This window comes from Dokdonia sp. R86516 (assembly GCF_044596715.1).
Lineage (GTDB): Bacteria > Bacteroidota > Bacteroidia > Flavobacteriales > Flavobacteriaceae > Dokdonia.
The window spans coordinates 1,587,391-1,702,733 of sequence record NZ_CP138998.1 but is presented as its reverse complement, the minus strand read 5'-3'; the positions used below and the strand labels follow the sequence as shown (position 1 = coordinate 1,702,733).

The following is a 115,343-nucleotide window of genomic DNA, read 5'->3' as shown; positions in this document are numbered from 1 at the left end:
TCATTCAAGGTGCTCAAGTGAGTACTTCATGGATTGTACTCGTTATTCTAGTAACGCTAGGAGTAGCCTTTCAAGGTATCTTGCAATTAATGCAAGTACGTATTCTTGAAAATATACAGCAAAAGATTTTCACTCGATCTTCCTTTGAGTTTGCATATCGCTTCCCTAAGTTAAAAATGAGCGAACTAGACAATTACTACCCGCCAGAACTGGCAAATCGTTTTTTTGATACGCTTACAGTTCAAAAGGGATTGTCTAAAATCTTATTAGATTTTCCTGCAGCAATCTTACAGATTTTCTTTGGCTTAATATTACTTTCTTTTTACCATCCATTCTTCATCATTTATGGTTTCCTCCTAGTAATCCTTGTGTACTTAGTATTCAAGTTTACAGCAAGAAAAGGACTTGAAACTAGCCTAGCAGAGTCTAAGAGTAAGTATAAAGTAGCACACTGGTTACAAGAGATCGCACGATCACTTATAAGTTTTAAGCTTTCTGGCCGTACTTCACTTGCCATGAATCGCAATAATCAACTCACACAATCTTACCTAGAGTCACGAGAAAGTCACTTTAGGGTATTGATGTTACAGTTTATACAGATGATAGGTTTTAAAGTACTTGTTACTGCAGGGCTTTTAGTCATAGGTGGTTTATTAGTTCTTAATCAGCAAATGAATATAGGACAGTTTGTAGCGGCTGAGATTATTATACTCTTAGTTATAAGCTCTGTTGAGAAGCTTATTTCTGGATTAGAGAGTTTTTATGATGTACTTACTTCTCTTGAAAAAATAGGTCAAGTAGTTGATAAAAAACTAGAACCGCAAGAAGGTACAGATCCTTTTGAGGTTAATGAGGATATGGATATCTACATGGATAGTGTAAGCTATAGCACTCCTGAGACAGGTACTATTCTTAATAACATCACTTTAAATTTAAAAACTAGTGATCGCATTTTAATAACAGGCTTATCTGGATCTGGAAAAACCACATTGTTAAAGTTACTTTCTGGTGTTATACAACCTTCTTCTGGAGGAATCTATGTTAATAATTTCTCTTTTAAAGGAATGCGCCCCAACGCGTATCGCTCTAAAATAGGTCAGGTGCTTCCAGAGCAAAATCCATTTGAAGGAAGCATTTTAGAGAACATTAGTTTTGGCAACCCAGAGGTTTCATCGGCGAGAGTGAATGAAGTCATTAGAATTGTAGGTTTACAAGAATTTGTACGCACACAACCTAACGGATTACAAACAAAGCTGTTTCCAGAAGGACAAAAAATACCACATACAATCTCTAAACGCATATTACTGGCACGAGCTTTTGTTCATGAGCCTAAGGTGTTATTGCTCAAAGATGCTCTAGAGCATTTTGAAGAAACTCAAGCTAGAGAGATCATGGCTTACCTTGCCAGCCCAGAAAGACCATGGGCACTCATAGTAGCGAGCAACAATAAAGACTGGAGAGCTTTGTGTAATCAACACATAGAACTTGAAGAGGGTAATATTATTTCAAAATCATAAATAGCGATGCTTAATATATCAAACAATCAACTTAATAAGAAGATAGATGTGGGTGGCTATTCGGCTTTTGCAAAGGCACACAAGACCAGGCACTATAAATACTTCAATAGATTCTTACTAGCCTTTGCAATCATAGGTGTAATTGTACTCTTTTTACCATGGACTCAAAACGTTAATGGTAAAGGATATGTCACTACATTAACTCCGGATCAAAGACCGCAAACTATACAATCTCCCATCCCTGGACGTGTAGAAGAGTGGTATGTACTAGAAGGAGACTACGTAGCAAAAGGAGATACTATTTTGCGCATTTCTGAGATTAAAAACGAGTATCAAGATCCTCTTCTTGCTGAGCGTACACGCCAGCAACGTGATGCAAAAAGTAATGCGGTGGGCTCTTACAAATCAAAGGTAATAGCGCTAGAGAATCAGCTAGGAGCTCTGCAACGTGAGCGAGCACTAAAACTAGAACAAGCAGAAAACAAACTAAAACAAGCTCGTTTTAAAGTACAGAGTGACAGCATTGACCTTGTTGCAGCAACTACTAATCGTGATATTGCCTTAAAACAATTTGAACGTACTGCCACGCTAGAGGCCGAAGGCTTAAAATCTACGGCAGATGTAGAAGATAAAAGATTAAAACTACAAGAGACTGAGGCAAAGCTTATCTCTCAAAACAATAAATTATTAGCTAGCCAAAATAATGTTCTTAACGCCTCTATAGATATCTCTAGAACAAGCGCAGAATATGCCGAAAAAATAAGCAAAGCCCAAAGTGATAAGTTTAGTGCTTCAAGTGCGCAATACGACACAGAAGCTCAAGTAAGCAAACTCGCAAACGCAAGCACAAATTATGAACTGCGTAGTGCACTGCAATATATAACAGCTCCTCAAAATGGATTTATTAATAAAGCTATTAAGGCAGGTATAGGTGAGACTTTTAAAGAAGGAGAACAACTAGTAGGGATTATGCCTGCCGACTATGACCTAGCTGTTGAAACTTACGTGAGACCCATAGACCTACCACTCATACACACAGGAGAACAAGTGCGTGTGCAGTTTGATGGGTGGCCGGCAATCGTTTTCAGCGGCTGGCCAGACGCATCATTCGGAACCTATGGAGGAACTGTGGTTGCAGTAGAAACCTTTATAAGCGCCAATGGTAAATTTAGAGTGCTTATTGCGCCAGATAAAGAAGCAGAGGCATGGCCTAAAAATGTACGGGTAGGCTCTGGAGCACAAACTATCGCCTTGCTACAAGATGTTCCTATCTGGTACGAGTTATGGAGACAACTCAACGGCTTTCCGCCAGATTACTATTTACCAGATGGTAGTTTAACGCCTAGAAAAGAGAAAAAATGAGGTTACTTATAAAATATACAATCCTTGTGTTGTGTTACGCTTTCGCGAAAGCGGGACTAGCTCAAACACCTGTACTTTCTCCGCAAAATATTTCTTTTGAGGAATACTTAGGATATGTAAAGCAACATCATCCATTAATCAAACAAGCCGAATTAGTATTAAGCACAGGAGAAGCAAATCTACTTAAAGCACGAGGAGGTTTTGATCCAAAAATTGAGGTAGACTATGATCGTAAGAAATTTAAAGACACCGAATATTTTGATCAGCTTAACGCTACTTTTAAAATTCCTACTTGGTACGGAATTGAGCTAAAAGGAAGTTTTGAAGAAAACACAGGTAAGTTTCTCAACCCCAACCTTACCGTTCCCGAAGATGGATTATATAGCGCTGGAGTTTCATTTGCGCTGGCACAAGGTCTTCTTATTAATGAACGCATGGCTACCTTAAAGAAAGCACGTTTTTTTGAACAGCAAACCATCGCAGATCGTGACTTACTCGTAAACAACTTAATTTATGAGGCGAGCTTAGCATATTTTGACTGGGTAGAAGCAGAAAATGAAAAAGCTATTTACGGTACTTTTTTAGAGAATGCCACCACCAGACTAGACGCCGTAACAAGAAGCGTAGCAGAAGGTGACAAAGCGGCTATAGACATTACAGAAGCTAGAATCACTGCTCAAACAAGACGTCTTGATCTAGAAGCTGCCTCGCTTAAGGCTCAAAAGGCACGCCTAGTTGCGAGTAATTTTTTATGGATAGATGGTATTCCATTAGAAATACAAGAAACGGTATATCCAGAAAAACCTGAGCTTGCAGTACTGGACGCCTCTCTATTATTAGTGGGGATTACAGATACCTCGGTTTTTTTAAATAATCATCCTAAGCTTAAAAGTCTAGACGCAAAAATTGATGGCTTAGAAGTAGATCGATTTTTAAAGAAAAACAAGTTGCTTCCTAAGGTAAACTTGCAATACAATTTTCTATCACCAGATGCAGATCGATTAGATGGTTTTAATACGGCAAATTACAAGGCTTTTGTAGATGTGAGCTTTCCTATTTTCTTGCGTAAGGAACGCGGAGATCTAAATCTTGCTAAGCTTAAAGTACAAGACGCCCAGTTTGAACGTACAGCCACTTCCCTTGCTATCAAAAACAAGCTTGACGCCACAGAGGCAGAGATTACATCGCTTTTAGAACAAAATAACCTTATCACTGAGATTGTGGTAGATTATGAAGCCCTTGTAAAAGCTGAGGAGCGTAAATTTTTTCTAGGAGAAAGTTCACTATTCCTCATTAACTCCCGCGAGCAAAAGTTAATAGACGCAAGACTTAAAGCAAATGTTCTTTCTGTAAAGGAACTTGCGGCAAAGGCAAAGTTGTATAATGCGGCAGGGCTATAAATCCATCATGACATTGCGATAACGACTTATTATTAAGCATAAAAAAACCGTAATTCCATATAAGAATTACGGTTTTTACTTTTAAAAATCATCACAAGTTATTCTTCCTTGTCGCTTCCGTTTTCTTTTACTTTCTTACGGTTATCACTACCACGACGGTCTATCAATTTATTAAAAGGATCTATTCCAGCTTCTACTGGTTTCTCATCAACTATCACATCAAAACCATTGTTAATGTCGCTCACTTTCACTTTCTTTAGATACAGTACATTCTCAGCTCCTGTTTCCTCATCCTCTTCGCCAAAAACCCCTAACTCAATATAATCTGCTAGTGGTAAGGATGCAATGGCATCCTCCTCACCTTCTGGAGTAAATGAAAGACTATCGCCCGCGATGGATTTATATTCTTTTTTTCCTTTCTTTTTTGAACGGTACTTACTTATAATCGCATCTATATGTACAGCATAGCTGCCATCCGGTAATTCTGTGTAAGTAGCATCTTCTACTTTGTTATCATAAAGCGTGATGGTCTCAAACATATCTGTAACTAGATATTTAAGTGAGTCTGGTGTCACCGCTTTTATATCTGCCACAAACTCTGTAGCTACTGGATAAGGGCGTCCTTTAAATTGATACTTTTGGGCAAAGCGTTTTGCTACACCGTTAAAGACATCTTCTCCTAAGTAATCACTCATAGCATATAAAACTAATGACCCCTTTTGGTAATGAATATACTGTTGGTTTTCATTATACATTAACGGCTGCTCCTTAATCTGCTCACTAGTTCTACCTGTCAAGTATCCATCCATCGCGTCTTTTAAGAAACGACGCATCTGGTTTTTACCATAAGTTTTCTCAAGCACCTTGAGCGAGCTGTACTCAGACATACTTTCAGAAAGTAGTGTTGCTCCTTTAGCCTGCGCTCCTATCACCTGGTGTGCCCACCACTGGTGTGCTAGCTCATGAGCCGTTATTGCCAGCGGATAATCTACCGCATCTTGATCCTCATCATCTACATCTGCTACAAAACCTACTCCTTCACTAAAAGGGATTGTATTTGCAAAGGCCTGTGCAAAGCTTCCATAATCTTTAGGAAACTCTATGATACGCACTTGCTTATGCTGGTAAGGTGTATAATTCTCATTATAATAAGCGAGGCCCTTTTTCATACCATCCATCATACGATCAAGGTTATAAGTATGACCAGGATTGTAATAAATCTCAAGATTAATTCCTTGATATTCTTCTCGCATCACTTCATATTCTGCGCTTAAGAAAGAATAGAAGTTGAGCATTTTTGAATCCATTTTATAATGAAAATACTTTCTTCCATCCTCTTCCCACTCCTTAATGAGATAACCAGGCGCAATTGCTATCTGCTCTGGAGAAGTACTCAATGTAGCCTCAAAGTCTATCCAGTCGCTATAACCTCCTATATAACTACGATCTCTTGCTCCAGGAGCATCTGGATTTGGTAAGCGATCCTTAGGTGCTAGCTCATACTTTTCACGTAGTTGTGTGTTTCTCAATTCAAAGTTATCATTGTAACCTATAGAAGGAAACATACCATAATTTACAAAGGTTCCATTAGTAGAAATAGGCGACTTATCATCTAGAAATTTATTCTCCTCATTATGCATGGTAAACTTAAACACTAAAGTATCTCCAGGCTGCATAGGCTTGCTAAAAGCATACATTTTATAGTTATAATCTTCGTTATCATAAACCACTTCTGCATCTCTGTCTAGTGTGATTTCTGTAGGGTAATCTGTGAGATTCACATGTAATGTATCTATAGCAACACTATCCTTATTAACCATGGTAAAGGTTGCTCCTGCTTTAAAGTCTCTAGTTTTTGGATATATATCCATAAACGTATTTACAGCTACGAGTCTAGGTTGTGGTATTCCCGCATACTTTCCTAAATCTCTTTCGGCTTGCACGCGTAGTTCTTCACGTTCTTTTCCTGTGAGCAATTCATTCTCCACGTTATTTACATACCAAGAGTAGCTACCTATACTTAAAAATATCACTAGAGAAACAATTGCCGTGGCTATGATGGGTGTAGATAATCTCGCTTTCGCGAAAGCAAGACGACCCTTTACATTTGTCCCCACACCACGTCTGTAGAATAAAATGGCTGCCATTAAAAGAATAACTCCAAATGAGATCCAATAGACCCTAAACGTATAGAAACGAGGTAATACAGAACCGTATCCATCAAAATCTGAAGGACTAGGTGTACCACCCGAATTAAAATCATAAATAGCCTGCTCTACTCCGATAGCACGCTGCAATAACGGAATCGCGACAGCAAGCACTAATAAAGTTACAAGGCCAAGCCATTTATTTTTAATCAATGTATGCACAAGAAGCGCCATCAAAATCCACGGAATATACTTCCAGATATTGATTAAAAAAGCTTGGAATACATAAAGGTCTATCTGGTAATCATAAAAACCTTTGGCCGTTTGAAATGCTAGGCCACAAAGAATAAGTACTACTTGCAGAAAGCCTGTCATAAGTAATAGCGATATTCCTTTTGATACTAGAAACACCCAGTCCTTTGTAGGCGTTACATCGACTATCTGGTTAAGATGAGCCGCCCTAGAGCGATCCATTAAAAAACCGGCATATAAGTGAATAAGTAAAAATGAAAATAATATCACATATGCAGACGGCTCTGCAAGCATAGTCCACGTTTTAGGCAAAATAGCCGTGTTAAAAATGAGCTGAGAAAAACTCATCATTACAATGGTAAGTACAATGGCTAAGAAAGTTATAATTATGAATGGCCAGCCCGTAATGATATATTTAGTGTCACTTTTAACCAATAACCACAATGTTTTTAACTGCCCAACGAGAGAGAAATCTGTAGATACTGCTGGCATTTCAATGTTTCTTACCTCACTAAAGTTTTTCTTAGTTGCTCTTACCGTCTTTTTCTTAAAAAGACGAAGGGTCATTGCATGTTGAGAAAAATTAAAGCGTGCTATAATTCCAAATAAGATTGCAAATGAAATCGCTGCCCATAATAAACGGTTGTACAGTAATGCCCCCACCATAGGTATAGAACGCGTATTTTGTTCAACAGGAGTCCAGTACTCTGTTGCATCTGCTAGTGGCAGTACTGCTAGAGGATCCAGCAACAAGTACCAGAATTTATTATCTGCACTGTCTGACATACTAGTAACTATGAGTTCTAAAATAATCATAGTTAGTATCGCCATAAAACCAATGTTTATGTTACGTGTAAACACCACAATAGCAAAAACTATAGCACTATAAAAAAGTACGTTAGGAAAAATGATGAACGCAAATGGCTGCACGTAATTCCACAGTCCAAATGGCCCCAAAAGTTCTTCGTTTGCTCCTGGCAGTATAGAGCCAATAAGAAGTCCCAATAGAGTAGCAATAGTAATAAGTAAATTAATCGTTATAGCCGCCGAAAACTTAGCTAGCAAGTATTGCACCTTTGTAAGCGGATAAGAGTACAAAACATTATGCATGTTATTTTTAAAATCTCTATTTATGGTGCCTCCAGTAATGGACGGGATTAACAAATAAGCTAGTAAAGACAGTTCGGACATCATCACCGTAATTGACAATGGACTAGTTAAATATGTGTTACTAGTAACAGTGGCATTATCACTACCAAATACACCCAGCTCAGATGCCATTAGAATTGCACCTAGCAAAAACATAATTGCTGCAAAAATGTAAAAAAGTGGTTTCTTAAACCACGTTCTTATTTCGTGTAGATATATTATATTAAACATATTACTGTACGTTTTCAGGTTGGTTCTGATTTAACGTAGTAAAGTATACGTCCTCTAGGGTTGCAACCGCAGGCTCAAAACCTTCTCCTGGTGTGGTTGTGCTATACACTCTCACATCTAGATCATTGTCGTCATTAAAGCTTGAGGAAATCACATTATATTGCTTTTGTAGCTCATCTATTTTATCTCTAGAAACACTTATCTTCCAGATATGCCCAGATAGACTTTGCACAAGCTCTTTTGGTGTGCTCTGAGATAAGATTCTTCCTCCATTGAGAATTGCCATATCAGTACATAGTTCCTTAACGTCATCTACAATATGCGTAGAGAAAATAACAATGTGATTAGTCCCTATCTCACGTAATACATTTAAAAATCGATGTCTCTCTGCAGGATCTAGTCCAGCAGTAGGCTCATCTACAATAATAAGTTTGGGATTATTAAGTAGGAGTTGTGCGATACCAAAACGTTGCTTCATTCCTCCAGAGTAGCCTGCAACGTGCTTATCGCGCACATCACTAAGGTTTGTAACCTCAAGTGCTTTATCTACAATTGCGTTGCGCTCTGCTTTATTTGTAATCCCCTTCAAACTTGCAAAATAATGTAAGAGGTCGCTTGCGCTCATTTTTGGGTACACCCCAAATTCTTGTGGTAAATAGCCCAAGGTTTTTCTAAACTCAATTTTATTGTTAAGAATATCAAGTCCATTAAACTCTATGCTTCCTGTATCTGGTTCTTGAAGCGTGGCTATGGTTCTCATAAGAGATGATTTTCCTGCACCGTTAGGCCCTAAAAGTCCAAACATTCCTGCCTTAATATCTATAGTTACATCATCTAAGGCTTTTACACCATTGCTATATGTTTTTGAAACATTCTTTAAACTGAGAATCATACCTGTTGCTTTTTAGTTGTAGCATAGGTATGACTTATATAGCGTTTGTTACAAGTAATTATATAAATAAAGAAGAAATAGCTAAAGACAGCCTATTTGAGTGCACATTGCTTTGAGAAAAGCTCGCCCTTTAATTTAATTTTATAAAAGAATGCCTTTTGAGACGTTCATCTACATCATTTGCTAAACCAATGTAATTCAAAGAGGATATGAGTTTCATATTGCTCAAAAAGCATTAGCAATAAATAGCATACGAACCTTAGTTGGAAAAACCTTTTATGATAGCCAATCTTGCGCCTAAGTCTAAACATTCTAAAAAAGCTTCTTGTCTTTCAAATAAAAATCCATTTGCATTAAAGACCATTTCATAACTATCAGTTTTTAAACTCATCTCCATTGGATCTATAGAATACTGTTGTTTTGTCAGCCCCAAATAGCGTGATTGTAATACTGAAAAACCAAGCTTTAATAAAATCCACATGGGAGAGAAAGGAATTGGATTAATCTTCTCTTCACCTCGTATTAACTTTATCTCTAAAATATCTGCTTTGACAATTGGCACTAATGACCGTTTTCCTGAAAAATTTGAGTGAAGTAGCAGCCCTTTACCTCTAATTTCTAAATTGCATTTAGAGTTAACTTTCAATTTTTCTGAACTACTCGTTTTATTCTCAAAAGAACTGAGAAACATTCCAACACCACCTACTACCCTGCGGTTCTTCCAATTAAACTTAAGTGCTTTACCTATAAGTTTATCAATCTTCTTGCTATCAATATTCCCGTCAGTTAAAATCATTTTACAATTTCTAAATAATTTTTTTATGATTCGTCGAACCAATATAATATCGATTGAGACTAGAAGAAAATAATATGTAAACGTAGAAATTCATATAACAAAAAAAGGCTCCCATTTCTGGAAGCCTTTGTGGGCGCTAAGGGATTCGAACCCCTGACCCCTTGGGTGTAAACCAAGTGCTCTGAACCAACTGAGCTAAGCGCCCGATTATTTTTTTACAAGTTTATCGTTTCTTGTTTGTGGGCGCTAAGGGATTCGAACCCCTGACCCCTTGGGTGTAAACCAAGTGCTCTGAACCAACTGAGCTAAGCGCCCCGATATTTTATAATCAGGTAACAATAAAAGGAAGAATTAAATCTTTCTCTTATTGCGGGTGCAAATATAGAATTAAACTTTCATACTTTGCAATATTTTTTAATAAAAATCAAATAATTTCTGCTACAACAAAAGTACTGCCGCCTATAAAAATAAGATCACTTGCTCCAGCTGTCTTTTTTGCAGCACTAAAGGCTTCTTTTACACTAGGATACGCCTTTCCATTCAATTTATGAGTCTCTGCAGTTTTTCTTAATAACTGCACCTCCATTCCTCTAGGCACATCTGGTTTACAAAAATAATAAGTAGCATAACTTGGAAATAATGGCAAAATACTTCCTAGATCTTTGTCAGAAACTACACCTAAGACTATATGAAGCTTTTTGTACTTCTCCCTACTTAACTGCTCCATTACATATGTTAGGCCCTCTTTATTATGACCTGTATCGCAGATAACTCTGGGTAATTCTTGTAATACTTGCCATCGACCTAAAAGTCCTGTATTCTTAACTACATTTTTAAGTCCTTTTGCAATGTGCTGTATTCCTACATGGAAGTCTGCACCTTGCAATACTGAAAACGCCACCTGCACAGTCCTAATATTATGTTTCTGGTATGAACCTATCAAATCTGATTGCATAGGCATTAAGTCAAAATCATAAGCTTTATAAAGTGGTGCGTTACGCTTTCGCGAAAGCGTACTAAAAACATCTTCTGTCTCCTCCTGAAACTCCCCTATCACTACGGGAACACCTTCTTTTATAATTCCTGCTTTTTCAGTGGCGATAAGTGGTAATGTGTCGCCCAGGAATTGAGTATGATCAACACCTATATTTGTAATAACAGACAACACAGGTGTTATAATATTTGTCGCATCTAGTCTACCTCCTAAGCCCACTTCAATAATTGCAACATCTACTTTTTTTGTTGCAAAATATGAGAAAGCCATCCCTACTGTCATTTCAAAAAATGACAATTGGTGCTCCTCAAAAAAAGCTTTGTGCTTCTTTATGAACCCCATGACAAATTGCTTGCTTGCCATCTCTCCATTAATCTTGATGCGCTCTCTAAAGTCTTTGAGATGTGGAGATGTATACAGACCTACCGTATATCCAGCTTCTTGCAGTACAGACGCCATCATGTGACTTGTAGAACCTTTACCATTAGTTCCCGCTACATGAACGGCTTTAAACTCAGTGTGTGGATTGCCAAGGTACTCTGATAATAATTTAATATTATCCAAATCTGCCTTATAAGCAGCTGCTCCTTTGCGTTGATACATTGGTAATTGAGCAAATAGCCAATCTAAAGTTTCTTGATAAGTGATAATGGGTCGCTTTTAAGTGTATGTAAAGATAGGTAGATATTACCTAGATAGTCTATATGAAATGCTGAGACACGTATAGATAGCTATAGTTGTTATATGAACCTATTAGTCTGAGAGACTAAAACGATATACAATCTTCCCTATTTGCTTAGAGGGTGCACTAGCATCTGCATTAAACTTTGTTGCTAGCGCTGCGGCTTTTGCAGGCTCAAGAAGACAGCGTGTATTATTAGTAGTCCCACGTACTCCAGGAGTTGCTTTTATCACCTTTCCGTTACGATCTACTTCGATACTTACAACTACAGTCCCTGCTTCATTACATTCTTGCTGGCGCTTAGGCTTCCCAAGTGCTTTACGACCTCCTAGCTGGTAATTACCATCTCCATCAAGGCCTTTTCCAGTTCCGTAGTAACTTGAGGCATTAGGGTCTCCATTAGGATCACCTTTATCTCCCGCTTTGTCATCATCACCTTCACCTGCTTGTGAAGCTCCGTCGCTTTTTGGCCCGTTAATTAATGCATCTAAAGCACTCGTAGTAGATTTATCTGGTTTTGGGTCTGGCTTTGCCTCCTCTACTGGTTTTTCAATAGGCTTTTCTTTTGGCTTTTCAACCTTAGGTGTAGGCTTCACTTTTGGCTTTTCTTCGATAACGGGTGCATCTTCAGTATCCTGCGTTACTACCTCATCTTTCACTTCTGGCTCTTGCACTGTAGGCTTAGGCTGTGGAGCCGTATTCTTTGGTGCAGAGGCCACCGCTTTTGTAGGTTGGACATTACCAGACCCCACCTCAGACGTACCAAAGTTTACAGCGATTCCTCCTTCTTCAGGTGGATCAAGGTATTTCATCCCCACTACAAACATGAGCAATAGTATGATAGCCATCACAATAGTGCTTATGGTAAAAGATTTACGTTTATGTATGGTATCTAAGAATGCCAAGTTTTGGATTGAAAAATTAAAAATTACGCTTTCGCGAAAGCGTATAATGTATAAATGTCAACTAATTAATTAGGACGTACCGCAAGGACAATTTTGTATTTATTGCGGTTTGCAATATCCATTATTTTAACGGCATTCTCGATAGGAACTCCCTCCTCTGCTCTTAAAATAATGGTAGGATCTTCTACTCCTACAAGTTGGCTTGTGATGAACCCTTCAATACTATTCTCAGTTACACGTTCTTTATTTACGTAGTAATCTAGGTCTTTAGTAATACTTACGGAGAGGTTCTGCTTGTTACTGGTTTTCCCTTTTGCTTTAGGCAAAATTAGGTCTAGAGCATCTGGCGTAATGGCTGGTGAGGTTAAGAGAAAGAATACAAGTAGTAGAAAGACAATATCTGTCATACTACTCATACTGAACTCTGGGCTCACTTTATTTCTTCCGCGCAGGTTCATATTAGCTTGGCTCGTTTAGAAGATCTAAGAAATCTACAGCATTTGCTTCCATAGAATGCACTACTTTATCTGTGCGCACTACTAGGTGGTTATAACCCATGTAAGCAATAATACCTACGATAAGACCGGCTACAGTAGTAGTCATTGCCGTATAGATACCTTCGGCTAGTGTTCCCATTTCTGCTTGTCCTGAACTAGTAGCTAGTGTATGAAAAGCAAGTACCATCCCAATTACCGTTCCTAAAAACCCGATCATAGGTGCAGCCCCTGCTATGGTAGCAAGCACACTTACATTGCGTTCTAGCTTGTATACCTCAAGTTTACCTTGGTTCTCTATTGCTGTATTAATATCCTCAAGAGGACTACCTATACGTGAGATTCCCTTTGCAGTAAGTCTTGAAACCGGTGAGTTTGCTTGAGCACAATAAATTTTTGCCCCTTCAATGTTACCGGATTGAACATTATCGCGTATTTGATTCATAAAGTTGCTATCCACCTTGGACGCTGCTTTTATTGCAAATAGACGTTCAAAATAAATATAAATAGCAACAAATAGCAGTACAAAAAGTACTGCTATTATGATGATTCCTGCTGTACCACCTGTGATAAGCAAGTCTATAATTGATAAAGTCTGCTCTACAGGCTCATCTGTTGTAAGAACGTCTGCCGCATCTTGAGCGCCGTCTTGTAATAAGATATTAATCATAAATTAGGTCGTTGTGACTTTAATATGAAACGATGGTTATGGTATTAAATTGTATGAGCTTAAGATCCCATTGTTCCTCCCGTAAGAAGAACAAAAGCAATTGCACCTGCAGCAAATCCAATAAATGCTAACCATGTTATTTTCTTGAGGTACCAGATAAAATCGATACGCTCCATTCCCATTGCTGCAACACCAGCTGCAGATCCTATGATAAGCATACTTCCACCGGTTCCTGCAGAATATGCTATAAAGTGCCATAATAAACTATCTGTAGGCGCTTCGTACATACCCATTGATGCAGCTACTAAAGGAACATTATCAATAATTGCAGATAATATACCAAGAAGTACTACAACAACATCTTGATTAGGTACTGCTCCGTTTAAGATTTCGGCTACGTAACGTAAAGTTCCCACTGGATCTCCAGACTCTGAAACCCCGTATACTAGACTTTCAAGTCCAGCAACAGCCATTAAGATTCCTAAGAAAAATAGGATACTAGAAATCTCAATACGAGATAATGCTTTGTGAGCACTGTATAAATGCTTACGTTCTTTTGTAAAATCTTCTTCTGGGTGAATGTATTCTGATACTAACCACACTACTCCAAGCGCGAGCATCATTCCCATATATGGAGGAAGGTGTGTTATCGTTTTAAAGATAGGCACAGATACAATCATACCTAAACCTAAGAAAAGCATTGTTTTACTACTAAGTAGTCTACCGGCTTCTTCGTCTTCTGTAGTGTCTACAATAATCTCACCTTTGAATGCTGGTAGATAAGAAGCAATTACAAAAGGAAGTACAAAACATATAATTGATGGTACTACTACAAATTTTATAAGTCCCATTGCCGTTACATTATCGGCAATCCAGAGCATTGTAGTTGTAACATCTCCAATAGGTGACCATGCACCACCTGCATTTGCCGCAATAACAACCATAGCTGCAAACCACAAACGCTGATCTCTATTTACAATAAGCTTACGTAGTAAGGTAATAAGTACAATAGTAGCAGTAAGGTTATCAATAATAGCCGAAAGGATGAATGCTAGTATACCTATTATCCATAATAATTTTTTCTTGCTCTTGGTGCGCACAGCACCTTTAAGCACCTCAAAACCACGGTGGAGATCAATAATTTCAACAATAGTCATCGCTCCAATAAGGAAGATAAGTATTTCTGCTGTTTTACCTAGGTGGTGCAACAGTGTGTTATCAAAACCATGCTCTGCTTCGTGCAATGCATCTCCTGTGAGCGCGGTGCCGTTAGGAAAAATACTAAATGCATTTTCATAAGTGTCAATAACGTCAAACCACCCTAAGTGGAAACCTACCGCAAGGAAAGCCCATATAAGTGATGCCATTATTAAAGCAGGTACTGTTTTATCTAGTTTAAGAGGATGTTCAAGGGTAATAGATAGGTACCCTATAATAAAAATGAGAATAATTACTGATTCCATAAGTTGTCTGGTTAATTGTAAGTATTAAAGTAATTCTTTTAGTGCAATCTCAAAAGCAGTTTTACTTATATTTTGCTTGCTGCTATTATTGCTATATGTATTTTCGATAGCGTTTCTGATAGTTTGCGAAGTATCGTTAAAGATTGCATCATCTGTCATTTGTACACGACGCTCCATGAAGTATGCAAATACACGAGCCATACCACAGTTTGATATAAAATCTGGTATTAAACTCACCTTTGCATCTGTATGCTCCATTATAGGGCCAAAGAAAATTTCTTTATCTGCAAATGGAACGTTTGCACCACAAGATATAACCTCTAGCCCAGTTCCAATCATGTTATTAATTTGATCTTCTGTAATAAGTCTAGAAGCCGCACATGGAGCAAAAATCTCTGTCTCAAGATTCCATATTTGCTCATTCATCTCTGCAAATGGAATTAATCCTTCTGCATTTGCATTGAGTGTATTTCCAGTTTTATTAAGGTACATATCACGTATTTCCTCAAAAGAAAAACCGTCTTTATTAATAAAACCCCCTACTATATCAATGATTCCTACCACCTTTGCTCCCATTTGAGCAAGGTAATAAGCTGCTGCTGCTCCTACGTTTCCAAAACCTTGTACAACGGCTCTTTTTCCTTTTACATCACCGCCATAAATATCATAATAATGACGTACGGCTTCTGCAACTCCATACCCAGTAATCATATCTGCAACCGTATACTTACGTGTTACGTCTGGAGAATATACTGGATTTTCAATCACTTTAATCACACCTTGACGCAGTTGCCCGATGCGGTTAATTTTATCTGCCTCTGTAGGTTGGAAGTGACCTGTAAAGACTCCTTCTTGAGGATGCCATACTCCACTTTCTTCGGTAATTGGGATTACTTCATGTATTTCATCTACATTAAGATCACCTCCCGTACCGTAATAACTTTTAAGTAATGGTGACACTGCTTTATACCAGCGCTCTAAAACTCCTTTCTTACGTGGATCTTTTGGGTCAAAATTGATTCCAGATTTTGCTCCACCTATTGCAGGTCCCGAGACGGTAAACTTCACTTCCATTGTTTTGGCAAGTGATAATACTTCATTCATATCCAGACCCGTACGCATACGTGTTCCACCACCTGCAGCACCGCCGCGTAGTGAGTTGATTACAACCCAGCCTTCTGCTTCTGTTTCTGGATCATTCCAATGGAAAACTATTTCTGGTAATTTATCTTCATAACGCTGTAAAAGAGCTCTCATACTTTCTAATTAGGTAAGCCCAAATATACAATTTAGAAACACCTTGTAGAAGAAGTGTTAATAATTTAAGATTGATATAACATTCCACTAGTGTGATCCTGCCCTGCACCGGTCACACTTGCTAGACAGTTCGGGAGGTTCTCAAGTTTTAACACTCCTAATAATCCAAAAATAAGCGCCTCTTTAAATTCAACCAACTTAGGGTCTGGCACTATGAGTTTTACGCTTTCGCGAAAGCGTATCCTGTCTAATAAGTAAGTGTTGTAAGCACCTCCACCGGTAACGAGCACAGTAGCACCTTCTTTAAACTGCGCCGCAAGCTGAATAGCAATATGCTCGGTAAACGTGGCCAACACGTCAATAGATGAAATTTGAGCGGCATCTATAAGTGGAAATATATGCGTGTGCACCCATTCTATCCCAAGAGATTTGGGAGCTGGAAGCTTATAAAACAAAATATCATTTAGTTTATCAAGGAGAGGTTGGTGTACAGTTCCTGTTTTCGCGAAAGCGCCACCATCATCATACTCCTTACCTAATTCCTGTGCATATTTATTGAGCACTACGTTTACAGGAGAGATATCATACGCAATTCTCACACCATTTTCATCTTTAGAAACATTTGCAAAACCACCAAGATTTAGACAATAATCATAATTGCCAAATAACAGTTGGTCGCCTATAGGCACCAATGGAGCTCCCTGACCACCCATTGCTACATCTTGCACCCTAAAATCACAAACCACGCGGTGGTTAACTAAAGAGGCAATTTCTGGTAGATTTCCTATTTGCAAAGTAACTCCCTGATCCGGCTGATGGAGCACGGTGTGTCCATGAGAACAGACTACATCAACATCCACAAGTTTGTTATTTTTTATAAAATCTTTAATTACGTGGGCTAGATAAGCTGTATAATCTTCATTAAGAGCGTCTAGGTCTTCTCTACTAAGCAAATGAGCCGTAGAAAGTATTTCTTTCCACTTTTTAGGATAGGGAACAGTTTCTGCAACGATGATATCACTGGTAAATGATGGATATATCGAGTCATCTTTTGATGGAGAAACACCAATTTCTGCATAGGCACAATCAATACCATCTAAGCTTGTGCCGCTCATCACTCCTATAACGTTATAGTTTTTTTGTCCCATTGGTCTAAATCTATTGAGAAAAAGGCAAGAAACAAGTATCTTTGTGTAGATTTTTTAGATAATTCTTAATAATTCAAACACGATGGATTTTAGCTTAACAGAAGAACATATAATGATACGCGATGCGGCTCGCGATTTTGCCCGTACAGAATTACTTCCTGGCGTTATTGAACGTGATAACATCCAGCAGTTTCCTGATGAACTCGTTAAAAAAATGGGTGACTTAGGTTTTATGGGTATTATGACAGATCCTAAATACGGTGGAGCTGGTATGGATGCTACTTCTTACGTACTTGTTATGGAGGAATTATCTAAAATTGACGCCTCTGCCTCTGTTATAGTTTCTGTAAACAACTCTTTAGTTTGTTACGGTCTTGAAGCTTACGGAAGTGAAGAACAAAAACAAAAATACTTAACTAAACTTGCTACTGGTGAGATGGTGGGTGCTTTTTGTCTTTCTGAACCAGAAGCTGGATCTGATGCAACATCACAAGCTACCACTGCAATAGATAAAGGAGATCACTACGTGATTAACGGAACAAAAAACTGGATTACAAATGGCGGTCGTTCTGATGTATATTTAGTTATTGCACAAACCGACAGAGAAAAAGGTCACCGAGGAATCAATGCTTTTATCGTAGAGAAAGATATGGAAGGTTTTGAAGTAGGACCTAAAGAAGACAAATTAGGAATACGCGGTAGTGACACACACACGCTACAGTTTAACGATGTAAAAGTTCCTAAAGAAAATAGAATAGGAGAAGATGGTTTTGGATTCAAATTTGCGATGAAAACTCTTTCTGGTGGACGTATTGGTATTGCTGCACAAGCATTAGGTATTGCATCTGGAGCTTATGAGCTTGCTCTTAAATACTCTAAGGAACGTAAAGCCTTTGGTACAGAAATCTGCAATCACCAAGCAATCGCTTTTAAACTAGCAGATATGTATGTGGAGATTGAAGCTGCACGTCACCTAGTGATGAAAGCTGCTTGGGATAAAGATCAAGGAAATAACTACGATATGTCTAGCGCAATGGCTAAGCTTTATGCTTCAAAAGTTGCAATGGAACAATCTGTAGAAGCTGTGCAAATACACGGTGGTAACGGATTTGTAAAAGAATACCACGTAGAGCGCCTTATGCGTGATGCTAAGATCACTCAGATTTACGAAGGAACAAGTGAGATCCAAAAAATCGTAATCTCAAGAGGTGTTATCAAAGGATAAAATCTTCCAATATAGATTAACAAAAAAATGCGGCAATTGCCGCATTTTTTATTTTATATAATATCACTTTACTATCTAAGCTTCCAGCCGCTGGTGCTTGTACTCGCTTCAAGCCCATCCTCTACTCCATCATCTAGTTCAGGAAAGAAATCAATACCTGTGAGTTTCTCAATCTGATCTACAGAGGTTACAAATGTTTTTAATGACTTCTTCGATGCCGAGTGATTCATTAAAAAGGCAATCATTTTTACATCACCCCCGGATTGGTCATAAATAATTTTATAAAATGATTCTGGAACAGTCACACCTTCTGTTCCTATTGCACCCATTTTATCTTTGAGAATCCCTCCGGTTACCACATAAACACCATCATACTTTTTTGCCCAATAGCGTACTTGCTGCTCTAGCTCGTTCCATATACCCGCATTAAAATCATGTCGCTGCGGACTAATATTACTTGTCAAAAATGTCTCGTTATAAGCCGCCTTGCTAAACTCTCTATCGCCAGCTGGGCAAAGATGCCCTCTATCATAGCCAGATTTCTTATAATTACGCCAGTGAGCAGACTTTGTCCCTACCTTAGGGTCTACTTCAAAGTAAGGGCGTTTAAAATCGGCATTTACGATGTGCTCTTTTTTAAGTTCATAAGCCACCCACTCTGCTTGTTCATCTTTCTCACTATAACTAAGGGAGTAATAATTATGATGCACAATCTGACCCGTAGTTGATGTAGGCAAAAAGTAAGTGTTAGTAGTAGATTTAGGCTGCTTTCCTTCCTCTACAACTGGCGCATCAATAGCTTGATGAGCATAATTTTCAAATATGTACCATCCTAGTGTAAATAATAGTACTAGTAATGGATAGGTGTATTTTCTTTTCATATATAAATTAACTTTTCACATCTAGCGCATCTCTCAGCGCATTCCCCACAAGCATAAAAGCCATTACGAGTAACATGATTGCTACACCGGGAATGAGCGCAAGATAAGGTTTCCCAAGAATGATGTAGCTATAGTGATCTTTAATCATCGCTCCCCAGCTAGGCGTAGGTGGCTGAGCGCCTATACCTAGAAAGCTCAAACCGCTTTCTATTAAGATGGCTCCAGCAAAATTTGCTGCAGATATTACAATAAGTGGTGCTATTACATTAGGCAATATATGTTTGATGATGATTCGTCCGTCTGTATAACCTAGCGCTCTTGCTGCGGTAACATATTGCATTTGTTTTACTCCCATCACTTGACCTCGTACTACACGAGCGACCTCAACCCACATGGTTAAACCTACAGCAATAAACACCTGCCAGTATCCCTTTCCTAGAGCTAGAGTGATAGCAATTACAAGCAATAATGTAGGGATAGACCACGTCACGTTAATCACCCACATGATTGCAGCGTCAATTTTACCTCCAAAATACCCCGCAAGCGACCCCATAAGTAAACCTATGATAAGCGAAATAAATACAGCAACAAATCCTATTGAAAAGGAAATACGTGCACCTATAAGCATACGACTTAGTAAGTCCCGACCATACTTATCTGTACCTAACAAAAATGTACGTGAGGAGATATTCGCTTTCGCGAAAGCGTTATAATCCTCAACAGCGTCTATTTTGAGCATTTTAGCCATTCCCTCTACGCCATCGCCTACATACTGGATGTAAGTAATACCACTTTCTGAAATAGTATACGAAGTGACGGGAATCTCTGTACTCGTATTCTTACTACCAGAAAACCATTTTGAAAAGAAACTTTGACTCGCATCAACTTGAGCGGGTATGGTGAGTATATCAACAGTAAACCCCGGCCCTTGGGAGTGAATAGAGAGGTGCATTTGATTTGCGTTCTCACTACTATCTGGGGCAATCACATAGGCAAACAATGCAGCTAGGCCACATAAAACGATATATAGTAAACTCAAAACGCCCCAAAAATTCTTCTTGAATTTTTGGAGCGCTAAGCCTGTTAAAGAATTTGCTCGTTGCGACATGAATTAATCTTTTATCGCAGCAAGTTTATCTTTTCTTATATTATTTATTTTGAGATCCTTAAGCACATTTAACGCCTCTTCTACATAAGCATCTTTGGCTAAATTCTTGTGCCAGCGATCACGCTTTTCCTTTAAAATCGTATCACTTTTGAAAAGTTTCTGCTCATAAGGAAGTGACTTGTATGACAACTTAGTATCATAATCATCTATCGCATCAAATTTCTTTGCATACTCCTCACTTTGCGCTAGACGTTCTTTGTACTTCTCATAGTTAAGCGACCACTTCTGATCATCTCTACGATCTTTAATCCACTTAGCATAATCATCTACTAGCTGTAAATGCTCGCTCTTAGACATACGTTGCACACTATTTTCGATAGTTTCATCAAAATCTACATAACCATCCCAAACGTCATAACTTGCGGCTTTAATTTTATCCCATGGAAGCGGGTTTTCTTGATCACGTTCTCCTATATCTATATATTTAAAACGATCCGGAACCACTACATCACTCTTAACTCCTTCTAGCTGAGTAGACCCTCCGTTTACACGGTAGAATTTCTGCGTAGTTAACTTAAGTGCTCCAAGATCTCCATAAGGGTTTTTACGTAAATACTGGTTAAGGTCTGCTACGTTTTGTACAGTTCCCTTACCATATGTTTGTTTACCTCCTATGATGATTGCTCGTTTGTAATCTTGCATTGCTGCTGCGAGAATCTCACTTGCCGAAGCAGATATTTCATTTACTAGAATTACAAGTGGTCCATCCCATAAGATAGAAGAATCTGCATCCTCAAGTACTTCTGGCTCATCGCCACTAGAAGCTACCTGTACAATAGGGCCATCTTTAATAAATAGTCCAGCAATATCCACCACTGTTTTAAGAGAACCTCCACCATTATTTCTAAGATCGATAACTAGACCTTCCATCCCTTGTTCTTTAAGGCGTTCTATCTCTCTCTTTACATCACTTGCAGCGTTCTTTTCTTTATAATCGTCCATTGTAAAGTAAAACTTAGGAAGATTAACGATACCATATTTTCGACCGTCTTTTTCAACCTCTGCAGATTTTGCATACGTTTCTTCAAGCTCCACAATGTCTCTTTCTATAGTGATATTCTGCGTACTTCCATCCAGCTTCGTTTTTACCGTAAGAATCACCTTAGTTCCTTTTGGACCTTTAATGTATTCTATGGCATCTTGAAGGCGCATCCCAACAATGCTAATGGCGTCTTTCTCATCTTCTTGACGCACTCTCATAATAACATCACCTTCACGCAACTCATCACCTCTCCATGCTGGACCTCCAGAAATAACATCTGTAATTTTTATTTCACCATTCTTTTTTTGGAGTCTAGCACCTATTCCTTGAAATTGACCACTCATCTGAGTATCAAAACGATCTTTTGCTACTGGAGCAAAGTAATATGTATGAGGATCAAATTCCTCCACTACCGCATTTAAGAACATCGCAAAATAATCTTGACGCTCTAGCTCGTCTGTAAATTCAAAGAATTCTTTGGTATTATCCTTTACTTCATTTCTGGCCTTAAGCTCTAAGGCTTCGTCGCTAAGAATTTCCTTAGGCTCATCTGTACTTACAACATCTTCACCTTCTTCTGTTGTTTTTTCTTGCTCTTCCTTTTTATCAAAATAAGAACTTAACGCATTTAGCTTTAATTGCTGCCTCCAGCGATTTTTAAGTTCTCTCTTGTTTTTTGCAAAAGGCTGCTTTTCATAATCTGTATCTAAGATTTCATCCTCAGTAAAGTCAAACGGCTTCTCAAGCAAGTCTGCTTGAATCTCATTTGCTTCCTTAGTACGCTCCATAAGACGTGTGTAAGTTAGGTCAAAGAATGTCAAATCCTTATCTCTAATAGCATCATCTATCTTATCCTTGTACTTTTCAAATTCTTGAATATCTTTTTTGTAAAAGAAGCGGCGGTATGGATCTAGTGCATCTATATAATCATCAAATACCGCTGCAGAGAAGTCGTCATCTATATCTTTTGCATCATAATGACCACGCTTAAGTAGATAAGAAATAAGATCAAGTAATGTCTTATCCTTATCTGGATCATCAAATGACTTTGTAGTAAAACTGCAACTCGCTACCGAGAAGAGGAGTACTACTGCGATTAATTTTAAATTCCTTTTCATAAAATCTTTTATTTGCATGTAACTTACAATGTACATTAAAAATTGTGCCACGATAAGAATAACCCTCGTAATCTTTTGTTAAACCCGACTGTCGCTCGAATTGAAGTACAATTTACGTATTTTCGTGCTTAGTTTACAACTCCTCTTATGAACAATAAACCATTAATACTTGTTACTAACGATGACGGTATAACGGCTCCCGGAATACGCAACCTTATCGATGTAATGCTCACCATAGGTGATGTCATTGTTGTTGCGCCAGATAGCCCACAGAGTGGCATGGGACACGCCATTACCATAAACGATACACTTTACTGTGATCCCGTAAAACTTGATCCCGCCGCGACACATAAAGAATATACATGCTCTGGAACGCCAGCAGATTGTGTAAAACTTGCAAACCAGCAGATTGTACCTCGCAGACCAGATATCTGTGTGAGCGGTATAAATCACGGCAGCAACTCCAGCATCAATGTAATTTACAGCGGTACGATGAGCGCAGCAGTAGAAGCTGGTGTAGAAGGCATCCCAGCAATAGGATTCTCGCTACTAGACTACAGTTACGATGCCGATTTTGAGCCTGCAAAAAAATATGTGGAGCGTATCACTCGCCAAGTATTAAAAAACGGACTTCCTAAGGGAATTGTTTTAAATGTAAATATCCCAAAACTACCAGCAGCCGAAATTAAAGGAACTAAGGTATGCCGTCAAGCAAAAGCGCAATGGGTAGAAGATTTTGACAAGCGCACTAATCCTATGGGTAGAGATTACTACTGGCTCACTGGCGAGTTTGTAAATCAAGACAAGGGAGAAGATACAGATGAGTGGGCACTATCTCAAGGATATGTATCTGTCGTGCCAGTCCAATTTGACCTCACGGCTTACCACTTTTTACAAGAACTAAATGAGTGGGAAGACTAGTCTAAAGTTTACAAAGCAATCGTAACTTTGACACACATCAATATCTTTCTATAGCTTAAGGTTGAGAATTCCGCTTTCGCGAAAATTTTAAAACGATAAGCATATTTGTAAAGAATTCAAATTTTGGCGAAAGCCGAAACATTACATATGAAAAAAGACATCATTATAGGGATTGTAGTAGGACTCATTGCAAACGCAATAGGTGTACTGCTGTTTTCTCTATACATAGGCAGCACACAAGACCGAACCATCACAAACGTACTTCAAACAGCAGTGTCTGAAGGTCGTCTAGGCAAAATTATGGCAATAGGCGCTGTGCTTAATTTGCTGGCATTTTTTATGATGCTTAGACAAGGACAAGATGCGAGAGCGAGAGGCGTTCTTCTTGCTACGATTACTATTGCATTTGTAACTATGATATTAATGTTTACCTAATGAAATATTACATTCTTGCAGGCGAGGCCAGTGGTGATTTACATGGTGCAAACCTTATGAAATCACTATATAAAGAAGATCCAGAGGCAGATATACGCTTTTGGGGCGGTGATCTCATGCAGGAAGTAGGCGGTACTCTTGTGACACATTACAAAGAGCGTGCTTTTATGGGCTTTATGGAAGTTGTCACGAACTTGCGTAAGATCACAGGTCTTATTAAAGATTGTAAGAGAGATATTGCCCGTTTTGAACCAGATGCGCTTATACTTATAGATAACTCCGGTTTTAACTTACGCATTGCAGAGTGGGCAAAACCATTAGGCGTAACGACGCACTATTATATCAGTCCGCAGGTATGGGCATCACGCGCTAGTCGTGTTAAAAAGATCAAAGCCTATGTAGATCACATGTATGTGATATTACCTTTTGTAAAGGACTTTTATGACAAACATGACTACAAGGTACATTTTGTAGGTCACCCACTTCTAGATGCGGTTGCTGGTCGTGAGCAAGCAGATGCCGCTACGTTTACAAAAGAACACAAGCTCGATGAGCGACCTATGATTGCATTACTTCCAGGAAGTCGTAAGCAAGAAATAAGCGCTATGCTAGATGTGATGTTAAGCGTAGTAAATGATTATCCGGACTATCAGTTTGTAATCGCTGGAGCGCCTAGTCAAGAGGTATCTTTTTACCAACCTTTCCTCAAAGATTACCCAGTTAAACTGGTAATGAATAAAACCTACGACATCTTAAGTTTTGCAAATGCAGCTTTAATCACGTCTGGTACGGCAACACTAGAAGCTGCTATTTTTAAAGTACCACAGGTAGTTTGTTATAAAGCCAATGCCGTCTCATACAGTATTGCAAAACGCATTATCAAAACAAAATACATCTCCCTAGTAAATCTTATAATGGATAAAGAGGTGGTAAAAGAATTGATTCAAGGAGATTTAAACACTAAGAATTTAAAGCAAGAGCTGGATAAGATCACTAATGATGATTATCGCGCAAAACTCTTTAAAGATTACTTTGCACTAGAGAAAAAATTAGGGGGTACAGGAGCTAGTGACAAAACCGCATCTCTCGTTGTAGCAACAACCAAAGCACAGCTTAGCAATTAAAAACCTACAAGCCCATCTACTATATGAAACAATTATTCACAGTAGTTTCTTTACTTTTTTTATTGACTTCGTGCGGAAGTTCAAAAACCACAACATCTAGATCCAAAACTAGAACTACTGCTAGGGTTAAACATATAAGCGCATCAAAAACAGACCGCATTATCCAGCAAGCACAAGCCTTTAGTGGTACTCGTTATAAATTTGGTGGTACTACAAGAAAGGGAATGGACTGCTCTGGATTGATTTATACTGCTTTTCAAAAAGAAAATATAGTCTTACCTCGTATCTCTAGACAGATGGCACAAAGAGGACAACCTATAAAAGACAAAGAGATCTCTAAGGGTGATTTGTTATTTTTTAGAACGAACAAAAGTAGCAAACGCATAAATCACGTGGGACTCGTCACAAAAGTTACGGGTAATGACATTTACTTTATACACGCAACTACCTCAAAAGGTGTCCTTACTTCTAACCTCAATGAGCGTTACTGGAATGACGCATACATAATGGCCAGACGCGTCTTGTAAATTATAATTTACTATATTACTGACAGTTACACCTTAAAATAGGTTAATTAGTAATATGTTGAAGAGGATTAACACACCCATTTTAGTAATACTTCTTGCCTTCATTGCAGGAATTATTTGCTATGACGCCTACCGCGCCTCTTGGTTCTGGATAGTTATTATCCTCCTACTCACTATCTCATTTCTCTTTGTACTTCACAGACTTGCTTTTAAAAGACCTCTCAATGCTATAGCTTTTACAACAGGTATTTCTGTTGTATTTATAACGCTAGGCTACTTAACCTCTGAAAGAGCAAACGCACTAAACAACGACACCCATTTTACTCACACAAACACTAACAACCCTAGCACCTTCTTATTTACTGTAGACCAAGTTCTTAAGCCCACAATGTATCAAGATAAATATGTTGTTACATTAAAGACAATAAATAAAAAAGCTACTTCAGGTAAGGTAATTCTTAATGTCAGTAAGGATAGTGCATCACAACGTCTTCGGGTAGGAACATGGTATTACACAAGATCTGAACTTTTACCTGTCCCTAAACCCAAAAACCCATTTCAATTTGATTACGGGAGCTATTTAAAAAGAAAACAGATATACGGGCAGCTATCAATTAATAAAAACGAGTTACTTATATCACAACACACCTCTAGCGGATTGAGGGTGTGGGCATCACGCTTTCGCGAAAGCGTACTAAAATCTATACACTCTCATTCATTTACTAGCGACCAACTAGCAGTTATAGATGCACTCGTTCTTGGACAGAAAAATGGCATCGATAAGCAAATGAGCACTAGTTATGCATCTGCTGGAATGATGCATATACTAGCCGTCTCCGGCCTGCATGTAGGAATTATACTTTTATTGCTACGCATAATTACCAAACCAATAGCTGACTATAAGCTGCGGTGGCTTCGGTCTATAATTATTATCGCTATGATATGGGCTTTTGCCTTTATCACTGGACTATCACCCTCTGTATTGAGGGCAGCGACTATGTTTAGCTTTCTTGAGGTAGGACAACAACTAGGTGGAAAAAGAAAAACTACAGATGCAGTTATGGCATCTGCGGTGTTGCTACTTTTATACGATCCATTTCTCATATATCAAGTAGGCTTCCAGCTGAGTTATCTCGCTGTTATTGGTATTTTATGGATTCAGCCATGGTTATCATCTTTTTATACTCCGCGCTACTATATAGACAAGCTTCTCTGGGGTATAGCGACGGTTTCAGTAGCTGCTCAGCTAAGCGTGCTACCCTTGAGTTTATTTTACTTCCACCAGTTTCCAGGATTATTTTTTCTCTCTAATGTTATCATCATCCCCTTTCTAGGAATCATATTAGGCGGTGGCATACTGGTTGCAATACTTGCAGCACTGGATATCTTACCAGATGCTTTAGTAGCAACGTATGGCTACGTTATAGACCTAATGAATGGATTTATTTTTTGGGTTGCCAGTAAAGAGGCTTTTATCACAAATCACATCACAATAAGTTTTGCATTTCTTATAGGCTTATACCTCTGCATCATTTTTAGTATTTCTTTATTCAAAAAATACAATAATCCCAGACTTGTAGCGGCATCTCTATCTATAATATTATTGACCTCTATTATTATTTATGAGAAAAACAATCCTCCCGCTACGCATCTCACGATTTTCAACAAAAGTAAATCTACCATGATAGGTACTTTCCACAACTCCAAGCTTAAAATACATAGCACAGACTCATTACACACCATAATACAAGATAGCAGAGTACGCAATTATAAGGATGGCTTACGCATAGATGAAGTCGCTGTAGAAGGCATGCAGAACTATTTTCGCTTTAAGCGAAAAGAAATACTCGTTATAGATAGCCTTGGAATATACCAATTAGCTAAAGCAAATCCAGATTACATACTTCTCACTCAGTCCCCAAAGATTAATATAACCAGACTTACAGAGAGATTTCCGAAAGCTTTAATCATTGCAGACGCATCAAATTATAAAAGCTACATAACTCGCTGGAAAGAGACTTGTATAAATAAAAAAGTCCCTTTCCATAGCACGTATGAAAAGGGAGCTTATATAATTGAGTGAATATTTTAATTAGGCCACGAGTATTCAAACTCCTTTTGATAAGTTGCCCATTTCTCTTGAGTAGTAATATCTTTATAATCATCGTTACCTACCATCTTAACGTATATTTCTAAACGTTTAGGGGAGTGATAACCAACTATAGGCTGGATATAATTACCCTTTTCATCAAAGAATACCATACTTGGATACCCTTGAAGCTTTAAAGCCTGTGCTAGTTCGTGCTGACTATTACGACTTCTGGACTTTTTAGGATCATAACGAGGATTAGTATATGTATTACCTAAATAGTTAATGATCTCAGTACCTTCTGCATTAAACTTTACTGCATAGTAATTTTCATTTATAAAAGCCGCTACATCAGGATTTGCAAAGGTGTTTTTGTCTAACATTTTACAAGGCCCACACCATACAGTGTACACATCCATAAAAATCTTTTTAGGATTTTTTTGTTGGGCAGCTAGCGCTTCATTCATAGTCATCCAGTTGATTTCTTGTGCGCTCAGTGTTGCTGTAGCAAGAAATAGAAGAAGGTATAATACTTTTTTCATCAAATTCTTTGTTTTAGAGGTAGTCTGTATATGTTTCAAATTCTTACAGACAAAAAACGTTCCACAAAATAGGGAACGTTTTTAAATTATACTATTTTATGTGCTTAGCGTATACCATGCATCATTCTAATAAGTGTTTTATTTAATAGCAACATCACAACCCCAGCTGCCGCAGGTATTACTGTAAATATCAAAAAGAAGATTGCCATACCATGTTCTTCAACAATAGGATCAATATAACTACCTGTTATACCTGCAGCAAAGTTTGCAATAAAGTTTGCTACGAACCAGATACCGAACATAAGACCAACAAGTTTTGCTGGTGCAAGTTTACTAACATATGAAAGTCCTACTGGAGATACGCATAACTCTCCTAGTGTATGAAACAAATATGCAAGCACTAAAAATACCATACTTACAGAAGCCGTCTTAGCACCTAACGGAATTCCCATAGACCCAAAAGAAAGAATACCAAACCCAAGACCTAATAAGATAAGACCTATAGCAAACTTTACTGGACCGCTTGGGTTGTACTTACTCTTCCATATTTTTGAAAATAAAGGTGCAAAAGCAATAATGAAGAATGAGTTTAAGATACCAAACCAAGAAGCTGGAACTTCTGGAGCATCATCTGCAAACTGACGAGATAACATCCAGATTACAATACCCCATATTATAACAAACCCTAAACCTAAGATAATATTAGAAAGGGCGTATTTACCATACGTTTGTTTAAATAGCATCGCTAATACCCATGTAATAATAAGCATAGGCACTACTGTAAGTATTGTGTTGACTATTTTGAAAGTCATACCACTACTACCTTCAAGAACTCTATCTGTATAATCTGCTGCAAAGATGGTCATAGACCCTCCTGCTTGCTCAAACGCCCACCAAAAGAAAATAGTAAAAAATGCAAGAACACTAATTACAATTAAACGATCACGAGTTACTTTAGACTTTTCGGCATCATCAATAACATCTTCAATTGCATCTGCTGCATTTTCTACACCATCTTCTAATACATCATCAAGTTCACCCGCTTTTGCTGGTGCTGACCCTATAGTACCAAAGATTCCTTGAGCAAAATAGAATTGTAGCATTCCCACAAGCATAAAAATACCCGCAAGTCCAAATCCATAGTGCCATCCAACAGATTCCCCTATATAACCGCAAAGAAGAATACCTAAAAAGGCACCAGAGTTGATACCCATATAAAATATAGTGTACCCAGCATCCTTCTCTTTACCTTGATCTTTATACAGTTGCCCTACCATAGAAGAGATGTTTGGCTTAAACATACCATTACCTATGATGAGTAGTACGAGACCTGCGTAAAAGAAAATATCTGAGCTTATCTCAAAAGCCATAGACGCGTGACCTAATGTCATCAATAAAGCACCTATAATTACAGCTTTTCGGTACCCTGTAATCTTATCAGCTATTAAACCGCCTAGAATAGGAGTCACATAAACTAACCCAGTATAAAATGCATATAATTGTAATGCCTCTGCTCGCTCCCAGCCCCAGCCGCCATCAATAATAGCTGATACTAAAAATAAAACAAGTAATGCGCGCATTCCATAGTAGGAAAATCGCTCCCACATTTCTGTAAAGAAAAGCACAAAAAGACCTGAAGGATGTCCTAAAACTGTCTTTTGATTGGTTTCAGAACCACCGAATTTATATTCCATATTGTATTATTTATTTACTGCTAATATAAGTTGTTTATCCTTAAAGTTTCTCTTTTATGAATTCTGTCATCATTGTATATAAATGAAAACGGGTATTTCCACCATAGATACCGTGGTTTCTATCTGGATAGTTGAAGTAATCAAATTGCTTATTTGCTTGCACTAAAGCTTCCACAAGACGTGTAGCGTTCTGCACATGCACGTTATCATCTCCACCACCATGCACAAGTAATAAGTCACCTTCCATCTTGTCTACGTGACTCATAGGAGAATTGTTATCATACCCACTTGCATTTTCTTGCGGTGTTTGCATATAACGCTCTGTATAAATAGAATCATAAAATCTCCATGATGTAACTGGTGCAACAGCTATAGCCATTTCAAAAGTATCTGCTCCTTGAAAAAGACAGTTAGAAGCCATAAAACCTCCATAACTCCACCCCCAGATTCCTGTACGATTTTCATCTATGTATGAACGTTCACTTAATTGTTTGGCCGCTGCTATTTGATCTAGCACTTCATACTTACCTAATTCTTTCTGTGTTACTTTTTTAAAATCACGTCCTTTTAATCCTGTTCCTCTTGGGTCTACACAAACCACAATATAATCGTTTTGCGCAAGCATATGAAACCAATAATCATTAGACGTATCCCACTTATTTGCTACGCTCTGTGATCCTGGTCCAGAATATTGCGTCATAAACATAGGGTACTTTTTAGATGAATCAAAATCTGTAGGTTTAATCATATATGCATTAAGTGACACTCCATTTACATCAATCTCAAAAAATTCTTTTGGAGAGATATCATAACCTGCATATAAATCTTTTAAAGCTTGATTATCTTTTATTACACGTATTTGCTTTCCATCCTTAGCATCATTGAGGGTGAAGCGATAAGGCGTTGTAGTATTTGAGTATGTGTGAATAAAATTGCTAAAGTTTGCACTAAAATCGGCATCATTTGTTCCCTCGTTTACAGCCAGTGCTTGTTTCTTTTTACCATTAAGACCTATCGCATATACACCACGATTTATGGATCCATTTTCTGAGCTTTGGTAAAAAATTCTCTTTGTTTTTGCATCATAACCGTAATATCCTGTCACTTCCCAGTCGCCTGATGTTACTTGCCTCTTAAGACTTCCATCTGCGTTGTGATGGTATACATGGTTCCACCCATCTTTTTCACTCGTCCAGATAAAGCTATTATCTTCTAGAAAGGTAAGGTTATCTGTCACATCTACATACGCCTTATCCGTTTCAAGAACAGCAAGCTTTGTTTGATAAGTAGCCGCATTAAATAGAGAAAGCTTTAATGTGTCTTGGTGACGATTTAATGTTTGTACAGCAAGTACGTTTGGATCTTTTGACCAAGAGATGCGCGGAATATAGTGTCCAGCATTATCACCTAGGTCAATCTCAACATCCTTTGCTTTACGGCTATTTCCGTTATCAAGATTATGTAAACGTAGTGTTACTTTTGCATTTGCTTCACCAGCTTTAGGATATTTAAAAACCGATTGGGTTGGGTATAATTCTTTGCCGTAAATATCCATAGAGAATTCTGGCACGTCTGTTTCATCAAAACGGATATAAGCAATCCTCTTGCTATCTGCACTCCAATCAAAGGCGCGCACAAAACCAAATTCTTCTTCATAAACCCAATCCGTAATACCGTTTATGATACTATTTTTCTTTCCATCTGTGGTGAGCTGCTGGGTTGTACCTTCTGCAATGTTAAACACATATAAGTTGTTACCCTTACCGTAAGCAATCATCTTCCCATCAGGAGAAAATGTAGGCTCTTGGATTAAATCGTCTGATACCTTTGTTAGCTTTCGCGAAAGCGTGTTCCAAACATAAAACTCTCCTAGCGTAGATCTTCTAAAGATCGACTGTAGTTTGGTAGCTAATAAAACCTGCTTTTCATCATCGCTAAACTCGTAGCTTATAAAATAATCAAGGCCATCTATATCTGCACTGCTTACCGCTGTACGCACTTTTTCTCCAGTCGCATAACTATAAATATCTACACTTCCTGTACGTGTTGCTCTGTCAAAGTTTTGAACGGCATACTCCTGTCCATTTGCCATGGAGTGAATAGACTGGAGTCTCTCTGCACTAAAAGTGCCTTCTTTCCATATATCTTCAAGGGTGATTTGCTTTTTTTGCGCAGTGGCGCTCTGGATTGCCATGAGTAAAATGGCACTCAAAAAGAGTTGTATTTTCATATATAATTGCTAATTCTAGTAATGTATCTCAATTTTACTAAAAATAACGCAAAAAGCCCCGTAAAAGCTGTTAAATAGCGCCATATTGTTAAGAAATAAAATCACTACATTATCTATATAAAGCTAGGTTTACCTCATTCTCAGTATCTTTGATACTTTTATAAATACAGCTTAATGACAAAGGCAATATCAGGATTTTCAAGACTTTCAAAAACTGAAAAAATAGCGTGGCTCACGTCTACCTATTTTGAGAATCCCGCACAGGCAACTCAAGTACTATCATCTTACTGGAATGATGATAAAAAATTACAGCAGCTTCATGACGAGTTTATAGAAAACACGATTACTAATTACTACTTACCATTAGGAGTCGCTCCTAACTTTGTTATAAACAACCGCATCTACACCATTCCCATGGCTATTGAGGAAAGTTCTGTGGTGGCTGCTGCAAGTAAAGCGGCAAAATTCTGGCAAGAAAGAGGAGGTTTTAAAACTACTGTACTAGGAACCACCAAAGTAGGACAAGTACACTTCACCTATAATGGCGATGCGTCACTTTTGACTTCATTTTTTGAAAGCATCAAGCCACAGTTACTTGCAGATACCGCTGCTATCACAAAAAACATGGAGAAACGTGGTGGTGGCATTAAAGACATCACGCTCGTAAACAAAACTTCGGCGGTAGCAGATTACTACCAACTTCATTGCACGTTTGAAACGCTAGATGCAATGGGAGCCAATTTTATAAATAGTTGTTTAGAACAATTTGCAACAACACTTAAAGCAGGCTTTGAGGCAGAAGCACGCTTTCGCGAAAGCGGAGCAAACCTCTCCATCATCATGTCTATTTTATCAAACTACGTTCCAGATTGCGTAGTGCGAGCAGAGGTAAATTGCCCAGTAGCTGATCTTTCTGAAAAGAATATAGAGGGTGCAGAATTTGCTAAAAAATTCATCCAAGCGATTGCTATTGCCGAAGAAGAACCCTACCGCGCAGTGACTCACAACAAAGGGATTATGAACGGTATTGATGCAGTAATTCTTGCCACTGGAAACGACTTTAGAGCTGTAGAAGCTGGTGTACATGCATATGCCGCTAGAGACGGACAATATAGAAGTCTTACGCATGCTAGTATAGACGATGGAATATTTAAATTCTGGATTGAGGTTCCACTCGCGCTAGGAACCGTGGGCGGACTTACAAAATTACATCCGCTGGTAAAGTGGTCTATGGAGTTGCTAGAAAATCCATCTGCCCAAGAACTTATGCAAATTGTTGCTGTTGCAGGACTTGCACAAAACTTTGCAGCATTAAAATCACTTACTACAACGGGAATTCAAGAAGGACACATGAAAATGCATCTCATGAACATCCTCAACCAGATGGAAGCCACAGATACAGAAAAACAAGAAACAGTCACTCACTTTAAGACTAATACGGTTACACATAGCGCTGTTATTTCTTTTATAGAAGCACTTCGCTCATAAGTATTTAATAAAGACAAAAGAATACACTAAGTGAACTCATCCTTTTACAGCCACGGTAAGTTACTATTAACCGCAGAATATCTGGTTCTTGATGGATCAAAGGCTCTTGCGCTTCCCACAAGCAGAGGCCAAAAGCTCAGAATAAATGCGACAGAAGACCAAGGTTTGTTTTGGAAAAGCGAGCTGCATGATGGCTCCACATGGTTTGAAACCCATTTTACTTTACCCATAAAAGACTGTGCGGTTCCTAATGGGGATATCCCTCAGCGCTTACTCACCATATTACAAGCAGCACAACAACTCAATCCACAGTTTTTACAAGATCAAGAAGGGCTTATAGCTACTAGCACTTTAGAATTCCCTAAAGATTGGGGATTAGGTTCCTCCTCTACTCTTATTGCAAATATTGCTTTATGGGCGCAGATTAACCCTTACAAGCTACTTGAAATGACTTTTGGAGGTAGTGGTTATGATATCGCATGTGCAACAGCAGAAAGCGCCATTACCTATGAGAGAACCGAAAATGACCCAATCATAAAGAATGTAACATTTGATCCTGACTTTAAAGAAAGTATTTTCTTTATACACCTTAATAAAAAGCAGAATAGTAGAGAAAGCATTAAGCATTATAGAAGCTTAGACAGCAAGTTACTCATCAACGAGGTTTCTCATTTTTCTCAGCTTACCACAGCAGTCATGCAAAGCAAAACACTCCAAGATTTTGAACAATTGCTTACTGAGCACGAAATAAGACTTTCAAGTATTATCAAAACTCCTACTATTAAGAGTCAGCTATTTTCTGACTATCCATACCTCATTAAGAGTTTAGGTGGCTGGGGAGGTGATTTTGTAATGGTTACGGGAGAAACTCAAGATATGGCGTATTTTAAAAACAAAGGCTTCCACACCATCATCCCTTACAGCGAGATGATACTCGACTTCTAAGAACGAGTTACAGATAAGCTTCACGCTTTCGCGAAAGCGAACTAAAACCATGATAAACTAAAAAGGCTCGAACATTACGTTCGAGCCTTTTTAATATATATGTGATTCAACTACTAGTAAAAAGTAGCTCTATTATCTTCAATCTCTGCAGCTTCTTTAAGCGCACTAAGCACTTTAGAACTTACAGCTACTCTAGCCTTTTGAGCTTGTTGCGATGCAAAAGACGCGTAGTTTTCAAGAGCTGGTGCTTCAGTAATTTTTGTTACTTTAACCACATATACACCTCTTGAACCTTCTATAGGATCAGATATTTCACCTTCTTTTAATCCAAATGCTGCACCTACTACTTTAGGCTCATTACCTGCTCCAGCGATTGTAGGCGCATTCATAGATATTGCAGATGCAGTTTTTACAGTTTGACCTTGTGACTGTGCCATCTCTGCAAGTGTAGCTCCAGAAAGCTTTTCTTTTATGATTGCAGCTTTCTTCATGTTACGAAGTATTGGAGTTACTTGAGTAGACACATCCTCTACACGCTCTGTTCCTTCTGGAGTGCGACGAGTAACTTGCGCTACTATATAACCATTGTTTACTGGAAAACGCTTGATGTCACCTACAGAAACTTCTTCATCAAAAGCCCACTGCACGATTGCACGTTGAGCACCTTCACCTGGAAGATTTTCATCCATTGCACGTATACGCTGAACTGGTCTTACCGTATAACCATTTTCTGTCGCTACTTCTTGGAAATCTCCATCTTGTGCAGCTAGTTCAAATTTTTGAGTTGTATTATAGATAGAAGAAATTGTCTTATCTGATGGCACAATCTCTTTTACTACCGTTGCAACTTTAATTACATCTTGAAGATTCTTTTGATCTGTGATCTCAATAACGTGGTAACCAAAGTTAGTTTCTGCAACACCTACAGATCCAGTTCTGTTATCTACAATAAAATCTCTGTAACCTTCAGCAAAAAGATTAGGGTTTTGATAATCCAGGTCTCCTCCTTTTTCACTATTATTTTTATCTGAAGAAAATTCTTTTGCTAGTTCTTCAAACTTCCCTTTATTTCTTTTGATAACAGAAAGCAAACTATCTGCAAGTTTCTTTGCATCTTCTTTAGAACGAGTAGCAGATGAAGGAACCGGTCCTCTCTGTGTGTTTGTTACTGCTCCCTTAAAATCAATTAATATATGACGAGACTTTACTGAGTCTGGCATTTTTCTCACATCCATCACACGAGATAAGTTCATGTAGTTGTTGTCCTTGTAAGGACCATACACGCCACCTTTGCCTAGAGCAAATAATGTATCTGCGTTTGTTGCAGGTAAGTTCTTTTTAAAGAACCAACGATTTACATAAGGAATATCTGAATTGTCTAGTAAGAAATCTTCTACTCTATCTGTATTATCAAATCCAGCAAGTGTTTCTGTTACACCAGTTGCACCATTACGAGATGTGTACTCCTTTCTAAGTTTTGACAACTCAGCTTTAAGTGCATTTTCATCTTCTAATGAAGCTTCTTCAGAAAACTTCACAAAACGAATACTGCGAGTTTCGTCTGTTTTGTATTCTTCTTTATGCTCATTTACATATTTCTGAATTTCTTCCTTACTTACTGTCGCCTCTTCATCTGGAACAGATGTGTAAGGAACTTGTACAAATTGTATATCTACATTGTTATTATCAAGCTTGTAAGCAATCTCACCATCTTTAAGTGTAGATCCTACTCCTGCTTTGATAAGGTTATAATATATACTTTGCTTTTCTTGGTTTCTTAAATTTTCTTCAAAATTTAACCAGTTTTGGTAATCATTACGGTTCTGGCTGTCCTTAAGAGTTGCGATAAATTCTTGCATCTTACCTTCACTAAAGAAACCATCGCTATCTTGAAAACGAGGATCACTTTGCAATGCTTGCTTAAGTAATTCTTGCGTGCGGTCTTTACCTACTTCAATACCTAATTCTTCATACTGCTCCTCAAGAACAACACGATTAATCTCCTGCTCCCATACTGTATTTACAGCACGTGTAGTTGAGGCATTTGCTCCTAATCTACGTGTTTGCTCCTCTACTTTTGAAGCAAAAGCTTCACGATCAATACTTACTCCATTTATAGATGCTACACGGTTTTGCTTATCAGCATTAAAACCTCCACTATCTAAAATTGAAGAAAAAATGAATGCAAATAGCGCAAGTGCGATAATGATTATCAAAAAGATGCTCTTGCTACGTATTTTATTTAAAATTGCCATTGTCTGTTGTTTATGCTATAATAGTGGGCGAAAATACCATTTTCTCCCATAATAAAAAATAAAAAAATAAGCCAATTTAGTCTTTAGAAATACGGACTTCCAAGAGTTCAATTTTTGTGTTTGAAGTCTCAAGAATATGAAAGATTATTCCATCTATCTCAATGTTCTCTCCTTCTTGTGGTATTTCTTCTGCGTGGCTCACTACTAAACCACCTAATGTTTCATAGTTCTCACTCTCTGGAAGGTTTAACTTATATGTCTCATTAAGGTAATCTACCTCATGCCTTGCAGAAAGTTTATAGTGATCTTCCCCTAGCTGTTCTTCTATAAGCTCTGCAGTGTCATGCTCGTCTTCTATCTCACCAAAAAGCTCTTCTACTATATCTTCTACCGTCATCATGCCACTTGTACCACCATACTCATCAATGACCACACAAATACTCTTGCGCTTTTTTGTAAGCATATTAAGAACATCTTTTACAAGCATTGTCTCTGGCACATACACCACAGGCATAAGAACACTACTTATTGTTTTAGGCTTTTTAAATAACTCAAAAGAGTGCACATACCCAATAATATCATCTATTGTATCCTTGTAGACTAATATCTTAGATAACCCAGTATCAATAAATATCTTGTTTATCGCTGCTGGAGTAGTGCGCTCATCGACAGCGATAATTTCTGTACGAGGAAGCATCACCTCTCTAGACTTAACCTCAGAAAATTCGAGTGCATTTTGAAATATTTGGATTTCTGTATCTACATCATCTTGATCATTTACAGATTCCATTTGTTCAGAAATATAATTTCCCAATTCCACTTTCGTGAAAGCTAGCTGCACCTCATCTCCATCTGTTTTAAACAAATATTTAAGCACTAAGTCTGACACCCAAATTATAAAAGCGCTTAAAAAATAAAACAGCAGATAAAAAATATAAGCAGGTATTGCAAAAAACTTGAGCAGTTTGTTTGCATAAATCTGAAAAAATACTTTCGGTAAAAATTCGGCAGTAATTAGAATTACAATGGTAGAAATAATAGTCTGACTTAATAGACTAAATTCTTGGACGAATGTACCTAACCATATCAAATTTTCGCCGAAAGGCAAACTCTCAAGCCACCCTTGCAGAATTGCTCCCATAAAATAACCATACACTACTAAAGCAATATTATTACCCAGCAGCATGGTTGCGATAAACTTAGAAGGTTTGGCTGTAAGCCGAGTCAATACAATAGAAAGAAAATCATTCTGTTTTTTTTCTATCTCAATATGAATTTTATTTGCCGAGATGTATGCAATCTCCATTCCTGAGAAGAATGCAGATAATAATAACGAGCAACAAACGACAATTATCTGGACTTCAAAGCTGCCCATTAAGAGTTTTTCCTGTTTTCAAATTTCTTACGGTAGTGACGTCTAAAAAAATACATACCTACACTTACTGCAAGACAAAATAAAAAGAAATAAGCTTTAGATTGATCTTCACCCCAAAGTGTTACCACTTTATACCCTGCTAGTATTGCCACTATGATATAAACGTACTCCGTGTATTTTATATATCGCATCATAAGTCTTCTTTATTTTCTTTAACGTATTGTTTACTTACGTTGTTTAAAGATACAAAATTTGTAAAGTCTTCATTAGAATCAAAAAGGTCTCCATCATTGCGAGAACCATCTTTTGTAATAATAGTATAAGGTTGATCTGTAAAAATCCAGTTATTAGTTTGATCCCAATACAGCTGCTCTGCTTTGAGTGTAATAGAATCACTAGTTACAAGTGTCACGTTGCGCTGCAAGTCTATAAGATTTGTGTATTTGTAACGTATGGCATAATCTGAGGTAATAACATTCTCCTTGTTATCATCTATAAAGATAACCTCAACACCCTCTGGAAACTCCTCATATGGAAAAGAAGAGTTTGCATAATTCTTAATGTATGGAGTTTTAAGGTGAGCTGTAACTTTTCCAGAGTCTGTATACTTTAGATTGATACCTCTTCCTTCTGTAACGGGCCCATCAGACTTGATACTCATTTTACGTATCTCCTCTCCTTTATCACCACAACTTAAAAACAAAGTCACGGCAAAAGCCGTGACTAAGAATTTTAATATATGTCTATGTTGGAAGTACATTAGTTACCTGGAACTCTTACACTTGATCCAATCCAACATCCTATCTTGATAGTTTGACCTGCTTTTCCAGACTGGAAAACATCTGCTTTACTTGGAGCATAACCTCTGTAACTTGCAGCTGTTTTATTTGCCGTACCAGCCAGTGATGGGCTTACACGTCCAGCTCTTTCTGCTGTACTAGCAGCTAACCAGTATACCGCTCTTTTATCAAAAGTAGTCTGCCCACAGTTATTTGCACTTGCCGCATACATCGCTGCAATATTTAAATACGCCTGACCTAAAGATCCATCTTCAGATAATGCCTTATTAAATAAACCTCTTGCTTTCCCGTAGCTTCCTGCCTTTTTAGCTTGAAGTGCCAGTCTGTAATAAGCGCTTGCTCTTTCTTTTGGATCTGTTTCAAGATCAATAGCTTCTTGGTAATATCTAGACTCTGCAGCTGTATCTCCTCTGTTTCCAGCTAAGATACCTAAGTACTTTGCAGATTTTGCAGAAGGCTCAAGTCTGTGTAAGTTTTCAACCATTTGCTTAAATAAATCTGTATCAGTACAATCTTTACCCGCAAGGCGTCCAGCAGCTTTCTTAATCCATTCTTTGTCATTTTTCATTGACTCAAAATCTTTTTGGTAAAGTGGCACTAAGTTTTCACAGTTACCTAAAGCTCCCATTGCACCATCAGTACTTCCTCCAAAGATTCCAAAAGCTTTTAAGTTAGTTTCATAACCTTTTATTCTTCTTTTCTCCTTAGCACTAAGTGCTGTACCAGCCTCTTCTTTATCTAAAAGGGCTTGTAGTTTAGTATCAAGAATAGTTGCTTCTTTTCCTAATTTGCTTTGAGTATCATCATAAAGATCAAAAACATCTTGTAATGAAATTTGCTGTCCTTCTTTATATAAATCTACAGCTAGTTTAAAACGAGTATAGATGCTTTTTGCACTTGATATAGAAGCTGCATCTAGTTCAAATGCTTTTTGAAATGCATCAAACTGAGACTTCTTAGTTCCTATTTTGCTATCAAACATTATCTGAGCTTGATCTGCTGCGTTTTCACCTTTATCAGTTTTTCCTGGGAAATACTGCTCTCTTTGCTGTAGCAATAAGATTAAGTCCTGAGCTATTGCTTTCTCCTGCTCACCGCTAGCGGCTTTGAGATCTGCTTTTAGTAACTTCTCTCCATACTGGTATAATGCAAGTGACCAGTTAGGACAATCTTTTCTAAGTTTTGTAAATGGAGTTCTTGCAGCATCCCAATTTTTAACTTTTGCAGCTTCATTGAATATAGAACCTGTAGTCATACATTCTTCACTTATTTGAGCCTGAGCAGTAAATCCTACTGTCATTATTATAGCTACAAAAAGCGTGGTCAATTTAGTTTTCATAGTGTTAGGTTTTTCAATTAATTAAATTTACTCTGGACGAACCATAAGTCGTTTACTGATAAGCTTATTCCTACATTAATAAAGTTCTCTTGAATAAGACCTGAATTTGTTGTTCCTCGCTGGCCCATCTCAAACATAAGGTTAAAATTACTTATTCTACGTCCTGTTGGTAGTCCTACTCCAAAAGATATGCCAAACTCGTTTATGTCTTCGTTAGACACTACAATACCGCTCTCTTCATATCTGAACCCAGCCCTGTAAGTAATACGATCCCAGTAACTTGTAACAGAGTTATATTTAGGTATATAAAATCCTCCTATACGCATCTGAGTAGCATCATCAAATGTTACATCATCTAGTGTAAATGTTCTATTACTAAAATTGCTTGATTTCTGAGATGTATATTCTGCACCTATAAACCACTTATTTACAGCTCCTAGACCCAATCCTACAGTTAAGGTTGAAGGAAAATCAAAGTCAGTATCCTGCACATCAATCTGCTCAGCATCTACATCTGCACTTATACCTGTGTTATTAAAGATCACAGAAGCCACCTGACGTGAATTCTCTGTACCTATGTTTGAAGATGGAGAGTATTTAATAGATGAAGTAAGTTGTAACTTATCTGACACCATACGCTCATATTGAGCTGCAAAATCAAAAGTAAATCCAGAAAAATCACTACGATTACTTTCACGTGTAGCTAGCTCCACTCCTTCTTGAGACCTCAAAGCTTCATTCTGAATATTACCAAAGTTATAATGCGCACTAGCCCCGACTGTTAATCCAGGTGCTACCGTATATCCAGCAGATAAAAATGCCCTGTTAATACCACCACGACCCGTGAAGGCATTCACAACATCTTCAGTACTATCATCTAGATTATAACCCACCGTAGTATATGGCATAAGTCCAAAACTAACTCCTGCCTTTTTTGACACTGGAAAACCTATCGCTAGGTAATCAAATGTAGATTTTGAAGAGCCTTCTTCCGTAAAGCCATCTTTTGCCGTTACTTCTTGGTGGTTACCACCTACGGTAAAAGTGGTGTAACGCAATTTACCTAAAGACGCTGGGTTTAATAAATTCAAGTGTAAACTATCACTATAAGATTGTATACCTCCCATAGATTTATTTTCAACGGTACCTTTAAACTGTTGCAACCCTACTCCGTAAAAAGAATATGGAGATGTCGTAGCTCCCTCTTGTGCAAGACCCTTGAAGGCCACCATCAACACTGCTACTATAAAAAGTTTTTTAATCATTCTGATATGTTAAGATATAATTGAGGCCCTCTAGCAAAAATTTTGAGTGCGCAAAGATGCTATTTTTTAATCGTTTTGCCAAGAATTCGGCATCACCACCAGTTATTATTACTATTTCCACATTATAATGCTCTTTATAATGATTTATTGCACCGTCTATTTCAAGTAAAACCCCTTGCACTACCCCAGAGTGAATTGCTTCATCAGTACTCGTCCCCACAATATGCTCTGGCATTTGCTTTTCAAGTAGTGGTAAATTTGCAGTTAAGTTATTTAACGTCTCATAACGCAATCGTAGTCCTGGAGATATGGCCCCTCCTTTATAAGAGCCTCCTGCAGTAATAAAATCATAGGTAATACAAGTACCTGCATCTATAATGAGACCATTTTTTTTAGGATACGCTTTCGCGAAAGCGGAAACTAGCGCTATTCTATCTACTCCCAATGTATGTGGAGTGCCGTAATCATTACTAAATGGAAGTGGTGTTTTATGACTGAGTATTATAGTAGGAAATCTAAGCTGCACAGATCGCGCTTGCTCTTCAGAAAGCCTACCTACAGAAGATATAATAGCCTTCTTAATAGGATATAATCCCGCAAATTCACCTACTTCTTCTACAAAGTCTTTAAGAAGGAAGTGGTGCCAAGCCTGTAACACATCGCCATTAAAAACAGCCGTCTTGACTCTCGTGTTCCCTACATCAATAATAAGCTGCATAAATTATAGTAAGCTTCAAAAATACAAAAGCAAAGTACTCGTGGTGTTAAGGGAATGATAAAACTAAGCCGATTTATTGCCCATAAAACACATTTCTAGCATTTTATAGAGCTCTGGATGTTTTCTCTTAAACAATGCTGGACGCTCGAAGAAATACTCAGAAGCCACCGCAAAAAACTCAATCTCACTAGTCCCTCCATACTTCCGTATATCAGACTCATCATTATTTATAGCATCCATCTCCTTATACATGAGATCAAGCCATGGCATAATATATTCTTTCCCAAGCAACTGCTCTGGAACACCATCTACCACACCATCCATTTTATCAAGTAAATGAACAAATTCATGCACAGCTGTATTTCCTTTGTCTGTTTTATTTGTAAATCCAAATACGAGCGCTTTACGCGATAAAATCATATGATTCTCAAATTGCCCAGAACCCACCATACCACCTATGTTTCTATCCTCTCCCTCTGAGTGAAACTCCAAGTTTGAATTAAAATAATCTGGGTAGATGAGAACCGTGTCAAGGTTATTATAATGCCAATCCCCAAAGTTGAATATGGGAATAACAGCACTTGCAGCGACATAAATCTTATCTCTATCTGTAATTTCAAATTGCACAGCCTCCACATTTACTTCCGCGAGGAAAGCCATCATGCGCTTTTTAAAAAATGCTTGTTTCTCTGCAGGTAATTTCTGGTAAAATAACACCTCGTTACTTAAAATCTCCTCCCATGCTACAGGGAATTGTTTTGGGGTACGCTTTCGCGAAAGCGTAAAAAGACCATAGCCCATAAAAATAAAAAGAGCTGCACCAGCTATAAATAAAATCATTTGCTAAAAATACATCATCCTACTCTTGCTCGCTCATAAATTGTATAATCTCGTCATACCTATTATTTGAACCAAAAATATATTGAGTGATCATGGGCACGTGCTTTTTGTCTAGCACAATCCTGCGCGCATCTGGCTGAAATTTAATAAGCTCTTCTTTAAAGCGATTATTTGCCTCCGTAATAGAGGGATATGTTTTATTGCCTAAATAACTTAGTATAGGTGGTGTTTTATCATTAATGAAGTATATAGGAGAAGCATCTTTCCACAACTCAGGATTAGTAGTCCACGTGGTATTGTAATTATCTTTCGTACTTGGAGGGTTCTCACTCAAGTAATGATACATGTCAAGACCAGCTGCATCATTAAGTATAATCCCAGAAATATCATCTGGATTGATATTGTACTTAGGATTCATTACCGCCAGTGCCACAAGGTGCCCGCCAGCCGAATGTCCCGTGACAAAAATCCTTTCAGGATCTCCGCCATATTGAGCAGCGTTTTCCTTTGCCCACGCTATTGCTTTTGCGATTTGTGCAGCTTGATCATCATACGTAGCGTTAGGACTGAGCGTGTATCCTGGCAATACAGCAAGAATATCTTTTTGCGCAAAATTGCGCCCTAGCCACCAGTATATTTCTTTTTTGCCTTGATTCCAGTTACCACCGTGCACATAAATAAGTACGGGTGTTTTTTCTTGATTGCCAGAAGGTTCATATATATTAAGCGTAGGTGCCTCAAGATTTTCTGCTTGACTAGTGCTTATAATTTCTTCACCGAGATAAGAGATATTTTTATGCTTAGTACTTGAACAGCTCAACATAGTCACACTTAAGATTGCAATTGCTATATAGATATATGGACGCATATTTTTTTATGCGAAGCTACTTTAGAATATCACGACTGTGTGTTAAGCATATGGTAAGCAAATATTATAATTATCACAATAAGTGAGAAGAATGTGAGGTACAGATATCTTTCGCGTGAGCGACCAAGCACACCTTTCGATTCTAAAAATTAATCCAATTTCGCATACATTGAAAAACCACTATCATAAGGATCAACAAAGTGCTCCGAATTTCTTTCATAAAATTTTCTTGGAGATTCAAAACCTTCAATTATGTATGCTTTACGCTCTAGAATACTTAGACTCTTATTTTTAAAAACCGTCCATATTAGATCTTCGTAATAACTAGGGTCTACAAAGCTATCTGGGTTTTCTATTAACTCCTCCCTATATGGCTGTAAAATATCTCCAAGATCCATAAACTCTATCAATTGCCCATCCACCAGACTCATCATTAGAAATTTTCGATGAAGCCAGCCTATTCTATATGAAGAACCGTATATCCTACCCTCCTTATATCTGTCATCATAATCTTCAAATATTTTGAAGTCTTTTGTAGTTGACATCTTAAAGTAAAAATGTCGCTTAATTTTTACTAATTCTATATCTGTTAAGTCATCTACTTTTAATGGAGCTTCGATAGGATCTAGATAAAAATTGAATTCTTTAACTTTCCTAGATATATTGAGATAGAGCTGGTTATCTATAATTTTAAAACTAGAAGGGACATCCAAATAATTAGGAGTCCAAAATAAATCTCTCAAAGATTGAGGCAAAGCGAAACCACCGCAAGAATACCAACTCTTTAAATATTTCACTCTTTTGTAGATATTCCCTCCTCTGATTTGAGACCAACAGTTAATGAATTTTGTGTTTGAGTAGACCGTCCCATGAGAAAAGCCCTCTACAACAAAGTAATCATACTTCATACCCTCTTTACTATAACTCTTCCTATTCAATTTTAATAAGTTTCTTAATTAGACATTTTTTGCATTCAAAAATTTTTTCGAGTCAAAAGCTATTTATCTTATGATTCCTGAAAGATTATAAACGACTTTACATAGCGCATAAAAAAGTACGCAATATCTCTCAAATACCAATTAAATCTCAAACTTATCTAAAAACAAAAAACCCGATCAAAAGATCGGGTTTTTAGTGGTGCCTCCAGGAATCGAACCAGGGACACATGGATTTTCAGTCCATTGCTCTACCAACTGAGCTAAGGCACCTAAATATTTTTAGGTTGCTTATGTTTGTTACTCGTGTATTCTAATGATTATCAGGATAACGTCTAGTAGCTTTCGTAAGCGGTTGCAAATATAAAACCTTTCTGAACTCTGGCAAGTATTTTTTCAAATAAAATTCATTTTTTTTGAAATTAATTTCTTGTTTACAATCATAAGAACATTACCCAAAATCATAAACCATCTGTTCCTCACACACTTCCGATGGAAAAAGGATTGTTGAAGGAAAATGTGAATGTGATGGAGAATTTGGAAAATATTGTGGTTCTAAGCACAATCCTAGACTTCCTACGAGCTCATAGCCCTCTTTACCACTTGCAAGCAAAATAGATTTTCCACTAAAAAACTGTAATCCCAACGAAATACAACGAGTTTTTATAATGACAGTGTGATCTAAACCTCACTTTGAGAAGCTTGACTCACAATTCCTGCTAACTCACTACTATAAATTTAAAAATTTCTTCACCGCTAGCTATAAAGCCAAAAGTCGTTTTAGTTATAGTCATATCAATGGTTCCTATGTTAATGTACAGCTAGAATTACAAGACATCAAAACTTCAATCTAATTTTCTACGTAAGTAATTGGGAGTGGTTACGATTAAAGGTATATTCGTGTGTTTACACAACAATTTTATTATGGCAGATCAATATTACGACCCAAAAGATTTAAGAAAATTCGGAAAAATCACGGAGTGGAGTGAAGAGTTAGGAACTAAGTTTTTTGACTACTACGGTAAAGTTTTTGAAGAGGGAGCACTCACTGCGCGTGAGAAATCGCTCATCGCACTTGCCGTTGCCCACACAGAGCAGTGCCCATATTGCATAGATGCATATACTAAAGACGGCCTACAGAAAGGAATCACTAAGGAAGAGATGATGGAGGCTGTACACGTAGGTGCCGCTATAAAAAGTGGTGCGACGCTCGTACACGGCGTGATGATGATGAATAAAGTAAATAAACTAGACGGGTAGTTTTACGCTTTTGCGAAAGCGTACTCATACAGATTTCCAACCAAAAGAAATCAACACTACAAACGACAAACATTTTTAAATGTCAGCAACAAAATCACTGAAGAAAGAAGGTAGCGAACTCGCACAAGCAAACAAGCAGATAGAAATTTTATCTAATGGTATTTTTAAGGACGAACTACCTACGTTTGCTAAAAAAATAAAAGAGACCAACCAGCTACCGTTACGCCCTAACAAACTAGAAATACTCCAAATAAACGTGGGGTATATGTGTAATCAAGTGTGTGATCACTGTCACGTAGATGCTGGTCCAGATCGCAAGGAGATTATGACTTGGGAGACTATGGAACAATGTCTCGAAGTGATACGCAACACAGGGGCTCACACGCTAGATCTTACTGGTGGTGCGCCAGAGATGAATCCGCATTTTAGACGTTTTGTAGAAGAAGCGAGTAAGGCGGGGATTAAAGACTTTATTGTGCGTTCTAATCTTACTATTATACGTGCAAATAAAAAGTACTACGACCTTCCAGATTTCTTTAAAAAACACAATGTACACGTCATCTCATCTATGCCACACTGGACACGTGGTAAAACAGACAAGCAACGTGGTGATGGTGTTTTTGACAAGTCTATAAAAGCATTACAAGAGCTTAACGAGCGTGGCTACGGTATGCCAGGGAGCGACTTAAGACTAGACCTAGTTTACAATCCATCTGGAGCTTTCTTACCGGGAGACCAAGCAAGTATGGAGAAGGATTTTAAAAAGGCACTTATGGAGGATTTTAATATCCAGTTCCACAACCTTTTTGCAATCACAAACTTACCTATAGCACGATTTTTAGATTACCTCATCGCATCAGAAAACTATGAGGATTATATGTATCAACTTGTAGAGGCATATAACCCTGCCGCAGTAGAAAATGTAATGTGTAAAAACACAATTTCAATAAGCTGGGATGGTTATTTATTTGATTGTGATTTTAATCAAATGCTAGAATTACCAGTGGCGAGTAGTGTAAAGCACATTAAAGATTATAATGAAGATTTACTTAATGATCGTAACATAATGATCTCTCAGCACTGTTATGGTTGTACTGCAGGTGCAGGAAGTAGTTGTCAAGGAACTGTTGCTTAATACTTAGAAAATCACGACACCAAAAACCGCCATACTCATATTTGCTCAAACAGCAACTACCGAAGCTTCTCGCAAGAAGCTCGGGCAGTCTATGGCTTTATTTAAAGAGCTCAATAGGCAAACTATTGCTACGGCACGCAAGACGGGAATTCCCTATGTTATTTTTTCTGAAAATGAGCAGGTAGGAAACACCTTTGGCGAGCGTTTTACAAATGCGCTTACCTCGGTTTTTGACAGTGGTTATGACCAAGTTATAACCATAGGTAATGACACTCCGCACCTTTCGGCGGGGCATATTCTTTTAGCACAAGAAAAGCTCAAGCAATCTGCACTTGTTATTGGTCCGAGTACAGATGGCGGTTGTTATCTAATGGGGATTAAAAAGAACCATTTTAAGTCTGAGCAGTTTAAAAATTTACCGTGGCAGTCTAGTAAACTGGGTGTTATTATTTCTGATACGCTTTCGCGAAAGCGCACAAACCTTTACCTCCTTGAAACCCTTTCAGATCTTGACACATTTGCAGATTTACAGCAGATGCTCAAAGAGACTTCCACATTATCAAAAAGATTATTACAACTTATACAAAACATAGTAAATCAAGGTCTTTCTCTTGATTACCATACTACAAACCGATTCTTTGAGTCGCTCACTAAAAGCCACTTTAACAAAGGATCACCATCATTAGTTAGTATTTAAATCTTGTAAGCCACAACAGTTTACAGTCATTCTTAGATTTTCTTAATTACCAACTAATACACTTTGATGAAATCATTTTATCTTAGTATGCTCTTGCTTTTTACAGCAAGTTTGTATGCTCAAACAACCGTTACCGGAACCGTTACAAACGCAGAAGATAACACCACAATACCTTTTGTAAATGTCCTTGTAGAAGGCACAAACCAAGGAACTATTACAGACGAAAATGGTGTTTACACCATTACCATACCTACGGATGCATCCGTGTTGAAATTCTCTTCGCTCGGTTATAGCTCACAATTAATTACTGTAGCTGGGAGAACGCAAATAGATGTTACACTAAGCATCTCACAGGAGGGACTTGACGAGGTGGTAGTAACCGCCCTGGGCGTAAAACGCAACACAAGAGAACTAGGTTATACAGTACAAACCATCAATGCAAAAGATATAGACGAGGTAAAGTCTGTAAACTTTCTAGACAACCTTTCTGGTAAGCTTGCTGGTGTTACTATCACTCAAGGAGCCACGGGTGTAGGATCTTCATCACGTATAAGTATACGTGGAGAAGCTTCTTTTTCTAATAACAATCCGCTGTTTGTGGTAGATGGCGTACCTATTAATAACAACACTGTTTTTAACTTCACAAATGAAGCAGCCGCAGGTTTTCAAGAAGTAGATTTTGGGAACGGCGCGATGGAAGTAAATCCAGATGACATAGCTTCTGTTTCTGTACTTAAAGGTCCAAGTGCTGCCGCACTATACGGTACACGTGCATCAAATGGAGTCATTGTTATTGAGACTAAAGATGGTAGCAAGAAAAAAGGACTTGGTATAAGCATTAACTCTTCTATCTTTTTAGACAGTGCTTTCCAACTTCCAGATTTCCAAAACGAGTATGGTCAAGGGCAAGGAGGCGTTTTTGAATATGTAGATGGCCTCGGAGCAGGAATCTCAGATAACATTACGTACTCTTGGGGACCTAGACTAGATGCTGGAATTTTAATTCCGCAATTTGATAGTCCGGTGACGCTTGCAGACGGGACGATTGTACGTGGTGGAGATACAGCTTTATACAATGGACTTGCCATCACTCCTACAGAATTTAGGTCAAACCCAGATAACCTAAAAGACTTTTATGAAACTGGAGTGACCACCATAAATAATGTATCTGTCTCTAGCGGATTTGACAAAGGTGATTTCCGTATATCGTTTACAGACCTACGCAGTGAGTCTATCATCCCTGGTGTGAACTTAGATAGACAAACCATCGCGACTAAACTCAACTTTAAGCCAACAGACAAAACTAAAATCAAGGCGAGCATTAGCTATGTGAATTCTGGAAGCGATAACCGCCCATCAAACGGATACGGAAGTGAGAATGTAAATTACTCACTCGTTGCCTGGGGACCTCGCTCTCTTAATATAGACAGCCTACGTGATTACTGGCAGCCAGGACTAGAAGGTGTGCAGCAGTACTCTTTTAACTACACCTTCTTTGATAATCCGTTTTTCATCTTAGAAGAAAACAGAAACTCTTTTAATCGTGATCGCGTTTTTGGCAACATAGCCCTTACACAGACACTCGCCAAAAATCTTGATCTTACCATACGCACAGGAATGGATTACAGTAGTGAGAAACGACAGTTTTTAAGAAACTTTAGTTCTAACCGTTTCCAGAATGGTGGCTATGCAGAGCACGATGTTTTTTATCGTGAGATCAACACAGACTTCTTACTTAACTATGATAATAAATTTGGCGACTTCTCGCTAGATGTAAGTCTTGGAGGTAATCGCCTATCACAAGTAGCTTCTACAAAACAAGTGCAAACTACAAATCTTGCACAACCAGGCATCTTTAACCTTAACAATGCCGCATCACCTATAGAAGCATTCCAATTTGAATCTGAAAAACGTATCAACTCTTTTTACGGAGTGGCAAAATTGGGCTACAAGAACTTTTTATATCTAGATGTTACTGGACGTAATGACTGGTCAAGCGCACTTGCAACACCTTTTAGCGCAGATAATACTTCTTTTTTCTATCCTTCGGCTAGTTTGAGTTTTATAGGATCTAACGTTTGGGAACTTCCAGAGGCAATAAGCTATTTACAATTAAGAGCAAGTGTTGCTCAGGTGGGTAATGACACTAATCCTTTCCAAACTTCTGGAGCGTTTATCGCACAAACTCCTTTTGAAGGGCAGCCTACTTTTAGCGCACAAAACTTTATCCCTAATGCAAACCTTAAACCAGAGCAAACTACATCGTACGAGATAGGTACAGACATACGTTTCTTTAAAGACAGATTTAATGTAGACTTCACGTACTACAACGCCCTTACCAAAGATCAGATTATCTCCTTACCTATTGCTATTTCCTCAGGCTTTAATCAGCAGGTGGTAAATGGTGGTGAGGTGCGCACTTCGGGTATCGAGGTCATTGCAGGCATCACTCCTATCGTAAATGAAAACTTTAGATGGAACACGACCTTTAACTTCAGCACTAATAAATCTGTAGTTGAAAGTCTACCGCAATCTGATGGTCGTCTTACGCTTGCCTTTAGCCGTATTTATGACAGCGCAAACCAAACCGTATTTTTTCAAGTAGAAGAAGGCGGGGAAGTTGGCGATATTTATGGAACAGGCTACCTACGTAATGACGATGGTGATTTTATCATTGATAATAACGGGCGCTTTATCGCAGATAACAACCTCAAGAAAATAGGAAACTACACCGCAGATTTTAACCTAGGGTGGAACAATGATTTCCGCTACAAGCAGTGGAGTGCTTCTTTCTTATTTGACTGGCGTCAAGGTGGAGATATTGTCTCAAGAACGCGAGCGCTAGGTAATGTAGGAGGCCAACTAGCAGAAACAGCTTTCCGCCCAGAAGAGGGAATTATAGCACAAGGAGTTGTAAACACAGGTACTGCGGCAAATCCAAATTTTGTTCCAAACACCACGGCAGTTTCGGCAGAGAGTTACTACCGCCAGTTTTATGACCGTAACCACGAAGAAAACAACATTTATGACGCCTCGTTCTTAAAACTTCGTCAGTTTTCGATAGGATATTCTTTCAAGCTAAAAGATGGATTTATCGGTCTTAAAGAAGGTGTAGACGTAAATCTATCACTTATAGGACGCAATCTTTTTGCTATCACAGAAAACCCACATTTTGACCCAGAGCAACTCGCAGTGCAGGGACAAGGATTTGTGAGCGGTGTAGAAGATTTGAGCTATGCTACAACAAGAAGCTTCGGATTTAAGGCAGGATTTAACTTTTAACGCTTTCGCGAAAGCGTAACATAAAACATTACAAATGAAACATTTTTTATACATCACTTCCCTCCTGCTTTTACTTGGAATGAGTAGTTGCACAGAAGATTTTGAAGAAATAAACACAAACCCAAATGATCCCGTAAGTGTACAGCCTAGCTTGTTATTGCGACAAGTTATTTATGACTACGGAGAGCAAATGAGTTACGAAGGTTTTGTGGCTGGAGATTTACTATCGCAGCACAGAACGGCTCTTGACTTTAATCTTTTTGATCGTCACGCCTTAAAATCACCGCAGCTAGGTGGAAATCCTTGGCCTATTTTTTATACGAATTTAAGAGACAATGAGATTATCTTACAGCAGGCGCAAACTAATGTGACCTTTGCCGTTTATGAAGGTCCTGCTCTTATCCTCAAGGCTTATATGGCGGCTGGGCTTACAGATCTTTTTGGCGATGTTCCTTACTCAGAAGCGTTTAATGGAATAGATGGTACGGTAACACCAGCTTATGATACGCAGGAGGCTATATATACTGGAGCAGATGGTATTCTAGCAAATCTAGATGCAGGAATTGCTGCTATTGAGGCTTATGATGATGTCATCCCGCTAGAAGGAGATATACTTTATGATGGTGATTTACAAGCTTGGGTACGCTTTGCAAACAGTCTTAAAATCAAACATCTTTTACGTATCTCAGATCGTGTAGATGTAAGTGCAGATTTACAAGCGCTGGTTAATGAGGATAACTTTATATCAAGTAATAGTGATAATGCTGTTTTTAACTTTAGCAATACGGAGCCTAACAGTTTTAGACTTGCACAATTGCGTGTGGGTGACTTTAACAACTTTGTGCTTTCTGAAACGATGGAAACCATTCTTGTAGACCTTGAAGACACGAGGCTTAATACGTTCTTTAGACCAGCATCAAATACTGACGATTTTAACGGACTTATAAATGGAATAGATGCAACCTCAACGGCTGCCGTGCTTGGAGATTTATCACTTGCAGGTACTGCCTTTAGAGAAGACACCTCTGTGCTAGATGCCAACTTTATGACGGCTTGGGAGACTTCGCTAGCACTCGCCGAAGCTGCCCAGCGCGGACTTATCACCGCAGATGCGCAGGCACTTTATGAAAACGGCGTGACACTCGCTTTTGAATACTGGCAAACACCTTTACCAGCAGATTATCTTACTGGCAATGCTGCTTTCAATAATGCAGATAGTTCGCCGCTTGAGCAAATACTTACTCAGAAATGGATTGCAAACATCATAAACGGCTATGAAGGTTGGATAGAATATAGACGCACCGGTTTTCCTGAGTTTATGGATGTGCAAGCAAGTCTTAATGACGGTTTAATTCCCGTACGTATGCCTTACCCATCTGAAGAAGAAGCGCTCAATGCAGATAATTACCAGACGGCATTTGATGCGACAGATGGCAATAGCCTTAATGTACGCGTGTGGTGGGATGTAGATTAGTGAATTGTGGGAGGGTACTGCGGACATCTCCCCTACCCCCTCTTCAAAGAGGGGAACTTTTGTGGAATACACTTTCCTGACGGAAAGTGATAAATATTAGAATAAGGAACTTATATATGAATGTAGAAATCTGGCAATGGGGATTAATTATAGCATCGAGTGTGTTGATGTTTGTGCTGTCTCCACTTGCCAAAAGTCCTGATGAGTTTTTTAAGGCTACGCATCGTAAGAAGTCTCCTAATGTGTGGATGCTTACGGGTAGTCTCATTATCTCGTGGATTTTTGCAAAGAGTATAACCAATGCTGCTAACCTAGGTCTGAGTTTTGGGATGGTGGGTGGTGTGGCTTATGCGGGTTACTACCTCTCCTTTGCTGTGGCTGGTGTGATTATCTACCAGATGCGTTTGCAAGGTGGGTTTACAAGTATACATCAGTTTCTAACTTCTCGCTTTGGAAAAGGAGCGATGCGCTTATTTTCTGTGCTCATTGCCATTAGGCTTTTTAATGAGGTGTGGAGTAACACGATGGTGATAGGTTCTTACTTTGGAGAGATGGGAAGCACTCCTTACTATTGGGCGATTCTGGTCTTCACGACACTCACTCTTGCTTATGCGCTCAAGGGCGGATTGAGCAGTTCTATATTTACAGATGTGATACAGATGGGATTATTCTCCATACTGCTATGTGTGATTTTATGGAGTATATTTTCGGTAGATGATTTTAGTGTGAAGGAAGTTGCGACTTCTGGAACGTGGAGTTTTGATCTTGGATTAAATTTGCTATTTGCAGCCTTGTTGCAGTCATTTTCATATCCCTTTCACGATCCTGTATTGACAGATAGAGCTTTTTTAAGTTCGCCTAAGGTTACCCTACGTAGCTTTCTAATCGCCTCGGTATTGGGAGCTGCTTGTATTATCTTGTTTAGTGTTATAGGTGTATATGCCCAATCACAAGGAATGGCAGGTCAAGCCGCGGTAGAAGTTGGTAAAGCTTTTGGTGTAGTCATATTGTTAGTCATCAACTTTATTATGATTACCTCGGCGGCATCTACGCTAGATAGTACATTCTCGTCATTTTCAAAATTACTTTCAGTCGATTTAAATTTGGGTAAAAATCTTTCGTTTGGGAGATTATCTATGGCTATAATTGCCATATTGGGAACCATTCCCATATTTCTTAATGCAGAGATTTTAAGCGCTACAACCATATCTGGAACGATGGTAATTGGACTAACGCCAGTGTTTTTATTTTGGCGAAAGCCAGCCCCAAAAATTAGTTATTACTTGAGTGTAGTGACGGGTATTATTTTTGGCTTCATATTAGTTTTTGATGCCTTACCACTGTCATTACAATTTACAACAGGATCTTATGCTGCGTTACTTTGGACAAACGTCTGGGGCATCACAGCCTGCACCATATTATACCTCATACCACGATGGATAAAAAGATAAAAAACATAGGTAATCTCACCGGCAAAGTACTCCTTTATGGCGGTGTGTATAGCAATCTACAAGCGCTAGAGAAACTAAAATCTATTGCAGAACAACAAGGGATTGCACCAGAAAATTGCATATGCACTGGAGACATCGTGGGATATTGTGCGCAGCCTGAAGAAACCGTACAACTCTATAAAATATGGGGAACACACGGTATTGCAGGTAATGTAGAAAAACAACTGAGTGAGGGCGCAGAAGATTGCGGGTGCGATTTTAGAGAAGGATCGCGTTGTGATGGTTTTAGCCAGCTGTGGTATCCCTATGCACAAAGCAAACTCTCTAAGAATTCGCTAGACACCATCGAGGCGCTTCCAGACCATATTACATTTACCTACGCTGGTAAAGAGGTGACGGTTGTACACGGCTCATATAATCATATTTCTGAATTTATATTTAAATCTACACCTTGGGAAATAAAAGGTTCAAATTTTGATGCAACCCAAAGTGATGTAATTGTTGCAGGACATTGTGGCCTGCCTTTTCATACGGAGCAAGAAGATAAACTCTGGCTCAACCCTGGCGTGATTGGGATGCCAGCAAATGATGGTTCTACCGAAGTCTGGTATGCCATTCTAGATGACACTTCTGGCAATCTTAGCTATGAACATCATACCTTTGCATATAATTACAAGCTCACTAGCCAGTTAATGCAAAACGGCTTGCTGCCAGAAGAGTATGCGCGTACCATCGTAACTGGCATCTGGGACAATACAGAAATACTGCCACCTGTAGAGAGTGGCTTACAAGGATTTGGCATCAAATTATAAAGACCTATTATCAAAAAAATCACATACATACTCATCTTTCTCATAAGCGCTATAAGTGTTGGGCAATCAGATATGGACTTGTTATTAAAACAGTACAACACGCGCTCTGTTCCTTATATTTCTGTGCAAGAACTCAAGATGGAAATGAATGATTACTTGATTCTTGACACTCGTAAAAAGGAAGAGTTTGACGTGAGTCATATCCCTGGAGCGGTGTGGGTTTCTGAGAAGGTAAATGATAGTATGTACGCTTTCGCGAAAGCAAAAAAAGATCAACCTATCGTCGTTTATTGCTCAGTAGGGATACGCTCTGAAGATTTTGGCGAGCGACTGAAGAAGAAAGGATTTACAAACGTCAAAAATCTATACGGAAGCATATTTGCTTGGAAAGATGAAGGCTACGAAATTCAAAACAAGAACAAACAACCAACCGACTCTGTTCACGTATTTTCCAAAGTTTGGGGGAAGTATTTAAAAACAGGACATAAAGTTTACTAGATGAATAAATATATACCACTCATTTTTATAGGACTCACCATAGGAGGATTTGCTTTACTGGCTTATCATCTTACTAACGAGACATCCACTTGGAAAGACTATCTCTCTAGTAGTCTCATTATTATTGCAAATATTGGGATGTTTATAGCTATTAAAAAAAGTGACCAGTGGACAAAAAAAGATGATGAGTAATGACTAGAAAGAAAATCATACTCATATTTATCATACTCCTTATCCTATTACTCGCACTTACTGTAAGCAAGCTAAATTTTGAAAACCTAGGTTGGTCTATTAATGCGAGTATATACCAGCAGCTCATCACGATGGCGCTTATGTTTTTGTACCTCGTATATAATTATAGAAAGCAATAATGAAAAAAAATATAGTACTCATATTCACCAGAAATCCAGAACTAGGCAAAGTAAAAAGCAGACTAGCCAAAGGTGTAGGTCAAGAAAACGCTCTTGAGATTTACAAGAAGCTCTTGTCACACACCAAGGACGTAGTAAGCACTTTAAATTGTACTAAGCGGGTAGGCTACTCTGTGAAGGTGCGCGATAATGATATGTGGGATAATGCTATTTTTGAAAAATTCCAGCAAGAAGGTGAAGATCTAGGGGTGCGTATGTATAATGCATTTGAAAAAGCCTTTGCAGATGGGTATGACAATGTACTCATTGTAGGTAGTGACCTTTATGACTTGCGCGCTTCTCACATAAATGAGGCTTTTGACGCGCTACACTCTAATGATGCCGTAATAGGCCCAGCCCAAGATGGTGGTTATTATTTATTGGGGATGAACAAGCTTGTAAAAGACGTATTTTACAATAAAGAATGGGGTGGCGATACGGTACTTGCAGGTACTATGAATGATCTAGCAATGGCAAAAGTTCATCAACTTGAAACCCTTAACGACATTGACTTTGCAGAGGACTTAAAACCATATGCTGAGTTTGCTCAGTATTTACAATAACAAGAAAATTTAATACGTTTAAAAAAACATATTATGGAAAAATATATCATAGAAACAGCAGATTACTTAAAAAGCAAAGGCTTTGAAAATCCTGAAGTAGGTATCATTTTAGGCACTGGTCTTGGGCAACTTATTGATCGTGTTGAGATAGAACACACCGCGAGCTATAATCATATCCCTAATTTTCCAACGGCAACGGTAGAGTTCCACACAGGTAAATTAATTTACGGTACGCTAGAAGGCAAAAAGGTTATCATTATGCAAGGCCGTTTTCACGTGTATGAAGGCTACTCACTTACAGATGTAACTTACCCAGTACGTGTGATGCACGCTTTAGGCATCAAGCACCTATTAGTATCTAATGCTTCTGGAGCGATTAACCTTGATTTCAAAAAAGGAGAATTAATGCTCATAGATGATCACATTAATCTTCAAGGAGGATCACCGCTAGCTTTTAAAGGAGTAGAAAAAATGGGAGAGCGCTTTGTAGATATGAGCGCACCTTATGATGCTGCTATGAACAATACGCTACGCACTATTGCAAAAGACAATGGCATAAATTTACACGAGGGAGTATATGCATCTGTAGTAGGCCCACAGCTGGAAACTCGCGCAGAGTATCGCTACTTAAGAATTATAGGAGCAGATGCTGTAGGGATGAGTACCGTACCAGAAATTATCGTAGCAAATCACTTAAAACTTCCAGTGGTGGCAGTATCGGTTCTTACAGATGAGTGTGACCCAGACAACCTTAAGCCAGTAGATATTCCAGAAATAATTGCAATGGCTGGTAAGGCAGAGCCAGAGATGATTACGCTCTTTACGGGATTGATTAAATCTTTGTAAAGTACGCTTTCGCGAAAGCGGAATCTAAACCAAAAGATATCATTATTACATACAAACTACTATCTATTTAAACAACGAGTTATGAGTTACCTTAATGCTACAAATGATCTTTATAAAGAAGCAGCACTTACACCAGATGTAGGACTGTGCTGTACTACAAATCCTATCTGGGAATTACCAGGATTAAAGATCCCAAAGATAATGCAGGAGATGAATTACGGTTGCGGAAGCACTGTAAATGCTCGTGATCTTACTAATGAGCCTAAGATGCTATATGTAGGTGTAGGTGGTGGTATGGAGCTATTACAGTTTGCATACTTTAACCGTAATAAAGGTGGCGTAGTAGGTGTAGATGTGGTGGATGAAATGCTAGAAGCGTCTCGCAAAAACTTTATAGAAGCAGAGAAGTTGAACCCTTGGTTTAAAAGCGAATATGTAGATCTTCAAAAAGGAGATGCCCTTAACCTTAATGTGGCAGATAACTCTATAGACGTAGCTGCACAAAACTGCCTCTTCAACATCTTTAAAGCAGAAGATTTAAAACGCGCCATTGCAGAGATGTATCGCGTGCTTAAACCTCACGGCAAGCTTGTAATGAGCGACCCTACTTGTGAGCAAGAAATGAATGAGGAATTACGTAATGATGATCGTTTACGTGCGCTTTGTCTTTCTGGAAGTCTACCCATAGCCGAGTATGTAAAAGCACTTACAGATGCTGGTTTTGGCACCATTGAGATAAGAGCTCGTAAGCCATATAGAATACTTAATCCTGGAGCATATCCTACAGATGAGCTCATTTACATTGAGTCTATTGAAGTAGCAGCAATCAAAGATCCTATGCCAGCAGACGGACCTTGTATTTTTACAGGTAAAGCTGCTATTTATTATGGAGAAGAAGATTTTTTTGATGATAAGCTAGGACACATCCTTCTTAAAAATCAGCCGCTGGCTATTTGTGATAAAACAGCAGGAGCACTTGCTGCTTTAGGTCGTGATGACATCTTTATAAGCGAGTCAACGTATCACTATGATGGTGGTGGATGTTGCTAGGCGAATAACTATAAAATGGGCACACTTGTAAGGATTCAAATCTATTGAAACCTTGTAAGGATAATACAAAAGGCACAACTAAGGTTGTGCCTTTTCATTTTTGTAAATTTGTTATTATCACTTTATAATATGCGCAAATACGTAGATACTTTCTTACAATCTTACTCCGACTATTGGAGTTATTTTAAGCGTGAGATTTTCTTTGAGAATAACTGGGATAATTATTTCTGGGGATTGATCATTGTGTCTCTTGTAGTATGGGGGTTAGAAATTGCATTTCCGTGGCGTAAGAATCAGAAGATCTTCCGTGAAGACTTCTGGATGGACTTATTTTATATGTTCTTTAATTTCTTCTTCCTCAATCTCATTGTATTTATCGCACTCACAAATACCGCAGCACTGTTTTTTGATGATATTCTAGGCGTGGTAGGATTAGAATTAAGTGATTTCCAACTTTTTGATGTAGACACATTACCCTTTGGCGTAGGGTTGCTTATCTTTTTTATCATATCTGACTTTGTGCAGTGGAACACGCACAGAATACTACACAGAGTACCATTTTTATGGAATTTTCATAAAGTACATCATTCCACAAAGGAGATGGCTTTTGCAGCACAGATGCGCTATCACTGGGTGGAGCCTATTATGTACAAGTCCTTTTTATACATTCCTATTGCGATTATAGGAGGTTTTGACCTTGCATATGTGGCCATCATACATTTTACCGCTCTTACGGTAGGTCACCTCAACCATGCAAACATAGGCTGGGATTATGGCCCGCTTAAGTATATTCTCAATAACCCTAAGATGCACATCTGGCATCACGCAAAAGAATTACCTGAGCGTGTAAAGTATGGCGTAAACTTCGGACTAACGTTGAGTGTATGGGATTATCTTTTTGGAACAAGTCATGTTCCGCATGATGGTCGTGATATAGAATTAGGGTTTGATGGAGATGAAACATTTCCAACGGACTTTGTAGGTCAAATCACCTATCCTCTTTCTGAAAAAGAAAAGTAGGTTATTGCATACGCTTTCGCGAAAGCGAACTAATCTTAGAAAAAATCTGATGCAAAAATTAACTTACTTCATACTTACAATTGCACTTCTCACTAGCTGTAGCAGTTCTAAAAATGTTACAACTACTCCCGAACCTGAAGCTCCAGTTGTTATTACCGAAACCCGTGTTGAAATACCACAAACGGTAATTACCGAATCAGAAGAAGTTGAAACTACAATCTCCGAACCAGAGAAAGTCCTTGAAGTTGCCGTCTCAAATAGTGAACCTGAAGAGTTTGTTGAAGTGGAAACAGTCCAAGAAGCTACAAGTTTTAATCATGACGCTTTTGATACACTTTTAAAGAAATACGTTTCTAAAGAAGGTAATGTAAACTACAGTGGTATCAAATCAAACTGGAGTAGTTTGCGTTCATATATCGCTTCCTTAGGGCAATCACTGCCTACAGAGGGCTGGTCACAAGAAGAGAAACTATCGTACTGGATGAATGCATATAATGCAATGACGATAGATCTTATACTACGCAACTATCCACTTGAGAGTATAAAAGATATTAAAGATCCGTGGGATCAACGGTTTTGGAAATTAGGAGACAAGTGGTATAATCTCAATGAGATTGAGCATAAGATTCTACGTAAGATGGGCGATGCTCGCATACACTTTGGGATAAATTGTGCTTCTTTCTCTTGTCCGCCACTGCTTAATGAGGCATTTACACCTAGTAAGGTAGATGCACAACTAGATATGCTTTCGCGCAAATTTATCAATGATCCTACCCGCAATACTATCACAAGTGATCGCGTCGAAGTTTCAAAGATTTTCACTTGGTTTGCAAAAGATTTTAAAACAGACGGCTCTCTCATAGATTTCTTGAACCGCTACTCCACGACCTCAATTTCAGAGAATGCGAGAGTGCGTTATCGTGATTATGACTGGACATTAAATAAGTAGTAATGTTTTCACAAAACTCACTTAACTACACGTTAATGGGTATTGGTTTTGCTTTCGCGAAAGCGATATTGTACTCTCAATAAGATATATTATGAAAAACTTCTTACAATTACTTACCATAAGTGCCTTTGTAATTACGTTGCAAAGTTGTGCTACGCTAGCTGCAGGTGGAATTACAAGTCAAGGACAGCCTACTAAACAAGTAGAAGGAACTCTAACCTCAACGACTGCAAACTCTCGTGTTAATGTAGATCACTCTGCGTGGGACGAGCTTCTTAAAAAGCATGTAGATTCAAAAGGAATGGTAGATTACAAAGGATTTGCCAAAGATCAAGAAGCCCTTAATGCATACTTAGATAAACTTGCGAGCCTAGACCCTAATAATGACTGGAGCGTTCAAGAATTGCTGGCTTATTACATCAATATTTACAATGCGTATACCGTAGATCAAATCCTTAAAAATCCAAATGTTACAAGCATAAAAGAAATAGACGGTGTATGGACTAAAGGAATTGTAACTGTGCAAAACCGCAAGCTATCTCTAGGAGGAATTGAGAATGGCGTACTACGCAAGATGAACGAACCCAGAATTCATTTTGCTATAAATTGTGCCTCTATTTCTTGCCCACCGCTATTGAGAGAAGCATACACTGCAGGAAAAATCAATGAGCAATTAGATAGAGCTACAAAGGAATTTATAAATAGTGACAAGAATACTATCACAGCAAATAAAGCAGAGCTATCTTCTATTTTTAAATTTTATACAAAGGACTTTTATAGAGGATCTAATGAAAGTTTAATCCCTTACATAAATAAATACAGCACGGTAGAAGTTAAAAGAGATGCGCCTGTCACCTTTAAAGAATATAACTGGGGATTAAATAAACAATAATTGAAAACCATCTCTACTCTTTTTGCGTAGATTTGATGACCATAAATTATTTAATGAAGCCTTCTATTTCGATTGTCATACCGGTACTTAATGAATCTGAAACGATTATTAAATTACTAGCACACTTGAAAGAGAAGGCTTTTTCTATTGATGATGTCAAGCAAATTATTGTAGTAGATGGAGGAAGTAAAGATGACACTTACCATCTCGCCAGTAATTATAGCGAGCACAATCCTGAAGTCACAGTTATAAAATCTGCAAAGGGCAGAGCTAAACAAATGAACACAGGAGCCGCTATCGCAATAGGCTCAATCCTCTACTTTTTACATGCAGATTCTTATCCTCCTCAAGATTATGATAAGCATATCGTGGAGCAAGTGGTTGCTGGTAATCCTGCCGGATGTTTTAAAATGAAATTTGACTCTAACCACTGGTGGTTAAGACTCGCTGGGTGGCTTACACAATTTAAATGGAGAGCCTGTAGAGGAGGAGATCAAAGTCAGTTTATCACAGCACAGTTATTTAAGGAGCTAGGCACTTTTGACGAGCGTTATATAATTTATGAAGATAATGACCTTATCAATAAGTTATATGCTAGGCGTAAGTTTGTGGTAATTCAAAAATGGCTTACCACCTCGGCAAGGCGTTATGATGAAAACGGGGTGTGGAAATTACAATTTCACTTTTGGAGTATTTATGTGCGCAAGTGGTTTGGTGCAAGTGCAGAAGATTTGCATAAGTACTATCTTAAGAAAATTTCTTAACCTCAAAAGCTTTAACTCCTCAGCTCCTATCTTTAATTATCCTGAGGTCATTCAATTCATAGTTGAACTCTATTCAGCGACCTAAACGCATAAAGTTCTCTTAAAATAGTACTATCTATTGAGGCAGTTATTGCAATGTAATATTGCGATACTTAATTTTACTCATATACCTAATATGGTTTAAAAACAATTGATATGAGCTTTATAAATGCAATGCAAGAACGTTATACTACAAAGAAGTATAACGCATCAAAAAAAATAGATAGCAAACATATAGAAGAGCTTAAGGAAATACTTCGCTTAAGTCCGTCTTCCATAAATAGCCAGCCATGGAAATTCACTTTTGTTTCTGACGAAGCTACCAAAGAAAAGCTTTCTAAAGTATCGTGGATTAATACCGAGAAAGTAACAGATAGTGATACTGTAGTTATTTTTAGCAGGATTAATGATCTAGCAGCCTTTGAAAAACAAATAGAAGAAGAACTACCTCAAGGTGCAGTAGATTACTATAAAGAATATCTCAAACCATTACCAGAGCAAGAAATCAAGGCATGGTTTGACAAGCAAGTGTATTTATCTCTAGGAGTATTATTAAGCGCCTGTGCTGCAATGAATATTGATGCCACTCCAATGGAGGGTATTGAACCGGAAAATTACGATAAGATTATAGATAACAAAGGCTACGCAACGCTAGTAGCTGTTGCTATAGGATATCGCGATGAGGATGATTTTAATCAACCTAGTAAAAAGCCAAAGTCAAGAATAGCTTTAGAAAAAGTAGTAGAAAGCATCTAAGGCACTAAGATTGTTACTTGAGCATCATTAAAAAAGGAGTCACTCTAAATAAGTGACTCCTTTTTTTTAGTCTAAACGTGGAGTATAGAACTAGTCAAAAATAACTTCGCCAGTAAAGAATGCTTCCACGTCAACTAAGGGAGGTGTATTACTTAATATTAAATTACCTGTACTTCTTAGTTCCCCGCTTATGGATAGTTGAGGAGCTATCAACACGTCGTTTGTACCTCTATGGAAAATGGTAACATGTTGCACTGCTAGATCCTGTAGTGGTAATCTACTATCACCCTCTAGCAAGTTAATATCTAAATTGGTTACGCTTCCTCGTATAAAAAAGTTAGACAAGCCGTTACATTGAAGGAATACACTTTCTGAGTCTAGCACCATATCAAAATCTCCATCTTTGTGATAAAAATCTTCCTCAATAAGATCATCAGAAACTAGTCGCAAGGTATTCCAGCTTATCAAGCCATCTCCTAAAACTGTGCTGCCGCTACTATTTCTAATTTGGCTAAGGTTTGGGTGTGACACCCGTAATATAGAAGTATCATAATCTCTCACGAGATTACATGAAGCATTATTTTTTACAATGAGCGTATTATCCTCGACATAAACCTCAAAATCTTCTAGCAGGTTTTCTCCAGTCTCAAGTATTACTGATATCTCTGGAGCATCTTTTACAACTAACTGCACACGTTCAAAAACAATAATACTATCAAAGCTCGCTAGGTCATATTCCTCAGTAATTATAGAACCGCTTGTTTTAAGGCATGACAATGTATCCTCAGTATCACAAGATGCAAACCACATCATCACTGGCAACAACACTACTATTAAATATTTATTTTTCATCATTAAAATCTATATCCTAATCCAAATTCTACTGCCTCTGCCTTTGCGCCGTGTGCTTTTACAACCATGCTTCCAGAAAAATGATCTCCAAAAGTTCTTTTGAGCCCTAATCGATTATAAAACCTTCCTTCAAAATCGTACGGATAATACACATAGTACCCGAGCTGGGACACAAATGAAAGTTCATTGAAATGTAACTCATGACCTATAAAAACCCCAAAGCGTTTCCAGTCTTCATCACCTGTCACTTCTCCCTCAGGAAAAGCAATAGACTCATAACGAATAAGCTCTTTTAAAAAATTTGCAAAAAAAGCATCTACACCTGCTGTAAAACTAGATTTATGATTAATACGCTTATCTGCAAATGCGGTAAGAGTTAAAAAACCGTATCGTGGAGAATTATTTATATCACTTTGATTTGCACCACCACTCACTACTAGATTATAATGTATAGGCTCTGAGTATGCTGTTTTTTCTCCTAGTGGGATGTAATCTGGAAACTCATTTGCTTTTGGAAAATAATTAATCCCCGCAGTAAATGCCCATGTATTTGTGGAGTTATTAGGCGCTTTGAGGTTGGCGTTACTGTAGTGTATAATGGTAAGCCCTGCGTGTACTCCTATATTTTTGAAGATATTATTCTGCTTGAAACCAAATTTAAGCATGGTACTACTCAACACAGTGGTACCATAAGCATTATTTATAAAGTTAGTCTCTCTATCATATGGATTTGTGGCGATTGCAACTCCTTGCCCTATTCTAAACTGCAATCTACGCTTCCAGTAGTAAAAGTTATAATGTGCATAAGCACTATACAATTCCCCTAGATTTTCATTTTTCATATCTTGATAGACAAAAGTGTAGCCCACATCTGGAAAATTGTAGCGCCGTTCCCAGGCCTCGTACCCATACGTCTTTCTATTATAGGCAAGCATTATCCCTTGCGGATGCTCCGTTATTAGATGCGAAATATCTGGATTATGCTCTAATATTGTACCGTAAAAAAAATCTGCTTCAAGATCAAAAGGACGTAATTTTTCTTCTTGTGCATGTATTGTAATTGTTAACAAACAGAAAAAGGTAATCCCTAGCTGGCGCAAGTAATTCATAAGAGTCACTGGTTAGTCTGTGAACTTACGAAAAATTGAACATGAAGGTTTGTTTTTTACTCTAATTATATTGCTGCTCTAAATGTTTTGAATTTAATAATTACGCTTTCGCGAAAGCGCAACAACAATTAAAACCTCGTTAATCCACTTATAAATAGGAATTGCTGTAAAACAAAAAAGGGGATGCATTTTCATGCATCACCTACTATATACTAAAATTCTACTACTTACTATTCACATAAAATGCATGTATTACTCCCGGTAACCAGCCTAATAAAGTGAGAATAATATTTATGATTAAATCCTTGCCAGCGCCTTTTGTAAGTGCTACAGCAAGTGGTGGAAATATAATACTTAAAATGATGGTTAGAATTGACATTATTTTTGGTTTAAATTAGTCACAAATATATCTAGTGCCAGTGTATGAGAACGTTAAGTCATTATTAATTGAGATAGTCTTAACTTACTAATCATAATTTGTAGGATTTTTCTTATTTCTTGATTTGAAACAAACGATTAAATACAAATATTCTTTATGTTTTGTATATTGTCATAGATTAAGCAACTGAAATGAAGAGAATTACTTTTTTTTTAATCCTAATTATGTCCAGTTCTATAGGAACTGCACAGATTGACAGCTTGAAGATTAAAGAAAGATTAGAACGTCTGATGGACTCTTCTGCTACCTATTACGAGGCTAATAACTATAGTAAATCCCTTGAGCTTAACGTTAGAATCGTTGAAGAAGCAAAAAAAATAAATGATACAGATTATTTACAAAGCGGCTTTAGATATTTAGGCTATGACTACTTAATCTTACAAGACACTATACAAGCTAGAGAAAGCTTTGAACGGTCTCAAGAGTATGCTAGCCTTTCTCAAGATAGTCTAGGCTTAGGCCTCACCTATATGGATCTTGCAAATCTTTATGGTTACTCAGAGTCCTCAATTAATAAAGCGCTTCAATACCACGATAAGTCTATTGTAGTTTTTAGAGACTTAAAAGATTCACTTAACTTAAGTAATGCTTATCTAAATACCGTACTTACCCTACAAGAGCATGAGCGATTTGATAAGTCATTAAAATATCTAAAAAAGGCCGATCAATTAAAAGCTCATTTATCAGATGGTCTCAAAGCAAATCTTGAAAATCAGTGGGCTATTTATTATTTACATGAAAAAAACTACAAAAAAGTAGATTATCATATAACCAAAATTTTAAAGGACACCTTGTTGCAAGGGTCTAGTTTTGAACTTGCAGATAGTTATCTCACTTATAGTTTGAGTCTTTACGGTCAAAAGCGATATAAGGAAGCTTATGAGTATGGAGTGAAGTATCAAAATTTATATGAAGAAACTACAGACGAATATCAGAATGAAGAATCTCAAAAAATAGCAGCAAACTTTCAAGTAGCCGAATACAAAAAAAACATTGAGAGAAATGAATTAAAAAATAGGCTGCAAGCAGAAATTGTACGCAGCCAAATAAACTGGAATAAATTTCTAATTGTTGTTACCGCATCAAGTGTTCTTCTCTTAGTTTTACTCTATAGAATGTATAGAAGTAAGAAGAATTATGTAAAAAGTCTAACTGAAAAAAACATAGAATATCTTACGGCAAAGAATGAATCTGAGCAGTCTACAAAAGCTAAGACGGCCTTTTTCTCAACGGTGAGCCATGAGTTGAGGACTCCTCTCTATGGAGTTATAGGACTCAGTACTATCCTTATGGATGACCCAAAATTAAAGTCACATCAGCAAGATCTTAAGTCTCTTAAGTTCTCTGCAGACTATCTTCTTGCACTCATAAACGATGTACTTCAAATCAATAAGATTGATTCAAAAACATTTATAGAAAATAATGAAGTTTTTAATACAAGAGATTTTATTAGGAATATCGTTTCTTCTTTTGAATACATGCGCCAGCAAAACAAGAATAACATTCATATTAACATTGATGATAACGTTCCCGAATTTGTAAAAGGAGATGCTACAAGGCTTTCTCAAATACTTATGAACTTAGTGGGAAACGCTTGTAAGTTTACAGAAAATGGGGACATCTACATATTACTTGAAGCGTCTGGTCTTAATGATCAAAAGGCGAGTATTCACTTTACAATTCAAGATACAGGAATAGGGATTCCAGAAGAAAAACAACAAAGTATATTTGATGAATTTTCTCAAGTAAGCTCGAGGCACTATACTTATCAAGGTACTGGATTAGGCCTTCCTATTGTACAAAAACTACTAGCACTTTCTGGAGCAGAGATACACTTATCAAGTAAAGAAGGAGAAGGATCTACATTTTTCTTTACGCTAGACTTTGAGATATCAAATGAATCATTAATTGTCGACCCCATAATTATAGTAGATGATACACAACTCAAAAACAAACGTATCCTTATTGTAGACGATAACCGTATTAATCAAATAGTCACAAAGAAAATATTAGAGAAGCTTGAAGTAACCTGCAGCATTGCAAATAATGGTCAAGAAGCTGTAGAATATGCTAGAGATAATGAGTATGATCTTATCCTTATGGATATCAATATGCCTGTAAAAGATGGATTAGAGGCCACAAAGGAGATTAGACGTTTTAATACTAACATCCCTATAATAGCACTTACTGCGGTAGAGGTTAAAGAAATGCGTTACAAAATTTACAATGCTGGGCTTACAGATATTATCGTAAAACCATATGACATCACTCTTTTTAAGCGTACAATACTGCGCAATTTGCAGCATTTAAATAGCAGACACTCCACCTCTACGAAACATCTACAGGTCTAATATTTTTAAAAATACTGCCCTACTCCAAATACCAATCCGCTAGTGGAGTTTGGGGTTATTCCATATCCATAATCTATTCTAAAAGTAGCATTAAAAATCTTTTTGTGAGTAAAACGCAATCCTAGCCCAGGATACACTCTAAGATTTTGGTCATCTCCAAAATCATCAAAATCTCCACTTGGATTTCTCCAAGATCCAGCATCTACAAAGGCATTTCCTTGCAATACAAATGATTCTTTATCTGCAATAGTATATCTATACTCAGTATTAAGTACAATTACTCCTGTACCACGGTCTATTGTATTGCCGACCCCTCTTATATTTAGATTATTATCAACAGAAAATGGAGCAAATGGCGAGTCTGCATTAGATGCTAGGCCTACTCGTAATCTGTTTGCCCAGTTACCCTTATCCCCTACTCTAGTAAAATATTGAAAGTCATTCCACCAGATTGTAAAATCTGGTAATCTGCGATCATTTGCCATCACATGCTGCACATTAAATGTACTTTTAAAGCCAGATATATACTGGTAGTAATAATCTAGTGCGTTATATTCATAAATACCTTTAAAAAGAACCTTATCTACATTAAACTCCTGAGGAACCCCTGCAGATGTAGCGCCTGCTAGGTAATCATACTTCTCATTAAATAGATTTAAACCTGCCTCTACCCGATGTTTGAAGTTTATTGCATATAATCCTAATATTTCAAAGGAGGTATTGCTGTACTTATAATCTGCAGTTCCTTCTTCTAGAAAAACTGGCTCCTGCGTGGTTAATCGCTGCGCATTGACCGCAATCCCGAACTTATTATTAAATAAAAATGGAGCTCTTAGATTCACTCCATAAGAATTAAAAATATCTCGTTGAAAAAATCCTCCCAAGGCTATATTTCTCCCTAAGGTATTGAACTCGTATACTCCTATTCTAAAGGCAAATTCATCATCGTTAGTAGTATAGACATTAAGCTGAGGGTTTATCGTTATATTCTCTTCAATATAATAGCGTACTTCATAATTATCATAAGAAGGAATCACTTGATAATATGCATGCCGTACTGCTGGTAGTCTTTTGAGTCTTATAATATCTACCTCTAGTAATGTAGAATCTAAAGGACTATCTACACGCAAATCACTAATTAACTTGATAAAAGAGGTCTTAAGTTTTTTGTTGCCATGAATGGTAAAATGATCCACAAAGCCTTCTTGCGCATTACTCATAGAGCAATACAACATAAGTAAAATGTATAACCGAAAGTATTTCATGTACTGTAGGATTTACTATGCTTTATAATTGGGTTATCTCATAATCAACATATTCTCTTACATTAAAAATACTGCCCTATCCCGAATACAAGTCCGCGATTTTGAGTTGCTCCAAGTCCTACTCCATAATCCAACCTAATGACAGCGTTGAAGATACGTTTATGTATAAAGCGCACTCCTAAACCAGAGTATAACTCTACATTATTGATACTCGCTAGATTATCAAAACCCTCTCTAGGACTTCGTATTGACCCAGCATCTACAAAAGCATTTCCTTGAAGTACAAACCAATCCTTTTCTATAAGTGTGTGCCTATATTCTGTATTTACAAAGACAAAGGATGTCCCTCTGTCAATATCATTACCCGCTCCTCTAAGATTAAATTGATTATCAACAGTAAAAGGAGCAAACTCAGATTCGTTATAAGAAGCATACCCTAGCTGTAGTCTACTTGCCCAGTTACCCTTTGTCCCTACTTTTTTAAAATACTCAGTTGCATTTTGTGCTACAAGCCCTTCTTCTAAGAGACCATCACCACCTAAAATATAACGCACATCAAGAAGGTTACGCACTCCCTCTACATATTGATACGTGATGTTTAAAAAATTAGTCTCATACTCTCCGCGTAGGGATACTTTATTTGCATCAAGTCCTGCTGGCAGTACACTTTGCACCTCCGTATCATCAATGTCGTAGGATTCTTTGTATACTCTCACTCCTAACTCTGCCTTGTTGTGAAAATCTATTTCATACAATCCATAAACCTCTGCACCTACATCATCTTTCTTGTAGTTTATAGGAGTTTCACCTAAGTAAACAGGTTCAAAAGTCACATTTTTAATATAGTTGACACCTAAGCCCAATTTGTTAGTAATTAAGAAAGGTGCTTCCCAGTAGGCGCCGTAAGAGTCAAAAACATCCCGCTGATAAAAGCCACCAAGTATCTGACTTTGACCAAGAAAATTAAATTCGAATGCGCTTACGCGAAAAGCAAAACTACCATCGTTTGCCTCAGAGATGCGCAAACCTGGGATAATGGTAAAATTTTCGACAATCTTATAGGTGAGTTTGTACGTGCTGTCTGTAAGTTTAGTTTGAACAACGGTCGCATTTGCAATGGCTGGTAGTCTGTTTAAACGCTCAATATCTGTTGCGACTTTAAGAGAGTCATATGCCGTTTGTGATTTTACTTTAATAAGTCTTCTCAATAAAGATTCATCTACACGTTTTAATCCCTCAAAAGTGATTTCTTCTATAATAGGTTCTTGTGAAAAAAGAAATGAAGTCATTAACAGAGCGCAGACGAGGGAGAAATATTTCATAAAGGTTATAGCTATATTAAAAACGTTGGTCGAAAGTAATGCACAATCATTGCGCAACACGCCATTATTTACTTAATTAAATGATGAGCATCCTATTTAATACTTACCATAATGCTGTCTTATTACAGCTTCGGCTGGTTTATTTTGAGGTGTAAACTGGTTGTTTTCTGGACCTCCTACCTCATCATGTTTTACAAACCATTTCCAGATAAATCCTCCTGCCATCCACTCTTCATCCCATACTGTATTAAAGAGAGCTTGCGTCGCTTGTGCCTGTCCTTCAAGATTTACGGTGGTCATAGACCTATCTGCCTTCCAAGGTTCTTTGCCCGTATAATCTACAGAGCGGTAACCAAATTCTGTGAAAATCACTTTGCGGTTTTCCGCTTTCGCGAAAGCGGACATCTCCTCCTTCCATCGTTGCCATCCCGCTATAACACACTCCACAGATGGCGTTTGATCATCACAAACAGGAAAATAAGCATCAATCCCTATGTAGTCTAGTTGGCTCCAAAAAGGGGTTTTCTTATACTCATCCCAATTTGCAGCATACGTAAGTTTACCATTGTACACCTTTCTTATATCAATAATAAGTTGCGCCCAAAAATCTGGTCTGTTTGTTACAAATTGCTCTAGCTCTGTACCTATACAAAATATAGCTGCTCCTTCCTCTTGAGCAAGTGTGGCATAATCCATTATAAAATCACGATACGATTGCTCAAGTGCCAGCCACTCCTCTTCTGTCTCCATCTTGAGGTAACCAGTAAACTCACCACGACGTATCCATATCTGAGGTTTTACCATTACATCAATATTTGCTTTATGAAGTTCTGACACATAATTGCGACCTCCTTCTCTAGTTTCACCATACCACTGCCTGTCTGTATTATAAACAATTTGCGGCTTGTCCATTTGTGGCACAAACCCAAACGGCATTACCGCAGCATAGTTTGCATTTATACGTTGTACAGGGCTTATATGAGTGCTATCTACCGGATTACGATTTGCAACAAAACTCACCCCGTTGATTTTCTTTTCTTCTGTTTTTTGAGCGGTACATGCTTGTAGACAAATCAATAAAAAGAAACATCCTATAATATTTTTCATCTACTTATTTTTTGACTTAAAGATATATGTTTATGATTAAAATTTGAAAATCATAGTAGCTATAAAGATATACGTAAAAGCAATAAGACCTTAAGAGCTGGGTAACTCTCAAGGTCTATCATAGTGTGCTGTATACTCATTGTAGTTAACGTAAATAAATATACATTGCACTCGTAAAGAGCTTAGATTAGGGGAACCTAAGCGCTCTAGCTATATGTTAAAAAACTGCTCTCAACCCTAGGTTAAAAGTCTGCCCTAATCCAGTGTCGTTTCCTCTTACAAAGTTTGTATATAATGCCTCAAGATTAAGAGCATCTGTAAGTTGATATTTTGCTCCACCACCTACAGCTGTAAAGTCTTGTGAGAATTCGTTTCCTAGATCAAGAAGTTGTGAGTGCTGTACAAGACCTAGTACTGTAAATTTCGAACTTGGGAAATAACTTAAAAACAATCCAGGAGTAAGACGCAAACTATCATTTGCAAAACTATCCTCATCATCTCCAAAGTTGAGCTCAGAATTCAAATCTGCAAATAGTTGCCAGTCTCCTCCTGCAAAAGTATGATCAAAGAAAAATCTGTTTTGCCATGTAAATCCTTTTTGATCAAGAAAAACACCTTCTTCTGTCTCATTATCTACTAGAGGAATAAAAAACGAACTCTGGATAGAGAAATTATTTACTTTACTAAACGGAACAAACTTTACAGATGGCGCAATAGAAGTAAGACCACTACGAGCAGTACCTCGCTCACCATCAAATTTAAAAACATCAAAAGCATCACGACCTCCTATAGTACTGGATCTGGCCTCTAGAATCAATCCTACATTTACTCTGTTGTTATTTGAAACACCAGTGTACACTTCAAGTGTTGAGGTAAAGAAATTATTTCTTGGGATATCACGATCTTCACCATTTTCGCCAAAGGTATCTTTTGTTTCTGTGTAAAGATTATTAAACCATTTGATGTCAAATTGCCCTTTTGAGATAAGTTTAGAAGGTGTGAGTGTCTGTATTACAGAGCCTCCGTCTTCAAGGTTTTCTGTATCATCTTGTGCAAAAGAAGTTGCTGCAATAAGCATTAAAGCGACTAGTAGGATTGTTTTTTTCATTGTAGTTGTTTTTGATTATTTATTTGTGCGTCACACACCAGACGGCTAGGGTTTAATACTATCTGGTGAGAACGGCTTTTTAAGTCAATAGTTATCTACCTCGACAGGTATCGAGTAGTTGTAGTAGGTAAATTTTAAAGGAGTTATAGCAAGTAATCTATACCAGCTCTAATGTACTAGAAATTATTATTTAGTATCATTAAGTGTCCAGTCATAAGGGTAGTATGACAGCTTTGCATCACTAGAAATAGCCTCTTTCCGGTATTTATTTAAAAAATCTATCTCTGTACCATTGCGTACAAAATCTTCTTTATACCATTCAAATATTTGAGAAATCTGCACCTTATTTCCTTTCACTTTAATGAAGTTAGGATTGTTTACAGCAAGCGTAGTCTGGCGTTGTAATTGTGATTTTAATTTGGCTGGTGTATATGCCTCATTGATGATAGGTGGACATCCTAGTCCTGCACATACTAGCACAAAGTGAAAACGAGGTTCACTTGGAAACGCTGCACGTAACTTCTTATTTTCTATATCGTTTAAAGTGATATTTGTCCCGCCTAACTTGAAGGTGTTTTTATCAAAGAAACCTTTTATAGATAGTGGTTGCTTTACCGGATATTTCTCTGTGATTCCTTTTATTACTGCTAGATTGTATGCGTTAATCCAAAACGATTGATACGTTGCCGCATCAGATGTGCTTACAGATATAGATGCTGCATTTTCTAATAGCTCATCTAGCGCTTGCGGATTTGCCTTTACAGCGGCATAGTTAACTAAACCGTTTTTTACGTTTGCCTTAAAGAAAGTATCTGCATCAGCAAAAAATGATGCAGTATCTTGAGCTTGGATATGCACACTTGACAAGGTGATTACGAGAAGTAGTGCGAGGTTGGTAATTGATTTCATAAGTAAACTTTTTCTGCACAATCGGTCGAGCTCAAATAAAGAGACTTACAACCAGATCATTAAAAATTTAAAATATGTAGTCCGTAACGCTCCATAATGAGCATCAAATTTTCCTTACAGCACTTTCTGCATTTAGATAAATTCTAAATAGACAGCATCCCGTTAAGTTTGTTATCTTTAAAACGACCCAAGGATATGTTATCTCATAGAAACAAGTTTTAATATGCTTGTTTAGACTACTATATATTTTGCTTTCGCGAAAGGGTAACAAAATGATTTTTTCGCGAAAGCGGGACAACAACAACCATACATTTCTTAATTTTTACTTAGGTGAAAATTATATAAAACCAACCTCTATGCAAGAACACATCGTCATTATAGGCAACGGGATTTCTGGCGTTACAACCGCCCGTCACATCCGCAAAGCTTCTGACAAAAAGATCACCATCATTTCTGCCGAAACAGATCACTTCTTTTCTCGCACAGCGCTTATGTATATCTATATGGGACATATGAAATATGAGCACACAAAACCGTATGAAGATTACTTCTGGAAGAAAAACCGTATTGATCTTAAACGCGCTTTTGTAGAGACAGTAGATCACGAGAATAAGCAATTACTACTCTCTGGCGGCGAAAAAATGAGTTATGATAAGCTGGTGCTTGCAGTGGGATCTACTCCTAATAAATTTGGCTGGCCAGGGCAAGATCTAGATGGTGTACAAGGGTTATACTCAAAACAAGATCTAGATATGCTAGAGGCAAATGCTCCAGATAAAGAAACCTGTAAACGTGCTGTGGTAGTAGGTGGCGGTCTTATAGGTATTGAGATGGTAGAAATGCTGCTCACGCGTGATATACCGGTCACATTTTTAGTAAGAGAAAATAGTTTCTGGAATGGCGTTTTACCACAAGGAGAAAGCGAGATGATTAACAGACACATTAAATCTCACCACGTAGATTTACGTTTAGGCTTTAATCTAGATAGTATTCTAGCAGATGATAATGGTAAAGTGCGCGCTGTAACTATAAAAGAGACAGGAGAAGAAATAGCCTGCAACGTAGTAGGGCTTACCGCTGGTGTGTCTCCTAATGTGGCTTTCTTAAAAGATAGCGGTATTGAGTTAGGCCGAGGTATTAAGGTAAACCCTATGCTGGAGACTAATATAAAAGATATTTATGCCATAGGTGATTGTGCAGAGCAACACGAGGGTATAAACGGCCGTAGACCCATTGAAGCTGTCTGGTATACGGGCAGAATGATGGGAGAAGCACTTGCTCAGACATTAACTGGCAATCCTACCGCATATAACCCTGGTCACTGGTTTAATAGTGCAAAATTTATGGATATAGAGTACCAGACGTATGGATGGGTGTTCTCAAAACCTAAAGAAGGCAATACACACTTTCACTGGATGCATAAGGATGATAACAAGTGTATCACTATAGAGATGCAAGAGAGTACTCGCAAGTTTGTGGGTATAAATAACTTTGGTATCAGGCTACGTCACGAGCTATTTGACCGCTGGCTTACTGAGGAACGCACAACAGATTATGTGCTAGAGCATCTTAAAGATGCAAACTTTGATCCTGAGTTTTACAGCCATTACGAGAAGGATATTCTCGATGCTTATAATGTTGCATACGGGACATCACTTAGTCCCAAAAAGAAAAGCTGGGAAAGAATTTTTGCATAACCAACCTAACGACTTACACTTATGAAAATTATTAAAAACCTAGGCTTGGTGATCTTTATTACTGGGCTTGCCATCTGGACAGCTTCCATCTTTATGGGAGACTTCACCTTACAACAAAAACAACTTGATTCCTTTATTTCTGAAAAAGGAATTAAAAGTGAGCTAGTAGCTCAAAAAATCTCAGATAACGTAGTGGGTAAAAAACTAGGCACATTTGCTTTTACAGGTGCCGTAAGAGATGCCCTTGCTCAAAACAATGACTACTATGATGCACAAATTGCAAAATATGATGCGGCAAAGGAGTGGGATAAAAAAGGAGAACAATATCAGTACAGAATAAATGATAAAGACTTTCAAGCCTTTAGCTTCTCACTAGCCAAAAAAGCCGGAACAGGATTTATAGTAGAAAACAAAGGGCTTATGTGGTTCTTAACCTTTGGGCTAGGGATACTAGGAGCTCTTATGTTCATTTTTCCTAATCTTGTGTTATTAGGCAAACCAGGTATCAAAAATGACCACGTATATCACGAGGCAGCAACCAATAGAGGATGGATTGCCTGGCTGGTGCTTGTGTACCTCGTACTATTTTATCTCGTGCTTTATTTTAATGCAGACTATGTGGTAAACTGGACATTTATACTCGACCCCATAAGTAATGCCCTTAACGGAGGCGATGCGAGCCAGTGGTTTGTATATGGCTTTTTATACTGTGTGATTATGGTAACGATGGCGGTGCGTATGTATATAAAATACCGTCACAATAAATACCAGATTGTACGTACTACCTCTGTATTATTCTTTCAGATTGTATTTGCCTTTCTTATCCCTGAGATTATGGCAAGTTTAGGAAAGCCTGGTTATGATTTTAAAAACGCATTCCCACTAGATTATGATTTCTTCTTTGAGTGGAATCTCGACACACTTACTCAGAGTGGTGGTTTAGGTATATTCATCCTCGTATGGGGTGTTGTGCTTACACTAGTGATTGTACCGGTAATGGTTTACTTCTTTGGAAAAAGATGGTACTGTAGTTGGGTTTGTGGTTGTGGAGGCCTTGCCGAAACTCTTGGTGATCCCTACCGCCAGCATTCTAATAAATCTATGAAAGCCTGGAAACTTGAGCGCTGGCTCATACACTCGGTACTCGTGTTTTCACTTGTGATGACTCTCGTCACATTATACTGTTACTTTACCGGTGCAGAAGCTTTTTTAGGAATCAACTCGCAGTGGATAAAAGACACCTATAGCTTCTTGATAGGAGCTTGGTTTGCAGGAGTAATCGGGACGGGGTTCTATCCTATTTTTGGTAACCGAGTATGGTGTCGTTTTGGATGCCCACTAGCAGCTTACTTGGGGTTTGTACAACGTTTTAAATCTCGTTTTAGAATCACTACAAACGGAGGGCAATGTATCTCTTGTGGTAACTGTTCTACCTATTGTGAGCAAGGAATTGATGTACGTGCATATGCTCAAAAGGGAGAGAACATCGTACGTTCTAGCTGTGTAGGTTGTGGTGTATGTAGCGCAGTATGTCCTCGTGGCGTACTTAAATTAGAAAACGGACCAGAAGCAGGTCGTATCAACCCTACCCAAGTACTACTAGGTAATGATGTAGACCTTATGGATTATGTGAATAACAAAGAGGCAAGCTAGAAGATTTTTTACGCTTTCGCGAAAATGTGATATTTCAAAAGACCACCTCAGGAAACTGTGGTGGTTTTTTTGGGTTTCTAGCAAAGCTAAACGAACATGAACAGTAGACGTAGTTCCTAAAATCAAACCTAATTCTCATTCAAGGTAAAGCTTGATATGTTATCTTTAAAAGATATAAAATCTTTGAAAATCGTTTTATTTTCAGCTGTAACCATCTATCAAAATCACTATTGATCAATAATAAAATAATATAGTCTCATTTAAAATAATGACAACCCTACCTCAACAATTAGAAAACCCTGTCTGGTATTCTTTACGTGAAACGCATAAAAAGTTTGCTGTTACTTTTGATGGTGTTCTGTTTTATAATCCCGCGGTATGTACGTTTGGGGCTTTCTTTGATGAGGCGAAGACTGCAAGCGCTTCTAGGGAATATATAAATACTAGAAAAGATTTCTTCTTTGTTTCAGAAAACCAAACGCCCCAAGTAGATGACTCAACGATTGTTCTAGAAAGAAAAATTGATGGTTGCCAGATGGTGTTGAAAGAATTAAGTGGCGTTGCAATCACAGAAGAGATTATATTATTGGATGAGTCTTATATTGATGAGATTTATGAGCTCGTATGGTTAGTAATGCCTGGCTTCTATCAAAAACGAAGCTTTGAAATGGGCAATTTCTATGGAATTATTAAAAACGATAAACTAGTTGCTATTGCTGGACAACGCATGCAAACCAATTTGTTTGTAGAAATAAGCTCAGTAGTTACCCATCCAGATTACACCAAGCAAAAACTAGCTAGTCAGCTCATTGCTTACAACGCTCAAGAGATTTTAAAAGAAAACAAAACACCCATCTTACATACCAATAAAGGAAACCTTGCAATCCCATTATATAAAAGATTAGGATTTGAGGTCACTAGGGATATGAACTGGTGGTTATATTGTAGAAAAGAGTGAATACTATGAGACAACTTTTTATCTTATCAATCATTTTATGTTTTAGTGCCAGCGACACCTTGTTATATGCTCAAGAAACTAATTTCATAAATGACTATATACAGCGTTTAGAAAACTCCCAAAAATATCTCAATCTCGTTGCAGAAGCAATGCCCAGTGAGAACTACAGCTACAGAGTGACGCCTGAATCTAGCAGTTTTGAAGAAAATCTAATGCACATTGCATGGGCAATGGATTGGCATAGCGAATCACTTTTGAATGGTCGTCCAGCAAGAAATTGGGAGACAGATAACGAACTTAAAGTTGCTTCCAAAACTAAGGAGGAAATGATCGCTGCTGTAAACAAGACTTTTGAACACACCGTCAAATTAATCCAAGAGCTTGATACAACCAAATTAAATGACACAGTAGCCTACGGCAATTTGCAACGCACAAAGCGCCAAGTGTTACTTATCCTTACAGATCACATAACCCATCACAGGGCACAAATGCTAGTTGCATTAAGACTTAATGGCTTAGTACCTCCACGGTATATGTTGTATCAGTAATGTAAATTTTCAAATCTTCTTTAATATTTTTTCAAATCTCCGGCAAATTATGAAAACTACACCTGCACATAATAACCGTATAGCAATCATGACGTTTTCATCTGTGTATCCTCACTATGTTGCTAAAGTGGAGAAAAAAGGTAGGACTAAAGAAGAGTTGCATAAGGTAATTATGTGGTTAACGGGATATAGCAAATCTGAGCTTGACGAGCATATAAACACAAAAACAACGTTTACTACATTTTTTAAAAATGCATCACTTCATCCTAATGCTCAGCTTATCAAAGGAGTTATTTGCGGTTATCGTATTGAAGAAATAGAGAACGATCTTACTCGACAAGTTAGATACCTTGACAAACTAGTTGATGAACTAGCCAGAGGTCGTTCTATGGAAAAAATCTTACGCACACTATAACATTTTCGCTTTAAGCTTATTCAATAAGTAATTTATGAGCGCATATTTCTTGATCACCGCCTACTCTTAATAGTGGCGGGCAATTTTGTAACACAAATTCTTGATGCCATAATCTTGATATTCTGGAGGATAATTTTTACTTGCTCTACACAATTCTGGACTCAAATCATTGCTAGTAAACTTTTAAAACTACTCTATAAAGCATCGATTATAAATCGACGCTAAAAAAACTATTTAGAATTATTATAAATAATTTGGTCATTTAAAAAGACATGGATATGTTTGCATCAAATTTACTATTTATATTAAGTCTAAATAAAAACAATGAAACAATTTTTACCAATCTTAAGCCTCATATTGCTTACAAATATGGCTATTGCTCAACAAGGCTCCATCACCGCCACTGTTGTAGATGCAAATCAATCTCATCTATACGGTGTTAATGCTACCCTCAACACATCAAAACAAGGGACACAAACAGGAAATGATGGAACATTTATTATTAAAAATGTGAGTGATGGAACTCATGTTCTTACAATCTCATATCTAGGTTTTAAAACAAAAAAATTTACAGTAACAGTAGCAAATAATCTACGTACTACCTTGGACACAATCACGCTGTATGAAGGAAACGAAATCCTATCTGAAGTGATTTTAGAAGGAGAACGACGTAATAAATTTTCAAGGAAGAAAACCGCTTACGTTGCAAAACTACCTTTAAAGGACATTGAAAACACGCAAGTATATAGCACTATCACAAATGATTTATTAAAGTCTCAAGTAATCACAAACTTTGACGATGCCCTTAAAAATGCAACAGGTGTCGAACAGTTATGGACTTCTACAGGACGTGGTGGTGATGGTGCAGGGTATTTTTCCTTACGAGGTTTTTCTGTGCAACCACAGTTAGTTAATGGATTACCAGGTCTTACAAATGGAACTATAAACCCCGCAAACATAGAGCGCATAGAAGTCTTAAAAGGTCCCTCTGCTACACTTTTTGGCAATGCAGTAAGTTCCTATGGAGGCCTTATAAATGTAGTTACTAAAAAACCATACGCAGGGACTGGTGGAGAATTATCTTTTACTTCTGGAAGCTACGGCCTCAATCAGATTGTAGGTGATTTTAACACTCCTCTAAGTAAGGATGACAATCTATACTTTAGACTAAATACAGCATATACTACTGAACAAAGCTTTCAAGATGCAGGTTTTAGAAAATCATTTTTTGTTGCTCCTTCTCTATCATATAAGGTAAATAACAAACTGTCATTTTCATTCTATGGAGAAATCACTCAAGCAGAACAAACAAACCCAACATTTCTATTCTTAAATAGAAGCGCCCCTACCCAAGCATCTAATCTTGATGAATTAGGCTACAACAACAAATTGTCATTTACAAGTAATGAACTTACTTTAGAAAACCCTACACAAAATTATAGGGTGGAGATGGACTATAAGTTATCTGAATCATGGCAATCACAAACCTTGTTATCTAGAAGCGCTACATCTACAAAGGGATATTACTCGTACTTATTTGACTTTGGTATTCTAGGCAATGACACATTCTCTCGATTTATCAATAAACAAAATGCTAACACCCAGACTACAGATATACAACAGAATTTTGTAGGTGATTTTAAAGTAGCATCTCTTAGAAACAGAGTGGTATTAGGTATTGATTACTTCAATGCAACAGAAACTAACAATAGCTCAGGTTATGCTTTTTATGGTAATGTAACTCCAGATGGCGGAATTAATAATGACAATCCATTTACGGCAGATGTTGAAAACACACCGTTTCCGTTATCAACATCTGCAGTAGATGCGGCTATTGCAACTCAAGGTGTAAGTAACATCAAATCAAAATATCACATCTACAGTCTATACGCATCTGATGTACTCAACCTAACGGAATCGCTATCTGCTATGGTGGGATTACGATTAGACCATTTTGATAATGAAGGTGATCTGGCAAATCCTAATGATGACTATAACCAAACTACACTCTCGCCTAAGTTCGGCCTATTATATCAACCTATAAAAGATGTTCTTTCCGTATTTGGGAACTACCAGAATGGTTTTACAAACGTAGCTCCACAACTCGTAGGAAATCCAGAAGATGGACCGCAAACTCTACAAACTTTTGATCCAGAGCAAGCTAATCAAGTTGAGTTTGGTTTAAAAACAAACCTTTTTAATAATAAGCTTAACGCTACCCTAAGCTACTATGACATTACGGTAAAAGACCTCGTGATTACTGATCCGTCCTCGCCATTCAATAAAATTCAAGGCGGAGAAGTTACAAGTAGTGGTTATGAAATTGAAATAAATGCAAATCCGCTAAAAGGATTAAATATAAGAGCCGGATACAGTAATAATGATAGTGAAACCACAGCATCTGATAACGCCGAAATTCTCAACCGTAGACCACTAGAAGCTGGTCCCGAAACACTTTATAACTTCTGGACAAATTATGAATTTCAAGAAGGAACTCTAGATGGGTTTGGAATGGGATTAGGATTTAATGGAGCAAGTGAGCGACTTGCTATAAACTATGCATCAACCGGAACGTTTACACTTCCAAGTTATGTTATTGCAAATGCCTCAATTTTCTACCAGGCAGATAAATATAGGATAGGTCTAAAGGTTAATAATGCTTTTAATAAAGAATATTACAAAGGCTGGACAACCATCAACCCACAAACGCCAAGAGCAGTAATGGCAAACATTTCATATAATTTTTAATTAGCCCACTAAAGAGAATATGACCATCTGGTCGTGTTCTCTTTTATTTAAAAATCTCTGATAATGACTAACAAAAAAATCATATTTCAAATTCATAAAATACTTGGTCTAGCTACAGGTATAGTTGTTTTTATAGTTGCTATTACAGGGTGCTGCTGGGCTTTTAGAGAAGAGATTGAGCAGCTTTATGATGATTATAAAGCGGTCACACCTCAAGATTTGCCTATTCTTACTCCCACCGAGGCAAAGATGCTTGCACAAGAAGTATTTCCAGAAAACACAGTACACGGAACCGTCTTCAAAAAAGCTGGTAACGCTGTAGAAGTAATATTTTATGATGCTGAACCAGAATTCTATCAAAGCGTCTTTCTCAACCCTTATTCTGGTGAGGTTATTCAAGTAGACAATCATCTTACAGGTTTCTTTGCTTTTATACTCAAAGGACATATGCGCCTATGGTTACCTAAAGATATGGGAGAGCAAGTGGTTGGTATATCCATACTACTATTTATTGCCATAATTATTTCGGGATTTATCTTATGGATTCCTAAAAAGCGTAAAAATATTAAACAACGCATACGCTTTGACTGGAAAAAAACAACGAGGTGGAAGCGCAAAAACTTTGATTTGCACACAGTCGTAGGTTTTTACATTTGCTCCTTAGCATTAATTATAGCTTTTACAGGATCTATGATGTCGTACAATTGGCTCAAATATGTAGTGTATAAATCGACGGGTGGAGATAAGGAGGTTCAGTTTATAATTCCAGATAACGTAAATAGTCGTCAAGACTCTGTAGGACTATTACCTATAGACAACCTCATTGTAAAATTACTTAAGGAAAATCCCGAAGCAGAAGCCTTTGAGCTCCACTACCCTCAATCTACAGATGAAAGTATATATGTGGAAGTATCAAACAGTAAGGGTCTCTATTATGATGCAGATTTTAGATTTTTTGATCAACATACTCTAGAAGAGTTAACCACTCCAAGTATATATGGAACATATAAAAATGCTAGTGTGGCAGATAAAATACAGAGAATGAATTACGACATACATATAGGTGCTATAGGAGGTATTGCGGGAAAGATTATAGCATTTTTAATAAGTTTACTTACAGCCACATTACCTATAACAGGTGTTTTATTATGGTACGGAAGAACATACAAAAAGAAGGGTAGCGTATAGTTTTTCACAAAGCACTCTTTAAAAAAATGTTCAAGCTTTTAGACTAACACACTTAATATTGTGGGGATTAATAAAGTCTTCTTTTGGTAGGTACGCTTTCGCGAAAGCGTAATAAACAATATCTTGTCAGAAAGCTACACAGATGACTACTTCACATTTACTAAGCAAACACTTACAGCAGTTCATTACGGGGCCTAATCTGACCGGATCTCACCTGTCACAACACTTGGATGATGTTTCCATCAAAGAGGCAAACATAAGCCTCTATGGGGTCAATAGCATAGCACAACTAGTATTTCATATAGACTATTATATAAGTGCAGTAGGAGACGTGCTAGAGGGCAAACCACTTCTTGCTAAGGATTCTTTAAGTTTTGATGCTCCCGTAATCACTACTGAAACAGCCTGGCAGTCACAAAAAGAACAGCTCTATACATCAATACATCGCTGTGCTCAACTAGCAAAAAGTTTTCCTCAAGAAAAATTAAAGGAAGAATTTGTATTAAAAAAATATGGGAGTAATGAGCATAATCTACTAGGTTTACTAGAACACTCACATTACCATTTTGGGCAGATAGTAATTATAAAGAAAATGTTGCGTGCTGGATTAAGGTGATCAAAGGCTACACTTTAAATCAAAAAAAATCTCGATAATACTATCGAGATTTTTTTAAAAAACTATTCTTGTTCTGCTGGCTTCATTACAAAGTCTTCCATAAACTTCGTGGTATAATTACCTGCTATATAATCTGGGTGATCCATTAATTGCCTGTGGAAAGGTATTGTAGTTTTAATTCCTTCTATCACAAACTCATCAAGAGCACGTTTCATTTTATTAATTGCCTCTTCTCTTGTTTGCGCAGTAGTAATCAACTTTGCAATCATTGAGTCATAATTAGGAGGAATCATATAACCACTATAAACGTGCGTATCTATACGAACTCCATGACCGCCTGGTGCATGTAAGTTTGTAATACGTCCAGGTGACGGTCTAAAGTCATTATATGGATCTTCTGCGTTAATACGACATTCTATTGAGTGCAGTTGTGGGTAGTAATTCTTACCAGAAACTGGTACACCTGCAGCAACAAGTATTTGCTCACGGATCAAATCGTAATCTACCACTTGCTCTGTAATAGGGTGCTCTACTTGGATACGAGTATTCATCTCCATAAAGTAGAAGTTACGATGCTTATCTACTAGAAACTCTACCGTACCTGCTCCTTCATACTTAATAAATTCGGCAGCTTTTACAGCAGCATCTCCCATACGCTCACGTAGGTCGTCCGTCATAAATGGTGACGGTGTTTCTTCTGTAAGTTTTTGGTGACGTCTTTGTACAGAACAATCTCTTTCAGATAGGTGGCATGCTTTACCATTACTATCTCCTACAATCTGGATCTCGATATGGCGTGGCTCTTCAATAAGCTTTTCCATATACATCCCGTCATTTCCAAATGCAGCAGCACTTTCTTGACGAGCTCCTTCCCAAGCTTTAAGAAGGTCTTCTTCTTTCCACACGGCACGCATACCTTTACCACCACCACCGGCAGTAGCTTTAAGCATTACTGGGTAACCAGTCTCAATAGCTAGTTTCTTACACTCTTCAAAATCTGCAATAATCCCGTCAGATCCAGGTACACAAGGTACTCCTGCGGCTTTCATTGTTTCTTTTGCTGTAGCTTTGTCTCCCATTTTAGAAATCATCTCTGCAGATGCTCCTATAAATTTGATATCGTGCTCCTCACATATTTTTGAAAACTTAGCATTTTCAGATAAGAAACCATATCCTGGGTGAATTGCATCTGCATTTGTAATCTCAGCAGCAGCAATTACGTTAGACATTTTAAGGTATGACTCATTACTAGGTGCTGGGCCTATACAAACGGCTTCATCTGCAAATTTTACGTGTAAACTCTCACGATCTGCAGTAGAGTAAACAGCAACAGTTTTGATGCCCATCTCCTTACATGTGCGTATTACACGAAGTGCAATCTCACCACGATTTGCTATAAGTATCTTTTTAAACATAGTGTTTATTTTTTATTGTGGTACGTACTGTTGAGTAGTAAAATTACGCTTTCGCGAAAGCGTACTACCCCAATACCTCCTCAATGATTAAAATACCCGCAAGGGATTATGATGGATCTACCAAGAATAATGGTTGATCAAACTCTACAGGAGAAGAATCGTCTACAAGAATCTTTACGATTGTTCCAGATACTTCACTTTCGATCTCGTTAAAAAGCTTCATCGCTTCAATAACACAAAGGACATCTCCTTCTGAGATTTGTTTTCCTACCTCAACAAACATAGGCTTGTCTGGTGCAGGCTTTCTATAGAAAGTTCCAATTATAGGAGACTTTATAGTGATATATTTTGAGTTTTCGTCTTCAGCTGGAGCTGCTGGTGCAACTGGTGCTGCGGCAGCAGGAGCAGGTGCTGCAGGAGCTGGCGCCTGTGGTGCCATCTGCATTGCAGGCATTTGCTGTACAAAAGTAGTAGGTGCCTTATCATCTTCGCCAGTCTTGATAGTGATTTTTACGTCATCCATCTCAAGTTTTACTTCGCTCGCGCCAGACTTTGCAACAAATCTGATCAGGTTTTGAATTTCTTTTAAATCCATAAGTGTTTGAATTTAGCTTGTTTAGTTTTAGTTGGAGTCATATGCCCACTTGAAGTAAATAGAACCCCAAGTGAATCCGCCGCCAAAGGCAGCAAATACAATATTATCTCCTTTTTTTAGTTGGTTTTCGTAATCACTCATCAGCAAAGGTAAGGTAGCTGATGTGGTATTTCCATACCTATGTATGTTTATAAGTACTTTGTCATCATCAAGACCCATTCGCCTTGAGGTAGCGTCTATGATACGCTTATTTGCTTGATGCGCGATAAGATAATCTACGTCATCTCCAGTAAGGTTATTACGTTTCATTATTTTATCACTTACATCTGCCATATTAGACACTGCAAATTTAAAAACAGTCTTTCCATCTTGAAAAACTGTGTGTTGCTTATTATCGACCGTTTCTTGTGAGGTAGGTAGTATACTTCCTCCAGCCTCAATCTTTAAGAACTCTCTACCTATTCCATCAGATCGCAATAACTCATCTTGTAATCCTAACCCTTCTTCATTGGGCTCAAACAAGACAGCCCCAGCACCATCACCAAAGATGATACAGGTAGTTCTATCTGTATAGTCTATAATAGAGGACATTTTATCTGCCCCGATAAGAAGTACTTTTTTGTAACGACCAGACTCAATATAACTCGCTGCTGTAGACATCCCATAAAGGAAACTAGAGCAAGCCGCCGAAAGGTCAAATGCAAAGGCATTTACGGCTCCTATTTGAGTTGCAGTATACACTGCTGTGGATGCAACAGGCATATCTGGTGTTGCAGTAGCAACTATGACCATATCAATTTCTGAAGGATCAAGTTGTCTTTTTGCAAGAAGATCTTGGGCTGCCTTCACGGCTAGAAACGATGTTCCCTTTCCCTTTTCCTTGAGGATTCTACGTTCTTTAATACCAGTGCGAGAGGTGATCCACTCATCATTAGTGTCTACCATACCTGCCAGGATTTCATTGGTCAAGACATAGTCTGGAACGTAAGCGCCTACAGCTGTAATTGCCGCTGAGATTTTACTCATTTGTTTCAGTTAGATTTTTTTCGAATATTGACGATTATAGTCAAAAACGAGGGGAAAAATACTAAAAATTGATCAAAACCAGCCTTTAATTAACTTTTTTTGATCAATTGTGAGCATAAAAAAAACTCTCACGTTGTGAGAGTTCTATTTTATAAAAGCAAAGCTTACGCTTCTACTTCTTCCGTCTTATCAATAACTACTTGACCTCTATAGTACAACTTCCCTTCAAACCAGTGTGCTCTATGGTAAAGGTGTGCTTCTCCAGTTGTTGGATCTACAGCTATTTGTGGTATAGCAGCTTTGTAATGCGTTCTTCTTTTATCTCTTCTTGTTTTGGAGATTTTTCTCTTAGGATGTGCCATTACGTACTCTTATTTATCTGTTAATAGTTTTTTTAAAGAATCCCATCTAGGATCTGTATCTTCTTTTTCTTCTTTTACTTTTTGATCTGGAATACTTAATTCTTCCAACTTATCTAATATATCTGACTGTAATGTTCCATCTGCAATACCAGGGTGAACCCTTTTATTAGGTAAGGCAAGAATAATAAGCTCATAAATATATTGAGCCACATTTACCTCATATTCACCGTAAGGCAAGATTAAAATATCCTCAATATCATCATTAAACTCATGACCAAACTTTACTACGAGCGTATAATCATCTTCTACATGCTCATCATAAGGCTCATTTGTAACATCACAATTTACATTGATAGTTCCTGATATCTTAAAATCAAACTCCATTAAGGTAGTCTTCTTTGTTAAGAGAAGAGTAGCCTCAATGTTTGCATCATTAAAGTCATCATATTCAAAAAGATCAAAGAACGATTTTGTAATCGTGTAATCAAATGTATGCTCTCCCTCTTTTAAACCTACGTATTGTATGGTGTATGGTTTCAATCCTTTCATCACATCAGCCATTTGGAGCGTGCAAAGATACATAATTTTTTATATCACAAAGCACAAGCTCAATTTTATTTTAATTCTACACAAATACCAAAAAAAATCTTTCAGCACTTTACTTCTTTGCAGGCGGCCTACCTGACCGCTCTCTACCAGGACGTCTAGGAGACACTCTAAGAACATCCTTTGTAATCTCTTTATATTCCTTCCTTTTATTAAAAATTTTTACCGCCGAAAAAACAGCCTCTCTAAAAGAACCTTCATCTGCCGTAGATTTTCCAGCGATCTCGTAAGCAGTTCCATGATCTGGAGAAGTACGAATTTTATCTAGCCCCGCAGTATAATTTACTCCTTTACCAAAAGACAATGTCTTAAATGGGATCAATCCCTGATCGTGATAAGCAGCAAGAATAGCATCAAAATTTTTATAGTTACCTGACCCAAAGAAGCTATCTGCTGCATACGGCCCATAGACTAACTGACCACTTGCTCGCATTTTTTCAAGTGTAGGTATCAACACTTTATCATCATCATCCCCTATCACTCCATTATCACCCACATGAGGATTGATGCCTAGCAATGCTATTTTAGGCCTATCCACTCCAAAATCCTGCTTTAAAGCACTATATAATGTATTTACTTTCTTTACAATCACCTCTGGCGTGATCTCACTAGCAACATCTTTTACAGCTACATGATCAGTAAGTAAGCCTACCTTGAGCGTATCTGTAATCATAAGCATCATTGCATCTCCCTCTAACTCTTGAGCTAGATAATCTGTGTGACCTGGGAATGCAAAATCTTCTTTCTGAATATTAGCTTTATTAATAGGAGCAGTAACAAGCACGTCTATGTCTCCGTTTTTAAGTGCCTTAGTAGCTTCCACAAAAGATTTCAAAGCATAATCGCCTGCTGTTTCAGTTGCCTCACCCCACTTAATCTCTACAGGCTCTTTCCATAAATTATAGACATTTATTTTATTATCTAACGCTTTCGCGAAAGCGTCTATTCCATGAAACTCCCCCTGCAACTTCAAAGACTTCTTGATATAAGAAAGTGTCTTTGCCGAAGCAAAAATGATAGGAGTACAAAAATCAAACATCATCACCTCTGAAAATGTCTTTATCACAACCTCTGCCCCTATTCCATTTAAATCTCCAATAGAAATCCCTACACGTACTTTTTGATCTTTATTCATGTGATGCCTCTAGCGTTTTGTATTTTTACAACACAAAAGTAACCAAATAAAATCCATTCATGTTCACAGGTATTATCGAAGATCTTGCTACCATAGTTTCTATTGAAAAAGACCAAGAAAATATACACTACACCGTAAAAAGCGCCATCACTAGTCAACTTAAAATTGACCAAAGTGTAGCCCACAACGGTGTTTGCCTCACGGTAGTTGACATAAAGGATGACACCTACAAAGTTACCGCCATACAAGAAACACTTGACAAAACTAATCTTAACAGCCTCACTACTAACGACACTGTTAATCTAGAGCGAGCTATGCAACTAGGCGCACGTCTTGACGGTCATATTGTACAGGGCCATGTAGACCAAGTGGGAACATGTACTAATATTGAAGAAGAAGATGGAAGCTGGAGGTTTACGTTTAAATATGACACCTCTCTTGGAAATGTCACTATAGAAAAGGGATCTATTACTGTAAACGGAACAAGCTTAACGGTGGTAGACTCTACAGAAGGAGGTTTTAGCGTAGCTATTATTCCATACACATACGAAAACACTGTATTCAAGCACTTTATCGTAGGCACGGAGGTAAACTTAGAATTTGATGTGATAGGAAAATACGTAAAACGACTTACGCAGGGCTATTAGATCTCACCCTATTAATCTTGTAAGCATAAAAAGCACCTGCAAGAACACCTAAAATTACTAACACTATAATATGATCATCTATAGGCGCAACAAGTCCTGGCAATGATGAAGTCCTTGTACCTGGAGGCGGAGGTCCATCTTGCGCATAGCTAGCCATTCTTACAAATAAGAGAAGCATAGTTAACATGAAAGTTCTGAGATTGGGGCTCATAATAATTCAAAAGTAATACTCTTTGGCTGTAAAGCAACTTTATCAGCTCTAAGAGTTCGAGTTGGGTATGTTTGTGTATTTCGACACCAATAATACGCATTTTAACGGAATAACAAACAAATTACTTGTTATTTTAATTTAAAATAAGAACACAATAAAATATCAACTTAGACAGATTATCTAGTTGATATTTTACTAAAACGATAAAGTTTATGGATATTGTATTCTTAACAAAAAAGTGGTCCCACTTGGGCTCGAACCAAGGACCCTCTGATTATGAGTCAGATGCTCTAACCAACTGAGCTATGGGACCGTTGTTTTCTATGTTTCTCAGATGAGGTTGAAAACGGCTGCAAATTTAAAACAAATCTTAACCTAACCAAAGGTTTTTATTGCAAATTATCTATTTCTTGACATAATTCTATCAAAACTCCTCCAGCAGTCTTAGGATGCACAAAGGCAACCAGCTTATTATCAGCTCCTTTCTTAGGTTTTTCATTTAATAAAATAAAGCCTTCTTTTTTTAGTCGCTCCATTTCTTCTACGATATTATCCACTGCAAAAGCTATGTGATGTATACCCTCCCCTGTCTTTTCTAAAAATTTAGCAATAGGTCCATCCTCTGTGGTTGCCTCTAATAATTCTATTTTATTAGGCCCAGATTGAAAGAAAGAAGTACGCACTCCTTCTGAGGCTACTTCTTCTATTTTATAATGAGCTACACCAAGTAACTTCTCGTATAAATTATTTCCCGCCTCGAGATCCTTAACCGCAATCCCTATATGCTCTATTTTTTTCATAGTTTATTTAATTTGTAACACACAACTATGTTGTTGTAATAATGTGTTGCCCAGTTTAGCTTTCGCGAAAGCGTAATTACTTCATTTATTATTGGTAAAGTTCGATGATAACTTGTTTACACAAAAGTAATACAATTCAAAAAACGTATTTTTGCAGTCTATGGAATCAAACAGACAGAAAAAAGTAGCAGGAGTTCTTCAGAAGGATCTTGCAGAAGTTCTTCAGAACGCACTACGTGACAGTGGTAAGGGAGGCATCATTGTGTCCGTTACTAAAGTAAAAGTTCCTACAGATCTTTCTATTGCCAAAGTATACCTAAGCGTTTTCCCTAACGACAAAGCAGCTGATATACTCAAAGAGGTAAATCAAGTAAAACCTATTATAAGACACAATATCTCTCAACGCACACGCCACCAACTACGTCGCATGCCTGAGTTACAATTTTATATAGATGATACGCTAGAGTATCTGGACGGTATTGAACGATCTCTTAAGCGCGAGGAAAACCCACTAGAAGACCGCAGCCTACTAGCCCGACGTAAAAAGATATAAATGCAATTTCCCTATTATATTGCAAAAAGATATCTCATTTCAAAAAGCGGCACCAATGCCGTAAATATCATCACATTAGTATCTGTAGTAAGCATTATACTAGGAACGCTTGTGTTGTTTATCGTACTATCTGCGTTTTCTGGACTTAAGGAGTTTAATTTATCTATAACTTCTATTATAGATCCAGATCTAAAAATTGCTCCAGCTTCAGGAAAGACCATCACCCTATCTCCAGATCAAGAACGGCAACTAAACTCCTTAAAAGGCGTAGCTTCTTATTCTAAAATTATTGAAGAACGTGCATATCTAGAATATGATGGAAGGACTTCACTAGCTTTCTTAAAAGGGGTAGATGAGCGCTACCTAGATGTCACTCAAATGGACAGCACCATTTTTGTAGGCTACTGGCCTAGTCCTGGAGAACCTGAAGTTTCTATGGGACTTCTCGTGCGCAAGCGCCTCTCAATAAACGTAGGAGATTATGGAAGCCTTGTGACTATCATGACTCCAAAACCAGGCACTGGTCAGATTACAGACCCAACGCAGGCCTTTAATTCTTCTAAAGCGATGGTGAGCGGTGTCTTTCAAGCAGGAGATGCGCTTGACAACGATCACGTTTTTGGTAATATTGATTTTGTAGGCTCTCTTCTTAATTATCCAGTAAATCAAATAAGCACCATCGAGTTTAAACTTAATCCAAATGCAGATGAAGATAATCTGCGAGATGAGTTAAGTGCTATTTTTAATGATAATATCATTATTAAGAATAGAATAGAGCTTAACGATGCTCTTTATAAAATGCTTAATACAGAGAATCTGGCTTTATACTTTATATGTACGCTCGTACTTATTATCGCTCTATTTAGCTTCGTAGGAAGTCTAATTATGATTATTGTAGATAAACGCAAGCACATCAAAACACTCAGCGACTTAGGAGCGACATTACCTACTATTAGAAAGATAATATTTACTCAAGGAGCACTTATGATTGTGATAGGAGGCGCCATTGGTATTTTACTAGGTGCAATCCTTATAATCCTGCAGCAACAATTTGGCTTTATACCTATCACTGCAGAGCTTCCTTACCCTGTAAAATTTGAGGTAGTTAATATTGTACTTGTATACGCCACAATATTAGTACTAGGTTTTCTAGCAGCAAGACTTGCCGCTACTAGAATAAATAGAAAACTTATAGAGGATTCTTAAACGAACTGGTAGTCACCAAATTCCTTTTCTATAAGATCAAGTGCTGCAAAAACATCTTCGCTTTGATCTGATGTCACAAGCTTCATACGATATTCTTTAAAGTGAGGAATCCCTCTAAAGTAATTTGTATAGTGTCTTCGTGTTTCAAAAACACCTAGTACTTCACCTTTCCAATCTATGGACATTTGCAAGTGACGCCTAGCAGCTTCTATACGTTCTTTCATAGTTGGAGGCGCCTTGTGTGTACCCGTCTCCATAAAATGCTTTACTTCATTAAAAAACCAAGGATACCCTATACTTGCACGACCTATCATAGCACCATCTAGTCCATATTTATCACGCATCTCAACAGCGCGTTCTGGCGTATTTACATCACCATTACCAAACACTGGAATATGCATACGAGGATTATTCTTCACCTCTGCAATAGGAACCCAGTCTGCATCACCCTTATACATTTGAGCCCTTGTACGCCCGTGAATAGATATGGCAGCACAACCTACATCCTGTAATCTCTCTGCAACCTCCACTATTTTTATACTGTCGTGATCCCACCCAAGACGAGTTTTTACCGTTACTGGCAGTTTGGTATGATTTACCATCGCCTTGGTCAAACTCACCATTAAATCAATATCCTTTAAAATTCCCGCTCCTGCTCCTTTTGAAACCACCTTTTTTACGGGACACCCAAAGTTGATATCTATAATATCTGGGCCACTCGCCTCTACAATCTCTATACTGCGCAGCATAGACTCTTCGACAGCACCAAATATTTGAATCCCGACAGGGCGTTCTTTTTCATAAATATCAAGCTTCATGACACTCTTTGCAGCATCTCTTATCAAGCCCTCACTAGAGATAAACTCCGTATACACCACATCTGCTCCCTGCTCTTTACATAACGCTCTGAAAGGCGGATCACTCACATCTTCCATAGGTGCAAGTAAAAGCGGAAAATCCCCTACATCTATATCTCCTATTTTTGCCATTATTCGGTATTAAAAAGAGTGGTAATAAATCTCACCACTGTATTATTATAAAGGTCTATGTTTTAAATACGCTTTCGCGAAAGCGTAACAACCGCAAAGGTACTTTCTTTTTCTAAGCGAATAAAATGAAGAACTCAAGAAGCACTGGAAAACCGGATTTAATACCAAATAACAAAACCACTTCGCTGAAGTGGTTTTGTTATAATATATGCGATGGATACTTATCTTAATTATTGATTCTATCTCGCTCTGCCTTATCTAAATCACGATTATTATCTTTCAATTTGTAGTTTCCAAAATTATATTTGAACCCAACTCTAAGAAACTGAGTTTCCAATTCAGGAAAATATTGATTATCGAGCCCTTCATATTTCGCTGACACTACTGCATTTGCTTGATTGAGAATATCACCCACCGTTAAGCTCAAAGAAGCCCTCTTATTCCATAGCGATTTACGAAGACCTAAATCTAATTGAATAGTTTCATCTTGCGTATACGAGCCTACAATAAAGCGAGATAAATACTCAAAAGTCACAAAACCCGTTAAGGTTTCTTCTTTATCTAATGTAAGATAGTTTCCTATATAAGCATAAAATCCGTTTATATCGTTTTTAAAGCTAGTGTTGGTAGACCTGTTTATCAAGAATGAATCCTCCTCATGAAAAGCACTCAGATATACACTAGTGTAAAGCCAGCTACTTATAGAGCGCCCATGGCTAAAGTCTAGCCCCCATGATTTACTACCTAATGCATTCTGGCTGTCTGACCTCAGCACTTGATTCTCGTTGTCTTGCGTAGCTACCGTTACGATGTTCTCTCCATTATCTCTATAGTAAACATCAAAAAAGTATTCATCTTTTAATGAATAATTCACATTGAATTGATGGCTAAAGGATGGTTGCAACCCAGAATTTCCTATTATAAAGTTATTCTCATTTATGAAATATGCAAAAGGATTAAGGTCTTGGTAACGTGGCCTTTCCAACCTGCGAGAATAATCTATTGCAAAGCTGTGATTTTCAAAAGGGCTATATTGCACATAAGCACTAGGAAATAGTTCTAAGTAATCTAGCTCAGTCTTTGTGTTTAAAACAATTGAGTTACCTACGCTATTTGTTTGCTCAGCTCTTAAACCGCCTTTAATAGACCACTTTTCCCAATCTCTATTAAACGAAATGTATGCAGCGTATACATTTTCATCATACAAGAAGTTATCATTTTGAGCCTGCTCAAGTCCGGTATTTTCTACATTGTTTAGATCAAAAAAATCAATTTTAGATTGAGAGTCTATAATAGCCACTTTGGCTCCTGACTCAAAAAGGACCTTGCCAAAACTCGTATTATAATCTACTTGCCCTGTAAAAATTTCAATATCCTGAGTGGCATCTGTTGCAAATCTTACGTTACTGAGCACATCATTACTTTGATCTGTATAAGTAGACCCCAGTCGCTGTAGTTTACTGCGATTAAAACTAGTAAAATGCGCACTAGTACTGAGCTCCCCTTTCTCTAAAGCATAGGTATGTTTTAAATCAAAAGCAATATTATTACGATCGCTATCTATAGAACTCTGTGTTCTTATAAAAAATGGATCTTGTGATGTAGATAACACATCTGTAGTAGCTCTTGTAAATTCAAAAACATCTGGAGAGAATAAACCTATTACAGACAAGCTTAGCTGTGATTTTTTATTCACCTCATAATCGACTACAAGATTTGTATTGTGTGCCTTAGACCATGTCTTGCGCTCAAAATCTTGATCCCATATCGTACTAACTCCTTGATTTAAATAATTAATTGAGTTATCACTCTGCTTTGTAGCTTTAAGAGGGTTGTAACTGTAATTAAAAAACAGACTCACTTTGTCATTTTTAAAAAAATGACTGGTCCCAAAAGTATGCTTAGGGTAAATTGCATACGTACCTGTAGCACTTACATTTCCTTTATAACCCGCTGCAACAGCCTTAGATGTATTAATATTTAAAATAGCTCCTCCTTCTGCATCATATTTGGCTGGAGGATTTGTAATTACCTCTACAGACTTAATATTATTTCCATCTAGACTCTCTAGCAAACTTCGTATCTCTTCAACACTAAGTTGTACTTTTCTATCATTGAGATATACAGCCACTGGCTGATTTCTAACATTTATTCCTCCTTGAGTAATCACCACAGCTGGAGTACGTCTTAAGATATCTAATGTACTTCCTGTAGAGAGAATACTATTTTCCACATTAAAAACAAGTCTATCTGCTTTACGAGAAACAGTGGGTGTCTTGGCCGTAATGGTAATTTCATCAAGGCTTTCTTGGCTAGCTTGTAAAACAACTGGAGGAATCGTTTTATTTCCCGAAAGGGAAAACACCTCAGTTGTAGCATCTTCATACCCTACAAAACTTACTTTAATATAATACTGCTCAGATGCTTTGATGGAAGAAATCACAAAAGACCCATTGTCTTCTGTAATAGTACCTTGTAAAATCTCCTTTTCGGCGTCAAGCAAAACCACGTTTGCAAATGGAATAGGTTGTGCATTAACATCTTGCACTTCACCATTAATGTTAAAGTCTTGAGAATAAACGGAAAACGCCGTTAACACAATGATTATTAGAATGAGGGAATTCTTAATTTCTGTCATAAGTTGTTAAAAATAGGTACAAACCTAATAATGAGCACAATGTATTTAACATTTTTTTATAATAATTATTCTAATCTGCAATACGGTTACAATATGACCTCATATCTCGTATATTTGCAGTCTATTTGAGAGACTATGAAGAACATTAGAAATTTTTGCATAATTGCCCATATTGACCACGGTAAAAGTACACTTGCAGATCGTCTACTAGATGAGACTGCTACGGTTACAAAGCGTGAGTCTCAAGCACAGCTGCTAGACAGTATGGACTTAGAGCGTGAGCGTGGTATTACAATAAAATCTCATGCTATACAGATGGAGTATGTGCATGAAGGAGAGCATTATGTTCTTAATCTCATAGACACTCCTGGCCACGTAGACTTTTCATACGAAGTTTCTAGAAGTATCGCAGCTTGTGAAGGAGCATTACTAGTAGTAGATGCTGCTCAAAGTATACAAGCACAAACTATCTCAAATCTTTACTTAGCATTAGAAAATGATCTCGAGATTATACCAGTTCTTAATAAAATAGATCTTCCTAGTGCAAATCCAGAAGAAGTAACAGATGATATTGTAGACCTTTTAGGTTGTGAACCAGAAGATATCATACCTGCATCTGCAAAAACTGGAATTGGAATTAAAGAAATACTAGCTGCGGTAATCGATCGCATTCCTGCACCAAAAGGAAATCCAGATGAGCCACTCCAAGCTTTGATATTTGATAGTGTTTACAATCCTTTCCGTGGTGTGGAGACCTACTTTCGTGTAATTAATGGAAGTATTAAGAAAAACCAACAAATCAAATTTGTTGCTACAGGAAACACATACGGGGCGGATGAGGTAGGAACTTTAAAACTAACTCAAGCTCCAAAACAAGAAATTAAAGCAGGAGATGTAGGATATTTAATCACAGGTATTAAAGATGCCCGCGAAGTAAAAGTAGGTGATACTATTACAGATGCAAAAAACCCTACCCAAAACGCTATTGCAGGTTTTGAAGATGTAAAACCAATGGTATTTGCAGGTATCTACCCAGTGGACACAGAGGACTACGAAGAGCTTCGTAACTCTATGGAAAAACTACAACTTAATGATGCTTCTCTAGTTTTTGAACCAGAAAGTTCGGCTGCACTAGGTTTTGGTTTCCGTTGTGGATTCCTTGGAATGCTTCACCTAGAGATCATACAAGAACGTCTTGAGCGTGAGTTTGACATGACGGTTATCACGACAGTACCTAACGTGTCTTACCATGCCTTTACTCATAAAAACCCTGAGGAGATTATTTTAGTAAACAATCCTTCAGATCTTCCTGAGCCTTCTTCATTAAACCGTGTAGAAGAACCATTTATTAAGGCAACAATCATCACAAAATCTGATTTTGTAGGACCTGTGATGTCTTTATGTATAGAAAAAAGAGGTCAGATTGTAAGCCAGACATACCTTACTACAGAAAGAGTAGAGCTTAATTTTGACATGCCACTTGCAGAGATTGTTTTTGACTTCTATGATCGTCTTAAAACAGTATCAAAAGGATATGCTTCTTTTGATTATTCTCCTATAGGTCTACGCGCATCAAAACTTGTAAAAGTTGACGTGCTTCTTAACGGTCAAGCGGTAGATGCTCTGTCTGCATTATTACACCAAGACAATGCTTACGATATAGGTAAGCGTATGTGTGAAAAACTAAGAGAGTTAATACCACGCCAGCAATTTGATATCCCAATACAAGCAGCTATTGGAGCTAAAATCATCTCTCGTGAGACGGTTAAAGCTCTTCGTAAGGATGTAACTGCTAAATGTTATGGTGGAGATATCTCTCGTAAGCGTAAGCTACTAGAAAAACAAAAGAAAGGTAAGAAGCGTATGCGCGCCGTGGGTAATGTAGAGATCCCACAAGAAGCGTTTATGGCGGTTCTTAAGTTGAATGACTAATCATCAACAGCAATAATAACAAAGGGTGCAGTTTACAAACTGCACCCTTTTTTTATAGCCTACTTAAAAGTGCTTTTATTTTGGAAACATTAGAGGTTTGAAGTAAGTTATTTTCATGACCTGCTAGCGAGTGCATTTTTATAACATGATTATACCCAAGCGTGCTACTACTTAAACTACCATGCACTTCTCTAAAACCTTCGTTCTTAAATTTCATGACATTATCAATAGAGATTCCTCCGCCAGGTAAAATAACTATACGATTTCTAGCCGCAGCTTGTAATTCCAACAAGGTTTTATAACCTCCATTCACATCAGCATTCATTCCAGCGGTGAGCACCCTAGTAGCACCTATATTTATGAGTAGCTCTAATGCTTCAAAAACATCGGGCGTCCAATCAAAAGCTCGATGAAAGGTGAAGGGCAGTTCGCCACATTCAGCTATAAGTTGTTTAGTCCTCTCCGCGTCTATTGTAAAGTCTCTATTTAATATCCCAGAAACTATTCCTTGAGCACCTTGCGCTTTCGCGAAAGCGATATCTCGCGACATCACATCAAATTCGGCTTCCGAGTACATAAAATCTCCAGATCTTGGTCTTATAAGCACAAACACAGGAATCTCAAGTTCTTGCAGTACCTTCTCTATCAAACCATGACTAGGAGTAATCCCTCCAAGCGAGAGCTCTTGACATAACTCAATACGGTGCGCACCTGCATCTTGAGCAGCCAGCGCACTCTCAAAGGAATTTGCACAGATTTCTAATTTCATACCTTAAAGGTACTAAACCATTTTAAGCACCAAGTTTTAAAACTAAAGTCGGCATCAAGAATTATGGGTTTTCTGTATCTTAGACACAAACCCACCAAATCAATGCGCTACCTACTCTCTCTTTTTCTTCTCCTACTTACAGTCACTAGTTGCGAACATATTACGGAGGTTACTCCTGCTCAAAAAGATCAAGACCTCATAAGCTATGTGAATCCATTTATTGGCACCGGTGGTCACGGTCATACCTACCCTGGGGCGACCATGCCTTTTGGCATGATGCAACTTAGCCCAGACACACGATTAGATGGTTGGGACGGCTGTTCTGGGTATCACTATGATGATGAGTTTATCTACGGCTTTAGCCATACACACTTAAGCGGAACGGGAGTTTCTGACTATGGAGATATTTTGCTCATGCCTTCTACTTCCATAATGTTTAATAATGGTGCAGATGGAAAACCTGGTTATCGAGATCATTTTACGCATGACACTGAAGTAGCACAACCAGGATATTACAGCGTACATCTAGACAACTCAAATATAGACGTAGCGCTTACTGTAGCTGCTCGTAGCGGTGTGCATAAGTACGCTTTCGCGAAAGCGGACTCTTTAAAAAACTTTGTGATTTTAGATCTTGAGCACCGTGATGAAGTACTAAGCACTAAAATAGACACACTTTCTAGCACAGAACTCTCGGGACATAGACATTCCAAAGCTTGGGCTAGCAACCAAAAGCTGTTTTATTACATCAAAACATCACACAATTTCAAATATCTAAAACAACCAAAAGGGACGAAGAACGGCGCGACATCGCACAAAGCTGCATTGCAGTTTGACAATCCCAAGAATGAAGAAATAATTATAAAAATAGGAATATCTGCCGTAGATGAAGCTGGGGCGAGAAAAAACCTAGAAACCGAAATAGGCAACAAAACCTTTGACCAAGTAAAGCAAGAAGCACAAAGCACTTGGGAAAGTCAGCTAGAAAAAATTATTGTAGAAAGTGAAAACTCAGATTACAAAACTAATTTTTACACTTCGCTGTACCACACCATGCTCGCGCCTAATCTTTATCAAGATGTAGATGGCCGCTACCGAGGTATGGATCTAGAAATTCACAAAACAGACGCTTTTGATTACTATACAGTTTTCTCATTGTGGGATACGTATCGCGCAGCGCATCCCTTATATACCATCATAGAAGAAGAACGAACAAACGATTTTATAAACACCTTTCTTGCTAAATATGAGGAAGGCGGCATTATGCCCATCTGGGATCTAGCTAGCAACTATACTGGCTGTATGATAGGCTACCATGCAGTCCCCGTAATCGCAGATGCCTACCTAAAAGGAATACGTGATTATGATGTAGATAAAGCTTTTGAAGCCATGCTTCATAGTGCCTCGCAAGAAAAACTTGGCCTTGCTTCTTACAAGAAGTACGGTTTTATACCCGCAAATGACGAAGCAGAGTCTGTGTCAAAGACACTAGAATATGCTTATGACGACTGGACCATCGCTCAAATGGCTCAAGAGATGGGTAATGAAGAGATCTATCAAGAATTTACAAAGCGCGCACAGTCTTATAAAAATGTATATGATCCTTCATCTGGTTTTATGAGAGGTCGCATGCGCAACACATGGTTCTCCCCTTTTGATCCGTTTGAAGTAAATTTTAATTATACAGAAGCAAATGCCTGGCAATATAGTCTATATGCACCTCAAGACATAAGTGGTCTTATTCACTTATCTGGAGGAAGCAAGGCTTTTGAAAGAAAACTAGACACACTATTTACAGCAGAGACTACAACTTCTGGTCGTCACCAGCAAGATATCACAGGATTGATAGGACAATATGCACATGGCAATGAACCTAGTCATCACATGGTATATTTATACAACTACATCCAGAAGCCCTGGAAAACTCAAAAGCGTGTGCACGAGATCCTTACTACATTGTACACCAATTCTCCAGATGGTATTTCTGGTAACGAAGATTGTGGTCAAATGAGTGCGTGGTACGTTCTAAGCTCTTTAGGCTTTTATCCTGTAACCCCAGGAAGTAATGAATATGTTATTGGTACTCCTTTATTTGATAAGGCAACTATACGTTTAGAAAATGACAATAGTTTTACCATTGTTGCAGAAAACCTCTCTGAAGAAAATATACATATAGAAAGTGCCTTTATGGATGATAAGGCTTACCCATACTCGTACTTGAAGCATAAAGATATTATGGATGGCGGCGAACTCATTTTTAATATGGCGGCCTCTCATTCCCGATGGGCTAAACACCCTGCTCACAGTCCCAAAACGAGTATTATAGACAATAAATTTACTGCAGCACCCTTCATAGCAAAAGGAGAAGCCAACTTTAAAAAAGCGACCGAAATCACACTCGCTACCACAGATAAAAATGCGGATATTTTTTACGCATTAGAAGAAGATGGCAACAATTTTAAAAAGTATAGAAAACCTTTTAAAGTCAAAAATCATAATACGTTGCGCACCTACGCAAAGGGTCGTCATGGACAAAGTGCTACCATTGAGTCACCACTTTTTAAAATAAATGAGAACTATAGCCTCACACTAGATGCAACATACGCAAATGCTTATAACGCTGGCGGAAATAATGCATTGATAGATGGTGTGAGGGGAGTAAAAGAATTCCGTTCAGGCACATGGCAGGGTTATAATGCTCAAGATGTAGTAGCTACGCTAGACTTAGGTAAAGTACTAAGCATAAGCAGTATTGAAACTGCATTTTTACAAGATCAACGCAGCTGGATTTTCTATCCTACAGAAGTAACATTACTAACATCTCTGGACGGCGAAAATTTTGAAGTCTATCACCAAGAGCAGATTGATGCTGCTGCTCCCGATGAGAATATTGCAATTAAAAATATAACTGGTGAAAAGCAAGCTACACAAGGGCGCTTTATAAAACTTATTGCAAAGACCTTAGGAGATCTTCCAGAGTGGCATTTAGGCTTCCCACATAAAGGAAAGAGCTGGGTATTTATAGACGAGATTGTAGTTCAGTAACAGAATAATTATGGTAGATCAATTAGTTTCAGTACAGTGGCTTAGGCAACATTTTAGTGGTGATAATATCGTATTACTAGATGCAAGCGCTCATTTTAATACTACCGCAAACATACAAGGCGCGCAACATTTTGATATTAAAAACACTTTTAGCGATACACAAAGTGGCTTCCCCAACACATTCCCTAAGCCTGCACAGTTTGAAAAAGAATGCCAAGCCCTCGGCATAAATACCGATAGTCATATTATCATATATGATGACAAAGGGATTTTTACCAGTCCGCGCGTGTGGTGGATGTTCAAAACAATGGGGCATCACAATGTATCTGTTTTAGACGGTGGCCTTCCAGAATGGATAACAAATAATTTTCCGGTTACAACAATTATTGAAGTAAAAAAACCTACAGGCAATTTTAAGGCTCATCTTGATGAGTCTGCTATTAAAACCTACGCTCAAATAGTTGAAAACATCAACACCTCAAACTGCCAACTCATTGATGCCCGATCTAGCGGTAGGTTTAATGGAACTGATCCAGAACCGAGAACTCATATACAAAGCGGCCACATTAAAAACTCCTTAAACTTACCGTATACAGAAGTTTTAGATAATAGAAAGTTCAAGTCTAAGAAAGAATTAAAACTCACTTTCGACAATCTTAATCTTGCAGACACGCCTATTATTTTTAGCTGTGGTTCTGGAATTACAGCCTGTATTATTTTATTTGCTTTCGCTTTAATTTCAGATAAAGAGCGTAGTGTTTATGACGGCTCATGGACAGAATGGGCAGAAAAGCAAGAACTATTTGTTTAATATCAATGCAGTAAATACCGGATTATGAACAGAAGAAAATTTATAAATAAATCGGCAGTTGCGGGAGCTGGTATTGCTACAGGAGCAAGCTTGATGGCATGCAATGACCTCAGCACAGAAAATAGGAAGAAAGGTTATAACGCTTTCGCGAAAGCGAAAAATGAAAATATTATAAAACCATCTCCCATTGCCATTTGCACCTGGGGCTTTTCTGGAGCAACAGCAAAAGCTGGCGAACTTCTAGAAAACGGCACCTCTGCACTCGATGCAATTATAAAAGGCGTCGCTGTGGAAGAGGAAAATATTAAAAATACAACTGTAGGTATAGGAGCCACACCAGACAGAGAAGGTAATGTAACGCTAGATGCTTGCGTGATGAATCCAGAAGGAGATTGCGGAGCTGTGCTTGCTGTTGAAAACATAGTAAATGTGGCTGCACTTGCTCGTAAGGTTATGGAAGAAACACCCCACGTCATCTTAGCAGGAAAAGGCGCCGAAGAATTTGCCTATGAACAAGGGTTCGCTAGACAAAAACTACTCACAGAAGAACGCAAAGAAGCTTGGAAAGAGTGGTTAAAAACTAGTGATTACAAACCGGAAATTAACATAGAGAATCACGATACCATCGGGATGCTAGCAATAGATAGCAATGGGGATATTGCAGGTGCCTGTACTACATCTGGATTAGGTTATAAAATGAAAGGACGCGTAGGAGATTCTCCCATCATAGGATCTGGCCTTTTTATAGATAATGAAGTAGGCGGTGCCGTAGCGACTGGAATGGGAGAAGAAGTACTCAAGACAGTGGGGAGTTTTTTAATAGTAGAGTTAATGCGTTCTGGAATGTCACCACAGGCTGCCTGCGAGGAAGCAATCCATAGAATCACAAAGAAAGGTCCTCGTTATAAAGATTTTCAAATTGCATATATCGCTATGAATAAATCTGGCGAAACTGGCAGTCATTGTATTCACGAAGGATTTACCATGATGAAATATCAAAATAAAAAAAATGAAAATATTTTATCTTCATTTTACGACACAAAAAATAGTTAGGTCATCACGCACATTTGCTACACAAAATAGACACGATGCCTATTTACATCGCCAAAATACACAAAAGACACTATTTTACTAAGGTTAAGTTAATTGCAAAAACTAAAAAACGTTTTTTTAAGGACTGAATTTCAATCAATTAAACACCAAGATCATCGCAGAATTCAATATTACACAATATTCTATTTAAAGATTTGTTATATATTTGCGCAAGCCGTTATGGCAAAAAATATTTAAGACTGTTGTAATTGACTTTAAATAATCAATTATGATTTGGGGTGAAAGCCAAGCATTCTTGCTTGGCTTTCTTTATGCCCTTAAGTCAAGGATTGGCTTTCACAACAAATCATAACGGGGTCGCGAGTAGACAAGCTCTAATGCTAGCACTATTTTAAAACGAGCGGTTTTATGTATTTTTCATTCTTGCTTGGCTTTTACTGTGATTGAGGTTAAGTTCTAATACCCGATATGTTCATTTTTTTCATTGACAAAAAAACGAACCAAAAAAGTCTAGACTTAACCGAACTTTACTAAAAATTTCCCTCGCTACGGCACAAACTAAAAGTCATCGCTGATTATGTCTTTCTAAGCTTATTTTGAAATACGTCTATTATATAGTATTGAATAGGCTGTAGCTAGTTTGCTTAACCCTCCACTCATTTCATTTTTACGAAAAATTCGCTTAAGTCATTAAGTTTGGGCATTACTATTTATCAACACTGCTGCTATATCTAAGTACATCTTCTTACATTTGAGTTTTAGCCGTAATACGCTTTCGCGAAAGCGTAATTCAAAACACCTTCACGTGACCAATACCACCGAGAATACCCAGAAGAGATTATTTTTACTAGATGCATATGCGCTCATTTTTAGGGGGTATTATGCACTCATAAAAAACCCACGTATCACAAGCACCGGCATGGATGTGAGTGCAATTATGGGCTTTACTAATAGTCTTTTTGATGTTATAAAAAGAGAACGTCCAGACCATCTTGCTGTGGCTTTTGACAAAGGTGGAAGCTCTGCACGTGTAGAAGCTTATGAAGATTACAAAGCAAACCGCGATGAAACTCCAGAGGCAATACGCATCGCGATTCCTCATATCCAAGAGATTCTTAGAGCAATGCACATCCCAATTATAGAGCGCCAAGGTGTAGAAGCAGATGACCTCATAGGAACCCTATCTAAGCAAGCCGAAAAGGAAGGTTTTAAGGTTTATATGGTCACACCAGATAAAGACTATGCACAGCTAGTATCTGAAAATATCTTTATGTACAAGCCTGCCAGAATGGGTAACGGTATAGAAATATGGGGTATTCCAGAAGTCCAAAAACGCTTTGAAGTAGAACGCCCAGAACAGGTTATTGATTACCTAGGAATGATGGGTGATGCCTCAGATAACATACCTGGACTTCCAGGTGTGGGCGATAAAACGGCAAAGAAATTTATTGCTGCATATGGATCTATGGAGGGCTTACTTGAAAATACAGATAAGCTCAAAGGTAAAATGAAGGAGAAAGTAATTGCAAATGCAGAGCTAGGCCTACTTTCAAAAAAGCTAGCGACTATCATGCTAGACTGTGATGTAACTTTTGATGCAAAAGATTACGAACTTTCTGAGCCAGATGCCGAGGCTGTGGGTAAAAAGTTTGAAGAGCTTGAGTTCCGCCGAATGAAGGATCAGTTTATCAAAATATTTTCTGGAGAAGCAGATCAAGGAACGCAAGTTTCTTCTACACCTTCGGCAAAGAAAGCAGCTGCTCCTAGTGCTGGAGCTGGTCAGTTTTCATTATTTGGTGGTGATAGCGGGGCGACTGCAGCCGCAGTTTCTGATGCGTCAACACGAAAGACTATAAAAGACACGCAACATTTTTATCAAAAAGTTGATAGTCCGCTTGCGCGAAAATTATTCATACAAAACCTGAACAATCAGTCTTCTGTTTGTTTTGACACAGAAACTACAGGTCTCGATCCGCTCGTTGCAGAACTAGTAGGGATTGCTTTTTCATGGGAAGCAGGAAAAGGTTACTACATACCCTTTCCAGAAAGCAAGGAAGAAGCTCAGGCACTTATAGAAGAGTTGAGACCTTTCTTTGAAAATACCGAAATTGAAAAGATAGGACAGAATTTAAAATACGATATTAAGGTTCTTGCTAAGTATCATGTAAAGGTAAAAGGCAAACTCTTTGATACCATGCTAGCGCATTATCTCATCAACCCAGATATGCGTCACAATATGGACGTACTCGCAGAAACCTACCTTAATTACACACCCGTTTCTATTACAGAACTTATAGGGAAGAAAGGAAAGAACCAGAAATCAATGCGCGATGTTTCTGTAGACGATCAAACAGAATATGCGGTAGAGGATGCAGATATTACTTTACAACTTAAACATCATTTTGAAAAAGAGCTAGACGAGGCTGGTACTCGCAAGCTATTTGATGACATAGAAATTCCGTTATTACGTGTGCTAGCGGCTATGGAGGTAGAAGGAATCAATCTTGATGTATCTTTCTTACAAAGTCTGTCTGGTGATCTCAATGCAGACATAGAGCGTCTTACATCAGAAATTTTCACGGAAGCGGGAGAAGAATTTAATATAGGATCTCCTAAGCAGTTGGGTGAGATTTTATTTGACAAAATGAAACTTGTCGACAAGCCTAAAAAGACTAAAACTGGTCAGTACTCTACTGCCGAAGATGTACTCTCGTATCTTGCAAAAGATCACGACATCATCCAGAAAGTACTAGACTACCGAGGCTTATCAAAATTAAAATCTACCTATGTAGACGCACTACCAGAGCAAGTAGCTCAAGATGGACGCGTGCATACAGATTACATGCAAACGGTTGCAGCTACGGGACGTTTGAGCTCAAACAATCCTAACTTACAGAATATTCCAATTCGTACAGAGCGCGGTCGTCAAGTGCGTAAGGCTTTTGTGCCAAGAGATGAAAATCACACACTACTCGCTGCCGATTATTCTCAAATAGAACTGCGCATTATTGCAGCTTTAAGTGAGGAGGAGAACATGATCCAAGCCTTTACAGATGGAGAAGACATTCACGCTAGTACAGCTGCCAAAGTTTTTAATGTGCCACTAGAAGAAGTTACTCGCGAGCAACGTAGTAATGCAAAAACAGTAAACTTTGGGATAATTTACGGGGTTTCTGCCTTTGGACTTTCTAACCAGACCGATTTATCTCGTGGTGAGGCAAAAGAACTTATAGACAATTATTACAAATCATACCCAAAACTACGCAACTACATGAGCGAGCTTGTTGAGTTTGCGAGAGAAAATGGCTATGTAAAAACAGTGTTAGATAGACGTCGTTACCTTAACGGCATTAACTCCAGCAACGGAGTTGTGCGAGGCGCAGCCGAGCGAAATGCGGTGAATGCCCCTATACAAGGAAGCGCAGCAGATATTATTAAAATCGCGATGATTAATATTTTTGATAAGCTAGAAAACAGCGACTACAAAACAAAGATGCTACTGCAAGTACATGATGAACTTGTTTTTGATGTTCCTAATGACGAGCTAGACGCCATTAAAGAGCTCATCAAGACAGAAATGGAAAGTGCTTTTAAGATGGCCGTGCCGCTTGATGTTGAGGTTGGACTGGGACAGAATTGGCTTGAGGCGCATTAGAGTTAAGTCATATGCAAAGATTTTCAATTATTTTATTAACCTTATTAGTTTTCAGTTCTTGCGATATAAGAAGTGCAGATGATTACTACGATGAGGCTTTTGATCTGGAAAAAGATGGCAAATATGAAGAGGCTATAAGGCTTCTGAATAAAGCTATTAGCAAAAGACGAAACTTTCGACCAGCATTAATTAATCGCGGTGCTGACAAATCTATGATTGGTGATTTTGAAGGCGCAATTGAGGACTACAAACTTATTCTTGCATTTGATCCCGATAACACCATGGTCTTAAACAATATTGGCAATAATTTTAAGCGCCTTGAAAAGTATCAGATAGCGATAAATTATTATAACGAAGCTCTTAAAACAGAAGGTGCCATAAAAAGTGATAGTATAAGACTATTTATTAATTATGCAGGTAGATGGGACAGTGATTCTGACTACCGTGTAAAAGATTTTGAAATAATACACGAAAGAGGAATAGCTCATTTAAATCTCAGTAATTATAATTCTGCCATAGAAGATTTAAAAACCTCAATAAAATATGGATTTGAAATTGGCAATAGCCACAACTGGCTGGGTCAAACATTTCTCAAATTAAATGACACATTAAATGCCCGAAAACATTTAAAAGAGGCTGTAACCTATGGATTTATTGATGCGGAAAATTTATTAAAAGGTTTAAAAAAAAGTGAATAGATTAGTCTACAATATTACAAAAATGGAATTTTAATAATTCTTTTTTTATTTCCTAAATCCTCGTCACTACTTTTGAATCTTATACCTTGTTGGTCAAATTACAACTGATTTAGCTCAAAATTGGCTTGAGGCGCATTAAAAATAGCTTAGATAAATTAACATCTGAAAATTAGTAATTAAACATTTATTAACAATAATATACAAGTAAATTATTGAGTTAAAGTATAGATTTGGCGCTTATTAAAATCTAACAAATCAATACCAATGAAAACACTCAAAAACATCAGTTTATTAGCCCTCTTTTTATTTGCTGTAGGAGCAAGTAACATGAATGCTCAAAAATTAAAAGCATTTGGAAGTTCAATTGAAAAAAAGGTAGGTCCTGTTTCTAAAAGAGTACCTTATCTAGACGTAGTAAGCTATTTAGGTCACGCTGCTCCTGGTACGGAAAATGAAATCAAAGATGGAAAGAAATTCTACTACATTTACCTATGGGTTCCTGCTGTAGCCCCAGAACTAGGATTGAGAATGATGTCTCCTGCTGGAAAAGCAAAAACTAAAAACCCAATTATAGGTGCTGGATATGAAGAGAATAAAGACTCAAAAGATTATTTTGATACTTACATTACTTTAGAAAGATCTAGTGTGTTTACAAAAGATGGAATTGCAGGTTCTGCAAATGCAACTTGGACTACCCTTGAAAGAAATGATGATAGTGGAGAAATGCCTAAGCAACCTAGTGGCCGTAAGTACAACTCTTTACTACGCTACGAAAGCCAAGCAAGCAACCCTTTAAAAGCATTAACTAAAGGATTATACAGAATAGGTTTTACTACTTACAAAACAGGTGAAGTAAATGGTACTTTCTTAGCTCAAATAGGTTCTCCAGTAAAATTACCTGGAGTTGTGATGTCTAACACACTAGAAGGACTTCTAGAGCAAATGGACTAATTAGTATTCATTACTAAACTGTCTTCAACTACGCTTTATAAAAGCAGTTAAAAATAAAAGCCCAAATATCTTGCGATATTTGGGCTTTCTTATTTGTACTATATTATATTTTCTAGTTACTCTCTCACGTAAGTAGATATTGCCATTGTATCGTCAAAACCTCCCATAGGTGCATTATTTAATAAGTCTCTAGTAAGTGTTTCTTCAAATCTCAATGTATCCCTATCTTCAGAGAGCAACCCTACAATACTATTATCAATAGTTACTGTTCTCTCGGTCTGCACATATGACGGAGGATTTACATAGTTGACTACTACTAAGCATATAAATTCGTTTAAATGACCATTCCCATCATCATCTACACATGTAGTAATAGGATAAGGCGGTATCACCGTGTTATCCGATCCAAAAGTAATCTGTTGCGGACTCAGAACTGCTCCGTTTTCCTCCAATAAGTTAGTTGAAAGAATACCATCATTATTTAAATCTAATGGCACGGTAATCTCGTAAGATATTTGTTTGTACACACCTCCCTTGACGCTGTCTTTCTTACTAACATCGTCATCACCGCAGCTACAAAAGCTAAGAGCTACAAGAGAAAAAATATTAATCCGTTTCATAGTTAAATTTACTATTTCAAATATAGAGCGTTCTTGCATTAGATTATTAATTAAGTGTAACAATTTTAACATTTCACTTAAATCTATGGGGATCACATATTTCAATTGCATAAAAAAGCCAGACATTCATTAGTTGAATATCTGGCTTTGATTTATGAATAGCAACTTACTACTATTGCTTTTGATAGGTTACTGTTGCCACCTCTTGTTCTGAAGTGGTCGTTCCACCAACATTAATATCTATGGCGTTTTCAACTTTATAGGATACCGCAAAGTACGTTTCTCCCTTTACAGATAACTTATTTTGATTTTCGTCACTTGAGCAACTCAATTTTAGAATAAACAACACTAACGCTATATACTTCATTTTAAGTGTTTTTATTTAAACATAGTAATAATTATCACGCTTTCGCGAAAGCGCAACAAAAAAATAAATATTTAAATTTCAATTTCTCAAAATTCAAATATTAAATAATTTTAAGATTACCAACTTATCGATATGCTTTATAAAGCACAACAATCTGATTAGTTCTATCAATTGTTTCTCCTGTTGTTCCACTGACAATTGATCCATTGAGAAAACGATCTACATTAAGTGTAAATCCATCTGTATTAAAACTATCGAGAGAAGCCCTTATAAAACCTTCATGGCTAGTACCGCTTGACCCACCACTTGTACCATTATCAGAAAGTGGCAATCCATTATTATTAACAAAATAAGCTGCTATACAATAGTCTTCTGAAGCATAAGTACCTATGTTATTAATACTTGAACCACTAAAAGCATTAGAAATCACTTGTTGGTCTATCATACCAGAGGCTCCATTGATTGCATAACCAGTAGTCATTCCTCCAGCCATTCTTATATCGTTTGAATTATTGGTGCCAGATCTAGCTGTACCTTCATCAAAACCTTGCACTCTATTTATAGCTGTAAACTCGATAGAACTAGGCTCAAAACCTACTCCCGTCACACTAATTGTTCCTAAGGCATTTATAAGAATCTTACCAAAACGTACCGAACTTTGGTTTGCTCGTGCTACTTGATTCCACTGACTATCTTGCCAAAAATAAAATCCTTTTGAAGTTAAAGCACCATCACCTGTATTGTATACCATAGTACCTTCTATGAGATTAGGTCCATTAGGGTTTACTACAGTAGTAACATCGGATATGGAATTTAAATCTACACGTGGGATTAGAAGACCACTATCACTACTTGTTATATCAAGAGCTGCATAAGGTGATACTGTCCCTACGCCTACTTGACTATAGCTAACTGTTTTAAATAAAACGAATACTAGTACTAAAATTAGTCCTTGCCTCACTCCTATCATTTATCAAAAATTTTAAATGTTAATCGTATAGTTTCTACATAATTACAAATTACTAAAGTGATAGCAATAGAAAAAACACACACTTTACAAATTTTTGAGAAATACGCATTTACAACACAAATCTATAGGTCCACTTTACTAAAAACGTATTTCTAATTTGCTTTCCTAGCACCTGACTATCAAAAGCTTCGGTAAGATTTTCTCCAGAAGACGCTCCTCCTTCTATTCCCTGTGACCATACCAAAAACACTTCTGAACCTGGGATGTACTCCCACCTTGCCACAAGATTAGAACGAAACTGCACAAAATTAAAATCTGGATTACCAAAACTATAATCTGTCACACCATCCATATCTTCATCTACGGCATAGCCGCCATCTATCTCACTTATTTGGTTCTGATTAAATAAAGTAACTCGCTCATTGAGATTTTCATTCTCACTATCTGCCACAAAATTAAAATTAGAATAACTTCCTTTTGCTAGGAATGGTTGTGCATAGTACTGTATGGTAAAATTAGGATTGATATTGTAATTAACACGCAACGTTGCACTCAGCGTTTCTTGCTCAATCTCCCCAGTTATATATCTCGTCCCGAAGGTCGCAGGCGCATACGACTGCTGTGATACGTATTGCGTTTTATTAGGGTTCATATCATATTGCGTAGAGAGTGATAAACTCAATGCGTCTAGCGGCTGGTAGTTGAGACGTAGCTCATACCTATTTAAGGAAAAGTTATCTTGTTTTGCTTGAGAATTTACATATATCGCGATTGCACTTAATTTCTTACGTTGATCTGTACCCACAGCAGCAAAATAAAAATTCTCTTCATTAAATCTCCATCGTGGCCCGCCACGTAAGAAGGAGTTTATAAATATGCGAGGTTTATGTGCTCCTCCTACTTCTGTAAACCAATTGTTCTTCCAATTAATTTCTGCTCTACCTTCATACTGAATACGGTTGAAGTTTCCATCAAAATCATATTGCGTGGTTTGCTCTACCCCTACATTTGCTTGTCTATACCAAGAAGTTGAGTTATTCCAAAAGCGCCTCACACTTGCAAATTGCACAATACGATCTGCGCGACGCAAGAAGCCTATGTCATTAAGTTCTAATCCAGGAGATCTCCAGTTTCCTCCTAGTTCGTATCTCCACTTACCGCTCCCTCTACCTACAGCTAGATTACCACCAGTTCCTGAGAGACTTGTCGCATCTGGGTCTACTTCTAGATGATTTGCATCTACTCGCTGGTATAAATGTGTAAGTGACGTCTGCGTATTTAAAATAGCTTGAGGGTCTCCATTTACACGACTGATAATACCACGACCTTCTACATAATACTTGCGATCTTTCCAGTTATGTCTAAAATCAATTCCTCCAGTATAAGCTTGGGTATGGAGAAAATCTAGACTACGCTCCATATCTCTATGTGTTGTGGTAAATATCCCGCCTACAAAAGAGTTACGGTCATTAAAGTCTTTCTGTATACGACCTACAAAATAATTAGTAAGTGGCTCGACTAGCTCTTTGCGCTTTTGTCCTAAAAGTCCATCTAACTCTAGAGGGTCTGTAATCTCTTCTCGATTGTCTATTTCAATCTCGGCAAATTCTTTTCCCGTCACACTTTCTAGTACACCTATTGTCCAGCCATCTTTTGTTTTACCACTAAACTTTGCCGCTCCTAATATGGTAGTATTGGTAGGAAAATCTTCATACTCTCCTTTTGAGGCATCAAAGGTGGTCCCTCCCTGCGGAGTGCGCCCTATACGTCTCGGGAAAAACACATTATCTGCACCACCACCTACTCTAAAATCAAAGACACTCTTATTCTCTACAAAGAAAGGACGACGCTCTTCAAAAAATATTTCAAACCCGTCTAATGCAATAGCGCCAGGATCTGCATCTACTTGTCCAAAATCTGGATTCACAGTAAGATCAAGTGTCAAATCATTAGTAATTCCAATTTTTGCATCGAGACCTACATTCCCTCCAAAATCATCTCCATCTCTAAAAGGGTTTCCTGCTTCTTCCTCAAAAGTGTCATACTGACCCAATACAAAAGGTTGAATCTCTAATTGTTTCTGTGGTTTGATTCCTTTAATTCCACGTAATTCTCCAAATTCGCTCACCCATCCCGGAGGATTTGCTGGTAAAGGTTGCCATGTAGAACGCTCTTCATTTGCAAAGTAGCGTCTTGTAGACTGTATGCCCCAGGTCTGAACATCTTCTGCACTAAAACGTAGCTGACTCAAAGGTATACGCATTTCTGCCGTCCAGCCCTGTTCATCTTCTCCCGTGGCTAAATACCAGATAGGATTCCAGCTACTATCAAAGTTTCCGTTATTTGACACAAACTCATCGCCTTTTACTCCAGAAGCAGAGGCAGTAAAAGAAAAAGCCGTACGATCGTCATTATAACTATCTATATTGATCTCTACCCAATCACCAGGAAAATCATCTCGACGCCCTAGCCTTCTCTCTATTTTAGACTTATCACTTTCAAGACAATGAAAAGCCACATAAAGATTTTTATCGTCGTAAGTAATTTTCATTTTAGTCTGTTTAGTGGGTGGTGCCCCCACATCTGGCTCAAATTGCAAGTAATCTGTAGACCACTCCACATTTTTCCATGCTGTATCAGAGAGGTCTCCATCTATATCTGGAGCCTCTCCGTTAACAGCAATTGTGTTGTAGACTTTCTTGGGGAGGCTAGACTCAGTAGCTTCTGTTTGTGCTACTAAGCTCAGGGAACTTAGGAAAAAGAGTACGATTACTACTCGGAGTTGATTGATAGTAAGTAACATTGGTTTGGTTTTGATTGATGCTACTTGAAAGACTCTACAGCTCTGTAAATGTGACAGCAACAAACACGCTTTATGATTATCTTAACATTTTAAGTGGAGAAGTACGCTTTCGCGAAAGCGTGAAAAATCAAGTATTATGAGCATTTTTAGAACTACTTTATAATACTTATTTGACAAAGAAAAAGAACAATATAAAATATAGTCAGACAGACGTTTGTGTGATAAATAAATTTATGTACTTTTGCAAACCCGTTTTTAGGCGGGAAATGGAATGTTTAATTAAAATTAATTAGTGTGGACGCATTAAGTTACAAAACAGTATCTGCAAACAAAGCTACCGTAAACAAGGAGTGGGTTTTGATAGATGCAGACGGACAAACGCTAGGTCGTATGTCTTCTATCGTAGCTAAGTTTTTACGCGGTAAGTACAAGCCAAGCTTTACACCTCACGTAGATTGTGGAGATAACGTTGTTATCATAAACGCTGCAAAGGTGCAATTATCAGGAAACAAGTGGACGGAAAAATCATATATCCGTCACACAGGTTATCCAGGTGGGCAACGTAGTCTTACAGCAAGAGAGCTTTACGAGAAAGATCCTACACGTGTAGTAGAAGCTGCCGTGAAAGGGATGTTACCAAAAAACAAATTGGGGAGTGCTATCTTCCGCAACCTTAAAGTGTATGCAGGAGCAGAGCACGATCAGGAAGCGCAGAAGCCTCGTGCCATTAACCTAAACGAAATTAAGTAAATGGAGACTTTACACAAAATCGGTCGTCGTAAGACCGCAGTAGCTCGTGTTTACCTTTCTGAAGGAAAAGGAAACATCACTATTAACAAAAAAGAACTGAACAACTACTTCCCTACAGGAACACTTCAGTACAAAGTAAACCAACCACTTGTTATGACTAACAATGAAGGTAACTTTGATATTAAAGTAAACGTTTATGGTGGTGGTATTACTGGTCAAGCTGAGGCTATCAGACTTGCTCTTTCTAGAGCGATGTGTGAGCTAGACGAAGAAAATCGTCTTATCCTTAAGCCAGAAGGACTTCTTACTCGTGACCCAAGAATGGTGGAACGTAAGAAATTTGGTCAGAAGAAAGCACGTAAGAAATTCCAATTCTCTAAGCGTTAATATTTCGCTTTGCTCTCAAGTGGTTTTATTACTACAGAGAGACTATTGGAAACTGATTACTATCAAAATTTAAAATTAATTGAAATGTTGTCGTTGCTTATTATGCTTTCGCGAAAGCGGAGTCTAATAAGGTTAGTTTAGCATCTAAACTTCGTGAACTCGGAGTTGCTAATTTTAATGTCCAACGGAACGTAAACTATTACAAAAATGGCAAACAACATCGAAATAAAAGAATTGCTTGATGCAGGTGTACACTTTGGACACCTCACAAGAAGATGGGATCCAAACATGGCACCGTATATCTATATGGAGCGCAATGGGATACACATCATCAATCTTTACAAAACTGCAGCAAAGATAGAAGAGACTTGCGAGGCTCTTCAAAAGATTGCTGCTTCAGGTAGAAAAATACTCTTTGTAGCTACCAAAAAACAAGCTAAAGATATCGTAGCTGAAAAAGCACGTAACGCAAATATGCCGTACATCACAGAAAGATGGCCTGGTGGAATGCTTACTAACTTTGTTACAATACGTAAGGCTGTTAAGAAAATGCAGACAATCGACCAGATGAAAAAAGACGGTCGTTTTGATACACTTTCTAAGAAAGAAAAACTACAGATGAACCGTCTTCGTGAGAAGCTTGACAAAAACCTTGGTTCTATTTCAGATATGACTCGTCTTCCAGGCGCTCTATTTGTAGTAGATATCAAGAGAGAGCACATCGCGATTAAAGAAGCTCAAAAATTAAACATTCCAATTTTTGCAATGGTAGATACTAACTCTGATCCAAGAGAAGTAGATTATCTTATCCCTGCAAATGATGATGCTTCTAAATCTATAGACAAAATCGTAGGTTTCGTTTCTGAAGCTGTTAGCGCTGGTCTTGCAGATCGTAAAGCTGGAAAAGATGCTCAAAAAGAAGGTGCAGATGCCCCTAAAAAAGAAGCAAAAGCTCCTAAAGCTCAGCCTGCAAAAGCACCTGTAGCTGCTAGCGAAGAAGAAGAATAATAACTATTTGATAATACTTAAAAGTCGTCTACTTC

General features: G+C 37.8%; 100 protein-coding genes and 4 tRNA genes (1 of these 104 running past the window's edge). 51 read left to right on the top strand and 53 right to left on the bottom strand.

All coding sequences use genetic code 11. The features are described from left to right. The 3 genes in view from SJY23_RS07765 to SJY23_RS07755 are tightly spaced (at most 6 nt apart) and all read left to right on the top strand, a layout consistent with a single transcriptional unit that may run on beyond the window. A protein-coding gene (locus tag SJY23_RS07765; protein WP_396595909.1) for a peptidase domain-containing ABC transporter crosses the window boundary here: on the top strand, positions 1 to 1,517 show its 3' portion. The gene continues 142 nt to the left of window position 1, outside the view; the window shows 1,517 of its 1,659 coding nt (coding positions 143-1,659); its start codon lies off the left edge, out of view; the stop codon is at positions 1,515 to 1,517. A gap of 6 nt (positions 1,518 to 1,523) precedes the next feature. Continuing rightward, entirely contained in the window at positions 1,524 to 2,879 is a 1,356-nt protein-coding gene (locus SJY23_RS07760) for an HlyD family secretion protein (protein WP_035334496.1), read from the top strand. Continuing rightward, on the top strand, positions 2,876 to 4,279 hold the full coding sequence (locus tag SJY23_RS07755) for a TolC family protein (protein WP_396595908.1): 1,404 nt from the start codon (positions 2,876 to 2,878) through the stop codon (positions 4,277 to 4,279). The genes SJY23_RS07760 and SJY23_RS07755 overlap by 4 nt, the downstream gene beginning before the upstream one ends. Positions 4,280 to 4,377: 98 nt before the next feature. Here SJY23_RS07755 and SJY23_RS07750 read toward each other — a convergent pair whose 3' ends face one another. The 12 genes from SJY23_RS07750 to SJY23_RS07695 form a co-directional block, all read right to left on the bottom strand. Continuing rightward, positions 4,378 to 8,058: an ABC transporter permease/M1 family aminopeptidase gene (locus SJY23_RS07750; RefSeq protein WP_396595907.1), complete on the bottom strand. Its 3,681-nt coding sequence runs from the start codon at positions 8,056 to 8,058 to the stop codon at positions 4,378 to 4,380. Position 8,059: 1 nt separating this feature from the next. Next, positions 8,060 to 8,950, bottom strand: a complete 891-nt coding sequence (locus tag SJY23_RS07745; protein WP_396595906.1) for an ABC transporter ATP-binding protein — start codon at positions 8,948 to 8,950, stop codon at positions 8,060 to 8,062. A 259-nt stretch (positions 8,951 to 9,209) separates the two neighbouring features. Beyond that, positions 9,210 to 9,746, bottom strand: a complete 537-nt coding sequence (locus SJY23_RS07740; protein ID WP_035334500.1) for a hypothetical protein — start codon at positions 9,744 to 9,746, stop codon at positions 9,210 to 9,212. Positions 9,747 to 9,876: 130 nt separating this feature from the next. Further along, positions 9,877 to 9,951 (bottom strand) — tRNA-Val (locus SJY23_RS07735). A 35-nt stretch (positions 9,952 to 9,986) separates the two neighbouring features. Next, positions 9,987 to 10,061, bottom strand: a tRNA-Val gene (locus SJY23_RS07730). A 109-nt stretch (positions 10,062 to 10,170) separates the two neighbouring features. Next, positions 10,171 to 11,388, bottom strand: a complete 1,218-nt coding sequence (locus SJY23_RS07725) for a bifunctional folylpolyglutamate synthase/dihydrofolate synthase (RefSeq protein WP_396598111.1) — start codon at positions 11,386 to 11,388, stop codon at positions 10,171 to 10,173. Between the two features lie 105 nt (positions 11,389 to 11,493). Beyond that, the gene (locus SJY23_RS07720; protein ID WP_396595905.1) at positions 11,494 to 12,327 is read right to left on the bottom strand and encodes an energy transducer TonB; all 834 of its coding nucleotides are present in this window, start codon (positions 12,325 to 12,327) and stop codon (positions 11,494 to 11,496) included. A 65-nt stretch (positions 12,328 to 12,392) separates the two neighbouring features. Next, positions 12,393 to 12,785, bottom strand: coding sequence for a biopolymer transporter ExbD (locus tag SJY23_RS07715; protein ID WP_035334503.1), 393 nt, complete (start codon positions 12,783 to 12,785; stop codon positions 12,393 to 12,395). 1 nt (position 12,786) lies between these two features. Further along, a complete protein-coding gene (locus SJY23_RS07710; protein ID WP_035334504.1) occupies positions 12,787 to 13,491 on the bottom strand; it encodes a MotA/TolQ/ExbB proton channel family protein in 705 nt (234 codons plus the stop codon). 59 nt (positions 13,492 to 13,550) lie between these two features. Further along, complete coding sequence (nhaD, locus tag SJY23_RS07705; RefSeq protein ID WP_035334505.1) at positions 13,551 to 14,954, bottom strand: sodium:proton antiporter NhaD; 1,404 nt, start codon at positions 14,952 to 14,954, stop codon at positions 13,551 to 13,553. A 24-nt stretch (positions 14,955 to 14,978) separates the two neighbouring features. Next, a complete protein-coding gene (locus tag SJY23_RS07700; protein WP_396595904.1) occupies positions 14,979 to 16,211 on the bottom strand; it encodes a Glu/Leu/Phe/Val dehydrogenase dimerization domain-containing protein in 1,233 nt (410 codons plus the stop codon). A 65-nt stretch (positions 16,212 to 16,276) separates the two neighbouring features. Further along, positions 16,277 to 17,359: an anhydro-N-acetylmuramic acid kinase gene (locus SJY23_RS07695; RefSeq protein WP_396595903.1), complete on the bottom strand. Its 1,083-nt coding sequence runs from the start codon at positions 17,357 to 17,359 to the stop codon at positions 16,277 to 16,279. Between the two features lie 82 nt (positions 17,360 to 17,441). Here SJY23_RS07695 and SJY23_RS07690 point away from each other — a divergent pair, with 82 nt between their 5' ends. Further along, complete coding sequence (locus SJY23_RS07690; RefSeq protein ID WP_396598084.1) at positions 17,442 to 18,584, top strand: acyl-CoA dehydrogenase; 1,143 nt, start codon at positions 17,442 to 17,444, stop codon at positions 18,582 to 18,584. A gap of 71 nt (positions 18,585 to 18,655) precedes the next feature. On the opposite strand, the gene SJY23_RS07685 is transcribed toward SJY23_RS07690, so the two are convergent. From SJY23_RS07685 to SJY23_RS07675, 3 genes are read right to left on the bottom strand one after another with little or no spacing between them, the layout of a single operon-like run. Next, positions 18,656 to 19,465 carry a DNA/RNA non-specific endonuclease gene (locus SJY23_RS07685; protein WP_396598083.1) on the bottom strand — a complete coding sequence of 270 codons (810 nt, stop codon included), beginning with the start codon at positions 19,463 to 19,465 and terminating at the stop codon, positions 18,656 to 18,658. Between the two features lie 7 nt (positions 19,466 to 19,472). After that, positions 19,473 to 20,573 carry an ABC transporter permease gene (locus SJY23_RS07680; protein WP_396598082.1) on the bottom strand — a complete coding sequence of 367 codons (1,101 nt, stop codon included), beginning with the start codon at positions 20,571 to 20,573 and terminating at the stop codon, positions 19,473 to 19,475. Positions 20,574 to 20,576: 3 nt separating this feature from the next. Continuing rightward, complete coding sequence (locus SJY23_RS07675; RefSeq protein WP_396598081.1) at positions 20,577 to 22,733, bottom strand: carboxy terminal-processing peptidase; 2,157 nt, start codon at positions 22,731 to 22,733, stop codon at positions 20,577 to 20,579. A gap of 147 nt (positions 22,734 to 22,880) precedes the next feature. On the opposite strand from SJY23_RS07675, the gene surE reads away from it, so the two are divergent. The 5 genes from surE (at position 22,881) to SJY23_RS07650 (ending at position 27,823) form a co-directional block, all read left to right on the top strand. Further along, the gene (gene surE, locus SJY23_RS07670; protein WP_396598080.1) at positions 22,881 to 23,654 is read left to right on the top strand and encodes a 5'/3'-nucleotidase SurE; all 774 of its coding nucleotides are present in this window, start codon (positions 22,881 to 22,883) and stop codon (positions 23,652 to 23,654) included. Positions 23,655 to 23,801: 147 nt separating this feature from the next. Further along, positions 23,802 to 24,089 (top strand): hypothetical protein, encoded by a 288-nt coding sequence (locus tag SJY23_RS07665; RefSeq protein ID WP_396598079.1) that lies wholly within the window; start codon positions 23,802 to 23,804, stop codon positions 24,087 to 24,089. Beyond that, positions 24,089 to 25,213: a lipid-A-disaccharide synthase gene (lpxB, locus tag SJY23_RS07660; RefSeq protein ID WP_396598078.1), complete on the top strand. Its 1,125-nt coding sequence runs from the start codon at positions 24,089 to 24,091 to the stop codon at positions 25,211 to 25,213. The genes SJY23_RS07665 and lpxB overlap by 1 nt, the downstream gene beginning before the upstream one ends. 23 nt (positions 25,214 to 25,236) lie before the next feature. Then, complete coding sequence (locus tag SJY23_RS07655; protein ID WP_396598077.1) at positions 25,237 to 25,740, top strand: C40 family peptidase; 504 nt, start codon at positions 25,237 to 25,239, stop codon at positions 25,738 to 25,740. A 55-nt stretch (positions 25,741 to 25,795) separates the two neighbouring features. Further along, entirely contained in the window at positions 25,796 to 27,823 is a 2,028-nt protein-coding gene (locus SJY23_RS07650) for a ComEC/Rec2 family competence protein (protein WP_396598076.1), read from the top strand. Positions 27,824 to 27,828: 5 nt separating this feature from the next. Here the strand turns inward: SJY23_RS07650 and SJY23_RS07645 are convergent, their stop codons facing one another. The 3 genes from SJY23_RS07645 to SJY23_RS07635 form a co-directional block, all read right to left on the bottom strand. Then, positions 27,829 to 28,371 (bottom strand): thioredoxin family protein, encoded by a 543-nt coding sequence (locus tag SJY23_RS07645; RefSeq protein WP_396598075.1) that lies wholly within the window; start codon positions 28,369 to 28,371, stop codon positions 27,829 to 27,831. 104 nt (positions 28,372 to 28,475) lie between these two features. Beyond that, positions 28,476 to 30,065 carry a peptide MFS transporter gene (locus SJY23_RS07640; RefSeq protein WP_035334516.1) on the bottom strand — a complete coding sequence of 530 codons (1,590 nt, stop codon included), beginning with the start codon at positions 30,063 to 30,065 and terminating at the stop codon, positions 28,476 to 28,478. A gap of 40 nt (positions 30,066 to 30,105) precedes the next feature. Next, positions 30,106 to 32,295 (bottom strand): S9 family peptidase, encoded by a 2,190-nt coding sequence (locus SJY23_RS07635; RefSeq protein WP_396598074.1) that lies wholly within the window; start codon positions 32,293 to 32,295, stop codon positions 30,106 to 30,108. Between the two features lie 174 nt (positions 32,296 to 32,469). Between SJY23_RS07635 and SJY23_RS07630 the strand changes: the two genes are divergently transcribed. Then, positions 32,470 to 33,783, top strand: a complete 1,314-nt coding sequence (locus SJY23_RS07630; protein ID WP_396598073.1) for a hydroxymethylglutaryl-CoA reductase, degradative — start codon at positions 32,470 to 32,472, stop codon at positions 33,781 to 33,783. Between the two features lie 30 nt (positions 33,784 to 33,813). Beyond that, a complete protein-coding gene (locus tag SJY23_RS07625) occupies positions 33,814 to 34,728 on the top strand; it encodes a GYDIA family GHMP kinase (RefSeq protein ID WP_396598072.1) in 915 nt (304 codons plus the stop codon). A 113-nt stretch (positions 34,729 to 34,841) separates the two neighbouring features. Here the strand turns inward: SJY23_RS07625 and SJY23_RS07620 are convergent, their stop codons facing one another. The 11 genes from SJY23_RS07620 to SJY23_RS07570 form a co-directional block, all read right to left on the bottom strand. Next, positions 34,842 to 36,983 (bottom strand): peptidylprolyl isomerase, encoded by a 2,142-nt coding sequence (locus tag SJY23_RS07620; RefSeq protein ID WP_396598071.1) that lies wholly within the window; start codon positions 36,981 to 36,983, stop codon positions 34,842 to 34,844. 76 nt (positions 36,984 to 37,059) lie between these two features. Beyond that, complete coding sequence (locus tag SJY23_RS07615; protein WP_396598070.1) at positions 37,060 to 38,358, bottom strand: hemolysin family protein; 1,299 nt, start codon at positions 38,356 to 38,358, stop codon at positions 37,060 to 37,062. Continuing rightward, positions 38,358 to 38,552, bottom strand: coding sequence for a hypothetical protein (locus tag SJY23_RS07610; RefSeq protein WP_396598069.1), 195 nt, complete (start codon positions 38,550 to 38,552; stop codon positions 38,358 to 38,360). The genes SJY23_RS07615 and SJY23_RS07610 overlap by 1 nt, the downstream gene beginning before the upstream one ends. Beyond that, positions 38,549 to 39,118 carry an LPS export ABC transporter periplasmic protein LptC gene (gene lptC, locus SJY23_RS07605; protein ID WP_396598068.1) on the bottom strand — a complete coding sequence of 190 codons (570 nt, stop codon included), beginning with the start codon at positions 39,116 to 39,118 and terminating at the stop codon, positions 38,549 to 38,551. Before lptC ends, SJY23_RS07610 begins: the two co-directional genes overlap by 4 nt. Next, on the bottom strand, positions 39,118 to 40,497 hold the full coding sequence (locus SJY23_RS07600; protein ID WP_396598067.1) for a hypothetical protein: 1,380 nt from the start codon (positions 40,495 to 40,497) through the stop codon (positions 39,118 to 39,120). The genes lptC and SJY23_RS07600 overlap by 1 nt, the downstream gene beginning before the upstream one ends. 17 nt (positions 40,498 to 40,514) lie before the next feature. Further along, on the bottom strand, positions 40,515 to 41,762 hold the full coding sequence (locus SJY23_RS07595) for a hypothetical protein (RefSeq protein ID WP_396598066.1): 1,248 nt from the start codon (positions 41,760 to 41,762) through the stop codon (positions 40,515 to 40,517). Next, the gene (locus SJY23_RS07590; RefSeq protein ID WP_396598065.1) at positions 41,755 to 42,480 is read right to left on the bottom strand and encodes a type III pantothenate kinase; all 726 of its coding nucleotides are present in this window, start codon (positions 42,478 to 42,480) and stop codon (positions 41,755 to 41,757) included. The genes SJY23_RS07595 and SJY23_RS07590 overlap by 8 nt, the downstream gene beginning before the upstream one ends. A gap of 63 nt (positions 42,481 to 42,543) precedes the next feature. Then, positions 42,544 to 43,320, bottom strand: a complete 777-nt coding sequence (locus tag SJY23_RS07585; protein ID WP_396598064.1) for a zinc-dependent peptidase — start codon at positions 43,318 to 43,320, stop codon at positions 42,544 to 42,546. A gap of 19 nt (positions 43,321 to 43,339) precedes the next feature. Next, positions 43,340 to 44,188, bottom strand: coding sequence for an alpha/beta hydrolase (locus SJY23_RS07580; RefSeq protein ID WP_396598063.1), 849 nt, complete (start codon positions 44,186 to 44,188; stop codon positions 43,340 to 43,342). Between the two features lie 149 nt (positions 44,189 to 44,337). Continuing rightward, entirely contained in the window at positions 44,338 to 45,126 is a 789-nt protein-coding gene (locus SJY23_RS07575; protein WP_396598062.1) for a hypothetical protein, read from the bottom strand. A gap of 197 nt (positions 45,127 to 45,323) precedes the next feature. Next, positions 45,324 to 45,396: transfer RNA gene (locus SJY23_RS07570), tRNA-Phe, on the bottom strand. A 651-nt stretch (positions 45,397 to 46,047) separates the two neighbouring features. Here SJY23_RS07570 and SJY23_RS07565 point away from each other — a divergent pair. The 18 genes from SJY23_RS07565 (at position 46,048) to SJY23_RS07480 (ending at position 63,021) form a co-directional block, all read left to right on the top strand. Continuing rightward, entirely contained in the window at positions 46,048 to 46,383 is a 336-nt protein-coding gene (locus SJY23_RS07565) for an arsenosugar biosynthesis-associated peroxidase-like protein (protein WP_013750118.1), read from the top strand. Positions 46,384 to 46,462: 79 nt separating this feature from the next. Further along, on the top strand, positions 46,463 to 47,518 hold the full coding sequence (gene arsS / locus SJY23_RS07560; protein ID WP_013750119.1) for an arsenosugar biosynthesis radical SAM (seleno)protein ArsS: 1,056 nt from the start codon (positions 46,463 to 46,465) through the stop codon (positions 47,516 to 47,518). Positions 47,519 to 47,609: 91 nt separating this feature from the next. Further along, positions 47,610 to 48,215, top strand: a complete 606-nt coding sequence (locus tag SJY23_RS07555; protein ID WP_396598061.1) for a DUF2064 domain-containing protein — start codon at positions 47,610 to 47,612, stop codon at positions 48,213 to 48,215. A 66-nt stretch (positions 48,216 to 48,281) separates the two neighbouring features. Next, positions 48,282 to 51,497, top strand: a complete 3,216-nt coding sequence (locus SJY23_RS07550; protein WP_396598060.1) for a SusC/RagA family TonB-linked outer membrane protein — start codon at positions 48,282 to 48,284, stop codon at positions 51,495 to 51,497. A 34-nt stretch (positions 51,498 to 51,531) separates the two neighbouring features. Beyond that, positions 51,532 to 52,971, top strand: coding sequence for a SusD/RagB family nutrient-binding outer membrane lipoprotein (locus tag SJY23_RS07545; RefSeq protein ID WP_396598059.1), 1,440 nt, complete (start codon positions 51,532 to 51,534; stop codon positions 52,969 to 52,971). A 116-nt stretch (positions 52,972 to 53,087) separates the two neighbouring features. Then, positions 53,088 to 54,422 (top strand): sodium:solute symporter, encoded by a 1,335-nt coding sequence (locus SJY23_RS07540; protein ID WP_396598058.1) that lies wholly within the window; start codon positions 53,088 to 53,090, stop codon positions 54,420 to 54,422. Beyond that, positions 54,407 to 55,234 (top strand): metallophosphoesterase family protein, encoded by an 828-nt coding sequence (locus SJY23_RS07535; RefSeq protein WP_396598057.1) that lies wholly within the window; start codon positions 54,407 to 54,409, stop codon positions 55,232 to 55,234. The genes SJY23_RS07540 and SJY23_RS07535 overlap by 16 nt, the downstream gene beginning before the upstream one ends. Positions 55,235 to 55,306: 72 nt before the next feature. Beyond that, positions 55,307 to 55,732 carry a rhodanese-like domain-containing protein gene (locus SJY23_RS07530; protein ID WP_396598056.1) on the top strand — a complete coding sequence of 142 codons (426 nt, stop codon included), beginning with the start codon at positions 55,307 to 55,309 and terminating at the stop codon, positions 55,730 to 55,732. Continuing rightward, complete coding sequence (locus tag SJY23_RS07525; RefSeq protein ID WP_021778162.1) at positions 55,733 to 55,924, top strand: hypothetical protein; 192 nt, start codon at positions 55,733 to 55,735, stop codon at positions 55,922 to 55,924. Continuing rightward, entirely contained in the window at positions 55,924 to 56,103 is a 180-nt protein-coding gene (locus SJY23_RS07520) for a hypothetical protein (RefSeq protein ID WP_396598055.1), read from the top strand. Before SJY23_RS07525 ends, SJY23_RS07520 begins: the two co-directional genes overlap by 1 nt. Then, positions 56,103 to 56,705: a TIGR04282 family arsenosugar biosynthesis glycosyltransferase gene (locus SJY23_RS07515; RefSeq protein WP_396598054.1), complete on the top strand. Its 603-nt coding sequence runs from the start codon at positions 56,103 to 56,105 to the stop codon at positions 56,703 to 56,705. Before SJY23_RS07520 ends, SJY23_RS07515 begins: the two co-directional genes overlap by 1 nt. A gap of 33 nt (positions 56,706 to 56,738) precedes the next feature. Beyond that, positions 56,739 to 57,551: a purine-nucleoside phosphorylase gene (locus SJY23_RS07510; RefSeq protein ID WP_035334536.1), complete on the top strand. Its 813-nt coding sequence runs from the start codon at positions 56,739 to 56,741 to the stop codon at positions 57,549 to 57,551. An 81-nt stretch (positions 57,552 to 57,632) separates the two neighbouring features. Then, entirely contained in the window at positions 57,633 to 58,601 is a 969-nt protein-coding gene (gene arsM / locus SJY23_RS07505; protein WP_396598053.1) for an arsenosugar biosynthesis arsenite methyltransferase ArsM, read from the top strand. Positions 58,602 to 58,730: 129 nt separating this feature from the next. Continuing rightward, a complete protein-coding gene (locus SJY23_RS07500) occupies positions 58,731 to 59,621 on the top strand; it encodes a sterol desaturase family protein (protein WP_035334538.1) in 891 nt (296 codons plus the stop codon). Positions 59,622 to 59,670: 49 nt separating this feature from the next. Continuing rightward, a complete protein-coding gene (locus tag SJY23_RS07495; protein ID WP_396598052.1) occupies positions 59,671 to 60,570 on the top strand; it encodes a DUF547 domain-containing protein in 900 nt (299 codons plus the stop codon). Between the two features lie 91 nt (positions 60,571 to 60,661). Next, positions 60,662 to 61,462: a DUF547 domain-containing protein gene (locus SJY23_RS07490; protein WP_396598051.1), complete on the top strand. Its 801-nt coding sequence runs from the start codon at positions 60,662 to 60,664 to the stop codon at positions 61,460 to 61,462. Positions 61,463 to 61,515: 53 nt separating this feature from the next. Continuing rightward, complete coding sequence (locus SJY23_RS07485; protein WP_396598050.1) at positions 61,516 to 62,226, top strand: TIGR04283 family arsenosugar biosynthesis glycosyltransferase; 711 nt, start codon at positions 61,516 to 61,518, stop codon at positions 62,224 to 62,226. Between the two features lie 195 nt (positions 62,227 to 62,421). Continuing rightward, the gene (locus tag SJY23_RS07480) at positions 62,422 to 63,021 is read left to right on the top strand and encodes a nitroreductase family protein (RefSeq protein ID WP_035334541.1); all 600 of its coding nucleotides are present in this window, start codon (positions 62,422 to 62,424) and stop codon (positions 63,019 to 63,021) included. A gap of 90 nt (positions 63,022 to 63,111) precedes the next feature. Here the strand turns inward: SJY23_RS07480 and SJY23_RS07475 are convergent, their stop codons facing one another. The 3 genes from SJY23_RS07475 to SJY23_RS07465 all read right to left on the bottom strand — a co-directional run bounded on the left by SJY23_RS07475 (position 63,112) and on the right by SJY23_RS07465 (position 65,361). Beyond that, on the bottom strand, positions 63,112 to 63,873 hold the full coding sequence (locus SJY23_RS07475) for a head GIN domain-containing protein (RefSeq protein ID WP_396598049.1): 762 nt from the start codon (positions 63,871 to 63,873) through the stop codon (positions 63,112 to 63,114). Positions 63,874 to 63,875: 2 nt separating this feature from the next. Continuing rightward, positions 63,876 to 64,982: an acyloxyacyl hydrolase gene (locus SJY23_RS07470; protein WP_396598048.1), complete on the bottom strand. Its 1,107-nt coding sequence runs from the start codon at positions 64,980 to 64,982 to the stop codon at positions 63,876 to 63,878. A gap of 223 nt (positions 64,983 to 65,205) precedes the next feature. Then, the gene (locus SJY23_RS07465) at positions 65,206 to 65,361 is read right to left on the bottom strand and encodes a YqaE/Pmp3 family membrane protein (protein ID WP_035334543.1); all 156 of its coding nucleotides are present in this window, start codon (positions 65,359 to 65,361) and stop codon (positions 65,206 to 65,208) included. A gap of 224 nt (positions 65,362 to 65,585) precedes the next feature. On the opposite strand from SJY23_RS07465, the gene SJY23_RS07460 reads away from it, so the two are divergent. After that, a complete protein-coding gene (locus tag SJY23_RS07460; RefSeq protein WP_396598047.1) occupies positions 65,586 to 67,772 on the top strand; it encodes an ATP-binding protein in 2,187 nt (728 codons plus the stop codon). A gap of 5 nt (positions 67,773 to 67,777) precedes the next feature. Here the strand turns inward: SJY23_RS07460 and SJY23_RS07455 are convergent, their stop codons facing one another. The 5 genes from SJY23_RS07455 to SJY23_RS07435 all read right to left on the bottom strand — a co-directional run bounded on the left by SJY23_RS07455 (position 67,778) and on the right by SJY23_RS07435 (position 73,483). Further along, entirely contained in the window at positions 67,778 to 69,037 is a 1,260-nt protein-coding gene (locus tag SJY23_RS07455) for an outer membrane protein assembly factor (protein ID WP_396598046.1), read from the bottom strand. A gap of 62 nt (positions 69,038 to 69,099) precedes the next feature. After that, a complete protein-coding gene (locus SJY23_RS07450) occupies positions 69,100 to 70,326 on the bottom strand; it encodes a POTRA domain-containing protein (protein ID WP_396598045.1) in 1,227 nt (408 codons plus the stop codon). A 129-nt stretch (positions 70,327 to 70,455) separates the two neighbouring features. Continuing rightward, positions 70,456 to 71,466 carry a glycoside hydrolase family 113 gene (locus SJY23_RS07445; RefSeq protein ID WP_396598044.1) on the bottom strand — a complete coding sequence of 337 codons (1,011 nt, stop codon included), beginning with the start codon at positions 71,464 to 71,466 and terminating at the stop codon, positions 70,456 to 70,458. Positions 71,467 to 71,683: 217 nt separating this feature from the next. Further along, positions 71,684 to 72,574: a hypothetical protein gene (locus SJY23_RS07440; RefSeq protein WP_035334547.1), complete on the bottom strand. Its 891-nt coding sequence runs from the start codon at positions 72,572 to 72,574 to the stop codon at positions 71,684 to 71,686. A gap of 186 nt (positions 72,575 to 72,760) precedes the next feature. Continuing rightward, positions 72,761 to 73,483, bottom strand: a complete 723-nt coding sequence (locus tag SJY23_RS07435) for a DUF547 domain-containing protein (RefSeq protein ID WP_396598043.1) — start codon at positions 73,481 to 73,483, stop codon at positions 72,761 to 72,763. Positions 73,484 to 73,839: 356 nt separating this feature from the next. On the opposite strand from SJY23_RS07435, the gene SJY23_RS07430 reads away from it, so the two are divergent. The 8 genes from SJY23_RS07430 (at position 73,840) to SJY23_RS07395 (ending at position 83,306) form a co-directional block, all read left to right on the top strand. Beyond that, positions 73,840 to 75,180 (top strand): NAD(P)/FAD-dependent oxidoreductase, encoded by a 1,341-nt coding sequence (locus SJY23_RS07430; RefSeq protein ID WP_396598042.1) that lies wholly within the window; start codon positions 73,840 to 73,842, stop codon positions 75,178 to 75,180. Positions 75,181 to 75,201: 21 nt separating this feature from the next. Then, entirely contained in the window at positions 75,202 to 76,833 is a 1,632-nt protein-coding gene (locus SJY23_RS07425) for a 4Fe-4S binding protein (RefSeq protein ID WP_396598041.1), read from the top strand. 268 nt (positions 76,834 to 77,101) lie between these two features. After that, a complete protein-coding gene (locus tag SJY23_RS07420) occupies positions 77,102 to 77,791 on the top strand; it encodes a GNAT family N-acetyltransferase (protein WP_396598040.1) in 690 nt (229 codons plus the stop codon). A gap of 5 nt (positions 77,792 to 77,796) precedes the next feature. Then, positions 77,797 to 78,339, top strand: coding sequence for a DinB family protein (locus SJY23_RS07415; protein ID WP_396598039.1), 543 nt, complete (start codon positions 77,797 to 77,799; stop codon positions 78,337 to 78,339). A gap of 49 nt (positions 78,340 to 78,388) precedes the next feature. Next, positions 78,389 to 78,754, top strand: a complete 366-nt coding sequence (locus tag SJY23_RS07410; RefSeq protein ID WP_035334553.1) for a DUF2200 domain-containing protein — start codon at positions 78,389 to 78,391, stop codon at positions 78,752 to 78,754. A 324-nt stretch (positions 78,755 to 79,078) separates the two neighbouring features. Next, positions 79,079 to 81,502, top strand: a complete 2,424-nt coding sequence (locus tag SJY23_RS07405) for a TonB-dependent siderophore receptor (RefSeq protein ID WP_396598038.1) — start codon at positions 79,079 to 79,081, stop codon at positions 81,500 to 81,502. Between the two features lie 63 nt (positions 81,503 to 81,565). Next, positions 81,566 to 82,690 (top strand): PepSY-associated TM helix domain-containing protein, encoded by a 1,125-nt coding sequence (locus SJY23_RS07400; protein WP_396598037.1) that lies wholly within the window; start codon positions 81,566 to 81,568, stop codon positions 82,688 to 82,690. Positions 82,691 to 82,832: 142 nt separating this feature from the next. After that, a complete protein-coding gene (locus tag SJY23_RS07395) occupies positions 82,833 to 83,306 on the top strand; it encodes a DUF1572 domain-containing protein (RefSeq protein WP_396598036.1) in 474 nt (157 codons plus the stop codon). Between the two features lie 62 nt (positions 83,307 to 83,368). Here the strand turns inward: SJY23_RS07395 and accC are convergent, their stop codons facing one another. The 6 genes from accC to pdxA form a co-directional block, all read right to left on the bottom strand. Then, a complete protein-coding gene (accC, locus tag SJY23_RS07390) occupies positions 83,369 to 84,721 on the bottom strand; it encodes an acetyl-CoA carboxylase biotin carboxylase subunit (RefSeq protein WP_396598035.1) in 1,353 nt (450 codons plus the stop codon). Between the two features lie 106 nt (positions 84,722 to 84,827). Then, on the bottom strand, positions 84,828 to 85,316 hold the full coding sequence (gene accB / locus SJY23_RS07385; RefSeq protein ID WP_035334558.1) for an acetyl-CoA carboxylase biotin carboxyl carrier protein: 489 nt from the start codon (positions 85,314 to 85,316) through the stop codon (positions 84,828 to 84,830). A gap of 27 nt (positions 85,317 to 85,343) precedes the next feature. Continuing rightward, positions 85,344 to 86,342, bottom strand: a complete 999-nt coding sequence (locus tag SJY23_RS07380) for a beta-ketoacyl-ACP synthase III (protein WP_035334559.1) — start codon at positions 86,340 to 86,342, stop codon at positions 85,344 to 85,346. A 164-nt stretch (positions 86,343 to 86,506) separates the two neighbouring features. Continuing rightward, positions 86,507 to 86,704 carry a 50S ribosomal protein L32 gene (gene rpmF, locus SJY23_RS07375; protein ID WP_013750156.1) on the bottom strand — a complete coding sequence of 66 codons (198 nt, stop codon included), beginning with the start codon at positions 86,702 to 86,704 and terminating at the stop codon, positions 86,507 to 86,509. A 9-nt stretch (positions 86,705 to 86,713) separates the two neighbouring features. Then, on the bottom strand, positions 86,714 to 87,253 hold the full coding sequence (locus tag SJY23_RS07370; protein ID WP_035337895.1) for a DUF177 domain-containing protein: 540 nt from the start codon (positions 87,251 to 87,253) through the stop codon (positions 86,714 to 86,716). 109 nt (positions 87,254 to 87,362) lie between these two features. Continuing rightward, positions 87,363 to 88,445: a 4-hydroxythreonine-4-phosphate dehydrogenase PdxA gene (gene pdxA, locus SJY23_RS07365; protein ID WP_396598034.1), complete on the bottom strand. Its 1,083-nt coding sequence runs from the start codon at positions 88,443 to 88,445 to the stop codon at positions 87,363 to 87,365. Between the two features lie 59 nt (positions 88,446 to 88,504). Between pdxA and SJY23_RS07360 the strand changes: the two genes are divergently transcribed. Then, the gene (locus SJY23_RS07360) at positions 88,505 to 89,092 is read left to right on the top strand and encodes a riboflavin synthase (protein ID WP_396598033.1); all 588 of its coding nucleotides are present in this window, start codon (positions 88,505 to 88,507) and stop codon (positions 89,090 to 89,092) included. Here the strand turns inward: SJY23_RS07360 and SJY23_RS07355 are convergent. The 3 genes from SJY23_RS07355 to mce form a co-directional block, all read right to left on the bottom strand. Further along, the gene (locus SJY23_RS07355) at positions 89,076 to 89,270 is read right to left on the bottom strand and encodes a hypothetical protein (RefSeq protein ID WP_396598032.1); all 195 of its coding nucleotides are present in this window, start codon (positions 89,268 to 89,270) and stop codon (positions 89,076 to 89,078) included. The genes SJY23_RS07360 and SJY23_RS07355 overlap by 17 nt on opposite strands. 272 nt (positions 89,271 to 89,542) lie before the next feature. Continuing rightward, a tRNA-Ile gene (locus SJY23_RS07350) sits at positions 89,543 to 89,616 on the bottom strand. A gap of 76 nt (positions 89,617 to 89,692) precedes the next feature. Further along, on the bottom strand, positions 89,693 to 90,103 hold the full coding sequence (gene mce / locus SJY23_RS07345) for a methylmalonyl-CoA epimerase (protein WP_396598031.1): 411 nt from the start codon (positions 90,101 to 90,103) through the stop codon (positions 89,693 to 89,695). Positions 90,104 to 90,263: 160 nt separating this feature from the next. On the opposite strand from mce, the gene rbfA reads away from it, so the two are divergent. Continuing rightward, entirely contained in the window at positions 90,264 to 90,656 is a 393-nt protein-coding gene (gene rbfA / locus SJY23_RS07340; protein WP_035334563.1) for a 30S ribosome-binding factor RbfA, read from the top strand. Beyond that, a complete protein-coding gene (locus SJY23_RS07335; protein WP_396598030.1) occupies positions 90,657 to 91,862 on the top strand; it encodes an ABC transporter permease in 1,206 nt (401 codons plus the stop codon). On the opposite strand, the gene dusB is transcribed toward SJY23_RS07335, so the two are convergent. Together dusB and SJY23_RS07325 are read right to left on the bottom strand one after the other, a co-directional pair. Then, positions 91,859 to 92,851, bottom strand: a complete 993-nt coding sequence (gene dusB, locus SJY23_RS07330) for a tRNA dihydrouridine synthase DusB (protein ID WP_035334565.1) — start codon at positions 92,849 to 92,851, stop codon at positions 91,859 to 91,861. The genes SJY23_RS07335 and dusB overlap by 4 nt on opposite strands. 226 nt (positions 92,852 to 93,077) lie before the next feature. Then, complete coding sequence (locus SJY23_RS07325; RefSeq protein ID WP_396598029.1) at positions 93,078 to 95,489, bottom strand: outer membrane beta-barrel protein; 2,412 nt, start codon at positions 95,487 to 95,489, stop codon at positions 93,078 to 93,080. A gap of 135 nt (positions 95,490 to 95,624) precedes the next feature. On the opposite strand from SJY23_RS07325, the gene lepA reads away from it, so the two are divergent. Beyond that, positions 95,625 to 97,421 carry a translation elongation factor 4 gene (gene lepA / locus SJY23_RS07320; RefSeq protein ID WP_035334566.1) on the top strand — a complete coding sequence of 599 codons (1,797 nt, stop codon included), beginning with the start codon at positions 95,625 to 95,627 and terminating at the stop codon, positions 97,419 to 97,421. A 52-nt stretch (positions 97,422 to 97,473) separates the two neighbouring features. Here lepA and SJY23_RS07315 read toward each other — a convergent pair whose 3' ends face one another. Next, on the bottom strand, positions 97,474 to 98,190 hold the full coding sequence (locus SJY23_RS07315) for a copper homeostasis protein CutC (RefSeq protein WP_396598028.1): 717 nt from the start codon (positions 98,188 to 98,190) through the stop codon (positions 97,474 to 97,476). Positions 98,191 to 98,292: 102 nt separating this feature from the next. On the opposite strand from SJY23_RS07315, the gene SJY23_RS07310 reads away from it, so the two are divergent. The 6 genes from SJY23_RS07310 to SJY23_RS07285 all read left to right on the top strand — a co-directional run bounded on the left by SJY23_RS07310 (position 98,293) and on the right by SJY23_RS07285 (position 108,403). Next, positions 98,293 to 101,235 (top strand): GH92 family glycosyl hydrolase, encoded by a 2,943-nt coding sequence (locus SJY23_RS07310; RefSeq protein ID WP_396598027.1) that lies wholly within the window; start codon positions 98,293 to 98,295, stop codon positions 101,233 to 101,235. 10 nt (positions 101,236 to 101,245) lie between these two features. Then, positions 101,246 to 102,046: a sulfurtransferase gene (locus tag SJY23_RS07305; RefSeq protein WP_396598026.1), complete on the top strand. Its 801-nt coding sequence runs from the start codon at positions 101,246 to 101,248 to the stop codon at positions 102,044 to 102,046. A 24-nt stretch (positions 102,047 to 102,070) separates the two neighbouring features. Beyond that, entirely contained in the window at positions 102,071 to 103,099 is a 1,029-nt protein-coding gene (locus SJY23_RS07300; RefSeq protein WP_396598025.1) for an isoaspartyl peptidase/L-asparaginase family protein, read from the top strand. Between the two features lie 805 nt (positions 103,100 to 103,904). Beyond that, a complete protein-coding gene (polA, locus tag SJY23_RS07295; protein ID WP_396598024.1) occupies positions 103,905 to 106,754 on the top strand; it encodes a DNA polymerase I in 2,850 nt (949 codons plus the stop codon). A gap of 11 nt (positions 106,755 to 106,765) precedes the next feature. Further along, complete coding sequence (locus SJY23_RS07290) at positions 106,766 to 107,452, top strand: tetratricopeptide repeat protein (RefSeq protein ID WP_396598023.1); 687 nt, start codon at positions 106,766 to 106,768, stop codon at positions 107,450 to 107,452. A 264-nt stretch (positions 107,453 to 107,716) separates the two neighbouring features. Continuing rightward, the gene (locus SJY23_RS07285) at positions 107,717 to 108,403 is read left to right on the top strand and encodes a LipL32 family surface lipoprotein (protein ID WP_396598022.1); all 687 of its coding nucleotides are present in this window, start codon (positions 107,717 to 107,719) and stop codon (positions 108,401 to 108,403) included. Between the two features lie 116 nt (positions 108,404 to 108,519). On the opposite strand, the gene SJY23_RS07280 is transcribed toward SJY23_RS07285, so the two are convergent. The 4 genes from SJY23_RS07280 to SJY23_RS07265 all read right to left on the bottom strand — a co-directional run bounded on the left by SJY23_RS07280 (position 108,520) and on the right by SJY23_RS07265 (position 113,163). Further along, a complete protein-coding gene (locus SJY23_RS07280) occupies positions 108,520 to 109,023 on the bottom strand; it encodes a hypothetical protein (protein WP_396598021.1) in 504 nt (167 codons plus the stop codon). Positions 109,024 to 109,195: 172 nt separating this feature from the next. Next, positions 109,196 to 109,390, bottom strand: a complete 195-nt coding sequence (locus SJY23_RS07275; RefSeq protein WP_396598020.1) for a hypothetical protein — start codon at positions 109,388 to 109,390, stop codon at positions 109,196 to 109,198. Between the two features lie 124 nt (positions 109,391 to 109,514). Further along, positions 109,515 to 110,360 (bottom strand): hypothetical protein, encoded by an 846-nt coding sequence (locus tag SJY23_RS07270; RefSeq protein ID WP_396598019.1) that lies wholly within the window; start codon positions 110,358 to 110,360, stop codon positions 109,515 to 109,517. 109 nt (positions 110,361 to 110,469) lie between these two features. Further along, on the bottom strand, positions 110,470 to 113,163 hold the full coding sequence (locus SJY23_RS07265) for a DUF5916 domain-containing protein (RefSeq protein WP_396598018.1): 2,694 nt from the start codon (positions 113,161 to 113,163) through the stop codon (positions 110,470 to 110,472). A gap of 294 nt (positions 113,164 to 113,457) precedes the next feature. Here SJY23_RS07265 and rplM point away from each other — a divergent pair, with 294 nt between their 5' ends. The 3 genes from rplM to rpsB all read left to right on the top strand — a co-directional run bounded on the left by rplM (position 113,458) and on the right by rpsB (position 115,308). Further along, a complete protein-coding gene (gene rplM, locus SJY23_RS07260) occupies positions 113,458 to 113,913 on the top strand; it encodes a 50S ribosomal protein L13 (RefSeq protein WP_035334577.1) in 456 nt (151 codons plus the stop codon). Next, positions 113,914 to 114,300, top strand: a complete 387-nt coding sequence (gene rpsI, locus SJY23_RS07255) for a 30S ribosomal protein S9 (protein WP_013750177.1) — start codon at positions 113,914 to 113,916, stop codon at positions 114,298 to 114,300. 207 nt (positions 114,301 to 114,507) lie between these two features. After that, on the top strand, positions 114,508 to 115,308 hold the full coding sequence (rpsB, locus tag SJY23_RS07250) for a 30S ribosomal protein S2 (RefSeq protein ID WP_035334578.1): 801 nt from the start codon (positions 114,508 to 114,510) through the stop codon (positions 115,306 to 115,308). Positions 115,309 to 115,343 lie beyond the last annotated feature (35 nt).

Bases quoted from the DNA above. Each gene is read 5' to 3' on its own strand.
- SJY23_RS07585 (WP_396598064.1), bottom strand. From the start codon at position 43,320: ATGATTTTATTTATAGCTGGTGCAGCTCTTTTTATTTTTATGGGCTAT.
- SJY23_RS07510 (WP_035334536.1), top strand. From the start codon at position 56,739: ATGGAAAAATATATCATAGAAACAGCAGATTACTTAAAAAGCAAAGGC.
- SJY23_RS07425 (WP_396598041.1), top strand. From the start codon at position 75,202: ATGAAAATTATTAAAAACCTAGGCTTGGTGATCTTTATTACTGGGCTT.
- dusB (WP_035334565.1), bottom strand. From the start codon at position 92,851: ATGGCAAAAATAGGAGATATAGATGTAGGGGATTTTCCGCTTTTACTT.
- lpxB (WP_396598078.1), top strand. From the start codon at position 24,089: ATGAAATATTACATTCTTGCAGGCGAGGCCAGTGGTGATTTACATGGT.
- SJY23_RS07610 (WP_396598069.1), bottom strand. From the start codon at position 38,552: ATGATGCGATATATAAAATACACGGAGTACGTTTATATCATAGTGGCA.
- SJY23_RS07540 (WP_396598058.1), top strand. From the start codon at position 53,088: ATGAATGTAGAAATCTGGCAATGGGGATTAATTATAGCATCGAGTGTG.
- SJY23_RS07315 (WP_396598028.1), bottom strand. From the start codon at position 98,190: ATGAAATTAGAAATCTGTGCAAATTCCTTTGAGAGTGCGCTGGCTGCT.
- SJY23_RS07525 (WP_021778162.1), top strand. From the start codon at position 55,733: ATGAATAAATATATACCACTCATTTTTATAGGACTCACCATAGGAGGA.
- SJY23_RS07455 (WP_396598046.1), bottom strand. From the start codon at position 69,037: ATGAAATACTTTCGGTTATACATTTTACTTATGTTGTATTGCTCTATG.
- SJY23_RS07535 (WP_396598057.1), top strand. From the start codon at position 54,407: ATGGATAAAAAGATAAAAAACATAGGTAATCTCACCGGCAAAGTACTC.
- SJY23_RS07545 (WP_396598059.1), top strand. From the start codon at position 51,532: ATGAAACATTTTTTATACATCACTTCCCTCCTGCTTTTACTTGGAATG.
- rpsI (WP_013750177.1), top strand. From the start codon at position 113,914: ATGGAGACTTTACACAAAATCGGTCGTCGTAAGACCGCAGTAGCTCGT.
- SJY23_RS07445 (WP_396598044.1), bottom strand. From the start codon at position 71,466: ATGAAAAATATTATAGGATGTTTCTTTTTATTGATTTGTCTACAAGCA.
- SJY23_RS07355 (WP_396598032.1), bottom strand. From the start codon at position 89,270: ATGCTTCTCTTATTTGTAAGAATGGCTAGCTATGCGCAAGATGGACCT.
- SJY23_RS07420 (WP_396598040.1), top strand. From the start codon at position 77,102: ATGACAACCCTACCTCAACAATTAGAAAACCCTGTCTGGTATTCTTTA.
- SJY23_RS07440 (WP_035334547.1), bottom strand. From the start codon at position 72,574: ATGAAAAAAACAATCCTACTAGTCGCTTTAATGCTTATTGCAGCAACT.
- SJY23_RS07665 (WP_396598079.1), top strand. From the start codon at position 23,802: ATGAAAAAAGACATCATTATAGGGATTGTAGTAGGACTCATTGCAAAC.
- SJY23_RS07700 (WP_396595904.1), bottom strand. From the start codon at position 16,211: ATGAGAGCTCTTTTACAGCGTTATGAAGATAAATTACCAGAAATAGTT.
- SJY23_RS07395 (WP_396598036.1), top strand. From the start codon at position 82,833: ATGACTACTTCACATTTACTAAGCAAACACTTACAGCAGTTCATTACG.
- SJY23_RS07600 (WP_396598067.1), bottom strand. From the start codon at position 40,497: ATGAAAACTAAATTGACCACGCTTTTTGTAGCTATAATAATGACAGTA.
- SJY23_RS07380 (WP_035334559.1), bottom strand. From the start codon at position 86,342: ATGAGTAAAATCTCAGCGGCAATTACAGCTGTAGGCGCTTACGTTCCA.
- SJY23_RS07430 (WP_396598042.1), top strand. From the start codon at position 73,840: ATGCAAGAACACATCGTCATTATAGGCAACGGGATTTCTGGCGTTACA.
- surE (WP_396598080.1), top strand. From the start codon at position 22,881: ATGAACAATAAACCATTAATACTTGTTACTAACGATGACGGTATAACG.
- SJY23_RS07300 (WP_396598025.1), top strand. From the start codon at position 102,071: ATGAACAGAAGAAAATTTATAAATAAATCGGCAGTTGCGGGAGCTGGT.
- rpmF (WP_013750156.1), bottom strand. From the start codon at position 86,704: ATGGCACATCCTAAGAGAAAAATCTCCAAAACAAGAAGAGATAAAAGA.
- SJY23_RS07675 (WP_396598081.1), bottom strand. From the start codon at position 22,733: ATGAAAAGGAATTTAAAATTAATCGCAGTAGTACTCCTCTTCTCGGTA.
- SJY23_RS07360 (WP_396598033.1), top strand. From the start codon at position 88,505: ATGTTCACAGGTATTATCGAAGATCTTGCTACCATAGTTTCTATTGAA.
- rbfA (WP_035334563.1), top strand. From the start codon at position 90,264: ATGGAATCAAACAGACAGAAAAAAGTAGCAGGAGTTCTTCAGAAGGAT.
- accC (WP_396598035.1), bottom strand. From the start codon at position 84,721: ATGTTTAAAAAGATACTTATAGCAAATCGTGGTGAGATTGCACTTCGT.
- SJY23_RS07550 (WP_396598060.1), top strand. From the start codon at position 48,282: ATGAAATCATTTTATCTTAGTATGCTCTTGCTTTTTACAGCAAGTTTG.
- SJY23_RS07310 (WP_396598027.1), top strand. From the start codon at position 98,293: ATGCGCTACCTACTCTCTCTTTTTCTTCTCCTACTTACAGTCACTAGT.
- SJY23_RS07495 (WP_396598052.1), top strand. From the start codon at position 59,671: ATGCAAAAATTAACTTACTTCATACTTACAATTGCACTTCTCACTAGC.
- SJY23_RS07690 (WP_396598084.1), top strand. From the start codon at position 17,442: ATGGATTTTAGCTTAACAGAAGAACATATAATGATACGCGATGCGGCT.
- SJY23_RS07645 (WP_396598075.1), bottom strand. From the start codon at position 28,371: ATGAAAAAAGTATTATACCTTCTTCTATTTCTTGCTACAGCAACACTG.
- SJY23_RS07635 (WP_396598074.1), bottom strand. From the start codon at position 32,295: ATGAAAATACAACTCTTTTTGAGTGCCATTTTACTCATGGCAATCCAG.
- SJY23_RS07305 (WP_396598026.1), top strand. From the start codon at position 101,246: ATGGTAGATCAATTAGTTTCAGTACAGTGGCTTAGGCAACATTTTAGT.
- SJY23_RS07270 (WP_396598019.1), bottom strand. From the start codon at position 110,360: ATGATAGGAGTGAGGCAAGGACTAATTTTAGTACTAGTATTCGTTTTA.
- SJY23_RS07335 (WP_396598030.1), top strand. From the start codon at position 90,657: ATGCAATTTCCCTATTATATTGCAAAAAGATATCTCATTTCAAAAAGC.
- SJY23_RS07740 (WP_035334500.1), bottom strand. From the start codon at position 9,746: ATGATTTTAACTGACGGGAATATTGATAGCAAGAAGATTGATAAACTT.
- nhaD (WP_035334505.1), bottom strand. From the start codon at position 14,954: ATGGAATCAGTAATTATTCTCATTTTTATTATAGGGTACCTATCTATT.
- pdxA (WP_396598034.1), bottom strand. From the start codon at position 88,445: ATGAATAAAGATCAAAAAGTACGTGTAGGGATTTCTATTGGAGATTTA.
- SJY23_RS07475 (WP_396598049.1), bottom strand. From the start codon at position 63,873: ATGAAAAATAAATATTTAATAGTAGTGTTGTTGCCAGTGATGATGTGG.
- rpsB (WP_035334578.1), top strand. From the start codon at position 114,508: ATGGCAAACAACATCGAAATAAAAGAATTGCTTGATGCAGGTGTACAC.
- SJY23_RS07470 (WP_396598048.1), bottom strand. From the start codon at position 64,982: ATGAATTACTTGCGCCAGCTAGGGATTACCTTTTTCTGTTTGTTAACA.
- SJY23_RS07465 (WP_035334543.1), bottom strand. From the start codon at position 65,361: ATGTCAATTCTAACCATCATTTTAAGTATTATATTTCCACCACTTGCT.
- SJY23_RS07565 (WP_013750118.1), top strand. From the start codon at position 46,048: ATGGCAGATCAATATTACGACCCAAAAGATTTAAGAAAATTCGGAAAA.
- SJY23_RS07485 (WP_396598050.1), top strand. From the start codon at position 61,516: ATGAAGCCTTCTATTTCGATTGTCATACCGGTACTTAATGAATCTGAA.
- SJY23_RS07285 (WP_396598022.1), top strand. From the start codon at position 107,717: ATGAAAACACTCAAAAACATCAGTTTATTAGCCCTCTTTTTATTTGCT.
- SJY23_RS07460 (WP_396598047.1), top strand. From the start codon at position 65,586: ATGTCCAGTTCTATAGGAACTGCACAGATTGACAGCTTGAAGATTAAA.
- SJY23_RS07640 (WP_035334516.1), bottom strand. From the start codon at position 30,065: ATGGAATATAAATTCGGTGGTTCTGAAACCAATCAAAAGACAGTTTTA.
- SJY23_RS07685 (WP_396598083.1), bottom strand. From the start codon at position 19,465: ATGAAAAGAAAATACACCTATCCATTACTAGTACTATTATTTACACTA.
- SJY23_RS07515 (WP_396598054.1), top strand. From the start codon at position 56,103: ATGAAAAAAAATATAGTACTCATATTCACCAGAAATCCAGAACTAGGC.
- SJY23_RS07760 (WP_035334496.1), top strand. From the start codon at position 1,524: ATGCTTAATATATCAAACAATCAACTTAATAAGAAGATAGATGTGGGT.
- SJY23_RS07680 (WP_396598082.1), bottom strand. From the start codon at position 20,573: ATGTCGCAACGAGCAAATTCTTTAACAGGCTTAGCGCTCCAAAAATTC.
- SJY23_RS07620 (WP_396598071.1), bottom strand. From the start codon at position 36,983: ATGGCAATTTTAAATAAAATACGTAGCAAGAGCATCTTTTTGATAATC.
- SJY23_RS07650 (WP_396598076.1), top strand. From the start codon at position 25,796: ATGTTGAAGAGGATTAACACACCCATTTTAGTAATACTTCTTGCCTTC.
- accB (WP_035334558.1), bottom strand. From the start codon at position 85,316: ATGGATTTAAAAGAAATTCAAAACCTGATCAGATTTGTTGCAAAGTCT.
- SJY23_RS07715 (WP_035334503.1), bottom strand. From the start codon at position 12,785: ATGAACCTGCGCGGAAGAAATAAAGTGAGCCCAGAGTTCAGTATGAGT.
- SJY23_RS07595 (WP_396598066.1), bottom strand. From the start codon at position 41,762: ATGATTAAAAAACTTTTTATAGTAGCAGTGTTGATGGTGGCCTTCAAG.
- lptC (WP_396598068.1), bottom strand. From the start codon at position 39,118: ATGTACTTCCAACATAGACATATATTAAAATTCTTAGTCACGGCTTTT.
- SJY23_RS07580 (WP_396598063.1), bottom strand. From the start codon at position 44,188: ATGCGTCCATATATCTATATAGCAATTGCAATCTTAAGTGTGACTATG.
- SJY23_RS07370 (WP_035337895.1), bottom strand. From the start codon at position 87,253: ATGAAAGGATTGAAACCATACACCATACAATACGTAGGTTTAAAAGAG.
- SJY23_RS07480 (WP_035334541.1), top strand. From the start codon at position 62,422: ATGAGCTTTATAAATGCAATGCAAGAACGTTATACTACAAAGAAGTAT.
- SJY23_RS07555 (WP_396598061.1), top strand. From the start codon at position 47,610: ATGGCTTTATTTAAAGAGCTCAATAGGCAAACTATTGCTACGGCACGC.
- SJY23_RS07520 (WP_396598055.1), top strand. From the start codon at position 55,924: ATGACTAGAAAGAAAATCATACTCATATTTATCATACTCCTTATCCTA.
- SJY23_RS07490 (WP_396598051.1), top strand. From the start codon at position 60,662: ATGAAAAACTTCTTACAATTACTTACCATAAGTGCCTTTGTAATTACG.
- SJY23_RS07530 (WP_396598056.1), top strand. From the start codon at position 55,307: ATGGACTTGTTATTAAAACAGTACAACACGCGCTCTGTTCCTTATATT.
- SJY23_RS07590 (WP_396598065.1), bottom strand. From the start codon at position 42,480: ATGCAGCTTATTATTGATGTAGGGAACACGAGAGTCAAGACGGCTGTT.
- SJY23_RS07275 (WP_396598020.1), bottom strand. From the start codon at position 109,390: ATGAAGTATATAGCGTTAGTGTTGTTTATTCTAAAATTGAGTTGCTCA.
- lepA (WP_035334566.1), top strand. From the start codon at position 95,625: ATGAAGAACATTAGAAATTTTTGCATAATTGCCCATATTGACCACGGT.
- SJY23_RS07630 (WP_396598073.1), top strand. From the start codon at position 32,470: ATGACAAAGGCAATATCAGGATTTTCAAGACTTTCAAAAACTGAAAAA.
- SJY23_RS07745 (WP_396595906.1), bottom strand. From the start codon at position 8,950: ATGATTCTCAGTTTAAAGAATGTTTCAAAAACATATAGCAATGGTGTA.
- SJY23_RS07750 (WP_396595907.1), bottom strand. From the start codon at position 8,058: ATGTTTAATATAATATATCTACACGAAATAAGAACGTGGTTTAAGAAA.
- arsS (WP_013750119.1), top strand. From the start codon at position 46,463: ATGTCAGCAACAAAATCACTGAAGAAAGAAGGTAGCGAACTCGCACAA.
- SJY23_RS07290 (WP_396598023.1), top strand. From the start codon at position 106,766: ATGCAAAGATTTTCAATTATTTTATTAACCTTATTAGTTTTCAGTTCT.
- SJY23_RS07710 (WP_035334504.1), bottom strand. From the start codon at position 13,491: ATGATTAATATCTTATTACAAGACGGCGCTCAAGATGCGGCAGACGTT.
- SJY23_RS07415 (WP_396598039.1), top strand. From the start codon at position 77,797: ATGAGACAACTTTTTATCTTATCAATCATTTTATGTTTTAGTGCCAGC.
- SJY23_RS07400 (WP_396598037.1), top strand. From the start codon at position 81,566: ATGACTAACAAAAAAATCATATTTCAAATTCATAAAATACTTGGTCTA.
- SJY23_RS07410 (WP_035334553.1), top strand. From the start codon at position 78,389: ATGAAAACTACACCTGCACATAATAACCGTATAGCAATCATGACGTTT.
- SJY23_RS07695 (WP_396595903.1), bottom strand. From the start codon at position 17,359: ATGGGACAAAAAAACTATAACGTTATAGGAGTGATGAGCGGCACAAGC.
- SJY23_RS07615 (WP_396598070.1), bottom strand. From the start codon at position 38,358: ATGGGCAGCTTTGAAGTCCAGATAATTGTCGTTTGTTGCTCGTTATTA.
- SJY23_RS07500 (WP_035334538.1), top strand. From the start codon at position 58,731: ATGCGCAAATACGTAGATACTTTCTTACAATCTTACTCCGACTATTGG.
- arsM (WP_396598053.1), top strand. From the start codon at position 57,633: ATGAGTTACCTTAATGCTACAAATGATCTTTATAAAGAAGCAGCACTT.
- SJY23_RS07655 (WP_396598077.1), top strand. From the start codon at position 25,237: ATGAAACAATTATTCACAGTAGTTTCTTTACTTTTTTTATTGACTTCG.
- SJY23_RS07265 (WP_396598018.1), bottom strand. From the start codon at position 113,163: ATGTTACTTACTATCAATCAACTCCGAGTAGTAATCGTACTCTTTTTC.
- SJY23_RS07450 (WP_396598045.1), bottom strand. From the start codon at position 70,326: ATGACTTCATTTCTTTTTTCACAAGAACCTATTATAGAAGAAATCACT.
- SJY23_RS07435 (WP_396598043.1), bottom strand. From the start codon at position 73,483: ATGAAATCAATTACCAACCTCGCACTACTTCTCGTAATCACCTTGTCA.
- SJY23_RS07755 (WP_396595908.1), top strand. From the start codon at position 2,876: ATGAGGTTACTTATAAAATATACAATCCTTGTGTTGTGTTACGCTTTC.
- SJY23_RS07280 (WP_396598021.1), bottom strand. From the start codon at position 109,023: ATGAAACGGATTAATATTTTTTCTCTTGTAGCTCTTAGCTTTTGTAGC.
- SJY23_RS07325 (WP_396598029.1), bottom strand. From the start codon at position 95,489: ATGACAGAAATTAAGAATTCCCTCATTCTAATAATCATTGTGTTAACG.
- mce (WP_396598031.1), bottom strand. From the start codon at position 90,103: ATGAAAAAAATAGAGCATATAGGGATTGCGGTTAAGGATCTCGAGGCG.
- SJY23_RS07405 (WP_396598038.1), top strand. From the start codon at position 79,079: ATGAAACAATTTTTACCAATCTTAAGCCTCATATTGCTTACAAATATG.